Below are 115,343 nucleotides of genomic sequence, written 5' to 3'. Positions count from 1 at the left end.
AGCTTTACATATATTATCTATATTTTCCATTAAAGGTTTTGATAAATCAATTACACCTTTTGCTTCAGGTCCTACTATTAATTTTTCCATATACATATCTGGAGCTTTTAAAAAGCTGCCTTTGTTTCCTACTGCTAAAACTGCGATTGCATTAGCTTGACCTTGTGCTGTCATTCTTGTTCCTTCAACTGGATCTACAGCAATATCAACTTGTGAATATCTTTCTTTATCAGGAGAATCTATTCCTACCTTTTCACCGATGTATAGCATAGGAGCTTCATCAATCTCTCCCTCTCCTATTACAATCTCCCCTTGAATTTTTATCCCATTTAGTACAGTTCTCATAGCGTCTACCGCTGCTTGATCTGCTGCCTCCTTATCTCCTCTACCTACCCATTTGTAAGCTGCTAAGGCTGCTGCTTCTGTAACTCTAGCAAACTCTAAAGCTAACTCTCTTTTCATTTTTCCTCCTACTTTGTTTCAATTAATCTATAAATTTTTTCTCCTGGTAAAACCATTTGGAGTTGATTCCTAGCTACTTTTTCTCTGTAAAAGGGATTATTTATATTCTCAATCATTTCATCATATCTAACAATTAAGCTTTCAATCTCTTTTTTTTGTTTAATCTTTATCTCTTGCTCCATTTTTAACTTATCGATTTTAACAAATGATCTAAATATATTTTGTCCTAAAAATGCAAAATGTATAACTAACGGGACTATCCAAAGTAGATTTTTCATTAGTTTTTACCTACCTCTTTTTTCAAAAGTTGTAATTTTTTAGATACCATTCTTTTAGCCACTGGTGATATTTTATCTACAAATAAAATAGCTTCTAAATGGTCATACTCGTGTTGGAAAGCTCTTCCTAAAAGTTCTGTTCCCTCTTCTATTACTTCTTCACCCTTTTCGTTTAAATACTTTATCTTTACTGTCACTGATCTTTTTACAGGTTTATAAATTCCTGGAACACTTAAACATCCTTCATCTATATTTTCAACAGTATCTGATAACTCTATTAATTCTGGATTTATAATTTTTCTTACAATCCCATCTCCAACGTCAATTACAAACATTCTCTTGCTTATTCCAACTTGTGGTGCTGCAAGTCCTACTCCATTAGCTTCGTGCATTGTTTCTACCATATTATCTAAAATTTCAAGTATCTCTGGCGTTATTTCTGTTACTGGCTCAGCTACAGTTCTTAAACATTCATTTCCATATATTTTTATGTCGTATAACATGTATTTTCCTCCAATTCTCTTTTTTTTCAATATATATTATATCATATTAGATTAATCGGGTCTACATCAACAACTATTCTATATTTTTTATTCTCTATTTTTTTCAATTTATTTTCTAAAAATACTTTATACTCATTGATTTCTCTTCTGTCCCCTTTTATAAATATATTACATCTATATCTTCCTTTTACTTTATAAACTAAGGATTTCATAGGTCCATATAGTTCTACCTTTTCATGTTCAATCTCTTTAAATACCAAATGACAATACTCTTCTAATCCATACTCCTCATTTGAAGATATTCCAATATTTATTACTTTTGAAAATGGGGGATAAAAAAGTATCTCTCTTTTCTCTATCTCTTTTTCATAAAAATTTATATAACTATTTTCCTGAATTTTTTCTATTATATAATTTTCAGGTTGATAAGTCTGAATTATAACTTTCCCCTTTTTCTCTCCTCTTCCAGCTCTTCCTGCTACTTGAGTTATCATTTGATATGTTCTTTCACCTGATCTAAAATCAGGGATACTCATAATTGTATCTGCATTTATTACTCCAACTAAAGTTACATTGGGAAAATGTAATCCTCTAGATATCATTTGAGTTCCAATCATAATATCGTATTTACCACCCCAAAAATCATTATACATATTTTCATAAAAATTTTTTTCTTTTGAAACATCTCCATCAACTCTAATTATATTTACAGGAAATCTTTTTCGAAGCTCCTCTTCTACTCTTTCAACTCCACGTCCACTAAAGGATATATTTTTACTTCCACACTTAGAACAATGACCTAAAAATCTTTTTGATATGCCACAATAGTTACACTTTAAGCTGTTATTACTTGCATAATAGTTTAATTTTATAGAACAATGCTCACACTCTTCCATATGTCCACACTCTTGGCATTGAACTAATGTAGAATATCCTTTTCTATTTAGAAGAAGTATTATTTGTTCTTTTCTTAAAAGTGCTCCTCTTATCTCCTCTAAAAGTTTTTCACTGAAAAAGCTATCTTTTTCCTCTTTCATATCCACAATCTCTATCTCTGGTAATTTTGCATCCTTATATCTATGATCTATCTCAAAAAGTTGAAATATTCCTTTTTTAGCATAGTAGTAACTTTCAATCGATGGTGTTGCTGAACCTAAAACTACTTTTGCATTTTCTAATTCAGCTTTTTTTATAGCTACATACTTTGCATTATACCTTGGTGTACTATCTTGTTTATAACTATTTTCGTGCTCTTCATCTACAATAATGTATTCGAGATTTTTTACAGGAGCAAAAATTGCTGAACGAACTCCTAAAACAACTCTTTTATCACCTGTATATATGCTATACCACTCTTTAGCTCTTTCTATATTAGATAATCTACTATGAAGTATTGCCACCCCTTCTCCAAATTCTTTTTTAAATCTTTTTACCATTTGAGGAGTTAAAGATATTTCTGGAACTAAAAATATTGATCCTTTTCCATTTTCTAAAGCTCTCTTTATAAGTTGTATATATATCTCAGTTTTTCCCGATCCTGTTACTCCTCTTATTAAAAAATGCCTTTTATTTGAAGTTTCAATACCACTTTTTATTCTCTCTTGCTCTGAATTTAATTTAGTATCCTCTTTACATACCTCTTTTTCAATATCTTTTTTCAATTTTTCTTCATTAAAACTTTTTATTTTTCTTTCAAGTATTAATGTTCCGTTCTTCAAATGATTTTCAATAGTTTTTTTGTCAAATTTCTTTTCTAAAGTTGCTTTTCCAATTTCTACTCTCTCTTGAAAATATAATTTCAGTTCTAAATCAACATCTTCAACATCTTCTTGAAGACCATACCAACTATCTTGAACTTTTAAATAATTATTATCTAGATATTCCTGTATTTTATTTTTTGTGAATCTATCAACCAATGTTTTTTTTCTAACTAAACTCTTTTTCAAAAAATATTCTAAAATCTCATCTTTAATTAAAGTGCCACTAAGATTTTTAGGTCGATAAATATCCTCATACTTTATTTTTACTCCTGAAGGCACTGCTGTAGAAAAAACTTGATCAAAAGGACTCATATAGTAATCTCTTATCCATAACAACAATTTTATAAATTTTTTAGAAAAACTTAACTCTTCATATAATACTTTTTTTATTTTCAAAACTTTAAAAGTATACTCTTTATCTTTTTCTTCTTCAATAATTAGTCCCACTTTATCTTTATTTCTAAAAGATACCAAAACTCTATCTCCAACGTTTATACTCTCTTCATCACTGGCATAAGTATAGAAATCTTTTGTCTTTTCTATATAGACACTATAATATCTCATTACTTTCTCCTAGTTTAATTTTATTTTTATTTTCTTTATATCTACCAATTCTTTTTGTGGTTCAACGCTTTGACTTTGAACAACACCTGTTCCTGTTAATTCAACTTCAATATCACTACCCTTAAAAATTTCAATAACCTCTCTGGCACTTAACCCTTTTAGATCTGGCATTATAACTAATTCTTCATTATTTTCTATACTTCTCAAACTTCGTTTTCCTTGAACTCTTATGTTCTCTATCTTTTGTGAATAAATATTTTTTATCTTAGTTACCCTTTTTACAACTTCTCCTAATACTGGAGCTGCTGCTGTTCCGCCATATTTATCATACAAAACATCTCCTTGAGGCTTAAAAAACATAGCTAGTAGTATATACTGAGGTTTTTCTACAGGAAAAAATCCCATTACAGATGATAAATATTCATGCTTTACATATCTTCCATGTTCACTATATTGAGCAGTTCCTGTTTTTCCACCTATTCTATAATCATCAACATGAGCTTTTTTTACAGTTCCTTCCAATACAGCTAACTCCATCATCGCTCTCATCTCTTTTGATACTGCTTCTGTTATAATTTTCCCTTTTTGTATAGGTAAATTTCTTCTAACTACTAAACCATCTCTATCTGTTATTTTATCAACTATATATGGTTGATACATTACTCCACCATTTATTACTGCGGAAAAAGCCGTTATCATTTGAATTGGTGTTACGGCAATTCCTTGTCCAAAGGACATTGTACTTTTTTTCAATCCATTCCATCTTTTTACAGATTCTCTTCTAGGTTTTTTTTCATAAGGATAATCAACACCTGTTTTATCATATAATCCAAATCTCTCTAAATATGAGTCAAACTCCTCATTTGTAAATTTATCTCCTATTAATACCATTCCTACGTTACTTGACTTTTTTAATATCTCTTCAGTTGTTAAAATACCTTTTACACTTCTACTACTTTCTCTTATAGTATGTTTATATTTCGTTATGGTTCCATTTCCAATATCAAAATTAGTATTTCTTCTTATTTTTTTCTCTTGTAAGGCTGCGGCTATTACAAGTGGTTTAAATATAGATCCCGGCTCTACTTGGGATTGGAATATTGGATTAGCTACATTTTTTTTATTTTTTCTAAAAAATGAAGTTGCTAATATTTTACCATTATTTGGATCCATTAAAACAGCGTACGCCTCTTCTGAATTTGTTTTTTTAAACTGTTTTTCCATTTCATCATTTAAAATATATTGTAAATCATTATCAACAGTTAAATGAATATTCATACCATCTAAATTAACTTTTGTTCTAGCACTAGAAGTAGGCAATCCGATTCCTAAACTTCTAATACTTGGGATTATTCTAGATATTTTATCCCCTTTTAAATAATTTTCATAAAAAAGTTCTATTCCAAAAATCCCTTCTTTTTCTGTACCCTTCTTAAAACCTATATTTCCAACTAAAAAGAAATATTGATCCGGCTTGTAATATCTTCTTTCTTTTCTTCCACTTAAAAATATAATATTTTTACCTTTTATATTATATTTTTCTAAAATCTCTTCAATCTCTTTTTTCTCTACATCATCTATATTCCTGTTTAATCTTTTATAAACTCTTTCCTCTTTTCCTAGTTTATTTATTGTATTTAACAATGGTCTATAGTTATCTCTTATATACTTCTTATTTACTAACTCTTTTAAAGCTTCAGGTGCCTCTAAAGATTTTATAAATCTTTTGGGATCAACTGATAATTCGTACATATTAATACTATATGCTAACCCTTTTCCCTTTGAATCGTATATGTTTCCTCTTTCTCCACCTTCTCTTCTTTCGACATTTATCTGCTTATTTATAGCTTCTTTATAATTGTTTGAATCAAATAATTGTATCTGAATCATTCTAAATATTAAAATAAAAAAACAAAATAAAATTATATCTGAAGCTATAAACGATCTTAGTATAAAATTATTTTTCATTTTTATTTTTTTCCATTTAAAAAAAACGTATAGATTATATATTAACATTAAAACTACCGCAACTGTTAATAAAAATTTTCTATAATATAAAGAAAGCCCGATACCAAATATCTGTATCAAAAGTAAAAATATTTTTAGTTTCTTATTCAATTCTCCACCCTCTTTTTATTTTTCTTTTAAATATTATATCAAATATTGACAAAATAATGTATAATAAGAATAAAATTCCACAAAAAGGAGTATTTATATGAATGTTTTATTTCTATTGCTTTTTATGACCACTTCAGCCTTTGCACTCAATATTGGAGTTATCGACTCTGAATACATCTTTAGTCAATACAATAAGCGTTTTGAAATGGAAGAAAAACTTGAAAATAAAAGATTAGAGTTAAATTCAGAAATTGAAGGATTAAGACAAAGCTTATTAGAACAAGAGAAGATTATCAAATCAAATTCAAAAATTACAGAAGATGACAAAAAAAAATTATTAGATTTAAAAAAACAATTTCAAGAAAAGATTGAGACTTCTGAACGTGTTTTTCAAGAGGATCAACAAAATTTTATTTATGATATAAAATTCGAAATAGATTCTGTTGCTATTTTAATTGGAAAACAAAAAAATTTAGAAATGGTTATTGAAAAAAGTGCTACAATTTATGGTGGTGTTGACCTAACTGAAGATGTTCTTAATTTTTTAAACAATAAAGAGTCTTATAAACTAGATACAACTAATCTTTTGAAAAAGCAATTGTAAAAAAGGGCTAAGCATAATTTATCCCTTTTTTTATTTTACAAAAAATAAAAAAAAAGCACATATGTGCTTTAAAAGTTCAAATGGTGGAAACAACTGGACTTGAACCAGTGACCCCCTGCTTGTAAGGCAGGTGCTCTCCCAACTGAGCTATGCTTCCAAATGGTACCCCGTAGGGGAATCGAACCCCTGTTTATAGAGTGAAAATCTATTGTCCTTACCACTGAACGAACGGGGCAACTATCGCTGACGCGTTGTTGCTACATAATAATAGTACCATTTTTTTCATTCTTTGTCAATAGTTTTTTAATTTTTTATCTCTTCCCATTCTTTTTCTTTAAATCCTATTAAAACCTTGTCTTTCCCTATAAGTAGCGGTCTTTTTACTAACATTCCATTAGTTGATAGAATATCTAAAAGTTCATCTTCATTGTTTTGAGCTACTTTTTCCTTTAAGTTCATCTCTCTATATAGAATACCACTTGTATTAAAAAACTTTTTTATTGGCTGACCACTTAAAGTAATCCATTTTTTTAACTCCTCTTTTGTTGGTTTATTTTCAACAATATGTCTTGACTCAAAATCCACTCCATTTTCTTCTAGCCATTTTTTTGCCTTTGCACACGTTGAACATTTAGGATAATTTACAAATAAATATTTCATAATTCACCTCTCCTTTTCTTTTTTTATAGCTTAACACTAAAATAAAAAAAAGGGAAGTACATTCTTCCCTTTTTTCGTATAGTATTATCTGTTTAAATATTTTTTTAACTCTTCAGCTTTATTTACTCTTTCCCAAGGTAAATCTAAATCTGTTCTTCCAATATGTCCAAAAGCTGCTAAATCTTGATAATTAAAGTTTCCACTTCTTAACTCTAAATCTCTTTCAATTCCTCTTGGTGTTAAATCAAATACATTTTGAACAGCTTCAGCTAATTTAATTTCATCTACTTTTCCTGTTCCAAACGTTTCCACTTTTACAGATGTTGGCTCAACTACTCCAATAGCATATGATAATTGAACTTCACATTTATCAGCTAAGTCTGCTGCAACAATATTTTTTGCTACCCATCTAGCTGCATATGCAGCTGATCTATCAACCTTTGAAGGATCCTTTCCAGAGAAAGCTCCTCCTCCATGTCTGAAAAACCCACCATAAGTATCAACAATTATTTTTCTTCCAGTTAATCCTGTATCTCCATGTGGTCCTCCAATTACGAATCTTCCAGTTGGATTTATATGATAATTTTTTACTTCTTCTGCATTTAAGTTATATGCTTCTAAAACTGGCTTTATTACTAGCTCTTTTACATCTTTATGAATTTGCTCTTGAGTTACATCTGGATTATGTTGAACTGAAACTACAACAGTATCTACTCCTACAACTTTTCCATTCTCATCATAAGCTAATGTAACTTGAGACTTTGCATCTGGTCTTGCCCAAACTAACTCTTTTGATCTTGTTAATCTAGTCAATTTTACAATTATTTCTCTTGCTAAAACTAATGCTAATGGCATTAACTCCGGTGTTTCTTTTACAGCTCCACCAAACATTATTCCTTGATCTCCTGCTCCTCCTACATCTACACCCATAGCTATATCAGGAGATTGAGAATGAATTGCATTTAAAACTCCGCAATCTGAATCAAATCCCATTCCTTGTTTATATCCAATTTCATCTATTTTATTTCTAACTATATCTTGTATATCAATATAAGTTGTTGTTGTTATCTCTCCTCCTACAACAACTTGTCCTGTTGTACAGAAAACCTCACAAGCTACTCTTGCTGCTGGATCATTTTTAATACATGCGTCTAATACTGCATCTGATATTTGATCTGCTATTTTATCTGGATGTCCTGGTGATACACACTCCGAAGTAAAGTAAGTTAAATTTTTCATTGTTTCCTCCTAAATATTAATCAAAAGAGATAAAAAAAGCCTTTTATCTCTCCAGAAAGATAAAAGGCTTTATGCTCTTATAAGTCATCTTTCTGGAATTAGCACCACACCTCTAAGGTAGGTTGCTGAAACGTCATAGGGCCAGTCCCTCAGTCTCTCTTGATGATTTTGTTTTTTTTGTAACTAAATTATATATTATTTGTATTATTTAGTCAATATTTTTTTATTTTTTCTCTTCAATTAATGTTAAATTAACCATTTTATTAAAGATTGTAGCTATATAATTAAGCTGTGATAATCTATTATTTTTTATAACCTCATCTTTGTCCATTACCATTATAGATTCAAAGTATCTATTGATAATATCTTCAGTTGATAAAAGTACATTTAAGTATCCTATATAATTTTTAGCAACTAACATCTCTTTTGCATCTCTTGCAACTTCTTGAGATTTATCAAATAGTTCTTTCTCTATCTCTTCTTTTAAAAGATTAGGATCTACCATAACTCCCTCAAATCCTTTAGAGATATTTCCAACTCTTTTCATTAATGAAACTAAGTTATTAAAGCTATCCATTTTTGTAAATTCATCAACTGCTTTTATTCTTAATAAAGTATCAACTAAGTTATCAAAACTCTTATCTACAACTGCAGATACAATATCCTTTGAATATCCCATTTCTGTAAATACATTTAATGCTCTTTGCTTAAAGAACTCCATTACTTCATTTAAAACTTCAGCTTTATCTCTTTTTAATACTCCTGCAGCAGCAAGTGTGTCTAAAGCTCTTTCCACTAAAGCCTTTAAAGAAATATTTAAATTTGAATCTAAAACAATATTTACAATACCTAAAGCTGCTCTTCTTAAAGCAAATGGATCCTTAGAACCACTTGGAATTATTCCAACACCAAAACATCCACAAAGAGTGTCTATTCTATCAGATATTCCTGCTATAATTCCTTCTACACCTTTTGGTAAAAGATCTCCTTGATATCTTGGGTAATAGTGTTCTTCAATTCCCTTTGCTACTAACTCAGACTCTCCTGATTTTAGTGCATAGTCTGCTCCCATAAATCCTTGAAGTTTTGTAAACTCTTTTTCTCCAATCATGTTAGAAACTAAATCAGCTTTTGCTAGTAAAATTGTTCTATCAATAGTTTCTTTTCTAGTTTCCATTCCTGTAGCTTCTATTAAATAATCTGCTATTTTTTGAGATCTTTCAATTTTGTTATATATAGTTCCTAAATCTTTTTGGAATACAACTTGTTTTAATTTCTCCACATTTTCTACTAGAGGCTTCTTTAAATCTTCGTGGTAGAAGAATCTTGCATCAGCAAGTCTCGCAGATAAAACCTTCTCATTTCCTTTTCTAACTTGTTCAGAATCTTCAATACCATTTCTAATTACAACAAATTTAGGTAAAAGTTTTCCTTCTAAATCTAAAATAGGAAAATATCTTTGGTGAACTTGCATAGATATAATTAAAACATCTTGGGGAACTTCTAAGAAATCAGAATTAAATGTTCCAACTATTGGATATGGATATTCAACTAAGTTTGCAACCTCTTTTAATAAATCTTCATCTACTAAAACTTGCTCATTAGAATCCTCACATTTTTCTTTTATAAGTTTCTTAATTAAGTTCTTTCTCTCTTCAACATCTATAATTACATTATTTTCTTTTATTTTTTCAAAATATTCATCAATAGTAGAAACCTCAAAATTACTTCCAAAGAATCTGTGCCCTCTAGATGCTCTTCCACTTTTTATTCCTTCTATTTCAAAATTTACTATTTCTCCATCTACTAAAGCTAAGAACCATTGAATTGGTCTAGCAAACTTTAATTTTTTCATTCCCCACTTCATTGATTTAGGGAAGTTTATCTCTAGTACCAATTCTTTTAAAAGATCAGAAAGTAGAGCTTTTGTACATTCACCTTTTAAAAACTTTCTAACTGCTATATACTCCCCTTTAGGAGTTTCTATGATTTCTAAATCTGTAGCTTCTACGCCTTGAGATTTAGCAAATCCTAATCCTGCTCTTGAAATTTCTCCATTTTCACCAAAAGCAACTTGTTTTGCAGGTCCCATATTTAAGATATCTAAGTTTTCTTGAGTTTCTGCCAATCCCTCTACTAAAACAACCAGTCTTCTTGGTGTTCCAAAAGTTTTTATTTCATCAAATTTTATTCTTTTTTCATTTAACTTACCTTCTAAGTTCTCTTTCATCTCTTTTAGAGTTTGAACAAGGAATCTTGCAGGTAACTCTTCCATTCCTATTTCAAAAAGTAATCTCACTTTCTATTCCTCCTCTTTTTTCCTTTTACTTTTTTTTCAGTAAAGGGTATCCTAGTTCTTTTCTATTTTGTACAAATACTTCTGCACATCTCTTAGCTAGGTTTCTAACTCTTAAAATATAAGCCATTCTCTCTGTTGTAGAGATTGCTCCTCTTGAGTCTAGAACGTTGAATGTGTGAGAACATTTTAAAACATAGTCATATGCTGGCATTACTAAATTTTCGTTTAATGCTCTATCAGCTTCTTTTTCATAATCATCAAACCATCTAAAGTGGCTTTCTAAATCTGCTACTTCAAATGAGTATTTTGAATTTTCATACTCGTACTGATATCTCATATCTCCATATTTAATTCCTGGTGCCCACTCTAAATCATACACATTTTCTTTATTTTGAATATATAATGCTAATCTTTCTAATCCGTATGTTATTTCAACAGGAACAACTTCTAACTCCAATCCTCCAACTTGTTGGAAATATGTAAACTGAGTTACTTCCATTCCATCTAGCCATACTTCCCATCCTAATCCCCATGCTCCTAATGTTGGTGACTCCCAGTCATCTTCAACAAAACGAATATCATGCTTTAAAGGATCGATTCCTAAAACTTTTAGTGATTCTAAATAAAGCTCTTGAATGTTGTCTGGTGATGGTTTCATTATAACTTGAAATTGGTGGTGTTGATAAACTCTATTTGGATTTTCTCCATATCTACCATCCTTTGGTCTTCTTGATGGTTCAACATATGCTACATTCCATGGCTCTGGTCCTAAAGACATTAAAAATGTATTCGGATTAAATGTTCCAGCTCCTGTTTCTATATCGTATGGATTTCCAATGATACACCCTTTTGAACTCCAATACTGCTGAAGAGCAAATATCATCTCTTGAAATGTCATTTCACTTCCTCCTAATCTTTCTTTTTCCTTTTACTATCTAGTAAGCTATCTACTATTATTAAAATAACCCCTATATTTATCCAAACATCAGCTAGATTAAATACAAATACCCATATACCTCTAAAGTCAATCATATCAATGACAAATCCTCTATAGATTCTATCAATAATATTTCCTATTGCTCCACCTAAAATAAATGAATACCCTAACTTCTCAATAACTGAAAATTTATTTCTATTTTTAAAAAAGTAAAAACCTAATCCAAATATCACTACAATTGTTAAAATAGAGATTATATCAAGTTTTCCTTGAAACATTCCAAAGGCTATTCCTCTATTTTTTACATAAGTTAGATGGAAAAACTCTCCCAGAATTGGGAAAGTTTCTCCTTCTACTAACCAAGTATCTATTTCATATTTGGATATTTGATCTAAGAATACTAATAAAAATATTATCCCTATATATAACACAGCTCACCTCTTTGAATAATTAATCAACTAGTGCTGATGTACATCTTGGACATACTGTTGGATGCTCTGGATTAGTTCCTAACTCTGTCGAGTATTTCCAACATCTTTCACACTTCTCTCCATCTGCGTGCTCAACTTTTACAAATAAAGCTTCTTGCTCCTCACCTTTTACAAATGAATCATCTTTTTCATTAGCAATTACTAATTGAGAAACGATAAATACCTCTTCTAAAATCTCTTTATTATCTTCTAAGAATTTTGCTAACTCTGTATTATCTGCACTTAAAATAACTTTTGCATCTAAAGAGTTTCCTATTATCTTATTTTCACCTTGTCTTGCTAACTCTAATGTTTTATTAACATCTTTTCTTAACTTTACAATCTCTTCCCACTTTGTATCTAATTCATCATTTAAGTATTGATCATTATTTACATACCAATCAGTTAATAATACTGACTCTGAATCCTTTAATGATTCTGGTAAAGTTTCCCAAATCTCTTCAGCTGTAAATGATAATATAGGTGCTACCATTTTAGTTAACGTTACTAAAACTTCTGACATTACTGTTTGTGCTGCTCTTCTTTCTTTAGAATCAGCTTTTTCAGCATATAATCTATCTTTGATTATATCTAAATAGAATGCTGACATATCAATTCCTGAGAAATAATGAATTTCTTGGAATAAGTTATAGAACTCATATTTTTCATATGATTCTGTTACTACCCTTTTTAATCTTTCTAATTTATTTAATGCCCACTTATCAATTTCCATTAAGTCCTCATAAGCTACTGCATCTGTTAACGGATTAAAATCTGCTGAGTTTCCTAATATATATCTAGCTGTATTTCTTACTCTTCTATAAGCTTCTGCCATTTGTTTTAAAATATTATCAGATATTTTTACATCTTCTCTATAATCAACTGATGCACACCATAATCTTAGTATATCTGCTCCATAAACTTTAATTATATCTTGAGGAGCCACAACATTTCCTACTGATTTTGACATTTTCTTACCTTCTCCGTCATTTACAAATCCGTGAGTTAATAACATTTTAAATGGTGCATCTCCTGTTGATCCAACTGATGTTAATAGTGATGTTTGGAACCATCCTCTATGTTGATCTGATCCTTCTAAATATAAGTCAGCTGGTCTATGTAATCCCTCTCTAGTCTCTAGAACTGATCTATGAGATACTCCTGAGTCAAACCAAACGTCCATTATATTTGTTTCTTTTCTTAATTCTAATCCTTTTAGATTATACTTAACTAATAGATCTTCTCCAATTAATTCCTCAGCCGAATATTTTACCCAAGCTGCTGACCCTTCTTTTTTAACAAGTTCAATAACTCTATCTAAAATTTCTCTTTCGAATATCTCTTTTCCTGTTGCTTCATTATAGAATACAGGAATTGGTACTCCCCATGTTCTTTGTCTTGAGATACACCAGTCAGGTCTTGTCTCTAACATAGAACCTATTCTATTTCTTCCCCACTCTGGAACAAATTTAACATCATCTAAAGCTCTTAATGCCTTTTCTCTTAAATCTGAACCTTCACATCTTATAAACCATTGCTCAGTTGCTCTAAAGATTACTGGAGTTTTTGATCTCCAGTCATGAGGATAAGAGTGCTCAAACTCTTTGTAGCTTAATAAGTGCCCTGTTTCTGTTAAGTGCTCTGCTATAACTTTATTTGCTTTTTTATAGAATAATCCAGCAAATTGTCCAGCTTCCTCTGTTAATACTCCTTTATTATTAATTGGAGAAATGATTGGTAATCCGTATCTAACTCCTACAACATAGTCATCTTGACCATGTCCTGGTGCAGTATGTACAACTCCTGTTCCTGCTTCAGCAGTTACATGTGTTCCTAGTACCACTTTTCCTGTTCTATCTAAGAATGGATGTTTATATGTTAAGTTCTCTAAGTCAGCTCCAACAAACTCTTTTACTAGCTCCATCTCTTTTATTCCCATGTCGCTAAATGCCTTATCTGCTAAAACTTTTGCTAAAATTAGATTTCCTTTTTCTGTTTTATATATTCCGTACTCAAACTCTCCATTTAAAGCAATTCCTGTATTTGCAGGTAAAGTCCATGGAGTAGTTGTCCAGATAACTAGATATAATGGTTCTGTCATATCTAACTTATCCATAATCTCTTTGTTAGCTTCCATTTTTACATAAATAGATGGAGAAACATGATTTTTATACTCAATTTCAGCTTCTGCTAAAGCTGTTTCTGTTACTGGTGACCAGTAAATTGGCTTTAACCCTTTAAAAATATATCCATTTTCATAAAGCTCACCAAATACTTCTAATTGCTTTGCTTCATACTCAGGATTTAAAGTTAAGTATGGCTTATCCCACTCTCCTAAAACTCCTAATCTTTGGAATCCTTCTTTTTGAATTTCTACCCATTTTTTAGCATATTCTGTACACTTCTCTCTGATTTCAAGAGGTGACATTTCTTTCATTTTTGCACCTAATTCCTCACTTACCTTTAATTCTATTGGTAGTCCATGAGTATCCCATCCAGGAACGTAAGGTACTGTGTATCCAGATAATCTTTTATACTTTAAAATTATATCTTTTAATATTTTATTTAAAGCATGACCTATATGGATTCCACCGTTTGCGTACGGAGGTCCATCGTGAAGTATAAATGTTTTACTTCCCTTTTGTAATCCCTTTTCATAAATTTTTTCATCTTCCCACTTTTTTAAGATGTTTGGTTCCTTCGTTGGTAAGTTTGCCCTCATTTGGAAACTTGTTTTCGGAAGGTTCAACGTTTTCCCGTAATCTTTTTCTTCCATTAGACTTCCTCCTTATATGCATTTAAAGTTATTTTTACTTCAGTACTATTCCCCTCTTCTGAAAAATGTTTTATTACTCCACCATGGTCTTTTATCACCTTATGGACGAAAAACAATCCTAACCCTAAGGTTTGAGGAGAATAACTTATAAACGGTTCGTAAATATCTTCCAATTGTTTAGATGATATTCCAATACCATTATCAATAATTTTCAACTCTATTTTTTCATTAATTTTTCTTTTAGAAAGAATTATATCTATCCTTCTATTATTTTGTTTATCTAAGAGAGCATTACAAGCATTATCTATAAGCTCTTTTATTACTTTTTTTAATTTTCTTCTACTACCTAAGACACTTCCACTTGTAGCATTAAAAAATGAAATCGAAATATTTTCACTTTTAAATTTTTGGCTATAGTCTGCTATTGTCTCATTTATTATTTTATCTAAACTAACTCGCTCATATTTATCTTCAATTTCTTCAGAATAAATTTTTAATGATTCATTATCCTCTTTAATTCTTGCTAAATACGGCTTAATAGTTGTTAATTCCTCTATTATCTTTTCTCCAGGATTTTCTGAGTCAACACATTTCAATAACTTTTCAACAACTTCTCCTCTTAACTTTAAAAATCTTGTAGCTAACTTTTCTATTGTTAGAACTCTTTCACTTTCTAAAGTATCTAAAATTGTTTCTTTGTTATTTATTCCTATAGAAAAATTCATCGAAAGTAGATTTAATAACTCTAACTCTTCCTGATTAATTCTAATATCCTTTGCGTAATTATCTACTACTACTACACCTGAAAATTTTCCAGCTCCATGAATTGGAAAAATAAAGAAGTTTTTTAATCCGATAGCTTTTAAAACATCATTTCCTAAATCATATTTATATCCAGCATCATTTTTATAGATTATCTTTTGTTCTTTAAATGATTTTGCTAATAAATTATCATTATTTATAGGAACTTTTGTAAATAAAACTAGCTCTTTTAAATTTTTCAATTGAAATTTAAAACCTTTTTTACTTTCCTCTTTTAAACTACGATTTATAGCAACTTCTTCTCCGATTAAATAATCATTTTCTCTACTGTATCTAAAATACATTGCTCTACTATAACCAAGCCCAACTTCTGAAGTAAATCCTGAAACAAGTTTTTTTATAGTTTTAAATGTATCTTGTTCTATATTCATACCCATTAAAAGTTTATCAATAGCTTCAATTCTTTCAATATTTCTAACTAACTCTTTATTTTGAATAGTTAAATCTTCTTGGGCGATATTTAATTTTTCAACCATCTCTTTAAAAGATATTGATAGTGTCCTAATCTCACCTTGACCAATAACTTTTATATCATCAACCTTTTCACCCTTTGAAATTTCATCGGCTAAATCAGCTATTTGTGTAAGAGGCATCAATAATTTTCTAAATACTTTACTTGATACTGTAGAACTTATAATCATTATTAAAAGAACTAAAATACCTATATAAATAGATGTCATAAGCTTTTCTTCAGTTAATCTTTCTTTTGATAATGAAAGTATAAAACTTCCTAAATAACTATCATTATAACCTATTAAATTATAAATTCCAACATAATATGATAATCCATTGATTTTTTTATTCAAATAATAGTTTTTATAATCTTTTTTTAAGATTTCTTTATATGTTCTATTTGAAAAGAAAAACTTAGCTTGAAGTTCATCTTTATCTGGACTATTAGTTACAAAATATACTCTATCTTTTGAACTTAATTCCAATCCATCTGTTAAAGAAGTTAAAAAATCTCTATTTATAGGAATTGAAACTACTAAATAATATGTTGTTGTTTCATTTCCATATGGAATAACGACTCTCGCATAAATTTTATTGTCAACTTGAGCTAAATAATATCCAGTCTCTTCAAACTCCTTTTTACTAGATGTTTCAAGCAATATATGTATATTATCTTCATTTAGTGTCCCTAAATTCCCCTTATTTCCATACTCCCCCAATAGCTCTCCTTCTGAGGAGATAATAGTTATTACAGAGTTATAATAATTTCTAAAATCTTCTTTTAACAAATTATATTTTAGCATCTCTGCTATTTGTTGATTCCCTTCACTAATTCTATATTTTCCAATCTCTTTATAGACATCATTTCTAATCTCTCCAAAATAAGATTTATAATTTCCCATAAGAAGGTTCATCTTATTTTTAGTAGTGTCTTCGATTCTTTGTTCCATATCTTGGAATGAAGTTAATATTACAACTATTGCGATTAAAATTGATGTCAAAAATATTGCTATATCATTATAAAAAATTATTTTTATTAACAAGGAATCTTTTCTTATTTTCATCCTTTAAAGCCCCTTTTTAGTTAAGCCTACTCTTTCCCTCTCTCTATCTATATCTTTTATTTTAACCTTTATTATTTGACCAACTGAAAGAACTTTACTTGGGTCATCTATAAATTTATCCGATATTTCTGAGATGTGAAGTAATGCATCATTTTTTAATCCTATATCTATAAAAGCACCAAACTTAATTACATTTCTTACTGTACCCTCTAACTCCATACCTGGCTGAAGATTATCTATATTTAATATATCTGATTTTAATAGTGGTTTTTGAATACTATCTCTTGGGTCTCTTCTTTCTTTAACCAGTGCTTCGTATATATCTTTTACTGTTTCATATCCATAACTATTTTTCTGAGCAAATGTTTTATAGTCAAATCCTTCTAAAACTTCTTTAGCTTTAACTAAATCTTCTCCATACTCTTTTAAAGAGAGATTAACAGATGATAATATTTCTTCAGCAATTTTATAAGACTCAGGGTGGATTATTGTATTATCTAAAGTATTTTCACCGTCAAGAATAATTAAGAAACCAGCCATTTGCTCGTAAGCTTTAGCTCCTAAGCCTTTAACTTTTAATAACTCTTTTCTATTCTTAAAGTTCCCATTCTCTTTTCTATAATCTACTATATTTTTTGCAACACTTTTCTTAATTCCAGAAACATATGAAAGTAGTGCCCAAGAAGCTGTATTTACATTTACTCCAACATTATTTACCACTAACTCTATAACTTCTGTAAGAGATTGGTCTAATCTTTTTTGATTAACATCATGTTGGTACATACCTACTCCAATAGATTTTGGATCAATCTTAACTAACTCTGCTAGAGGATCTTGAATTCTTCTTCCAATTGAAATAGCTCCTCTAACTGTTACATCTAAATCAGGAAATTCTTCAACTGCTATTTTAGAAGCTGAATAAATTGATGCTCCTGCCTCGTTTCCAATTAGATATTTCACATCACTATCTACAGTTTTTAAAACTTTAGCTACAAAACTTTCTGTCTCTCTTGAAGCAGTTCCATTTCCAATAACAATTATGTCTATGTTATATTTTTTTATGAAATCCTTCATTTTTCTTTCAGCATCTTTTAACTGATTCTCATGATGCATTTCTTTTACTAAATAAAATACTGTATTTTCTCTAAAAAATCCATTTTTATCTATAACTGCCACTTTACATCCTGTTCTATAACCAGGATCCAAAGCTAAGATATTTTTTTCATGAAGTGGAGGTTGCATTAAAAGATTTTTTAAATTTTCTTTAAATACTACAATAGCCTCATCTTCTGCTTTTTCTGTTAGAATATTTCTAACTTCTCTTTCAATAGAAGGTAAAATCAATCTATCTAAAGCATCAACTACAATTTCTTTGTGTAAAAAGTTTAACTCTTTATTTTTAAAATCTTTTAATAAGTATCTTTCTACACTTTCTCTATCTTTTTCTTCAAAATTTAAAGAAACTGTTAATACTCCCTCATTTTCTCCTCTATTTAAAGCTAAAATTCTATGAGATAAAGCTTTTTTTACAGGTTCAGTATATTCATAATAATCTTTATATATCTGTTTTGTATCAAGCTCTTCTGCTTTTTTACTTTTCTTGGCAACTATAATAGCTTTTTTTAGCATATCTTCTCTTAATCTCTCTCTATACTCTAATGTCTCTGAAAGATTTTGAGCTACAATTAATTTTGCTCCTTCAATAGCTTTTTCTACACTTTCTACCTCTTCATTTATGAATGCTAAACTTTCTTTCTCAAGTTCATCTAAAGTTTTTAATTGGTAGATTTTTTCAGCTAAAGGTTCTAATCCTTGTTCTTTTGCTACGTCTGCTTTTGTTTTTCTTTTTTTCTTATAAGGAAAATATAAATCTTCTACCATCTGAAGTTTTTCAGCTAAAAGTATTTGATTTTTTAACTCATCTGTTAACTTTCCTTGTTCTTCGATTAATCTAATAACCTCTTCTTTTCTTATTTCTAAGTTTCTTAAGTAAGTTATTAATTCTGATATTTTTAAAATATTTGTTTCATCTAAATTCTCAGTAACTTCTTTTCTATATCTTGCTATAAATGGTACTGTTGATCCTTCATCTAAAAGTTTTATCGTGTTTGCAACTTGTTCAACTTTTAATCCCATTTCTTTTGCAATTCTATTAAAGAGTGTATCCATTAATCCATCTCCTTTTCATAGTTGAATTTACCTTGTATTATACCACATTTTAATAATCAATGTCTAACACAAACAGAAAAAAAGGTGCCTTTACAGGCACCTAAATTCTTAGAATTAGTTTTTCTTTGCAGCTTCGAACTTTGCCCAAACTCCAGCTTTGTCTAATAATGACTTAACTGTTCTTGTAGGTTGTGCTCCGTTCATAAGGAATTTTACAATCTCCTCTTCTTTAAGAGTTACTTTTCCTTCTTCTAATGGATAGTAGTTTCCTAAGTAAGCTACTGCTTTTCCATCTCTTCTTGATAAAGCTTCCATTGCAGCTATTCTGTATACAGGTCTCTTTTTGCTTCCCATTCTAGTTAATCTTAATTTTAACATCTAAAATCACTTCTCCTTTTATATTTCTATTTTTTTATTTTTGGTATTGCCTCTATTTTTCTCTATTTAAAATGGAAACTTCATTCCACCTTTTCTTCCACCCATTCCAGGAAGTTGTGGGAACTTTCCAGTTGAGAACATTTTCATCATTTCTCTCATTTGTTCAAATTGTTTCAGTAGCTTATTAATGTCAGCAACTTCTGTTCCACTACCTTTTGCAATTCTTAGCTTACGACTAGCTTTTAATATTTCAGGTTTTTTTCTTTCCTCTCTAGTCATTGATTGAATAATAGCCTCAACTTTTTTCATCTCTTTTTCAGCTGGTGCTAAATCTCCAATTTGTCCCATACCAGGAATCATTTTTAATATGTTTCCTAGAGAACCTAATTTTTTTATATTTTGTAATTGCTTTAAGAAATCATCTAAATCAAACTTTTGAGTTCTAATTTTCTCCTCAAGAGATTTAGCATCCTCTTCACCAATTGCTTCTTGTGCCTTTTCAACTAAAGAAACTACATCTCCCATTCCAAGAATTCTTGAAGCTAATCTTTCAGGATGGAATAACTCTAAGTCATCAATTTTTTCTCCAGTTCCTACAAATTTAATAGGTTTTCCAACTACAGATTTAACAGATAATGCTGCTCCACCTCTAGTATCTCCATCAAATTTTGTAAGTACAACTCCATCAATACTTAATGCGTTATTAAATGATTGAGCAAGATTAACTGCATCTTGTCCTATCATCGCATCAACTACTAGCAGAATTTCTTGAGGTCTCACAACTTTTTTAACCTCTTTTAACTCTTCCATTAATTTTTCATCTATATGTAATCTTCCAGCAGTATCTATAATTAAATATGTTGCTCCAGCTTCTTTTGCTTTTTCTAAACCTCTTTCACAAATTCCAACAGCATCATTACTTCCAAGTTCAAAGTAAACATCAACACCAACTTGTTGTGCTAAAACCTCTAACTGCTTCATAGCAGCAGGTCTATAAATATCTGCTCCTATTAAGTATGGCTTTTCACCTTGTTTTTTTAAGTATTTTGCTAATTTACCTGCAAAAGTTGTTTTTCCAGCACCTTGAAGTCCCGCAAGCATTACTACTGTAGGATTTTTAGCACTTTTTGTAAGTCTAGAGTTTGTACCACCTAATAACTCTACCAACTCATCATTTACTATTTTTATAAATTGCTGCCCTGGATTAATCCCAGTTAAAACTTCAGCTCCAATAGCTTTCTCTTGAATCTTTGCAACAAATTCTTTAACAACTTTGTAGTTTACATCGGCCTCTAGTAAAGACATTCTAACTTCACGTAAAGCCTCTTTTATATTACTTTCGCTTAGTTTTCCATGACCTCTTACTTTTTTCATTATGTCTTGGAATCTATTTCCTAAATTTTCTAACATGGCCACCCCTACTAAAAGTTTTTTTCGATTATTTCATCCAGTTTTTTAATTGTGAAATCTTTTTTCAGCTCTTTTAACTGTGATAGTAATTCTAAATCTCTTTTATGAAATCCTATCTTTTCTTCATAATCTCTCAAAATTTTTATTCCTCTTCTTATGTTATCATAGACAGCTTGTCTACTTACATTATACTTCTTTCCAATCTCTGTAAGAGATAGGTCTTCCTCGAAGTGCTCTAACAAATATTCTTTTTGTCTATCACTTAAAAGATTTCTATAATAGTCAAGCAGAATAGAGACTTCTAACATCTCATTCAATTCCATAATATCACCAACATATTATATCTATATTTATATTTTTTGTCAAGCATTTTTTCTTTACAAAACTTTAAGTTTTTTACCTCTACTATTCTATGATATAATTAATTTATATCAAACTTTTGAGGTGATTTAATGAATTTAAAAACACATATTAAAAATATAATTCTTGAAATAAACAACAACAATGACTTAATCTCTGATGAAGTTATTGAAAACACACCTGAACGAATTGAAACTTTTTATAAAGAGATTTTTTCAGGTCTTCTTTTAAATCCTTATGACTTTTTAAAAAGAACATTCCCAATACAAAATAATGACTTAATCATTGAAAAAAATATTTCTTTTCATTCTATGTGTGAACATCATTTTTTACCTTTTTTTGGTAAAATTTCTGTTGGCTATATTCCTAATAACAAAATTGTTGGCTTTGGAGATATTATAAAAGTTATTGAAGCTTATTGTAAAAGACCACAGTTACAAGAAAGACTTTGCGACGAAATTGCCGAAACAATCTATAAAGGACTTGAGTGTCAAGGAGTATATATTTTAATGGAAGCCGAACATATGTGCATGACTATGAGAGGAGTAAAATCTATTGGTACTAAAGTTACTACAACATCTTCAAAAGGTATTTTCAACACTAACAATAGTTTAAAAACAGAATTTTTAACTTTAGTTAAAAATTAGAGGGAGAATTTTATGGATAAAATATATATTAAAAATTTAGAATTTATAGGAAATCACGGAGTTTTTGCTGAAGAAAAATTTTTACAACAAAAATTTATTATTTCCATTGAAATGGAAACTTGTACTAGAAAAGCTGGTGTTAATGATGATTTAAATCATTCTACACACTATGGATTCGTTTCTGATGATGTGGAAAAGGTTTTCTTTTCAAAATCATTTGACTTAATTGAAGCTCTTGCTGAAGCAATCGCTAAAGAGATTCTTATAAAGTATTCTCTTATTAAAAACGTTACAGTTAAAATAAAAAAGCCTTGGGCTCCTATTAAAAAGCATTTTGATTATGTCGCAGTTGAAATTTCACGTTCTAGAAATATTTCATACCTCTCTATAGGTACAAATATTGGAGATTTAAAATTTAATTTAGATACTGCTATCTCTCACATATCAAACCTTGAAAATACTCAAGTAATTAAGGTCAGTAATTTCTTAGAAACTGAACCTTTTGGTGACGTTATACAAGATAACTTTTTAAATGCTTGCCTTAAAATTGAAACTCTTTTTACTCCGGAAGAGCTTTTAGAAAAGCTTCTTGACATTGAAATTATAATGGGAAGAGTACGTGAAATAAAATGGGGGCCTAGAGTTATTGATATAGATATCTTACTTTTTAACAATCTAATTGTTGAAGAGGAAAATTTAGCTATCCCTCACCCTTGGATGTGTGAGCGTTCATTTGTTCTAGATCCATTAAATGAAATCGCTCCAAATGTTATTCATCCTTTAGAAAACAAATATATTTCAACATTAAAAAGAATACTTGATAAATCTTTATAGGAGGTTATTATGACTTTTTCATCTCAAGGTAAAACTTTTATTTTAAATAAAGAAACTCTAATTATGGGGATTTTAAATGTTACTCCTGATTCATTTTCTGATGGTGGAAAATTTAATTCTATTGATTTAGCTTTCGAACATGCCAAAATTTTAGTTGCTCAAGGAGCTCACATCATTGATATAGGTGGACAATCAACTCGACCTGGACATGAAGAGGTTGATTTAACAACTGAAATAAATAGAGTTATTCCAATTATAAAAAAAATATCAAAAGAGTTAGATTGCATTATATCTATTGATACTTATAGAGCTGAAGTTGCTGAAGCGGCAATTAAAGCTGGTGCTCATATTATCAACGATGTTTGGGGACTTCAAAAAGACAATGGCGAAATGGCTCAAATTGCTGCAAAGTATAATTGTGTTGTCATTGCTATGCATAATCAAGATTCAAAAATTTATGAAGAGGATATCATTCTTTCTATAAAAAAATTCTTTAAAAAAACTTTTGAAATTGCAGAAAAAAACGGACTTAATCCAAATAAAATTATAATCGATCCTGGAATTGGATTTGGAAAAGGTTATGATGAAAATATTGAAGTTTTAAATCGCTTAAAAGAACTTAATTTTATAGCCCCTATTTTATTAGGTGTTTCTAAAAAAGGTTTCATAGGAAAAGATTTAAATCTTAATCCTAACGATAGAGTTGAGGGAACTATTGCTGTTAATACATTGGGCATCCTCAATGGAGCAAAAATAATTCGTGTTCATAATGTCTTAGAGCATAAAAAAGCTTTATCCATTATTGATAAAATTATTTATTATTCTAAAAGCAATTAAACTTAGGAGAGCCTCATCGCTCTCCTAACAATTTATTTAGTAATTGTAAAAATAACTTCCACCTATAAACTCTTTTAATATAGATTCATCTGGTACATATCTATCTGAAATTGTTGTAAAATAACTTAATAATCTTAAAAGTTTTCTAGCTTCATCATAATGTGGACTACTCATCTTTATTTTAATTAACTCTCTCTCCACAGCTGGTTTTAAAACACCTATTTCATAAGCTAAACTTGTATCAAATATAACATCAGCATTCTCTTGATATGGAAATATATTTTTGCTTTCTCCTTTTCTAACTCTACTCCACATCTCTAAAGTTTCTTCTGCATCAAAATTTCTTGAAATACTATCTCTAACTATTCTTCTCATTTTTCTTACAATACTAGTTTTTATTCTATTATGGGCATCTATATTCAATTGAGTTAAACAACTAATATAAATTTTAAAAATGTGACTTTGAGAAATCCCTTCAATCAAACTATTATTTAAACCATGTATTCCCTCTAGAATTATAATTGTATTTTTAGATATTTTTACTATCTCCCCTTTTTCTTTTCTTTGACCACTTGTAAAGTCATACTTTGGAATCTCTACTTCTCTTTCAAGCATTAAATCTCTCAAGTTTTTATTTAAAAGTTCTATATCAAGAGCTTTTATTGTTTCAAAATCCTTTTTTCCATTTTCGTCAATAGGAATTTGATCTCTATTTACATAATAATCATCTAAAGATATCATTAATGGTCTTATTTCTGAGGCCATTAAATGTAATTTTAACCTGTTACTAAAAGTTGTTTTTCCTGATGAGCTTGGACCAGCTATCGTAACTATTTTTATCTCTCTATCCTCTAATATCTTTTCAGTTATATTAGTTATTTTTTTATCATGAAGAGTTTCATTAACTCTAATTAATTCTATTATATCTCCTTGCAAATTAATCCTATTTAAACTTCCAACACATGAGACTTCCATTATATCATTCCACTTAGAACTTTCTTTATATACTTTAGCTAATTTTCTATCATCAATCATTGGCGGAATTTGAATAACTCCATTTATCTCTTTTGGTGTTTTAAATATAAATCCCTCATCGTATGGATATATCTCAAACAAATCTACATATTCTGTATTTTCATATAATTCCTCTATAAAATAAGTTCTATAATTATCTAATTCATATACAAAAAAAGATATTATTCCTGTAGTTTCTAAAAGTTCTTTCAAATCCTCACGAATATTTTCTAAATGTTTTTCTGTTATTTCTTCTGAAGTAAATTGAATTTTTTTTATAACTTTTTTTTCTGCTACTATTTCACTCATTCTATTCTCTATTTTTTTTATCTCTTCTTCTGTAATGTAATTTTTTCCATTTATAGTTACATATACGCCATTATTCAAAGAGTTTCTAAATACTACTTGAAACGCTGGATAAATATCATTAATTGCTTTTAATAAAACTAATTTTGATGTTAAATGATATTTTCTACTTTTAAATTTTTCCATAAAATACCTCCTTTATAAAAATAACTCTAAATTAGTATTTAGTCTAATTTAGAGTTATCCTTTTTATTCTTCTATTTTTTTCTCTTCTTTTCCTATCAAATGACATGCATAAAAATGTCCAGGTGATATTTCTCTTAAAACTGGTGTTGAATTTCCACATTCAGGAATTGCCATGCTACATCTTTTCCTAAATCTACACCCTACTCCAGGATTAACTGGTGATGTTATCTCTCCCTTTAATCTCTCTCTACTCATCTTATGTTTTATACTTGGAATAGGTATTGCTGATAATAAAGCTTTTGTATATGGATGTACCGGATTTTTAAATAGCTCTTTTGCTGGAGCTTTTTCTACAAGTTCTCCTAAATACATCACCGCTATATCATCAGAAAAATGTTTTACTACAGATAAATCGTGAGTTATAAACATATACGTTAAACCAAACTCCTCTTGTAAATCTTTCATAAGATTTAATACTTGAGCTTGAATAGAAACATCTAAGGCTGAAACTGGTTCATCACAAACTATAAATTTTGGATTTAGTGCTAATGCTCTAGCTATACCAATTCTTTGTCTTCTTCCACCATCTAGTTCATGAGGATATGTGTTTGTCAATCTTTCGCTAAGACCTACTGTTTCCATCAACTTAGCTACTTTTTCTTGTAACTCCTCTTTATTTTTACATTTTTTATGAATTATTAATGGTTCTGCTATTATTTCACTTATAGTCATTCTTGGATTTAAAGAAGCATATGGATCTTGGAAAATAATTTGCATCTCTTCTCTCAATTTAACCATTTCTGCTTTTCCGTAGTCTCTTATATTTTTACCTTCAAATATTATCTCTCCATCAGTTGCTTCAAGAAGTCTTAAAACTACTCTTCCCGTAGTCGATTTTCCACATCCTGATTCTCCTACAACTCCTAGAGTTTTTCCTCTTTCTATTGAAAAAGTAACTCCATCTACAGCATGCAAAAGTCCTTTTGGAGTGTTAAAGTATTTTTTTAAGTTTCTTACCTCTAGTATTTTATCTGCCATTTCTTCCCTCCTGTAGCTCTGGTACATTTATTACCCCTTCGTAAGCTAAACATTTTACTTTATGCCCATTTTCAATTGTTGTTCTTGGACTTCTTTTTGAACACTCCTCTTGTGCATATGGACATCTAGGATGGAATCTACATCCAGATGGTAAATCTGTAGGATCTGGCATCAATCCTTTTATAGGTTTTAATCTGGTTACATCTTCATCTAAACTAGGTATTGAATCAAATAGTCCATGTGTATATGGATGCTTCGGCTTTTCAAATATATCATATAATGTTCCTGATTCTATAATTTCTCCAGCATACATTATCGCTACTTTATCACATACTTGTGCAACTACTCCTAAATCATGAGTTATTAGTAGCATTGATGTTCTTAATTTTTCTTTTAAATCATTCATCAAATCTAAAACTTGAGCTTGGATTGTTACATCTAGAGCTGTCGTTGGTTCATCTGCAATCAATAATTTTGGATTGCATGCTAAAGCTATAGCTATTACAACTCTTTGTTTCATTCCACCAGAGAATTGATGAGGATAATCATTTAATCTATTCCCTGGGATTCCAACCAACTCTAACATTTCGCTTGCTTTTTCCATAGCATCTTTTGTGGATAATTTTTCATGAATTTGTATTACTTCTGCAATTTGATCTCCTACAGTTAATACCGGATTCAAAGATGTCATTGGATCTTGGAAAATCATACTTATCTGTCTTCCTCTTATTGCTCTCATATCTTCTTCTGAAATAGTTAATAAATTTCTTCCCTGAAAATTAATCTCACCAGATACAATTTTTCCAGGTGGATTTGGAACTAATCTCATTATTCCTAATGCTGTAGTCGTTTTTCCTGCACCTGTTTCTCCAACTAATCCTAATGTTTCTCCCTCTGCTAATTCTATCTCTAAATCTGTTACTGCCATAACTTTTTCATCATTTGCCTCATAATTTATAGATAAATTTTTTATATTTAATAGTTTTTCCATTTACGTCCATCTCCCCACTGTAATTATTGTTTTAATCTTGGATCTAATGCATCTCTTAGACCATCCCCTAAAAGATTTAAAGATAGTATTGTTATCATTATTGATACACCTGGAAATGTTGTTACCCACCATGCATATCTAAGATATTGTCTTCCTCCAGATAACATTGATCCCCATTCAGGAGCAGGGGGCTGAATTCCTAATCCAATGAAACTTAATCCCGCCGTTGATAATATAGCACCTGCAACACCTAATGTTCCTTGTACAATTACCGGGGCTAATGAATTTGGAATAATATGTCTGCATATTATTCTTGCATCATTTGCTCCAATTGCTCTTGCTGCTTCAATAAACTCTTGATCTCTTATTGATAATACTGAAGCTCTTACTATTCTAGCATATCTTGGAACAGATGATATACTTACTGCAATCATTAGATTTAAAAGATTTGGACCTAATGCTGATACAATAGCTATAGCAAGAAGTATACTAGGTACAGCTAAAAATATATCCATTATTCTCATTATTATATTATCTAATTTTCCACCATAATATCCTGCTACAGCTCCTAAGAAACCTCCAATTGCTATTGCTATACCTACTGCTAATATACCAACTTTTAAAGATACTCTAGCACCATGAACTAATCTAGCAAATATATCTCTTCCAAATTCATCAGTTCCTAACCAATGTTGTGCTGAAGGTGGTTTTAATCTCATTCTTAAATTTTGCTTAATTACAACTTGATCATAATTTGCAATTTGGTCTGCAAATATTGCAAGTAAAACTATTATCACTATTATTACTAAACCTAATAAGGCCATCTTATTTCTCTTTAAATTTTTCCATAATTCTGCCCATTGGCTTCTTTTTTTCCCCACATTTTCATTTTTCATAGTAGCCACTTTTATTCACCCCTTTATTTGTATTGCGATTTTATTCTTGGATCTACATAAGCGTATAGTATATCTACTGCTAAATTTACAACACTAAATGTAACTGCCAAGAAAATTACTGATGCTAAAACTGTTGGCGTGTCTTTTTGTCTAATGGCATCTACCATCATTCTTCCTACACCTGGCCACGAATAAACTGACTCAGTTAAAACAGCTCCACCTAAAAGTCCACCAAATTGTAGTCCTACTACTGTTATTACTGGAATTAAAGCATTTTTTAGAGCATGTTTATTTATAACAACTTTTTCTGCTACTCCTTTAGCTCTTGCTGTTCTTATATAGTCCTGTCTTATAACCTCTAACATAGAAGAACGAGTCATACGAGTAATTATGGCTGCTGATCCTACCCCTAAAGTTACAGATGGAAGTATCAAACTTTTTAATCCATCAAATCCTCCAGAAGGTAACCATCTCAAATTAACTGAGAATGTTAAAATTAACATTAATCCAAGCCAAAAAACGGGCATTGATACTCCTAATAAAGCTCCAATCATACTAACACTATCAATTAATGTATATTGTCTTGTTGCCGATATAATCCCTAGTGGGATTCCAATGCAAACAGCTATAATTATTCCTAAAACTGCTAATATCAATGTATTCGGGAATCTTGAAAAAATTTCTCCAAACACTTCTCTTCCTGTTGTATAAGATTGTCCAAAATTTCCTACTACTGCATTTTTTACAAATCTTAAATATTGAACAATAAAAGGGTCATTTAATCCCATCTCTAATCTTAATTGTGCTACAGCTTCTTTAGGAGCACTTTCTCCTAGGATCAGCTGAGCTGGATCTCCTGGTGTAAATGACATTATTGTAAATACTAAGAATGAAACTCCTAGTAATACAGGTATTAACAATAGTATTCTTTTTACTATATATTTGTACATTGTGTAGCCCCCTTTATTTGCTTTATACTAGAAAGGAAACCATTTAGGTTTCCTTTCTAAAATTTAAATATTTTACTTTGTCTTATAAGTTCCATAAACTTTATGGTGTCCTGCAGGATGCATTTTAAATCCTTGTACAGTTTTTTGTTCTCCAATATTTTGTGTTGGATAAACTAATGTTAATACCGGAACTTCCTCTTGTACTATATCTTGAATTTCATAGTAATAAGTTTTTCTCTCTTCTGGATTAACACTACTTCTTCCTTTTACTAATAATTCGTCAACTTTTGGATTTGAATAGAACGATCTATTACCTGCTCCACCTTTATTTGCAGAGTTAAATAGCGGATCTAATCCATAATCAGCATCTCCTGTTACAGAAACCCAACCTAGTATATATAAATCGTGATCTCCTCTAGCTGTTCCATCTAAAAATGCTCCCCACTCAAGAGTTTCAATTGTTACGTCAATTCCAACTTGTTTTAATTGATCTTGAGCAATAACAGCTATATCTCTTCTAATTGGATTATCATTTATCCATAACTTTAACTTTAACCCTTTATCATATCCTGCTTCTTTTAATAACTCTTTTGCTTTTTCTGGATTATACTCATATGCTTTTGCATCAGGGTTATATCCAAAAACTTTTGGTCCTATCGCTGAATTAGCTGTTTGAGCTGATCCTTGATATACTGCATCTGCTATATCTTGAGTATTTAAAGCATATGCTATTGCTTGTCTTACCTTTTTATCTTTTAAAGAATCTTTTTCCATATTAAATCCTAAATATGTTGTCGATAAAGATGGTTCTTCAATTAATTCTAGTCTTTCATTATCTCTAACCATATTTTTATCTACAGGATCAATATCAAAAGCTATATCTACCTCTCCTGTTTCTAATCCTATTGTTCTATTCGTTCCTTCAACAATACTTCTAAAGATAACCTTATCTGTTGGAGCCTTTCCTAAATAGTAATCTGGATTAACCTCTAATGTTATTCTATCTCCTGCTTGCCAATTAACAAACTTATATGGTCCTGTTCCTACAGGATGTTGTCCATAAGCTCCACCAGCTTTTTCCACGGCCTCTTTATTTAAAATTCCTGAAGCATTATGTGATAGGTGACTTAATAGTGGTCCAAAAGGAGTTGCTGTTTTTACCCTTACAGTATAGTCATCTACAACTTCTACTGAATCAACTGCTTTTATTATATGTGAAACCTGCGGTGACGCCTTCATTCTATCCAAAGAAAATTTAACATCATTTGCTGTTAATTCTTTTCCATTATGAAACTTTACACCTTTTCTTAATTTAAACTCTGTTGTTTTATCATCTACTTGACTCCAACTTTCAGCTAATCCAGGAACTATATTCATATTAGTATCCTGTTTTACTAAAGTATCATATATTTGTCCTGATACTTTTGCTGATGGCGCATCATTTGTTGCATGTATATCTAATGTTTTTGCATCTGCTCCATTAGCTATAACTAGGGTATTCTTATCAGCTCTTGCCTCTAAATTCAATCCTAAAAAAATTGCTAAAGTACTTAATAAAAGTATTTTTTTCTTCATTTTTCCCCCCTGCATTTCTATTTTATTTTTCAATAATTTAATATTGTTAATAAAATATAACCTTTTATATCGTACAAATCAAATTTATTTAATGAATACGTCCTATTTAAAAAATAAATTTTTTTTATTATTACTAAAAAAAGAAAAAATATTTTTATTTTGTTCTTTTTTTCAGTATTGATTTATTTAATTACACCTGTTATAATATTAAAAACAAATATTTTGGAGGAATAAAATGAAAAAAATATTTTTATTAATTACACTTATATTTAGTACTTTAACTTTTTCAAAAGAAGAGGATATTCAAGGAAAATGGATTACTGAAAAAGCTAAAAATGGAAATCAAATCATAGTAGAGTTTCAAAAAATAGACAATAGATATTTTGGAAAAATCATACAACTAACTATCCCAATTTATGAGAAGGGTCACAAGTTAGAAGGAAAAACTAAAATAGATTTAGCAAATCCTGATGAAAAACTTAAAACAAGATCATTAGTTGGTATAAATTTCGTTAGTGATTTCACATATAACCCTGAAAAAGATCGTTTTGAAAATGGATTTATTTACAATCCAGAAAATGGAAAAACTTACTACTGCTCAATCTCTTTTAAAGACCCAAATACCCTTATAGTAAAAGGAAGTCTTGATAAATCTGGCTTTATTGGATCTAAACAAATATGGTCAAAAATTAAATAACTATAAATAAAACCTCCTAAATATTTAGGAGGTTTTATTTTCTATATGACTAAATTTAATTAAGGTGGCTAATTTTATTTTGCTTTTTTCTCAGATTTTTCTTCGCTTTTCTTTTGCATAGCTAAGTATTTTTCTGGACCATAATAAGCTCTTAAGTACATCTCTTTTAAATCACTCATTAATGGATATCTTGGATTTGCTCCTGTACATTGGTCATCAAATGCATCTTCAACCATTTGATCTAATTTAGATAGGAACTCTTGCTCTGAAATTCCATATTCTGCTATTGTTGACTTTATTCCAATTTCAGCTTTTAATTCTGCTATTTTCTTTCTTAATATTTTAGCTTTCTCTTCTGGAGTTTCATTTCCTTTTGTAAATCCTAAATAGTCAGCTAATTTTGCGTAACACTCTTTTGCATGTGGATATTTATATTGTGCAAATCCTGCCATTTTAAATGGTCTATCTGTTGCATTAAATCTAATTACTTCATCAAGTAATAATGCATTTGCTACTCCATGAGGTAAGTGGAATGCTGCTCCTAATTTATGAGCCATTGAGTGACATATTCCTAAGAATGCGTTCGAGAATGCCATTCCAGCCATACAAGATGCATTTGCCATTTTTTCTTTAGCTTTAACTGCTAACGCTCCACCTTTAACTGATTCAGGAAGATATTTAAATGTTAATCTAGTTGCTTCTAATGCTAATGGATTAGTAAATTCTGATGCCATTATTGACACATATGCCTCAATAGCGTGAGTTACTACGTCTATTCCCGATGCTGCTGTTAAACCAGCTGGCATTGATAACATCAATTGAGGATCTACTACTGCTACATTTGGTGTAATTTCATAGTCAGCTAATGGATATTTTACTCCTGTCGTATCATCTGTTATAACCGCAAATGGAGTTACTTCTGATCCTGTTCCTGCTGAAGTTGCAACTGCCCAGAACTCTGCCTTTTCTCCCATTTTAGGGAATTTAACTATTCTTTTTCTAATATCCATAAATGTCATAGCTAAATCTTTAAAGTTTACTTTTGGATGCTCATACATAACCCACATAATTTTAGCCGCGTCCATTGCTGAACCTCCACCTAAAGCTATGATTACATCTGGGTTATAGTTTCTCATTAATTCTGCACCTTTTTCAACTACACTTAAAGTTGGGTCCGCTTGTACATCTGAGAATACTCTAAAATCTACTCCGATATTTTCTAAAACTGTTGTTATATGATCTGTATATCCTAAAGAAGCTAACTGTTGATCTGTTACAATTACAGCTTTTTTCTTTCCTTTTAATTCTTCTAAAGCCACTGGAAGAGATCCGAATTTGAAGTATACTCTTTCAGGAATTCTAAACCATAGCATATTTTCTCTCCTTTTAGCAACTGTCTTTATGTTTATTAAGTGTTTAACTCCAACGTTTTCAGAAACAGCGTTTCCTCCCCACGATCCACATCCAAGTGTTAATGATGGTGCTAGTTTAAAGTTAAATACATCTCCTATAGCTCCTTGAGCTGCTGGCATATTAATTAATGTTCTTCCTGTTTTCATTGTTTTTCCAAATAAATCAATTTTATCTTTTGCAACTAATTCATCTGCATATAAAACTGATGTATGTCCCATTCCACCAAGCTCTATTAATCTATCTGCTTTCTTTAAAGCGTCTTCAAAATTCTTAGCTTTATACATAGCTAATACTGGTGATAATTTCTCATGTGAAAATGCTTCTTCTAATTCAACTGATTCAACTTCTCCTATAATAACTTTTGTATTTTCAGGAACAGTTACTCCAGCCATTTGAGCTATTTTGTAAGCAGATTGTCCTACAATATCTCCATTTAAATGTCCATCTATTACTATTGTTTTTCTTACTTTATCTACTTCGTCACCTTTTAATATGTAGGCATTTCTTGCTGTAAACTCTTCTTTTACTTTATCGTAAATTGAAGTTGGAATTATTACTGCTTGCTCAGAAGCACAGATAACTCCATTATCAAAAGTTTTTGATAATAAAATTGAGTTTACTGCCATTTTTATGTGTGCTGTTTCATCTATTATTACTGGTGTATTTCCAGCTCCTACTCCAATTGCAGGTGTTCCTGATGAATAAGCAGCCTTAACCATTCCTGGTCCTCCAGTTGCTAATATTAAATCTGCCATTTTCATAAGATCATTAGATGCTTGAACTGATGGCTCAGCAATCCATCCAATTATATCTTTTGGAGCTCCAGCTTTTACTGCTGCTTCTAAAACTATTCTAGCTGCCTCTATTGTTGCATTTTTTGCTCTTGGGTGTGGAGAAAAAATAATTCCATTTCTTGTTTTTAAAGCTAATAATGCTTTAAATATTGCTGTTGATGTTGGGTTAGTAGTTGGGACTATTCCAGCTATAACTCCAATTGGTTCAGCTATTTTTTCAACTCCATAAGCTGCGTCAACTTCTATTGTTCCACAAGTTTTTGTATCCTTGTATGAGTTATATATATATTCTGAAGCAAAGTGATTTTTTATAACTTTATCTTCAACAATTCCCATTCCAGTTTCTTCAACTGCCATTTTAGCTAATTTTATTCTAGCATTATTTGCAGCTAATGAAGCTTCTCTAAAAATTTCATCTACTTTTTCTTGAGTAAATTTAGAATATTCTTTTTGTGCTAATCTTACTTTTTCTATTGTATTTATTAGTGTCATAAACATCACTCCTGTGTGAATTTTTATTTTTATAATGCTAGTATACTTGTGTTTTAGTGTTTTTTAAAATTTTTTTTCGATAATTTTTCTAATTTTTAACCGTCAATTTTTGATCATTTTAATTTTTTAGACTCATTATTCAATTTTTTGTTACTTTTATTAGATTTTTTTACTTTATTGAGGTATATTCTATTAAGCTTTATTTTTATAGGGGAGATGATAAGTTTTATGAAAGAAAACTATTTAAAAAATATATCTTTAAAAAATTTAGATTTATCTGATAATTTCAAAAATTTTTTAATCAATAATTTAAATTTTGATCAATTAATAGCCGTAATAAATTTTAATGGCCATTTTTTAGTTATAGCAGGAGCAGGTTCTGGAAAGACAAGAACCATTATATATAGAGCTCTTCTTTTAATTGAACTTAAAATACCTTCTAAAAATATTCTAATTCTAACTTTTACTAGAAAAGCTATTAGTGAAATAAAAACAAGAATCAGCTCTTTTTTACCTGATTCAAATATTTGTATTGAAACTTTTCATTCTTTAGCATATAAATATTTAAAAAAATATAGTCAAAATAAATGTTTTAAAATTCTTACTACAGATGATGCTTTAGTTTTAGCTAAAAAAACTCCTCTTTATGACAATATTTTAAAAAATTTTTCTAAAGATATTTTAATAAAAATTATCTCTTTAACTTCTTCCTCTATTTTAAAAGAATATTATTTTAAAAAACTAGATGAAAAATCTAAAACTTTAATTATAAATTTTTTAAATAATTTTGAATTATTAAAAAAAACAGAAAATTTCTATTCTTTTAATGATTTACTTATTCAATTTTATAAACTATTAAGCCTAAATTTAATTATTATCGATTTTCAATATATTATGGTTGACGAATATCAAGATACTGATAATTTACAAGTTCATATTTTAAAATTACTAGCTAAAAATTCTAATCTCATGGTTGTTGGAGATGACTATCAAAGTATTTATGGTTTTAAAGGAACTTCCATGGAAAATATTCTAAATTTTTGTAATGAATTTCCCAATGTTAAAACTATTATTTTAAAAGAAAACTATCGAAGTACCAATCCTATTTTACACTTATCAAATGAATTTTCTAAAAAATTAAAATATTGTTTTAGAAAATCACTTATAACTAAAGATAGCTCTTTAAAAAAACCTAATCTAAATATTTTTAAAAATCATTTTAATGAAATTTCATTTATTTTTGATAAAATCAAAGATATTTTAGAATTGAATCCAACTGCTACGATTGGAATTCTTTTTAGAAACTTTATTTACATGGAAGAGTTTATCAAATTCTTTGAATCTTCTAATATCAAATTTAATGTTGCTTCTAATCCATTTTTAGAAAATATTTTTAAACATAAATTTTATAATACAAATATAACTCTCTCATTTTTAACCATACACAGTTCTAAAGGATTAGAATGGGATTATGTATTTATTCCTCTTCTTTTAGAAGGTATCATTCCAAGTTCAATAGGTGATGCTCTTAATCTAGAGGAGGAAAAAAGACTTTTTTATGTAGCTTTAACTCGAGCCAAAAAAGAACTCTTTTTGTCTTATCCTTTATCTTTTTATGGTGACTTTGGATTATTTAAAACTCCATCTCAATTTATAGAAAATATTGATTCTAGCTTTTTTAATATAAAAAGAGGATAGTTTAAAAAACTACCCTCTTTTAAAATCAATTATAAATTTTTCTATACCTATATTTTCTTCTATTCCACCATTTTTTATTAAAAATTCAACTTTCAATAATTTTTCTATTTTTTTTAATAAAAATTGTTCATTAAATAAAGACATGTATTTTAATTTTAAAAAAATAGGATATTCTCTAATGTATCCTCTATTATTTTTAAAATATTTTTTTAATTTTTCATATGTATTTCCTTTAAAATCATTATACGAAATACTTTCTCTTAAATCTCCACTTTTCTTTAACCCTACTAATTTTAATGCTAAACTTAACTCTTCTGAAATTAAATATAAAAATAACATATACTCTTTACTTTTTTTTAAATAATCTAGTAATACTTCCATATTATCTTCAATCATAAAATCTTCTACTAATTTTTTTAAATTATACTCATCACTTACTGATAAGATAGGTAAAATTTTTTCTAATATAAATGTTTTTCCATCTAAAAAACTCTTTATTTTCTCTACTTCGTTTTTTACTTTAAAAAAATCATCACCTAAAATTTCTGCTAATTTTTCGGCCTCATACTCAGATATTTCTAACTCTTTTTCTATAAAAAAGTGTATACCCTTTTTCTCTAAAGCTTTTCTTGCTACAATTACTTTTCCTAATTTCTCTGCATTTGTTAAAACCTTTTTTCCAACCTCATTTATTGCTTTACCATAATCATTTAACTCTTCTTCATAAACAACTACAACCTCTTTTTTTGTGAGATCATATTCTCCAACTATTTTTAATAATTGATCTAACTTTTTATTTTTTTCAGCTCTTTTTAAAACTACTAACTCCTTTGGAGCAAACATAGAGTTTATTGAAATACTTTCTAAAAAATTATCTTCCTCATTTTGAGAAGCATCATAGACTTTCATTGGAATGCTAGGATTTGACTTTTTTATTTTTTCCATTAACTCTTCATATTTTAACGGAAGTGGAGTGTCTCCGTAAACAAAATAAAACATATCTATCTCCCTTTTCTTTTTTTATATATTATAACACAAAAAATAAAAGAGAGTATACGAACTCTCTTTATATTCTTTAATTTTTTTTACTTAAAATTTTAGATGCATTTAAAACAGCTAATACCGATACTCCTACATCTGCAAAAATAGCTAACCATAGATTTGCAATTCCTAAAACTCCTAAAATCATAACTACTATTTTTACTCCTAAAGCAAACCCTACATTTTCTAATACAACTTGATTATTTCTTTGTCCCAAATGTAAAGCCTCTATTATTTTATAAGGATCATCATTCATTAAAACTATATCTGAACTTTCTATTGCAATATCACTTCCCAATTTCCCCATAGAAATTCCGATATCAGCCATAGCTAATACTGGAGCATCGTTTATTCCATCTCCCACGAATATAGTTCCTTTTTTACTTTTACTTTTTATCTCTTCTAACTTACTAACTTTATCTTGCGGAAGAAGATTTGTACATACTTTGTCTTCATCTATTCCTAAAATATCTCCAATATGTTTACCTGTTTTTTTATTATCTCCAGTTAACATATACACATCAATACCCTGTGATTTTAACTCATCTATTGTCTTTCTTGAGTTTTCTTTTATCTCATCTTCTACAAAAATTCTTCCAATAAATTCAGAATCTACAGCAACATAAACTACTGTTCCAAAAGCTTCTGGTAATTCAACATTGATATTATGACTTTCTAAGAATTTTCTACTTCCTACTAAAATCTCTTTTCCAGAATAAAGAGCATTTACCCCATATCCAGCTTTTTCATTGTGTCCTTGTATATCCCATTCTGAAATTTCAACATCTCCATAATTTAATATAGCTTTTCCTATAGGATGGTTTGAATAAAATTCACCTGCCTTAGCATATTCCATTAGACGTTTTTCTGATCCCTTTATAACCTCAACCTTTGTTACTTTGAAACTTCCCTTTGTTAAAGTACCTGTTTTATCAAATACAACTGTATCTATATTTTTTAATCTTTCTAAATAATTTCCACCTTTTATCAATATTCCATCTTTTGATCCTTTTCCAATAGAACTAAAGAATGTTAAAGGTACTGATAAAACTAATGCACATGGACAAGAGATTACTAAAAATATAAGTGCTCTACTAAACCATAATTTAAAGTTACCATCGTAAAATAATGGAACTCCAAATCCTATTAAAATAGCCATAAAAACAACTAATGGTGTGTAATATCTTGCAAATTTTGTTATAAATTTTTCAGCATGTGCTTTTTTACTTCCAGCACTTTGAACCATGTCTATTATTCTACTAACAGTAGATTGAGAATATATTTTTGTTGTTTTTACTTCAATAGTACCATTTATATTTATAGATCCACTTAATATTTCACTTCCTACTTCACCTATAACTGGCACTGACTCTCCCGTTAAAGCTGATTTATCTAATGTTGTTGTTCCTGATACAATAACTCCATCTAAAGGAACTCTTTCTCCAGGTTTTATAATTAATATGTCTCCTACTTTTACTTTTGAAGGATTCATCATTTCTATAATCCCATTTTTATCTTTTACATTTGCAAACTCTGGTTTTATACTCATTAATTTTTCTATAGATTTTTTTGAATTATTAACTGCCATATCTTGAAAGAATTCACCTATTTTATAGAAAATCATAACACCTGCAGCTTCTCCAAAGTCACCTAAAGCTAAAGCTCCAACTGTAGCTATACTCATTAAAAAATTCTCATCTAAAAATTTTCCTCTTTTTAAGTTTTTTAAAGCATTTAACAATATATCATATCCCGATAGTCCATATGCTATAATCAAAATTATATCTTTTTGTAAACTCTTTGGTAATGTTAATCCAACAACAAAAAGAGTAATTCCAATTGTTAGAATAATTAAATCTAATTTTGAAATTAATTCGTTGCCATGAGAATGATTATGTTCGTGAGTATCCTCATCTTCACTCAATTTACTATCATCATTTTTTACTTTTTTAAAATATGTTCCTGGTTCTACTTTATCTGCAATTTTATTTAATTTTTCAATAAGTTCATCCTCATTTACCTCTTCTTTTAGTATAAACTTCAATTTTTTTGTATAAAAATCAACATTAACACCTTCTAATTCAGCTAATTTATCCAATTCATATTGAATTTTTGATGCACAACCTCCACAGTGGAGATTTTCAATCTCATACTCTTTTTTCATCATTTCATCTCCTTATACCGATATACCTATACCCCCTATATCTATGATTCTAAAATACCATAATTTGACATTTTTGTCAAAAATTTTTTGAATATTTTTCTCTTACAGAGTATAATATAGATTATTGAAAATAAGGAGTTTAATATGAAATACCTAAAAAATGATATTTTAAATATTTTTAAAGATAGTATTAATGATAATAATTTTATAAAAGGAATTTTTTCAAATCCTACAAAAGAAAGTTCTTATAAAAAAATAAATTTAAAACCTGTTCAAATAAAAGAAGATTTTTTTATACAGTTCGAAAGTTTTGCAAATAATAAGGCTTTTCATAAAAATGAACCTTTAGCTGATAGCTTTAACATTTTGAATGAAATTATTGATACATTTAAACAAATTTTAATAGTTACATCTAATCAAGAGATTCAAGTTTTACAAAATAAAAAAGGTTTTTCTATAAAAAGAAAAAATACTGAAAGTAAAATATTAGAACTTTCACACAATAAACAAAAAAATTATATTTTACAAGATAACACACCTATCCCATTTTTAATTAGACTTGGAGTTATGTCTGAAGCCGGAAAAGTTAGTAAAGAAAAATTTAATAAATTTAGACAAATAAACAGATATTTAGAATTTATTGAAGATACACTAAAAGAGTTACAAGAAAAAAAACTTATTGGTAATTCAATGAAAATAATTGATTTTGGATGTGGTAAATCATACTTAACTTTTGCTTTGTATCATTATTTAAAAAATATTAAAAATTTAAATATTGATGTTATCGGTTTAGATTTAAAAGAGGATGTTATTAACCATTGTAATATCATTGCTAAAGATTTAAACTTTAATAATTTACAGTTCTTAAAAGGAGATATTAAAGATTTTGATATTTTTAAAGATGTTGACTTAATATTCTCACTACATGCTTGTAATAATGCTACTGACTACTCTATTCTTAAAGGATTAGAATTAGGTGCTAAAGCTATTTTAGCTGTACCTTGCTGCCAGTCAGAAATAAATCAAAAAATAGATAAATCCCCAACAACAGAATTAAAAGGAGTTCTATCGCCTTTTGGGAATCATGGTATTTTACAAGAACGATTTAGTTCTTTAGCCACAGATGCTCTAAGAGCTCTTTCTTTAGAACTTTGTGGTTATAATACAAAAGTTATGGAATTCATAGATATGGAACATACTCCTAAAAATATTCTAATCAAGGCTATTTTGGGTTCTCCTTCAGAAGAGAAACTAGAAGAAAAAAGAAAAGAATATGATAGATACTTACAATTTTTAGGTGTTAATCCGCTTTTAGATAGTTTACTTAAAAATTATTTTAAAAAATAATATATCAGGAGATGATTTTTATGAACAAATTACTACAAGACAAAATTTTTAGAGAACTTCTAAAGTTTCATTCTCAAGGAGATATCTTTGAAGAAAAAGAGATTATAACTCTTGGATGTATGGCTAATGGAAGCACAAAAGAACTACAAAAAAAAATCTTAACAACAATTGACTTACAGAATCTTTTACAAGACTATTCTTTAAATGAAATAAATGAAAACGCCTCTATCTTAGCAGATAAAGATCTTATAAAAATTAATCGAGTAACTACTACTACAAATAAAAATTATTTAGAACTTCTAGAACCTTTAGTTTCATTAGAAGATTTTTTAGATGAAATTTAAACTAATAAAGCAGATGGTCTATAACCATCTGCTTTTTAAGTTTCTAATAAATATAAAAAACCTCCAATTAATAAAGCTGGAATTACATTATATAAGGTAACTAGTAAAGCTGACTTTTTACTTAACGCTAACAATGGAAATAATGCATCTCCATCATTACAAATTGCATTAGCTACCAACGCTGAAAATGGAATTCCACCTGATATATAGATAGCAGCTAATAATATTTGAGGTCCACAACCTGGTATTAACCCGATAATGATTGCCCCGATTACTACTAAAAAACCCTTGTTTTCTAAAAATAGTTTTAAGCCTTCAGCTCCACCTATATATCTCAATAATATCTCATACCCTAAAAATGCCACAAAAACCCAACTTACTAAAAATGCCACTTCTTCTGCTGTGTGTATTAAAGTTTCTTTTATTGATCCTAATTTACTTTCAGTTTTGTCAAAGTTACTGCCCTGTATTCCTTTTCTACTTAATAAAGTATATAAAATACATAAAATCGTTCCTATACTACCACTTATATTCATATACTCAATTATAAAATGATTTTCATGTGTATGAGCCTCTAATAAATGCTCCAAAGCAAAAGGAAAAGAGATTATTACCAAAAGCCAAAATATTTTGTACCATATATTATGAGTCATTAAGTATACATATTTAAAATCTGTTCTTCTATGTAAAACTTTATCAACTATATCTCCTTGTTTATGAGCTATATGTTTGTGATGTTTATGTCCACTCTCTTCATTTACATAGTCCTTCCCTTTTTCCATTTGCTTATTTTTATTTATAACTATATTTTCACCAATCTTAAAATAATCTATAAATAAACCACAAATTACTCCAGTTATTCCACTTATTATTAATACTTTAAAGTATGCAGTTATATCTCCCACAATTAAAATAAAGGCAGCATCTCCCATTGTTGTTATAAAAGCTGCAACTAAACTTCCAAAAGTTACTTTTCCTAAAATATACATTGGAACTACAACTATTGCCCCTCCACAACCTGGAACTAACCCTAATAATGCTGAAAAATAAACTTGATTTTTCCTATCTTTTTCTAATAGTTTTATTATTATTCCATTAAATTTGTAATCTATTAAACCAATTAATAATAAAGATATTGATACAAAAACACCAACTTTATAAAAAGCTTCTACAGTAACATTATAAAAAAGATAAATCCACTCCATTCTTTCACCTCGTATTACAAATTCTTACTATCTAATCTTGTTATACTTAGTTTTTCTCTTATTCTTTTTTATAAAAAAACCAGTGCTCTCACACTGGTTTTAGTTTTACATTCTCTCTAATGTATTTATTCCTAAAATATTCAATCCTTCTTTCAATACTGCTGCTGTTCTTTCAGCTAATAACAATCTTGAATATAAAATTTCATCCTCTTGATTTAATATTGGACATGCATTGTAGAAGCTATTGAATTTTTTTGATAATTCAAATAAATAATCAGCTATTAAATTTGGTCTACAACTATCAGCTGCTTTCAATATAACTCCTGGGAATTGTGTTAAATGATGAGCTAAAGTTCTTTCTGTTTTATCTACAAACTTTATTATAACATCCTCTTTAACATCTTTATTCTGCTCTTTTGCTCTTCTTAATATAGATTTAATTCTTGCATAAGAGTATTGTAAATATGGAGCCGTATTTCCTTCAAAGCTTAAAATTTTATCCCATTCAAAAATAACTGCTGTTTGTCTGTTTTGTGATAAATCAGCATACTTTATAGCTCCTGTTCCTACAACTTCTGCTATATTATCTTTTTCCTCTTCTGATAATTCTGGATTTTTCTCATTTACAATTTCATAAGCTCTTCTCTTACCTTCATCTAAAAGTTCCTCTAATCTAATTACATTTCCTTTTCTAGTAGAGAACACACCATCAGCAAATCTCATTATTCCAAACCAAACATGTTGCTTTTCAACATTCCATCCTAACATATCTGTAATTCTAAAAAATTGTCTAAAGTGATCTTGCTGTCTCTCATCTGTTACATATATTAATTTATTTACATTATAATTAGCTAATCTAAATTTAACAGTTGCTATATCTGAAGTTGCATATAAAAATGCTCCATCTTTCTTTTGAACAATACAAGGATGTAGTTTCTCTTCCTCTGGGAAAAATACAACTTTTGCTCCTTGATCTTCAACTGCTATTTTCTTATTTTCTAACTCTTCAACTACTCCTGGCATTAAATCATGATAAAAAGATTCACCATAATATGTATCAAAGTTTATTCCCATTCTATTATATAACTTTGCATATTCATCTAGAGAAACTTTTATAAACTCTTGCCATAATCTATAATTTTCCTTATCACCATCTTGAAGTTTTTTTAACTCTTCTCTAGCTTGATCTTCAAGTTCTGGATTTTCCTCACTTTGTCTTGTAAACTCAACATAAACTCTTTCTAATTCTTCAATAGCATTTTCTTTATAAGCCTCTTGATTAAGCCAGTTTCTGTATCCTATTATCAGTTTTCCAAATTGAGTTCCCCAATCTCCAATGTGATTGTCTGCCACAACATTATAACCTAAATACTTATACATTCTTTTAATCGAATCTCCGATTATAGTTGATCTTAAGTGACCAATATGCATTCTTTTTGCTATATTCGGCGAAGAGTAATCTATTATTACATCTCCTTCTATATTAAGTCCTTTAAATTCATAATCCTCTTTTGAAATCTTTTTAACTAAATCTCCTAAATATGAATCTTTTAAAAATATATTTAAAAATCCTGGTCCTGCAATCTCTATTTTATCAATTACACTATTTTCAACTATGTTATTTACAACATTCTCAGCAATAGCTCTTGGATTACCACCAATTATTTTAGAATTCATCATAGCAAAATTTGATTGAAAATCTCCAAATTTTTCATTTGTTGCTACAGTTATCTCTATTGGTTTTAAATCTTTATCTGGATAAAGATTATTTACTGTTTCTAATAAAATTATTTCTATTTGTTTTTCAATAGTTAACATTTATTCTCCTTTCATCGTGAAATAAAAAAAAAGGACTCGAAAGTCCTAAAAAGAATAACTCCAGTCTACCGCCTTCCTTACGGTTTTGGTCGCCATTTCTTATAAGTGGTAACCAGATATTATCTATACACAGGGTCCGTGAAACAAGGGTTTCCGTGACTTTTCTGAACTATAAATAACAGCGCCAATCCCAATAGCGACCTTAGGCCCAAAACCTCCAGATAATAGCGAGTAGACCAGAAATATTTATTCTTAAGACAATTATATCACTTCTATATTATTTTTTCAATTAAAAAATCCTTATGAATAGTATATTTTTTATAACTAAACTATTTCTGAATTATATGTTGAATCTAAATAAAGCTCTTCTAATTGCTTATCATCAACTTTACTTGGTGCTTCTGTCATTAAACATTGACCTTTATTTGTTTTAGGGAATGGGATTACATCTCTTATTGATTGCTCTTTTAACATTACCATTAACCATCTATCAATACCAAAAGCTAATCCTCCATGTGGTGGTGCTCCATATTTAAATGCATCCACAAAGAATCCAAACTTCTCTTGTGCTTCTTCTTTAGATAAACCTAACTTTTCAAATACTTTACTTTGAATTTCAGGATTAAATATTCTTATTGATCCTCCACCAATTTCAGATCCATTTAATACTAAGTCGTATGAGTTAGTTCTAACTTCATCCATTTCTCCATCTAAGAATAACTGCATATCTTCAGCTTTTATTGATGTGAATGGGTGATGTTGAGCCTTATATCTTTGCTCTTCTTCATCATATTCGAACATAGGGAAATCTACTACCCATAAGAATTTAAATTCATCATTATTAATCAATCCTAATTCTTTTCCTAACTTTAATCTTACAGCACCTAAAGCTCCATACACAACTTTTGCTCTATCTGCTACAATCATTATTACATCTCCAACTTTTGCTTCAGTTCTAGCTATGATTGCATTCATCTCTTCTTCAGTAAAGAACTTAGCTATTGGGGAATTAACTCCCTCTTCTGTTAACTTTATCCAAGCCATTCCTTTTGCACCAAAATATGTTTTTGCATAATCTTCATATTCAGTTAAAATTTTTCTTGAGAATTGCTCTGCAACTCCTGGAGCTACAACTGCTTTAACGATTCCACCAGCTTCTACTGCACTTTTAAATCCTTTGAATCCACAAGTTGCCATTATATCTGTTAAATCTTTTAATTCAACACCAAATCTTGTATCAGGTTTATCTGAACCAAATCTTTCCATAGCTTCTGCATAAGGCATTCTTGGGAATTCGTAATCAGCTGATTCTCCTGTTACATTTTTAAATACTCTTTTAGCTAATCCCTCTATCTCATTCATAATATCTTTTTGCTCTATGAAAGACATTTCGATATCTAACTGAGTAAACTCAGGTTGTCTATCAGCTCTTAAATCTTCATCTCTAAAACATTTAGCAATTTGGAAATATTTTTCTACTCCAGAAATCATTAATAATTGCTTAAATAATTGAGGTGATTGTGGTAAAGCATAGAAATCTCCTGGATTAATTCTACTTGGAACTAAGAAGTCTCTTGCTCCCTCTGGTGTTGACTTTGTTAAAATTGGAGTATCTACGTCTAGGAATCCTTTTTCATCCATATAGTTTCTTATTGACATAATCATTTTATGTCTCATTTTTAGATTTCTAGTCATTTGAGATCTTCTTAAATCTAAATATCTATATTTTAATCTTATATTTTCGCTTAAATTTTCATCTCCAGATATTTGGAATGGTAAAACATCACAGTTATTTAAAACTTCTAAATCTGTTACAAATACTTCAATATCACCAGTAGGAATATTCGCATTTTTGCTTTGTCTTTCTTTTACAACTCCTACAACCTTTATAACTGATTCATTTTTTAATTTTTGTGCTCTTTCTACAACTGAAACTTCTGCTACATCTGTATGGAAAACTATTTGTGTTTTTCCTTCTCTATCTCTTAAATCGATAAATGTTAATCCACCTAAGTCTCTTTTTGTATCAACCCATCCAGATAAAGTAACTGTTTCACCAATATTTGAAGCTCTTAATTCCCCTAAGTTATGAGTTCTATAATACGTCATCGCTTTTCTCCTTCTATTATTTTAATATATTTTTTATATTTTCTATACTTACTTCTTCTTGAGTTCTATTGATGAAATCTTTTAGCATAACAACACCTTTATTCATCTCATCCTCACCTATTATAATAACATTTTTTGCTCCAACTCTATCAGCTTTTTTCATATGAGCTTTCATTCCTTTTGAAGCATAATCTATTACAACAGATTTTCCAAAAAGTCTTAAATCATTAGCTAACTTAAATGCAGAATCCATAGTAGCTTCTCCCAACCAAGCTATATATACATCTAACTCTCTTTTTGGGAAATCCTCACCTAAAAGCATCATGATTCTTTCAACTCCTGCTGCAAATCCAAATGCAGGTATCTCTTTATCTCCAAGTTGCTTTAGAAGATTATCATATCTTCCTCCACCTAAAACAGTTCCTTGTGATCCTAATTTATTTGTCACAATCTCGTAAACTGTACTTGAATAATAATCCAATCCTCTAACTAGTCTTGGATCCTCTTTATACTTTACATTAAATAATGTTAAATATTTTTTCACTATTTCATAGTGTGCTTTTTCTTCTACTGATAAAGAGTCTGTTATAATTGGTGCATCAGCTGTTAACTCTTTACATTTATCTACTTTACAATCTAAAACTCTAAGTGGATTTTTCTCCATTCTCATTTTACAATCATCACAAAGCTCTTCTCTCATTGGTTCTAAAAAGTTTAAAAGAGTTTCTCTATATCTCTGTCTGCTTTCTTTTTCTCCTACAGAATTTATAGTTACTTCTAAATCAGTAACTCCGATTTTACTTAAAAAAGAATATCCCATTGCAATTACTTCTGCATCTAAAATCGGTGAGCTTTCACCTAAAACTTCTACACCTATTTGATTGAACTCTCTTTGTCTTCCTGCTTGAGGTCTTTCATATCTAAACATAGACCCTGCATAAAAATATCTTGAAACTTCCTCTTTCGCGTATATCTTATTTTCTAAATAGCATCTTACAACAGCTGCTGTTCCTTCTGGTCTTAAAGTGATACTTCTTTCTCCTCTATCTTGAAAAGTATACATCTCTTTTTCAACGATATCTGTTCCCTCTCCTACTCCTCTTTTAAAAAGATCTGTTTCTTCAAATATAGGAGTTTTTATCATTGAGTACCCATAATTCCCAAAAAACTCTTGAGCTGTCCTCGTTATATAGTCATACTTTATTCCTTCATCTCCAAATATATCTTTAGTTCCTCTAACCGCTTTAATTAGCTTCATTTTATCACCTCAATTATTTTAATTTCCATAATTTATCTAATTTTTCTTCAATTAGTTTTTCATTTCTGTTATTTCCTGGAATATAGTATTTTTTTCTATTTGCTCTATATTTTTGCTCCACAAAATTATTTTCATAATTATGAGGATATTTATATCCTATCGCTCCAGTCCCTATATGTATTGGAACCGGTTCTAAGTCTCCATCCTCTATATCTTTTAAAGCTTTATCTATTGCCATATAGCTTGAATTGCTTTTTGTTGATATTGCTAAATAAATAACTGCCTGAGATAAAATTATCCTTATTTCCGGCATTCCTATTTTTTCACTTGCATTCATAGCACTATTTGCTATTAACATAGCTTCTGGATTAGCCATACCAATGTCTTCACTTGCATGGATAAATATTCTTCTTGCTATATATCGTGGATCTTCTCCACCATGAAGAAGCCTTGCTAACCAATATACTGCTGAGTCTGGATCGCTTCCTCTTATACTTTTTATCATAGCTGAAATTATATTATATTTATCCTCTTCCTTATGATAAGAGGCTTTTCTTTCTCTGAAAATATCTATTATCTCTTCTTTAGAGTATCCCATACAACTATTTTTATATAATTCTAAGTAATTTAAAGCTACTCTACTATCTCCTTGAGAAATATCTAAAATAACATCTCTTACTTCTTCGGGAAGTTGTAAATTTAATAAATTTTCACCTTTTATTAAAATCTCTCTTATATTATCTCTTGTTAAAGGTTTAAATTCAAAGATTAAACACCTTGATAATAGTGCATTGTTTAGACTATGATAAGGATTTTCAGTAGTAGCTCCAACTAAAATTAATATTCCTGACTCTGTATAAGACAATAACGCATCTTGTTGAGTTTTATTAAATCTATGAATTTCATCTAAAAATAAAATTGTTCTTTTCCCATATAACTCTAAATTTCTTTTAGCTTTTTCTACAATCTCTCTTAAATCATTTAAACTTGCTACTGTTGCATTTAAAGTCTCAAAATTATAGTTTAACTCTTTAGATATTATTTCACCCAATGAACTTTTTCCAGAGCCTGATGGTCCATATAAAATCATATTAGATAAAGATTTACCCTCTATTATTTTTCTAAGAACACCATTTTTTCCTAGAAGTTTTTCTTGCCCTTTAAAATCTACAAACTTCTGAGGCCTTAAACGAGTAGATAGAGGTTTTGCATCTTCAAAATTTCCACCAAATATACTTTGCATTTAATCACAACCTATTTTTTAAAATAAAAAAGCGTATTGTGTACCCCAACACGCCTTTAACTCTTTTAACTATTTTACTAGATACAGAAGAAGTGCTGAAAGTATGAATAAAAATGCTACTACTTCAGTTGCTCTGGCTAGTGGTCCTCCGTCTTTTGAAACTCCAAATACTGTATTTGAACCTCCCATTCCCATGCTACCTGACATACCATGGCTTCTATCTGGTTGAACAAGAACTAATATTATTAAAGCTACAGCAAAAATAAATAAAAACAATGTTAAAAGTGTCTCCATAACTTTACTCCTCCCAAATTTCGTCTTTTATCTTATACATTATTATAATATATATATTGATAAAATAAAAGAAAAAATTATAGAAGTTTTGCTGCTAACTCAGCTAATGCTGAACGTTCACCTTTTTTCAAAGTAACATGTCCTACTATACTTTCATTTTTTAATTTTTCTGATAGATATGTAAGCCCATTTGTGTCTGAATCTAAATATGGACTATCTATTTGATCTGGGTCTCCTGTTAACACTATCTTTGTATTTTCTCCTGCTCTTGTTATTATGGTTTTTACTTCGAGAGGAGTTAAGTTTTGTGCTTCATCTATTATTATATATCCATTAGGAATACTTCTTCCTCTTATATAAGTAAGAGCTTCTATTTTTAAAAGCCCCATAGTTTGAAGCCCTAAAATTACTTTCTCTCCAGTTTTTTCACCTTTTTCCCCAGCTAAATAATCTATATTATCATATATGGGTTGCATCCATGGTCTTAATTTCTCTTCTTCACTTCCAGGAAGATACCCTAAATCTTTTCCCATTGGAATTATTGGACGAGCTATAAGTAATCTTTTATATTTCCCTCTTTCAACAACTTGTTCTAATCCTGCTGCTATTGCCAATAAAGTTTTTCCAGTTCCAGCTCTTCCTACTAATGTTACAACTTTTATATTTTCATCCATTAAAAGTTCCATTGCATATTCTTGCTCATCATTTCTTGCCCTTGCACCCCAAGCTGATATTTGTCCTTCTAAATTTCTTCTAATTTTTCCACCTATATATCTTCCAAAAGTTTTTTCTTCTCCACATTTAAATTTAATAAACATATTTTCTGTAAAATGATACTCTTTTCCTAACTCCCAAACATTTATTTTTCCAGCTTTATCAAATTTGTTATAAATATCTCTTGAAACTTCAATCTCTTCATAACCATCATATAACGTCGTATAATCCGTTCTATCTGTTTCATAATCTTGAACTTCTAATCCTAAAGAATCTGCCTTAATTCTCATATTTATATCTTTAGTTATTAAAATTACTTTCATATCTGGATTTTTATTTTTAATTCCGAGAGTTGTTGCAATTATCATATTATCCATTGAGTCTTTTTTTAATACTGGTGGTAATAAATTTAAATCACTTTCTATCTCTACCCTGAAAAAAATCTTTTTCTCTAGCTCTACCCCTTTTGCAATACACCCTTTTTTTCTTATGGTATCAAGCTCTCTAGCTGCTAAACGAGCCTGTATTGCTGTCGTACTATTTCTCTTTAAATTATCTATCTCCTCTATTACATATATAGGAACAACAACTTCATTATCTTCAAAACTATAAATACTACGATGGTCATGTATTAAAACATTAGTGTCTAGAACATAGATTTTCCTCATAAAATCATCCCCTTAATTGAATTTTTTTTAAAACTCCCTTAATTGCCTCTTCCAAAGTAGAATAACTATTTAACTCATCTTTACTTATCATAGAATCTATTTCCTTTTTACTATATCCTAAAGAATCTAATGCCATATATAACTCTTCTTCAATCGCATTATTTAACATATCTCCTGATGGATCTTCCATAGACATTAAATTTAATGTTTTAATCTTATTATTTAAATCTATAATTATTTGCTTTGATTTTTTTTCTCCTAATTTTGGAACTCTTTTTAACGTCTTAAAATCTTCTGTTAAAACAATCTCTCTAATATTGTCTATTGAAAATGTTGACATTATAGAAAGGGCTAGTGATAATCCTATTCCACTTATTCCTATTAACATCTCAAAAAGAACTCTTTCTCTCTCCTGTAAAAACCCTACTAGTTTAAATGCATCTTCTTTTATTACATTATATATATATAGCTCTTTTTTCTCTCCCACCTGTACTTGATCATAAGTTTTTAAAGTTATGTAAACTCTATACCCTACCCCATTTACATCCACTGCTAAATATTCTGGTTTTTTTATTTTTATTACTCCATTTAAATATTCAAACATTATTTTATCTCTCTCCTTTTAATGCTTTTTTTAAGTATTTACTTGTATAACCTTTTTTAGAAGAAGCTATTTTTTCTGGAGTTCCTGTTAAAATAACTTTTCCTCCACCATCTCCACCTTCAGGTCCTATATCGATTATGTAATCAGCATTTTTTATTACATCTAAATTATGTTCTATAATTATAACTGTATTTCCTTTTTCCACTAATCTATTAATTACTTCTAAAAGTTTTCTTATATCTTCAAAATGTAATCCTGTTGTTGGCTCATCTAAAATATATACAGTTTTTCCTTTTGATACTTTAGATAATTCACTTGCTAATTTTATTCTTTGAGCTTCTCCTCCAGATAGCGTTGTAGCAGGTTGACCTAATTTTATATAATCTAACCCTACATCTACTAATACCTTTAGTTTTCTTTCTAATGTTGGTATTGTTTTGAAGAAATCATAGGCTTCTCCCACGCTCATGTCCAATACATCTGAAATATTTTTTCCTTTGTAGTAAACTTCCAGTGTTTCCCTATTATATCTTTTTCCTCTACATACCTCACATTCAACATAAACATCAGGTAAAAAATTCATTTCAATTTTGATTATTCCAGCACCCTGACATGCTTCACATCGTCCTCCTTTTACATTAAAAGAAAAACGACCTTTTGAGTATCCCTTAGCTTTTGCATCTTTTGTTTGAGAGAAAATATCTCTAATATCATCAAATACTTTTGTATATGTAGCTGGATTTGATCTTGGAGTTCTTCCAATAGGACTTTGATCTATATCTATAACTTTATCTAAACTTTCTAATCCTTCAATAGAAGAATATTCTAATGGATAAAGCTTACCTTTATTTAATTTATTAAATAAAATTGGATAAAGAGTTTGATTTATTAGTGTTGATTTTCCACTTCCACTTACTCCTGTTACAACAGTTAAAACACCTAAAGGTATATCTACATCTACATTCTTTAAATTATTCCCCTTTGCTCCTTTTAAAGTTATATACCCTTTGGGCTCTCTTCTCTTTTCTGGTACCGTTATACCTATTTCACCTTTTAAATATCTCCCTGTCATTGAAGTCTCATTATCCATAACTTCTTGTGGTGTTCCTGCAGCTACAATTTCACCACCAAACACTCCTGCTCCCGGTCCCATATCTAAAATATAATCAGCTTGATGCATTGTATCTTCATCGTGTTCAACAACAATAAGTGTATTTCCTAACTCTTTCAATCTATTTAAAGTAGCTAAAAGTTTATCATTATCTCTTTGATGTAATCCAATACTTGGTTCATCTAAAACATACAATACACCTGTTAGCCCTGACCCAATTTGAGTTGCCAATCTAATCCTTTGAGACTCTCCTCCAGATAATGTTTTTGTCTCTCTAGCTAAACTCAAATAATCTAATCCCACATTTATCATAAACGATATTCTTTCTTTTATCTCTTTTAAGATCTCTGCTGCTATTTGTTTCTCTTTTTCTGTTAACTTTATATTTTCAAAAAAATTTAGAGCATCTTTTATACTTAGTTCTGTTATCTCAATTATATTTTTATTATAAACAGTTACAGCTAAAACTTCTGGCTTTAATCTTTTTCCATGACATACCTTACATATTCTTTCTATCATAAATCTATTTTCTATCTCTTCTCTAGAGCTCTCTGAAAACGATTCATTATATCTTCTTTCTAAATTCTTTACAATTCCTTCAAAATCCTTTTCTCCATGAAAACTAAACTCTTTTGATGTATAGTCCACTCTAAATTTCTCTCCATCAGTTCCATAAAAAATTATATCCATCTCTTTTTTAGTTAAATCTTTTACTGGTTTATCTAAATCAATTTTATATTTTTTCGCCATAGATTCAAATATTGTCCATGTATAACCCTTTTTAGCTGATGCTGCTCCTGGAACATATAATCCACCTTTTAATATTGATAAGTTTTCATCCTCTATTAGTCTACTTTCATCAATTTCTAATTTTTTCCCTATTCCTTTGCATTCAGGACAAGCTCCAAAAGGAGCATTAAAAGAGAATAGTCTCGGGTTTAAATCTGGAATACTTACATTTTCATGATCTGGACATGAAAAATTTTCACTATATAATTGTTCTCCATCTCCCCAGTTTATTATTATTTTTCCTTCAGATAGTTCTATACCTTGCTCTATACTTTGAGTTAATCTTGATTTAAACTCCTCATCTTCCTTATCTACAACAATTCTATCTACAACAACTTCAATATTATGCTTTTTGTTTTTATCTAAGTTTATTTCCTCTTCAATATAAAGAATTTCACCATTAACTCTTGCTCTTACAAATCCCTTTTTTACAAGATTTAAAAATAGATTTTTGTGTGTTCCTTTTTTATCTTTGACAACAGGACTTAAAATCATTAGTCTGTCACCATTATTAAATTTTTCATATACATTTTCTACAATTTCATCAACACTTTGTCTCTCTACTAATTTTCCACATATTGGACAATGTGCTTTACCTATATGTGCAAATAATAATCTCATATAATCATATATCTCTGTTACTGTCCCTACTGTTGATCTTGGATTTTTATTTGTTGTTTTTTGTTCAATTGAAATAGCCGGTGCTAACCCTTCTATGCTATCTACCTCTGGCTTTTTCATTTGTCCAATGAATTGTCTTGCATAAGCCGATAAACTTTCTACATATCTTCTTTGTCCTTCTGAATAAATAGTATCAAATGCTAGCGATGATTTTCCACTTCCACTTACTCCTGTTACAACAACAAATTTATACTTTGGAATTTCTATATCAAAATTTTTAAGATTATGTTCTCTAGCACCTTTTATAATTATTTTGTCTAACATTTTTCCTCCTTACTAAAAGACCCTCTTAATCAACGTAAGAGGGCTAAACTTTTTAATAATATTCAATTAGTCCATTTTCATAAAAACTAAAATAAGACTCATCACTAACAATAATATGGTCTAATAATTTTATATCTACCTTTTCTAGTAACTCTTGCATTTCTAATGTTAATTCAATATCTTTTTTAGATGGAGTTAAATTTCCACTTGGATGGTTATGAGCAAATATTATTCCTTTAGCTCTATTATCAATTGCTCTTTCCATTATCTTTCTGGGATAAACTACACTTCTATCAATTGTTCCCTTAAATAAAATCTCATCACATACAATCTTATTATCACTACTTAGGTAAATCACTTTAAACTCTTCACTTTTCAAAGTACCTACATCGTCTTTCAAATAATTTACCAAATCATTTTTGCCTTTCAAAGTTGTTAAATCAGCATTTTTCACATTTTTAAAATAGTGATTAGACATAGTTTCACCAATTACTTTTAAATATAAAGCTGTCTCTGCACCAACACCTTCAATTTCTTTTAAATCATTTAACTCAGCATTTATCACTTTATCTATGCTTTTAAATTTTGACAATAAATTCTTTGCAATACCTTTACAATCTTTTAATTTTATTGAATAAGTTAACAGTAGCTCTAAAATTTCATAATCCTCTAAACCCTTATATCCAACTTTTAAATACTTCTCTCGTAATCTCTTTCGGTGTCCTTGCATTTGGTTTTTTTCCAAAATAATCACCCCTTATTACTTTATTGAAATATTTCATAAACCTCATCTTTTGTTTTCATTATTTTAGGAATTTCTACTGCTGCTTTCAAAATAGGATACGCCAAAACTGCTCCAGTTCCTTCTCCTAAACGCATCTCCATATGTAAAAATGTTTTTAAATCTAGTGCTGTCATAACGACTTTCATTCCTGGTTCTTCACTCATATGAGTTCCTATTAGGTAATTTTTTACCTTTGGTTCTATTCTAGTTGCAAGTAATGCTGCTACTGCTGATATAAAACCATCTATTAACATAGGCTTTCTCTCTAATGCTGCACCTAAGTAAAGTCCAACCATACATGCTATATCAAGTCCACCAACGCATCTTAAAACTTCTATTGGCTCTTTATTAAATAAATCATATTTCAGACAAGCATCTTTTATCACATCTTTTTTTCGTCTTAATCCTTCATCTGAAAGTCCTGCACCACAACCTACAACTTTTTCTATATCCTCTTTTGTTAAGGCGTATAATATAGCTGAACTTGTTGTTGTATTAGCTATTCCCATCTCTCCATTAGAGAAGAAATCATACTCTTTTTTTTCTTTTATTATTTCTACTCCAACTAAGATTGCTTTTATTACCTCATCTAAACTCATAGCAGGTTCCTTACTAAAATTTTTAGTTCCATAAGCTATTTTTTTTACGTATAAGTTTTCATAGTTTCTTGGAATATCTCCTTTTATTCCAATATCTATCAAATTTAGAGGTATTCCTAAACTTTTACATAAAATTCCAATAGCTGCAAAAGAGCTTAACATTGCTTCTGAAACTATTCTTGTATATTCTATTGGACAAGATGATACTCCTTCTTCTATAACTCCATTATCAGACGATGCTATAAAATGACACCCAGCTTTTAGTTCATTTAAGGGTTGGCCTGTTATTCCCGCTACTTTCATTGCTAAATCTTCTAAAACACCTAAACTTTTCTCAGGTTTCATTCTAGAATCTAATATTTTTTTACACTCTTTTATAGCTTCTGTATCAACACCAATTATATCATTTTGAATCTTTTTTATTCTGTCCAATTTTAGCCCCCTATATTTAATCCCTTTAATATGGGATATCCTTCAGAAAATTCAATTATAACTACACCACCATTTTCTACACTAAACTTCCAATAAGATTCTAATCCATTAGAAAAGTAATGACTTAAAATAGTATTAATTACTCCCCAGTGAGTAACTAAAACTGTTGTTCCATCTAAATCAACTTTCTTCTCTATAAAATTAATAGCTCTTTTTTGAAGCTCTAAAACACTTTCGCCAGTTATATAATTATAATTTTCCCAATTACTTTGACTCTTTTTTAACTCCTCTGGATATTTGTCCAAAAGTTCTTTATAACTATGTCCTTCAAATATTCCAAAATTTAGTTCACGTAATTCTTGATCAATTAAGATTTCTAATTTTTTATAATTTACAATCTCTGCTGTGTCTATTGCTCTTCTTAAATCGCTTGCATATATCTTTTCATAATTTATACTTTTTAAAATTTCCCTAGTTTTTTCTGCCTGCTCTTTTCCTTTTTCTGTTAATTCTGGATCTAAAATTCCATAGTAAACCCCTTCAATATTTAATTTTGATTCACCATGCCTAACTAAAATAATTTTCCCCATCAATCTCACCTATAAAGTTACATACATTAAAACTAATGAAAGTACTGAAGATAGCTCTAACAATGCTCCTAAAGTATCTCCAGTTATACCACCTATTTTTTTTGTCATTAACTTCCCAAATAAAAACCCACAAACAATTAGTATATTTAAAACAATAAATAAACTTATAAAAGGTAACATAAAATACTGAGCTATTCCATATAATATAGCTGTAACAGTGACATAAGATATTAATAATCCCATCTTATCAGTGTTATCAACAAAAGTTTTACCCATTCCAGTGGCTCTTGCATAAGGCTCAAAAGCACAGTTGACTACACTATTTATTCTAGCTAATATAGGGACAATAAGCATTATTACACCTTGATTTACTCCAAACAATTCTGATGTTTCTACTAAGAAAGCAACTTTAAATATAAAGTAAAGTATTAAAACCAAAACACCATTTGTTCCAACTCTAGAGTCTTTCATAATCTCTAACATTTTTTGTTTACTTCTATAGCTAAATATTCCATCAAAAGTATCCGCTAGACCATCTAAATGTAATCCACCAGTTACTATAACATCAAGAGTAACTAAGATTATTGCTATTAAAATAGGCGATGGAATAAATGTTTCTAAAACCATTGCCACAGCTAAGTTTATAATACCTATTACTAATCCTACTATTGGAAACCATTTCATTCCTTTTCCTAAAGCTTTCGAATCAAAAGTTTTTCCTCCTGGAAATGGTAATCTTGTCATAAATTTAAAAAGTAAAGCTAAACCTTTCATTTTCTCCTCCAAACTCTATTTTAATTTTAACTCTAATCCAGAAACTATTAAATACGCTTCATGGCATTCTTTTGCAACTAATTGATTTATTCTACCGCCTATATCTCTAAAATATCTTCCTAAAGCATACGGAGGAACTAATCCCATTCCAACTTCATTAGAAACTACAACCATATCCAATGAACTATTTTTTATAAAATCTATTAATTTTTGAACTTCATTTTCAATCTCTTCCTCAATCTCTTTAACAATATCTTGAGTTATTTTATCCCAGTTGATATCTCTATCCATAATCATAATATTTGTGACTAAATTTGTTAAACAATCTAGTAATACAACTCCATTTAACTCTTTATATTCTTCTAAAATTTTATAAAGATTTTTATATGCCTCTATTGTTATCCAATTTTCTCCTCTTTGAATTTTGTGTAGTCTTACTCTTTCCTTCATCTCTTCATCAAAAGATATCGCTGTAGCTACATAAATCTTCTCCTTATTCAATTGAAAAACTTTTTTTTCAGCAAATGAACTTTTCCCACTTCTTGCTCCACCAGTTACATAAATTATTTTCCCCAAGCATCTCACCTTTTATCCCTTTATAATACTTTAATAGTATCACAATCTAATCAAAACTTCAACATAACGAAAAAGAGTGCTTAAATATATTAAGCACTCTAACTATTTATTATTATTTTTGGAAATGTCTCTCTAATAATCCTAAGAAAGCTCTTCCGTGTCTAGCTTCATCTTTAGCCATTTCATGAACTGTATCGTGAATTGCATCGAATCCTAATTGTTTAGCTCTCTTAGCAATGTCGAATTTTCCTGAAGTTGCTCCATACTCAGCTTCTACTCTTCTCTTTAAGTTCTCTTCTGTAGAATCAGTTACAACTTCTCCTAATAACTCTGCAAATCTTGCAGCGTGACCAGCTTCTTCAAAAGCTATTCTTGTATAAGCTTCTGCTACTTCTGGATATCCTTCTCTATCTGCTACTCTAGCCATTGCTAAGTACATTCCAACTTCCATACACTCTCCGTTGAAGTTTGCTCTTAATCCTTCGATGATTTCTTCATCTCCGCAAGCTAATCCTTCTCCTACTTTATGCTCAGTTGCCCAAACTCTTCCTGCAGTTTCATCATAAGCAACACATTTATCTAATCCTACCTTACATAAAGGGCAAGCTCCTAAAGCCTCTTCAAATACTTCTCCACATACTGTACATTTTACTTTTGCCATTTTAAATCCTCCTCGATTATTTTCTGTCTATATTTTATATTTTTTTATATTTTTTAAAATTGTTACAATTACTCTTTTGTAATTATTACAATTTTGTTCACAAGAATAATATACACCTTTTTTGTGGATATGTCAAACTTTTTTTATTTATTTTTTAAAAAAAAGAAAATTATAAAATATCAGTAGTCATATAGAATACTCACTCTGATATTTATCAAAATTTAATTTATTTTAAATTTTAAAATATTTATAAATAAGGAGGTTTTTATGTTAGTTCGAGTGTTAAGCTCAAGTTATTTAGGAATTGAACCATTTTTAGTTGAAGTCGAAGTTGATGTGACTAATGGTCTTCCTATTTTTAATATAGTTGGTTTAGGTGATGTAACTATATCAGAAAGTCGAGATCGGATAAGGTCAGGAATTAAAAATATGGGTTATTTATTAGATCCTAGAAGAATTGTTGTTAATTTGACTCCTGCTAACATAAGAAAAAAAGGATCACACTTTGATCTACCTATTGCCATTGGAATAATGGTTGGAATGAAATTTCTTTCTGATTATAAAGGTATTTTAAGAGAATATCTACTGATGGGTGAACTTTCTTTAACTGGAGAAGTTAGAAGATCTGAAGGCATAATTAGCGGTGTTTTATTGGCTAAAAGTAAAGGATTTAAAGGAGTTATTATTCCTGAAGAAAATTTAGAAGAGGCTTCAATTATAAAAGATATTGATATTATTGCTGTTAAAAATCTTAGAGATGTTGTTAAATTTATAGAAGAAGGTATTACTCGTAGTAAAAGAGTTGTAAATACAATAAAAAACTTTGAATATACTTTAGATATGTGGGACGTTAAAGGGCAAATAAGAGCTAAAAGAGCACTTGAAATTGCTGCCGCTGGAGGGCATAATATAATAATGATTGGAGCTCCTGGAAGTGGTAAATCTATGTTAGCTAAAAGATTAACTGGCATACTACCACCTATGTCAGAGAGTGAAATTATTGAAACTACTAAAATTTATAGTATTGCCGGTGAACTCAGTGAAAGAGTTCCTATCATTATTAACCGACCATTTAGAGACCCTCATCATACATCTACAACATCCTCTATAATCGGAGGTGGTAGAACACCTAAACCAGGTGAAATAAGTTTAGCTAATAATGGTGTACTATTTTTAGATGAATTTACAGAGTTTGATAGAGTCGTTATTGAAAGTTTAAGAGAACCTTTAGAAGAGAAAAGAATATCTATAACACGAAGCTTAGGAAAAATGGAGTTCCCTGCCAAATTAATCTTTATCGCTGCATGTAATCCATGTTTTTGTGGAAATGGATTTGATGAAGAGTTATGTACATGTACACCTTATGACATTAGAAGGTATACAAAAAAACTTTCAGGTCCTATTATTGATAGAATTGATTTATATGTTGAAATTTACAGGCTCAATGATAAAGAGATTTTAGATGAAGATCGAGGTGATACTTCTCAAATTATCAGAGATCGAGTTATGAAAGCTAGAGAACTTCAAAATATGCGCTTTAATAATAATAAACTTAATCGTGATATGAATAATAACGAAGTTGAAAAATATTGTTCTTTAAATAATGAATGTGAGCAAATAATTAGAACAGCTATTAGAAATTTAAATTTATCCATGAGAACATATCATAAAATTTTAAAAGTTGCTAGAACAATTGCAGATTTAGGAAACTCTTCTAATATTGAAAAGCATCATTTGCTAGAAGCCATTAATTTTAGAAAAAATTAAATAATAAATAATAAAAAAGGAGAAGCAATTTTTTAGAACTACTTCTCCTTTTTAAAGTTATTATCTATTTTTTTCAACTACTACTTTTGCTAAAACACCGTTGATAAACTCATGTGATTTCTCATCACCATATTTTTTTGCTAATTCTACAACTTCGTTAACAACTATCTCAGCTGGAACATCCTCAAATAAAACCTCATATGTCGCTATTTTTAAAAGTGCTTTTTCAACATTTCCAATTCTTTCTAAGCTCCAACCAGTAATATTATTTTTTAATGTTTCTGTAATTTTCTCATCATTTAAAGCCATTCCATTAGAGTATTTTTCAATAAACTCTTTTTCATTTGTATTTAAATTAGTTTCATCTCTTAACATATAACTTGCTAAAGTTTCATCTATCTTTACTTCAGTTAACTCCGATTCAAAAACTATTTTAAATAACTCTTCTCTTGCTACTCTTCTACTCATTATTGTTTCCTTTCTAATCCTTTAATCTATTTAATATTTGTTTTTTTAACTTCTCTTGAAAATCTCTATCTCCTAATTTAAATCCAATAAATGCCAAAAATAATATAAAAATAGTTTTTAGCATCCCATACTCAACTAAAAGAACTCCTATCACTAACCCTAAGATGGCATATAGATATTTCTTAAAATTAAGAATAAAATTTTCAATAATCTTTTCCAACATCATATCTGCTCCTCCTATTCAATTGAGTCTCTTCTAGGTGATAATCTAGAAATTTTTACCTCTATATAATCAACTTTTAAATCTAACTTTTGTTCTAAATTAGTTTTTATCAAATTTTGTATATCTACTGTTTTTGACGATAGATTATTATTTGATATCATATCTAAATTTAATTTAACAAAATATTTGCTTCCTCTATTTCCACACTCTATTTTTAAACCTTTTATATCGCTATCTTTTGACAAAATCTCTCTTATTAAATTTTTTACTGTATCTGTTGAAATATGAACTGATCCATGTTCATTTTTTATAACATAATCTTTTTCTTTGGAAAAATTAGATAATAATTTTAATATTGATATACACATATATATTAAGCATATATTAAAAATAACAACTTTAAATATAAGTGAGCTTGTGTCTATTGTTGAAAAATATTGTGGCATTGTTATATACCCTATTCCTGTTACAGCTATAGTAAATATTCCTATCCATGCAAAGAAAAATATTAACTTTTTTATCAATAAACTCACCCCTGTAAAGAAAGATTAGAGGCGTAATAAAACGCCTCTCTCATATTTTAATTATACAATCTCTATATCCTCTTGCTTTTCTTCATACTCATCTGTTAAAATTTTTACATCCTGTACAAATACATTCACTTCTACAACTTTTAATCCAGTCATTGTACTCACTGCTGTTAAAACATTTTTTTGAACATTTTGAGCAACCTCAGAGATTTGATATCCATACTCAACTATAATATATATCTCTACACTGCACTCTTTTTCTCCAACTTCTACTTTAACCCCATTTGTAAGTCTCTTTTTCCCTAGCATTTTACTAACTTCATCTGCTACTCCACCTGCTAATTTATAAACTCCAGAAACATCTTGTGCTGCCTTTGCTGATATCGTCTTTACAACATCATCTGCTATTTTTATATTTCCTAACTCGTTCATAAAAACACCTCCGTAGATATTATACATATATTATTACATTTATTTAAAGTTTTTCCTAGCTATTATTTAATTTTTTTCAAAATTTTCTTCAATAAACTTCGTTGTAACTTTTCCTGCTCTGTATACCTTATTGTCTAGTACCTCTAAATGGAATGGAATTGTTGTATCAATTCCCTCTATAATAAATTCATTTAATGCTCTTTTCATCTTTTCTATAGCTTCTTCTCTAGTGATTCCATGGACAATAAGCTTTCCAATCATAGAATCATAGTATGGAGAAATTTCATATCCTTGATATGAGTGTGAATCTACTCTAACTCCAGGTCCTCCAGGAACAATATAAGTTTCTAATTTTCCTGGTGATGGTAAAAATCCTGCTGTTGTATCTTCAGCATTTATTCTACATTCAATTGCATGTCCAAATAATACAACATCTTCTTGAGATATGTTTATTCTCTCTCCTTCTGCAACTTTGATTTGTAATTTAATAATATCTATTCCCGTTACCATCTCAGTTACTGTATGCTCAACTTGAACTCTTGTATTCATTTCCATAAAATAGAAGTTATCATCTTTATCAACTAAAAATTCTAAAGTTCCTGCTGAATCATAATTAATAGATTTTGCTAATTTTACAGCAGCCTCACCCATTGCTTTTCTAACTTTTGATGGTAATTTATACGATGGTGCTTCCTCTATTAACTTTTGATGTCTTCTTTGAATAGAACAATCTCTTTCTCCCAAGTGAATAACATTTCCATGTTTATCTCCCATAATTTGAATTTCAACGTGTCTTGGGTTTTCAACAAACTTCTCTATATAAACATCTGGATTTCCAAATGCAGACTCTGCTTCTGTTTGAGCAGCGATGATTTTGCTTTCTAACTCTTCTGGAGTTCTAGCTAATCTCATACCTTTTCCACCACCACCTGCAGTAGCTTTTATCATTACTGGATATCCTATTCTTTCTTCTACTTCTTTTCTAGCTTCCTCTATACTTCTTATAATTCCTGTTCCATTTGTTAATGGTACATCATTTTCTATTGCAGTTTTTCTAGCTGTAGCTTTATCACCCATGCTTTCAATAGCTTCTGGACTTGGTCCAATAAATGTTATGTTATGAGTTTGGCATATTCTTGCAAATCTAGCATTTTCAGATAAAAATCCATATCCAGGATGTATTGCATTTGCTCCTGTTATCTCTGCTGCCGCTAATATATTAGGTATTTTTAAATATGACTCTGTACTTAAAGGTCCCCCTATACAAACTGCTTCATCTGCTAATCTAACGTGTAAACTATCTTTATCTGCTTCTGAATAAACAGCAACTGTTTTTATTCCTAACTCTCTTGCTGCTCTTATTATTCTAACAGCGATTTCACCTCTATTAGCAATCAATATCTTTTTAAACATAAAATCCTCCCAATTATCTTGCTGTGGCCTTTACTTTTAATAACACTTTACCGTAGTCAACTACGCCTCCATCTTCTACAGTTATCTCCATTACTTCTCCTCCTACTGTAGACTTTAAAGGTGTTTTTAATCCCATTACATAAATATAACCAAGATCTTGTCCTACTTTAATTTTATCACCTATTTTAACTGCATCTTTATAGAAATATTTTCCTATTCCTGTAGAGACTACAGTTTTTATATTCTCCTCTTTTTTACCTGTCTCTTTTGCAGGTTGTGGAGTTTCTTTAGGCATTACAACTTTTGGCTGTGGAGATTTTTTTATTTTTATTTTTAAATTTTCATTTTCCTCATAACTAATTTCAGTTAATCCACATTCACTTAAAACATTAATTAAATCTTCAATTTGAAACTCTTCTTTTTTCATAAGTTCCTCCATCAGTTTTTATCACTTATTTTAACATAATTTAAAAAATCATTCAAGATTACATTACAAGTGTAATTTTATCTTATAACTACACTTTTTTCTCCTAATAACTCCTCTATTTTTCTTATTAATCTAGGAGTTATTTCAATCGTTAGTTTTGAGTTTTTTATCTCTTTATTCCCATTAATATCTATAGCAAAACTTAAAGGAACTTCTCCTTTACTATCTAAAAGTATCTCTTTTAATCTATTGTACTTGTCTTTAGATTTCTCATTAATTAGTATATATATTCTATTTTTTTTATTAAACTCTATTGAATTTAAAGCTTTCATATTTTTCACAACTAATTTTTTATTTTCGTTTCCATTAAAATAATCAACTTGAATACTTCCATCTATTACTACAGCTTTACCTTCAAGCTCTATATTTAAATAATCTTTATATTCTCTTGGAAAAATAATTCCAGAAATTTGATCATAATAATCTTCAATAACAAATGTACACATAGGTTCTTTTGTTTTTTTTGTTAATATTTTTTTCACATCCCTTAGTATACCATAAGTTTTAATTATATGCAGGGAATTTTCTAATTTTATTTCTGAAATTTTGTTCATTTTATACGTTTTTATTAGCCAATCATACTTATCCAAAGGATGTGCACTATAATAAAAACCTAAAAATTCTTTTTCTTTTTCTAATTTTTCATCTGGAGTAAAGTCTGTTACATCAGGTAAAACAAAATTTACCATCTCTGATTTCGCTCCTCCAAAAAGATTCATCTGTTGAATATCATCTTCTTTTATTTTTTTATTAGCATAGTCGATAACTTTCTCAATTGATTCTATTTTTTGCTTACGATTTCCAGGAAGGGAATCTAAAGCTCCAGAATAAACCAGTGCTTCTATATTTTTTTTATTAAGCCCCTGTCCTCTCAATCTATAAATAAAATCTTCATATCTTAAATAATTTCCATTTTTTTCAAATTCAGCTTGAATTTTTTGAGCTAAACTTTCTCCAACATTCTTTATAGCTGCTAGAGAGAATCTAATTCCACCATCTTCTACAGTAAATTTAGATACTGGATTGTTAACATCTGATAACTTTAGCTCTAATTTATGTGCTTTTGCATCCTCTATATAAAATGCAACATTCTCTACATTACTTTTTTCAGATGTCATTATTGAAGCATAATACTCCTCAGGATAAAAATGTTTAAAATATGCTGTCCAATAAGCTATTAAGGCATAAGCTGCTGAATGGGATTTATTAAATCCATATCCTGCAAACTTATCTATTAAGTCAAATATCTCTTCTGCTTTTTCTTTAGAATATCCATTATTTATAGATCTTTTAACAAACTTTTCTCTATTTTCATCCATTATAGAAGCTTGTTTTTTTCCCATTGCTCTTCTTAAAAGATCAGCTTCTCCTAAAGAATAACTAGCCATTATATTAGCTATTTTCATTACCTGTTCTTGATATAAGATAACACCATATGTCTCTTTTAAAACTTTTTCTAAAGTTGGATGGGGATATTTTATCTCTTCCAATCCATTTTTGCAATTTATAAAACTCTCAACCATTCCAGATCCTAATGGTCCAGGACGATAAAGAGCCAATAGTGCTATTACATCTTCAAACCTATTAGGTTTTAATTGAACCAATATTTTTCTTATACCTATTGATTCTAGTTGAAACACTCCTAAACTATCTCCTGACGAAAGCATTTCATATACTGGAGCTTCATTTAATGAAATCTCTTCTAACTTTATATCTTTTCCTTTACTTTCCTTAATATACTCAATAGTTCTCTGAATATTAGTCAAGTTTCTAAGTCCTAGAAAATCCATTTTAAGTAAACCTAACTCTTCTAGTTCTTTCATTTGATACTGCGTCGAAATTTTATGATCCTTATTGTCACTATATAAAGGAACTACTTCCATTAATGGATCTTTAGTTATTACAACTCCAGCGGCATGTATAGAAGCATGTCTAACCTTATTCTCTAATCTTTGCGATAGATTCACTAGGTTTCTAATTTCATTATCCTCTATATATAACTCTCTAAGTTCAGAATTTGCTTTCAAAGCTTCGTCTAATGTTGAAAATGCAGGTATTAGTTTTGCTATTTTATCAACTTTAGCTAAGTTCACATCTAATACTCTTCCAACATCTCTTAGAGCCGCTCTAGCTTTCATTCTACCAAAAGTTATTATTTGCGCTACTTTATCCTCACCATATTTTTGAGTTACATATTCAATTACTTCTTCTCTTCTCTCCTGACAAATATCTATATCTATATCTGGCATTGATATTCTCTCAGGATTTAAAAATCTTTCAAAAATTAAATTGTATTTTATTGGATCTAAATCTGTTATTTTTAAAGCATAAGCAACTAGACTTCCTGCCGCAGATCCTCTTCCAGGTCCAATTGGTATATTTTTTCCTTTTGCATAAGAGATAAAATCCCATACAACTATAAAGTATTCCTCATAACCCATTTTCAAAATAACATCTAATTCATACTCTACTCTTTTTAAAAGTTCCTCACTTAAACCACTTGGATATCTCTGAGATAATCCTTTATATACAATTTTTCTTAAAAACTCTCCTGGTGTTTTTACACAATTTGGGATTTCATATTTTGGAAACTTTAACTCTCCAAACTCTAAATTTAAATTGCATTTCTCTGCTATCTCTTCAGTTATATCAATAGCGTCAATAAATTCTTCACCTAAAGAATTTATAATTTCCATTCTACTTTTTAAAAATAACTCTTTAGTTTCTATTTTCATTCTATTTGTATCTGAAACCTTAGCTCCAGTTTGAATACAAATAACTAAGTCTTGTAGTACATGATCTCCTTCATAAACATAATGCGTATCATTTGTTGCTACACATTTTAATTCATGTTTTTTAGAATATCTTTGTAACTCTTTATTCAATTCTCTTTGACCTTCAACTCCATTACCTTGAACCTCTAAATAAAAATTTTCTTTACCAAAAATTTCTATATAACTCGTTATTTTTTCATCTATTATTTTCTCTTTTTCATTTTCAAGAATTGCTCTTGAGACTTCTCCCTGCATACATGCTGATAAAGCTATGATACCTTCACTATGCTTCTTTAAAAACTCTTTATCCACACGAGGTCTATAATAAAATCCCTTTAAAAATCCTACTGAAGATATTTTCAAAAGATTTTTATAACCAGTTAGATTTTTAGCTAAAAGTATCAAGTGAAAATTTCTTCCCTCTTTTTTTTCCATTTCAAATTCTGATACATATGCTTCAATACCAATAATCGGTTTGATACCCTTCTTCATAGCACATTTATAAAACTCTATAGCTCCATACATATTCCCATGATCTGTAATAGCTATTGCTTTCATATTTAAACTTTTAGCTCTTTCTAAATACTCCTCTATTCTTCCAACCCCATCTAGGAGACTGTACTCTGTGTGTAAATGTAAATGAACAAAGTTTTTATTCATCTGCTCCTCCTCTTAATGGTTTTTCTACTTTAAAATTTTTATAAAAAACAGCAGTTCCAACTAAATATAAAACTACTGTTAGATAGTATGGAAAATTATATGATATATTTTCCATTAAATATCCTGCTATAATCATACTTATCGCTCTTGTTACATTAGATGACATAGATACTACACTACTCATCAACGCTCTATTTTCATAATCTACGGTCTCCAAAGATATATTTTGAATAAGTGGCTGATTTAAATTCATCAAAGTTGACCTCAATAAAAATGAAACTCCTAATATAAATATACCTTGAGGAAATGCAATTGAGATTAAAAATGGAATTGATAACAGCTGACATATTACAACGGTATTCTCTCTTCCTAATACTTTAGAAATATATGGAACTAATAAACCTCCTATAACTAATCCCAATTGAGATAACCCCATAATAATTCCCACTTTTTCATTATCTATATTTAAAGAAAATTTCAAATATACACTAAAAAATGGAATTACCAATCCTGCTCCAAAACCTATAATTGTATTATAAATAACAAATTTTAAAGCTTGGCCACTCATAACCTCTTTAAAGCCTTTGAAAAAATCTTTGCTTTTCTTATTTTTTATTATCTCTCTATCTTTCAATCCATTTAAAGGATAAAAACTAAATAAAATTAAAAAAGCACAAAATAAATAAACCAATGGAATTGATTTTTCTACTGCAAAAATTTTTCCAAAAGTTTTAATCAATCTTCCAGCACCATAACTAGCACAAACAGTACCTAAACTCTGACTCACAAAATTCTTACTAAAAACCTTAACTCTCTCTTTTTCCGATGAATTTTCAATTAAAAGTACTCCTATTGAAGAAAATGGAAATCCATATCCTATCCCCATTATTCCAGAAAATAATTTGATTAAAAATGGATTTGTTAAAAAACTTACTCCTAAAATTCCAATACTCATTAAAATTAGTCCCAATGAAATTGTTTTTTTAAAACCAAGTTTTGAACTTAAATAGGCATTTAACATTGATCCTAATGCAATTGATACACTCCCAATTGAGAGTACTTGCCCTACTATCCCTTCACCAAAACCTAAATTTTTAACATGTATTCCTGTAAAAACATTGAATACACCTGAAACTATAGCTGTTGTTATTACATTTATCAAAATAATTCTATCTATTTGTTTCAACTTTATCTCCCCCTAAAATTGACCTAATATATTATACAATATAAATTTATAAAAAAAAATACTTCTAAATATTTATTAGAAGTACAAAAAAATGAAACGACCTTCCGGGGGGGATAGAAGGTCGTCTACAGGGGGGGATTAAATAATACTTTTGTAAGTATAAAATCTTCTTATAATTAAAAAATTATTTCTAACTTTCTAATTATATTTTTTTGACGTAAAGTTTTTTAAAAAAGTTTTATTTTTTTATTTTTTTTCAAAAATATCTATATTTACTTCAACTGTAGTTTTTAATTTATCTAATGCAAATAATTTTTCAACACCCTTTTGTGGGCTTCTCCATCTATAAGGAGTCATATTAAATAGATTTTCTATACTTTCTTTTTCTAAAATCTCCGTTTCATACTTTAAATTTACAGTTTCTAAATGCTTAAATATTTTTAAATCCTCTACAGGAGAGTAAAACTCTTTTCTTACAGATTCGTAAACTACCTCTTTTAATTGTAATAGATGATTTTCACCAGTTGAAACAACTATTAATTTTCCACCTTTTTTTAAAGTTCTCATATTTTCTTCTGGTATTATTTTAGCAAACATACAGATTATAAAATCTAATGATTCATCCTCTATTGGTAAAGAACTTGCGCTTGCTACAATCCATTCCATATTTTTATATGACTTTGCTGCTGAAATCACAGCCTCTTTTGAAATATCTATTCCTACAATATTACTATTTATGTTTAGCGCATCTAACTTTTCTTTTAATCTATTTGTATAATATCCCTCTCCACAACCTATATCTAGTATATTTAACTCTTTTTTATTATCTAAGTAATTTTCAACAATTTGATTAACACCATCAGATATTCCTCTGTAATAACCTTTCTCCAAATAATTTTTTCTACTTAAAACCATTTCTTTATTGTCACCAGGAATTTTACTATTTTTCTGATTAGATAATAATAAATTTACATGACCATATTTTGAAATATCAAAGTTATGATTTCTCTCACATATATATTTTCTTTCTATTCTTGTCATTTTTTTATTACAAACTGGACAAATTATCATTTTATCTACCTCACTATTTTTTTCTCTTCTGTATATTATATCATATATTTTATGTTATAATATGTTAAAAAATATTGGTGGTGATTAATTTATGTACGAAAATTTTTTTAATGATTTTATTGTTAATTTTTATGAAAAAATTGAAGATGAATTCGAAATATTAATGAAAAAAGAAAAAACTAAAAAATTATCTGTTGGAAATTTAGAGATAGATGTTATCGATTACTTAGATGACAGTAAAACACCTATTATCGAAACTATAAAAGATGGTGAAACTGGAATTGAAATTTTTCTTAAGAACAAGGAACAAATTCCGTCTCCATATAGTGTAGAAGAAATCTATCATCCATTTTCTTTAGCTGTTTTAGTTGATAAATTAATAAAAAAAAGTAAATACGTGGATATTCTAGAAAATTTTTATGTGCAATCGGAAGAGTTAGCAAAAGATTTTTTAAAGAAACAACAATTAGATTCAATAGATATTGTAGCAGAAGGTTTCGAGATTTTTGCTATTTCTAAAGCTACAGGTACATACAAAATTGCCGAAGGAGTTGTCACAGAAATTCTTTTAATAAATGATAGAGTTTTTGTAAATATAAAAAATGAAGATAATGAAGTTATTACTGCTCATGTTGTTGAATGTAACGCTGCAGATTTAGCAATGCTTTTAAATAATCTTTTAAATAAACAATAACTAAAAAAATGGCGGTAGTTTCTACCGCCATTAATATATAACTTGAAAATCTTTAAATTCTGGTTTGTCTAATATATCTTCATCTATCTCACTAACGCGACTCATAGAGGAACCTATCTTTAAATATTTTTTAAAATTATCTATTATTTTTTCATCTCCCTGAGCAAAAACTTCTACATTATCATTTGGTAAATTTTTTACACTGCCAGTAATTCCAAGTCTTGTTGCATTTAAATATGCTGTTATTCTATAACCTACTCCTTGAACTTCACCCTTAATTAGAAAATGATATGTTTTCATTTTTACCTCCAAAACTGATATTTATCTAGATAAAATTTCAACAATTTTCAATATTACTTTTACTGATTGTTCCATTGATTCTATTGGAATAAATTCAAATTTACCATGAAAGTTGTGTCCACCTGTGAATATGTTTGGACAAGGTAGCCCTTTAAATGACAGTCTTGCTCCGTCAGTTCCACCTCTAATTGGCTTTATTATTGGTTTTACCCCAACTTCTATCATTGCATTTTTAGCTAAATCTACGATATGATAAACTGGTTCTATCATCTCTCTCATATTATAATAGCTATCTTTTAATGTTAAAATTATCTCTGCATCTTTATATTTTCCTTGAAGATATTTTACAGCATTTTCAATTAGTTCCTTCTTTTCTAAGAACTTCTCTTTTGAATGATCTCTTATTATGTAATCTATCTCTGTTGTTTCTATTGTTCCTTTGAAATTAGTTAATAAAAAGAACCCTTCATACCCTTCTGTATATTCAGGTCTTTCATTAGCTGGCAACATATCATTTAGTTCCATTGCTAATAACATCGCATTTATCATCTTATTTTTTGAAGCTCCTGGATGAATATCTCTTCCTTTGATTACTATATTTGCTGATGCGGCATTGAAGTTTTCAAACTCTAATTCTCCAACTTCTCCTCCATCAATTGTATAAGCAAACTTTGCTCCAAACTTTTCTACATCAAATAAATTTGCACCTCTTCCTATTTCTTCATCAGGAGTTATTCCTATTTTAATTTCTCCATGCTCAATAGTTGGATTCTCTTTTAAATATTTTAATGCTGTCATTATTTCAACTATACCAGCTTTATCATCTGCTCCTAAAAGCGTTGTTCCATCTGTTACAATTAATTTTTGATTTACATATTTTTTTAATTCTGGAAAATCTTTTACTGTCATTAATATATTTAAATCACTATTTAGTATAATATCATTACCATCATAGTTATCTATAATTCTTGGCTTTATATCATTACCATTAAATGATGGTGCTGTATCCATATGTGCTATAAATCCTATTGTTGGAATATCTTTTTGTGTATTTGATGGTAGTGTCCCCATAATATATCCATTTTCATCTAATGATATATCTACTAAACCAATCTCTTGTAAATCTTTAACTATAATCTTAGCTAAATTCCATTGAATCTCACTACTTGGACACGATTGACTTTTTGAATCTGATGTCGTATCAATTTTAACATATTGTAAAAACTTCTCTACTAAAAAACTCATTTTTCCTCCCAAAATTTACTTAAAATTATTTAACCCATATATAAATTAACATAATTTGTTTGAAAAAAATAGTCTATTTTGCAAATTTATCAAAAATATGTTAACATCTTATGTAAAATAAATTTTGTGAGGTTTAAATTTGAGATTAGAAAAATATTTAGTTCAATGTGGTGTTGCTAGTAGAAAAAAAATTAAAACTGCAATTGCTCAAGGAAGAGTTACTGTTAATGGGGATATTGAAGTTAACGATGCTACTGATGTTGAATGGGGAGAAGATATTATTACTTTTGATGGAATAATTCCAGAAAAAAAACAGCTAAAATACTATATTATGTATAAAATAGCAGGATATATAACTGCCATGGAAGATGAAAATAAAAAAACTGTTGCTGAACTTTTACCTGAATATATTGATAAAAATTCTGTTTTCCCTGTAGGACGACTTGATCGTGATACTGAAGGGGTTTTATTATTTACAAGTGATGGTGATTTAAGTCATGCTATGGCTCATCCAGATAGAAATATGGAAAAAACATACTATGTTGAACTAGATAAAGAAATTTCCCAAGAAGATATTATTGCTTTAGAGCAAGGTGTCATTCTAGATACCAACTATGCTGCACTTCCAGGTAAAGTAGAGTATTTAAATTCTAAATGTATTCATTTGACTATTACAGAAGGAAAGTATCATCAAGTAAAAAAAATGTTAAAAGCTGTTAAAAATAAAGTTATCTACCTTAAAAGAGTAAAGTTTGGTAATTTAACTCTTGATGGAATGATTCCTGGTGAAGTTAAAGAGATTAAAAGAGAAGATATTATTATATAAAAAAGATGCTGAAAAATTTTTCAGCATCTTTTTTTATCCAATTACTAAATAAGTTACAAAAGTAGAAAGAGCTAATACAAATCCTATTGCTGATTCATAAGGAATTAATTTTAATCTTTCTTCTAATTTTGTGTTACTAGCTCCACCTGTACTATGGAAAAATGATCCATGAGGTAGGTGATCTAAAACTGTAGCTCCTGAGTTTACCATTGCAGCTCCCCAAACAGCACTTACTCCAGCTGCTAATATTACTCCTGAAAATGTTGCTGATGCTATAGTTGCTCCAGCTGTTGTTGATGCTGTTGCTCCAGACATTAATGCCCCAGCTATTGGTGCTATTAATTGTTCACTAATATTTGCTTTTCCTAAAACTGATAATATAACATCTTTTAATGTTGAATTTTTTATTATTCCAGCAACTGTTCCAGTTCCTATTAAAAGAATAGCTACTCCTGACATCTTTTGTAACCCATATTCCATAGACTCTTTTAACTTTGAAGTTTTACCCATCGCCACAATTCCAACTAGTCCTCCAACAGGTAATGCTATTAAAGGATCTATATTAATTCCTGCTATTGGTCTTAAAGCCAATAAACTTATAGTTACAATTGGACCTATTATACTTCCAAAAAAACTTGGTAAATTTTCTCCACTACTCTGTTCAATTTCACTTTCTAAAACTTTTTCACCCTTTTCAACTAAAAGTTTAGCTATTAAAATTGTTGCAAATAATCCAACTATTGCTGGAATTATATTTACCCACATTACAGATGGAAGAGGGGCTCCAAAATTTTCCGCAGCTGCTATTGTATTTGGATTTGGTGATATTATATTTCCAGATTTTCCTCCACCTATCATTGCACATAACATTGCCATTTTAGATATTTTTAATCTTTTTGCTATAGCTAAAGCTATTGGTGATACAGTTATTACTGCTACATCTATAAATACTCCTATTGCTGTTAAAATAAGTGCTGATAAAGCTAATGCAAATATTGCTCTCTTTTCTCCTAAAGTATCTATTATTGTTTCAGCTATTTTTGTAGCTGCTTCTGTTTTTATTAGTATTCCTGCTAAGATACCAGCTGTTAAAATTCTAACTATTGCTGGTGTTACATCCTTTACTCCACTAACCATTAAGTTTACTGTTTCTGGAAGAGATACTCCTCCAGCTAATCCTCCTATTATAGCACCTAAAATTAAACTATAAGCCGGATTAGCTTTTCTCATTATCAATATTATAGCTATTATTAATCCCAATACTGCTCCAAATGCTGTCATTTCTTGCCTCCTATTTTATTTTGAGTATTTTTTCTCACAAACTTTTATCAATCTAAATATTTCCTCAGTATTTCCTTTTACAAACTTTTCAGCTGTATCTTTTTTCATAGCTTCCTCTAAAGTTATTGGATAATTTATTATTGAGAAGAAACTATCTATTCCTTTTTCGTGAGTTTGTACTGCATCATCTGTTAATCCTCCTGCTAAAGCTATTACAGGAATATCAAATTTTTTAGCTATTTTTGCAACTCCCACTGGTGCTTTTCCCATAGCTGTCTGATGATCTAATCTACCTTCTCCTGTTATAACAAAATCAGCATCTTTTAATTCTTTTTCTAAGCCTACTTTTTCTAATATCATATCTATTCCTGGTGACAATTTACCATTTAAGAAAGCTACTAAACCTCCTCCTAATCCACCTGCTGCTCCAGCTCCTGAAAGATTTGAAACATCTATATCCAACTCTTTCTTTATTACTTCTGATAAATCTTTTAATCCTTTATCTAGCTCTTTAACCATATCTTCAGTGGCACCCTTTTGTCTTGAGTAAATCTCTGCAGCTCCTTTTGGACCATAGAACGGATTATCAACATCACATGCCACTAAAAATCTACAATCTTTTAATTCGGGTAAACTCTTTGTCGAATCTATATATCTTACTTTAGATAAAATCTCTCCTCCAAATCCTAATTCTTTTTTATTTTCATCTAAAAATTTGTAACCTAAAGCTTGTAACATACCAAGTCCAGCATCATTTGTAGCACTTCCACCTATTCCAACTATAAATTCACGACATCCCTTTAATATTGCATCTTTTATTAACTCTCCTGTCCCATAAGTAGTTGTCTTCATAGGATTTCTTTTTTCCACTGGTATTAATGGCAGTCCTGATGCTTCTGCCATCTCAATTACCGCAGTTTTTCCATCTCCCATTATTCCATATCTAGCTTCAATTTTTTCCATAAGAGGATTATTTACTGTTACTGTTACAAATTTTCCTTTCGTTCCTTCAACTAAAGAAGCTACTGTTCCCTCTCCTCCATCAGCGATTGGTACCTTTATTACTTCAGCCTCTGGGTATACTCTTTTTACTCCAACTTCTATTGCTTGTCCAAGTTCATAAGAGCTTAAACTTCCTTTAAACGAATCTATAGCTACTACTACTTTCATAACTCCTCCTATAAATATTTTTAGTTATTTTACTTATTTTAGTATAGATATCCTTTTTTTTCAACACTATTTTAAAATAAAAAAGTGTTGAGAATACTCAACACTAGATAATTATCTTTTCTGTTACACTTTTATTTTCTTTTAGGTAACTAGCTAAATAAACAAATGGTGTATCCATTGTAGCTACTATAACTTTCATAACATAAGTTACTAAAAATATCTCTACTAAAACTTCAACTGGATAAACTCCTGCAAAAGCTATTGTTGTAAAAATAAGATTATCAATTAGTTGGCTTACTAAAGTACTAAAATTATTTCTTATCCATATATGTTTCTTTGCTGGAAACCTATTTTTCCAAAACTTATAAGCCCAAACATCATGTCTTTGTGAAACACCATAAGCTACTAATCCTGCAAAAAGTATTCTAGGCATAAAATCAAATATCATTTTTAAACTTTTAAAATTTTCTGCACCTGCTTGAACTGTACTTGGAACAAAAGATACTGCTAATTTCATTATTACTGCAGTTACAATCATACTTACAAACCCCAATTTAACAGCACTTTTTGCTTCTTCTTCACCATAATTTTCAGATAGAATATCTGTCACTAAAAATCCACCTGCATACATTATATTTCCTAAAGTCGTTTCAAATCCAAAAAGGTTTACTAAAAGCACAACCTGGATATTTGCTAATATACTACTAATTGGAACCCAAATAAAAAGTCCTAACTTTCCAAATTTTTTATATATAAAAATTATGCTAAAAAAATTAACAAAAAGCATTACTATCCATAAAATTTCATTTCTCATAATTATCTCCTTTTTAAAATTATTGTTCAAAAACTCCTAAATCTTTATTATCAATTAATAGTTCCACTCTTGGATCTTCTTGTAGTTGATTATAATTTTCTACAAACCACTTTACAAGCTCTTCATCTCTTTCAACTTCAGTTCCATTATTTATAAATATATTTACAGTTATACTTTTAAAATACTTCAAGCCAAGTTCAATATCTTTTTTTATCATCTCTTTTGTTTGACCTTTTACACAAATTAAAAGACATACTGAGTATAATTTTTTACTTAACTCTTCTATTTCTAGTGTATCTATTTTAAAGTTTTTTCCATATGAGTTTATTCTAAAATTATTGTCAAATGTCTCCATTCCCATTCTAAATCTTATATCTATACCTTTGAAAAACTCTCTAATTTCATCTAATCTATTTTTATATCCATAATAAATCTCAAAATATAATAATTTTATATTTTTATTATGAACAACTTCTCTAATTCTTTCTAATGTTTTTATAGGTAACTCAAATACTGAACCTGAATTTATTACCTCTAAAGCTCCAAACTCTCCCGTAACCTCTTGTAAAGTTTCTAAATTAACTTTATCTATTTCTAATTCATCCGTTGAATTATCCTCTATATAATTACAAAACTTACATTTTCCATATTTACATGGAAAACTTTTTAATAAGACTATCTCTCTTTTATTTTTATTTTCTATTTTACTATACCTAATTCCCATTTTCTTCTCCTAATTTTATTTTTAAATAAAAAAAGAGCAGGAAACTCCTGCTCAAATTTAAAAAAAGGGTACAACTCTCCCTTGTATTTTAATATTTTAAGCCTAGTTTTTTTAAGATGGAGGTTTCCGAACATCTACCATATAAATTATGGATTTATATTTATTTTACTCTTAATTCTATCATAGTTTTAAAATAAAATCAATTCTATAAAATCAAAAAAGAGACTGTACTAATTAAAATACAGTCTCTAAAATATTAGTTGTTAAATTTTGGTGCTGCTTCCTCTTTTATCATATCTATAAAGTTTTCTAATGACATAGATTCTTGATTTTGAGAACCAAATCTTCTTACATTTACTTCTCTATTTTCTACTTCATTTTTTCCAATTATTAATTGAACTGGAACTTTATATCTTCCATTAGCTTCTCTAATTTTATATCCAATAGATTCTGCTCTTGTATCTATCTCTGCTCTTATTCCAGATTCTTTTAACATATCTACAACTTCTTGTGCATAAGGAGCAACTTCATCATTTATAGTTAATACTTTAACTTGACAAGGTGCTAACCAAGTTGGGAATGCTCCTGCATAATGCTCTATTAAGATTCCCATGAATCTTTCTAAAGATCCATAAACAACTCTATGAATCATTACTGGTCTATGCTTTTCTCCATCTTCTCCAACATAAGAGATATCAAATCTCTCTGGTAAGTTAAAGTCTAGTTGAATAGTTCCACACTGCCAAGTTCTTCCTATAGCATCCTTAATTTTAAAGTCTAATTTTGGTCCGTAGAATGCTCCATCTCCTGGATTTAATTTATAATCTCTTCCAAGTCTCTTTAAAGCTCCCTCTAATGCAGATTCAGCTTTATCCCAAATCTCTTGAGATCCAATAGCTTTTTCAGGTCTTGTTGATAACTCAATTGCATATTCAAACCCAAATAATCCTCTATAGAACTTATCTATTAAGTTTACTACTCCTATAATTTCATCTTCTATTTGCTCAGGAGTCATAAAGATGTGAGCATCATCTTGAGTAAAGTTTCTTACTCTCATTAATCCATGAAGAGCTCCTGAAAACTCATGTCTATGAACAATTCCTAACTCTCCTGCTCTTATTGGTAAATCTTTATATGAATGCATTCCATGCTTATATACTAAAACTCCACCTGGACAGTTCATTGGTTTTATAGCAAATTCTGTCTCATCAATTTCTGATGTATACATATTTTCTCTATAATTCATCCAGTGTCCTGAAGTTTCCCACAACTCTTTATTTAGCATTATTGGAGTTTGAATCATCTCGTATCCAGCTTTTTCATGCTCTCTTCTCCATAAATCTGTTAAAACATTTCTCATCTTCATTCCGTTTGGTAAGAAGAATGGGAATCCTGGTCCAAAATCACTTGTAAAGAATAACTCTAGCTCTCTTCCTAACTTTCTGTGATCTCTTTTCTCAGCTTCTTCTAAAAACTTTAGATGTGCTTTTAATTGAGGCTCAGTTGCAAATGCAAATCCATAGATTCTTTGTAACATTTTGTTATTAGAATCTCCTCTCCAGTAAGCTCCAGCCACTGACTTTAATTTAAAAGCTTTTAAGTATGATGTAGACGGTACGTGTGGTCCTCTACATAAATCAATGAAATCTCCCTGTTTATAAAATGTTAACATCTCATTAGCTGGAATGCTTTCAATAATTTCAACTTTATAAGTTTCACCAAGATTTTTAAAATGTTCTATAGCTTCATCTCTAGTCATCTCAATTCTTTCAACTTTTATATTTTCTTTTGTAATTTTCTTCATTTCAGCTTCGATTCTTTCTAAATCTTCATCTGTAAATTGATTTTCAGGATCAAAGTCATAATAGAATCCATTCTCTATTGCTGGACCTATTGCTACTTTAGTTCCTGGGAAAAGTCTAATAACTGCTTGTGCTAATAAGTGCGCAGTTGAATGCTTTATTATCTCTTCTCCCTCTTCAGTTTCAGGAGTTATTATTTCAACATGAGCATCTCTATCTAGTACATAGCTCATATCAACTTCCTTTCCATCTACTTTTGCTCCAACAGCTTTCTTAGCTAAAGAGTTACTAATTGACTTTGCAACTTCAAACATATTTACACTGTTTTCAAACTCTTTTATATCTCCACTTGGTAATATTACTTTCATGTTTTTCTCCTTTTCTTCTATAAATATATTAATCCTCTAGATCATCTATTTTAATTCCATTAAATAGATATGTATCTGGAGTTGTCTTTTTATTTTGGTCAGTTGTTGCACCTAATCCGAATATATTACTTGTTGGGAATGTTAATAGTTTAAATTGGATAGCCATACTCCATTCATAGTCTTTAGTTCTATATGAATAATCTCTTTCATAAGCCACTGCCCACTCATAGTATCCAAACTCTTTTCCTATCTCAACACCAAATCCATCAAAAGTACTTCTTCCATTATCACCTTGTCCTCCAAGTTGATCATAGAATTTAACATATGCTTTTGTTCTCCAACCTTCACTTGGTTTTCCAACTTTAGCATTTAAACTAAACTCATGCTCTCTTTCTGAATCTCTCCAATCTAATTTTTTCTCATCTGATACTCCATAGTTTGTATAATTAGATTTTTGATTATAAATATAACCTAATCCTATTCTATTGTACGAATAGAACAATCTTCCTTCTAACTCCTCCAATGACTTCAAGTAATCACCAGTCATTTCATATCTCTTATCATTTCTTTGCATCATTAAAGAAGCATGGAAACCTCTTTTATAATCTCCAAAATATGTTCTATCGTCAATTATTCTATTTAAATTAAATGTTCTAGCTCTAGAATTTTCTCTATCTTCAAGAACTTGTCTAATTCTGTCTATTTCAACTTGGGATAATTGATCTGGAGTTTTATTATACTCTGAAGATGCATATGAAACTAATTCTGCATCTGTAAATCTCTTATCTTTATAAGTATAAGCTAAATAAACTATATCTGAGTTATATCTACTTAACGTAGGATTCCATTCACCCGCATTTTTATAATCTTCATAGCTAGCTCTATATAAATGCTCTACATCTCCACCTACTAAATATGAAACTGAATAAGTTTTATTTTTAGTATTAATTACTTTTGCTCCCAACTCATCTCTTTCATCTTTACCTTGAATATACTCTAAATTTAATTTATTTTTTCCAAAATCATAAGTATAACCATAGACATCTTCTCTAATTTTTTCTTCAGCATTATTTACATTTTCTATTTCCCAGATACTAGAATCTATTCTACGATTTTTATAATAGAAATAGTTATTTGCATATCTGTAATTAGCACCATAATTCTCAAAAGTCAAATCATTATGATTTTCATCTTTTTTATTATAATCTGTAAATCTTTTATCTGAACCATATTCTAAACCAAAACTATTTTTATCATCAATTAAGAAATCTAAATTTTGATTTAATATTTCACCTTTTTTATTGTCATTACTTGCTCTTTTTATCTCTTTATAATCAACTTTATATACAGTTTCAGTATTTCCTAAATCAAATGTAACAGTATCTGTAACCTGTTGAATATTATCCTTTTGAGCCATTCTTACATCTTTAGTAATTTTTGAATCTGAGTTATAAGAATACTCTTGGAACATATAAGTTAATCTATTTAATAAAGATAAATCTGTTTTTCTCTCTTTGTTTTCACTATTATCAAATATAGTTACATTATGAGTAAATCCAGCTCTATATCTAGTTGAACTATCATCTGTTGATATCTCTTTGTCAGCTAAATTATCATACCCTTTATCATACTGATCAAATCTTACATTTCCATATACTTCTAGATTTCCAAGTCTTGATAACGATAGTTTTTCATCAGATAAACCTACTTCATAGAAATTTGAGTTATTTACATATATTCTATATGCACTTCTATCCCAAGGATTATTTATATCACCATAGTGATAAATCCCTTCTCTATCCCATATCTCTTCTTTTGTATTACCTCCAGCTATTGTTAGCTTTAATGAATCATACATAAAGTCTACGTAAGCTCTATTCTCAGATGTTTTATTATAAATAATATTTTCATATCTATTATATTGTAAATCTCTATAATTATTAGTTTTTGTAGTTCCATCAAATAAAGCAGTTTTTCTAAATGGATCATTTTGTAAGTTTAGTTTATGCTCAAACTCAGTATAATCATACCCAACTTTATAGAATACATCTTTATATAGATGATATTCACCTAAAGAGGTCTTTAGATCCTTGCTATCATATATACTATATTGTTCTACAGTCCATGGAGTATAATCAAACTTTATTCCATAAAAGCCTTGATTATCTAATTTACTAAAATTTGGATCTCTTTCCCAAGAGTTTAACTCTCTGAATTTATTTCCTGTTTTATCATCATAAGATATATTAATCTTATTTACTTTATCATTAAAATTAAATCCAAAATTCTCAGCTCTTGACTGCAAGTCTTGTTTTGTAGATCCTGGATCCATATCATAAAGATAGTTATAATATGCTCCTACTGAATATCTATCATTTTCTTTCTTTATAGATACATCGCTTGTTAAATCATAGTCTGCTGATGATCCATAGTCCATATCATCCAATTGATCTGCTACTATTACTCCATATACTTTTTTATCAGAAACAAGATTTACATCAGCTTTAATGCTAATATCTTTATCTTCTCCTAAATTTGTTAACTCTGTATTTAAAGTATAGAATCCTAAACTTCCACCACGATCTGGTATACCATCAACATATTTCCATGTATTGCCTGGTCTTCCTTGGTTTCCTGGACCATAAAAATACTTATCTATCGCATCATCTAAAGTTGGAATCATGTTATATGTTGCGTTCTTATAATTTAAATTAAAGAATCCATATTCACCAGAATAGTTATGATTGTAATTGAAATCCCATCTATTGAAGTTTCTTTCTACATCATTTCCATCGGCTTTTTTATCTATTAACCAATCATTAATATTTAATTGTCCTTTTCCATAGGTTCCAAAATCATACCAATTTTCCATTCTACCTATTAAAAGTCCTATTCTATCTCCAAATTTTGGTGCTATACCACCTTTAAATTTACTATCTTTATCTCCCCATAAAACCCCTGATGTTATAAACCATCCGTAGTCATCATCATTTCCCCAACTTGGGAATAAAGGAACTTCTGAACCTTGTCTTATATTAAATCTATACCAAGGTAATGAAAATGGGATTACATCTGTATCTCCTATGAAAAGATTTGTATTTCTAAAGGTTACTTGTTTATCTGGTTCAATTACTATTGTATCAGATTGTAAATGGTAACCAACTTCTTCTGGGTTTCTATTCTCAAGAATTTTAGGATCTGTTGTAAACCATGCGTCTCTTAAATAAGTTTTCCCATTTAAGTACTCTGTTTTATTTCCACCAAAATAGATTCTATCATTTGGCTTTTCTGCACCAGTTACCTGACCAACTTCAAGATATCCAAAACTTTTACCAAAACTTCCAGTTTTCCCCTCTGTATCAAACTCTCCATTTAGTGAGTCCATTCTCAATTTTCCTGTAGGCTCATCTGCTTCTAGATAGAACTCTCCTGGAATATAAGCTCTATTTTTCTCTCTGTCAACTTTAACTTCAAAAGCTTTTAACTTTAAAGATCCATATCTTACATTTACTCCGTCTGTCGAAGTCATCGTATCTGAATTCAAGTCTATCTCAACTTCATTTTGTAAATCATCAATCTTTTCTGTTTGTGCTTTTAAACTGGTTATAGCAACAACCATTAAAGCTAAAATTAAATAGATTTTACTTTTCATTGGCCCTCCCATTTTCCCATTTTATGTTAATTTCAATTATACCATAAAACAAAAAAGGTTGCCAGTAGCAACCTTTTTATTTATTATTTTAATAAGAATTCAATTTTTCTAAAAGCTCTGATTTTTGTCTTAACCCAACTATTTGATCAACTTTAACTCCATCTTTGAATATAATCATTGTTGGAATACTTCTAATTCCGTAATCTCCTGCTAAGTCTCCACTTTCATCTACATTTACCTTACAGATTTTTGCTTCAGTTTCTCCTGAAAGCTCTTCTAAAATTGGCGCTAACATTTTGCAAGGCCCACACCAATCAGCCCAGAAATCAACTAATACTAATCCTTTTGATTCAATAACTTCACCTTTAAAATTTGAATTATTTAAACTTAAAACCTTTCCCATTTTTTCCTCCTTAATATGGAAAATATTCCTTTAAATATATTTGTACTTTAACATAGACAACTATTTTTGTCAATTTTAATTTACTACCTATTTATAGAACTTTTTTAATAGATTTCCTTTTTTTTCTTTATCTTTTAATCCTTTAATTATAACTATACCTTTTTCTATATCTCCAATTAATATTCCAGATGATAATTCATTATTTTTAAAGTTTAATTTTTTATAAATTAAATCATCATAATCTCTTTCACAAATCGAATCTTGAGTTTCTAAAACACCACCTGCTGAGAATATTTTTGTTCCCATTCCTTCAAAAGTAACTGGTTGTATTTTATCTTCATATTTTTCTTCAATTCCGATAGAATTAAGTCCTGCTACTTTTCCTTGATCTGAAGATATTTGCCATAATCCAATTACATTTCCCTTATACTCAGCCACATCTCCACAAGCATAAATATCTTTTACAGATGTTTCCATTTTTTCATTAACAATTATCCCTCTATTAATAGCAATACCTGCTTTTTCAGCTAACTCTTTATTAGGAATTATTCCTGAACTAATTATAACAATATCTGCTTCGATTACTTCTCCACTATCTAAATGAATTCCCTCTACTTTTTGAGTTCCATCAAATTTTTCTGCTTTAGAGTTTTTATAAAGTTTTATATCACTTTTATTAATACATGATTCAAATATTTTTGACCCTTCTTCATCAAGTTGTCTTGGAAGCATTCTTTGCATCATCTCAACAACAGTAACTTCTAATCCTAATTTCTGAAGTCCACATGCTGATTCTAATCCTAAAACTCCTCCACCTATTACAACAGCTTTTTTCTTTCCAATGCAATAATTTTTAATTGCATCTACATCCTCTTTATTTCTAACAGTAAATATTCCTTCTAAATGAGAGTTACCAATGCTTGGAACCATTGCTCTTGCTCCTGTAGCTATAACAAGTTTATCATACGATATTTCTTGCCCATCTTCTGTTTTTATAATTTTATTTTTAGAATCTATATCCTCCACTATTTTTTTCAAAGAGATTTCAATTTTTTTATCTTTATACCACTCTTCTGGTTTTACTAAGAATTTTTCTCTTGAAATATTTTCTCCAATCATTTCAGACAATAATGTTCTATAATATGGATACTCTTTCTCTTTAGATAAAATAACTATCTTAGCTTTGTCATTTCTTTCTCTAATTACTTGAGCAGTAGATAAAGCTGCAATTCCTCCACCTATTATAACTATTTTTTCTTCAGCATCACTTTTTTCAATTTTTTTATCTAGCGGCGATGGTACAAAGAATTCTCTTCCAACTCCACATGCTGGGCAAACCTCTGGGGGATCAATTTGAACATAAGATTCTCCACAAACACTGCATGTCCATCTCATTAATTTTCTATCTGGATTTAAATTCTCCATAACTGTATCCACCACCTTTTCTGGGAGTGTTTTCAAACACATATGCTTTGCAAACTCTTTTCCAAATTCAAATGCTGTATCTAAATCTTTTCTAGATGCTCTAAAATTAACTTTCATCCCATCTATAACATGCATTCTAAGTTCTTTTAATCTAGAAATTATATTAGGAACAGCTTCTCCACTCCACCCATAACTTCCAAAAGCTGATACATATTTTCCACCATGAACGATTGGATTTAACGATGTTAAAAGATTCCAAATAACCGGCAATGTATCTCCGTTTATAGTACAGCTTCCAAATAGTATCCCATCTGCCCATTGAAATTCTCTTAAAATCTCACCTTCTAATTTTCCAAAGTTATCTATATTTAAATCATAACTTTTTACTTCTATAGTAGAATTGTAATCTTTTATTCCTTTTTCAATTTCTTGAGCTAGCTCTCTTGTATATCCATAAGCTGTTGCATATGGGATTATAATACTTTTAAATTCATTTGGATTTTTTACTGTTGACCAATTTTTATATGTTTGTATCATTTTATCGATATCAATATCTAAAACAGGACCATGCCCTGGAAGTATTGCATCAATCTTTAAATCTTTAATTTTTTCAATTCCTTCTAACATATATTTTCTAAAAGGTGAAAATATACACATATAATAGTATCTTAAAGCAACCATATAATCTTTATGTCTTTCAACTGGAACTTTTGATAATAATATACCATCAAAACTAAAATGAGAACCAAATGAATCACATGTCACTAGATATTTATCCTCTTCTATATAAGTATACATTGAATCTGGCCAATGTAAAAATGGTGCTGATATAAATTTCAACGTTTTATTTCCTAAAGATATGGTGTCATCTTGTCCTACAATTATATGAGGAAAATCTTTATTTAGTATACCTCTTAAAAACTCAATTGTATTTTTTGATCCAACAACTTTAGCATTTGGTGCTAAATCTAATAATTTTCCAACAGATCCTGAATGGTCTGGTTCTGTATGATTTAATACAATATAATCAATTTTACTGATGTCATCTAAACATGTTTTTAATCTTTCTAAAAACTCTTGGAATTTATTTTCTTTTACAGTTTCGAAAACTGCTATTTTTTTATCACCCTTAACTAAATAAGAGTTATATGTCGTCCCAAATTGAGTCTCCATAATCACATCAAACACTTTCAGATCTGGATTTAATGCTCCAATCCAATAGATTCCATCTTTCAATTTAAAAGAGTTCATAAGCCCACCTCGATATTTATTTACCTTCTTTTTCTCTTTCAGCTTGAGATTTTGTTACATAGTATGGCTCAAGAGTAAATAAATTATCCTCTTTATTTTCAGCTAATTCAGCTAATAAAGAAGCTCTAGATATATTTAAAGATTTTTTAATAAATATACATTTATCTCCTAGTTTTTCTCTTATTATATCTTCGTATGCAGATGCTCCATCTCCAACAAATACAGTTTCTTCATCCACAATATTTAATATATTCTCTAGTTCTTCAGCCATATATTCTCCATCTAACATAAAGGCATCATTCTTTTTCTTATATACTCCAGAGAATACTCTTTCCTTTCTTGCATCTAACATTGCTATAACTTTTTTATCACCATTATATGTATTCGCAAGTAAATCTAGTTCATTTATTCCAGCAATTGGCTTTTTTAAAGCGTATGCTAAGCCTTTAGCTAACCCTACTCCAATTCTTATTCCAGTAAATGAACCTGGCCCTGTACTTACAGCAATTTTATCAATCTCTTTTTTATCTATCCCAGTTAAATTAAATAATGTATCTATTGTTGTCATTGTTATTGCTGAGTGGTTTTGCTTTACATTCAAAGTTATTTCTCCAACAACGCCTTTTTTATTATCATAAATAGCTACTGTTCCTATATTTGTAGATGTATCAATTGCTAAAATCAACATATTTTAACATCTCCTCCTCTTTTTCTTTATCTCCTATATACTCTAAACTAACACTTCTAACCTCTTGCTCTTCTTTATCTAAAGCATATTCAAACTCTATCTTTATATATTTTTTAGGCAACTCACTTTCAATTATATTTGCCCACTCTATAAGAGCTACTCCATCATTATTTATGTAATCTTCATAACCAATTTCATAAATCTCTTCTGGACTTCCTAATCTATATACATCAAAATGATAAAGAGGTAATCTTCCATCCAAGTACTCTAAAACATAGTTAAATGTCGGACTTTTCAAATTATCCATTATCCCAAAAGCTTTTGCAAAAGTTTTTGTAAACGTTGTTTTCCCTGTTCCTAAATCACCTATTAGAGCTACTACTGTATTTGGTGAAACACAATCTGCTAGTTTTTTAGCTAATATATTAATTTCATCAAATGTTAATATTTTTTTCATAATTCACCTACCCTTGTATCTTATTAACTATGTTCGTTGTAGACTTCCCCTCTACAAACCCTAAAATTCTAACTTCTCCACCATTTTTCTCTACAATTTTTGTCTCTGGAAGATCATCTTTTGTATAATCTCCTCCTTTTACATGAATTGAAGGTTTTAATTCATCTAATAACTCACAAGGAGTATCTTCTTCAAATATAACTGTATAATCTACAGCTTTTAAACCACAAAGCATTTCAGCTCTATCTACTTCACTATTAATTGGTCTACTTTCACCTTTTAATCTTTTTACAGACGCATCTGAATTTACTCCAACAACAAGTATATCCCCTTGTCTTTTAGCCTCATTTAAATATGTTAAATGTCCTACATGTAGAATGTCAAAACACCCATTTGTAAAAACTACTTTTTTATTTTGCATCTTTAACTCTTCTATTAATTGCGCTGCCATAGCTCTTTTTAAAATCATATATACTCTCCTATTATGCTATCTTTTTATGTTTTCTATTATACCATAATTTTTAAACTTATATACATCTCCTAGTTTTTTTTCTTATCTCATGCTAAACTATTTTAGAGGTGATTTTTTTGAGAATTTTAGGTATTGATCCTGGTACTGCAATCGTTGGATATTCAATTGTAGATTATAAAGAAAATAAAATTAATTTAATAAAATACGGATGTGTTTTCACAGATAAAAATCTTCCTATGGAAGATAGACTTTTACAAATTTTTAATGAACTTGAAGAGATTATAGATTTTTATGCTCCACAATTCATGGCTGTTGAGGAACTTTTCTTTTTTAAAAATAATAAAACAGTTATTAGCGTTGGACAAGCTAGAGGTGTTATAATCCTAGCTGGAAAAAAAAATAATTTGCAAATAGAGAGTTATACACCACTTCAAGTTAAAATGGGTATTACTGGTTATGGTAAAGCAGATAAAAAACAAGTACAACTTATGGTTCAAAAAATCTTAAAGCTAGAAGAGATTCCTAAACCTGATGATGCTGCTGATGCTATTGCTGTAGCTATTACACATATTAACTCTCTTACAAACTCTTTATATACTCCTAAAGTAGCCGCTCCTATAAAAATAGAAAAAGAGATTAAAAGTAATCGAATGACTGCTAAAGAATTTAGAGAACTTCTATTAAAAAAATAAAACGCTAGAATCCTAGCGTTTTTTTATTTATTATTATATTTTTTTAATCCTAAATCTATTATTTTTATCGCTTTTTCCAATCTATCTAATTCTAAAGCATAAGATATTCTAATTTTATTTAATCCTAACTCTTCATTTTGATAGAAACCTTTTGCTGGTGCTAACATAACTGTTGAATTGTCATATGAAAACTCTCCTAATAACCACTTAGAAAAATCTGTTGCATCTTTTACAGGAAGTTCAACGATACAATAAAACGCTCCTTCTGGCTTATTTAATACTACTCCATCTATTTTATTTAATCCTTCATATAAGAAATCTCTTCTTTCCATATATTTTTTATTAACAGCTTCGTAGTAATCTTTACCCATACATCTATATAATGCTTCTGCTCCAACCATATCAAGAGTTGATATTGATAATCTTGATTGACATAACTTTAAAATATAAGACATAAACTCTTTATTTTTATTTAATATTGTTCCAACTCTTGCACCACATGTTGAAAATCTTTTTGAAATAGAATCTATAAGTATTATTCTATCTAAATTATCTACGAAAGTTCCACAACTAACTGTATCCTTTCCATCATAAATAAATTCTCTGTAAACTTCATCACTTATTAAAAATAAATTTCTATCTTTTGATATTTCATTTAACATTAAAAGCTCGTCTTTCGAGTAAACTGATCCTGTAGGATTTCCCGGATTTGAAAACATTATAGCTTTTGTTTTTTCTGTAATTAAATTTTCAATTACACTTTTTTCTGGAAGTTTGAAGTTTTCCTCAAATTTTGTAGGAATTCCCACAACCTTAATTCCTAACATAGCAAAAAAACTGTTATAATTTGCATAATATGGTTCAGGAATTAAAACTTCTTCACCTGCATTAAAAAGTGTCATTAGTGTAAATAATAATGCTTCACTTCCACCTGCAGTTATTAATATTTCATCATTTTCATAATTTATTCCTAAATTATTATAGTATTTTTTTATTGAGTCTATTAACTCTTTTCTCCCTGATGAGTCCGAATAAGCTATTGTTCTCTCTCCAAAATTCTCTATTGCTTCAAAGAACTCCTTTGGAGTTTCTAAATCTGGTTGACCTATATTTAAATGTATTATATCTACACCAGCATCCTTAGCCTTTTTTGAATATGGTATTAACTCTCTCACTGGAGATGTTTTTAAATTTTGTATATTTTTTGAAAACACCTGTCCCTCCTAAAAAAACTTTTTTAATATTATATCAATCTATCGCATTTATGTGAAGTTTTTTTTAATTGAAGTGTTTTCTAAACTCTGATATAATTCAATCAATAACTATTCTTTATAAGGAGAGAATTTATAATGGCAATAAAATTTAAATCATTTTTCTTAACATTAGGAATTTTTTACATTTTAATAGGAGCTCTTGGAATTAGCAATATGGGATTTTTCAATCAAAATATAGAGTATATTTTAAGTACTGTTTTATTTTTAAATGGTATATATCATGTTTTCTATTCAATGACAAATCGAAAAAGTCCATACTTCCATTGGGGGCTTGTTCTAGGTGAGGGAATAATCGAGCTTATATCTGTAGCTATCATTCTTTTAAACACTTTTACTAGTCAATTATTTTTTACAAGTTATATTGGTGGACTTCTTTGTCTAAAGGGTTTAATCTTAATTTTAGGTAGAGACAATAAACTTACATCTTGGGAGAATACAAAAGCTAAAGTAAAAATCTTAGTTATTGTAAAAGGTCTTTTACATTTTTTATTTGGTTCTTTAATCATTGTATTACCTTTGCTAACTGATAAAGCTGTTTATGTTGTTTTTGGATGGTATATCTTATTTTTAGGAATCCATTTTTTAACAGAGGAATATATTACCAATAAAAAAAGTGATGTTTAATTACATCACTTTTTACTTTTTCCATATATAAACTTGAGATTTTTCATAGTTATTTAATCCCATAAACCAAAGTAATATTCCGTAAGATATTGCATAAAGTCCTATCTTTATCAAGAAATTTAAATAATTAATTTCTATTAAATAATAATTTAAAATATATCCAAATATCATTACTATTCCCATTGGTATTGACATTTTTATAATATTTTTCCAAAATTTAACTATATCTAATCCTACTGAAACTTTATAATATATATTCATAACTATTATTTGTCCTAAAATAAAAGAAATTCCCGTAGCTATTGCACATCCTATTGCTCCAACTTTTTTTACAAAAATAATACTAAGAACTAAATTTAAAATAGCTATTATAAAATAAACTATTGATCTAAATTGGTGCATATTTTTAGCCTGCATTATACTTACACCCGTACTTTGAATTAAGGGAACTGTTAATGGTATCATTATCCATAACGCTATGTTATATGCTTCAATATATTCTTTTCCAACCCACAAAGTTATAAAATCTTTTCCAAATAATATAAAACCTGAAGAAATTAATCCTAAAAGAATATATTGTAATCTTCCAATTTTTAAGAACATGTCATCTACTTCTTGGTGCTTTTCCTCTACTATTAACCTATTTATTCTTGGAAATAAAACACCTGAAACAGCTGATGCAAATCCCATATAAAGAGTATTAAATATTGCTCCAACAGAGTATATTGCAATTCCTTGAACTCCAACATACTTTCCTATTATAACTCTATCCGTTCCCCAATAAATTTGATCAATTAATACATTTAAAAAAATAAAAAATGAGTAAACAAATATCTCTTTTAAAATATCATTATTAAATTTAGAAAATTTTATTTTCATTCCTAATTTAAAAGCATAAATCATATCAAAGAAATAAGATAATATTGCAAAACATACGGTTGAAACAGTTACTGCTATTAAACCAAAACCATTTATCATTAAAATTGCTCCGACAATAGGATTTAGTATAATCGTTATAAGTTTTACTCCCCTTTGATATATAAACTTTTCTCTAGATGTTATATTAGTAGAAAAAATACCCATTGGAAAAGATATAATTACATTTAAGGCTAATATTATAAATACCGCTTTTGTTTTTTCAAGTTCTACCAAAGTAAATCTTTCTCCAAAAAATTTCCCAATATTTATATAAATGTATACTCCTATAATAAAAGCTATCGTCATTAAAATAGAAAAAATTACTAAAAACATTCCGTTTAAAGATTTTTCTTCCTCTATTTTTCCTTCAGCTCTGTATCTTGTTGTATATCTTAGCATTGTATTCCCTAATCCTAAGTTCAAAATAGATATATATCCCATTATTGATTGAACCAATGAGTTTATTCCGTAATCTCCTGGCCCTAAATACTTCATATATAAAGGCGTATATAAAATCTGAATAACCGAACTTGTAATTATTGTCATCATTGAAAGAGCCGTTCCTATTTTTAGTTCATTTCTAGCCATATCAACCTCTATTCGCTTAAAAAATCATCTAATTTTAAAAAATGCCTCTCTCCATCCTGAGCTGCTCTTATAAGTGTGTTTGGAGATAGTGCCTCATTCTCTTTAAATTTTTCAAAATTTAAACCTTGTAAATTTTCTAAAGAAGCATAATTTTGCTTAAACTCTAAATCTTCTAAAACATTTGTCATTTTTTTGCTATACGCTATTGGAAATACAGGCTTTTTAAGAACAAATCCTAATATCATTGCATGAAATCTTGTAGCTACAATACTATCAGCTTTATTTAATATTTCCAATGCTTCATTCATATCTCCTCTATAAAAATATTTAGAAATATATTTATGTTGCTCATTTGGTATCATATTTAGTAATTTTTTTATAGCTTCTTCGTCTTTTTCCCCTTGACAAAAGGACATAAATTTAACTTTTTTTCCACTTTTTATAATATCTAAAGTTAATGTTTTCAATCTATTAAAATACTCTGACTCTATTCCAGAAAAACCTGGCCTTGCTGATGGTAAAATTATAGAAAATAAAACATAATCTTCTTTTGCTACAGTCTCTTGCTTTAGACTAAAGACTATATCTTTTCCAAATCTTACATTTTCTAAATCTTTAAAAAGCTCATATGAATACCTTTCTCTAAAACATACATCCTTACATTTTTTGAAAAAATCATGATACATACTTTTAAATGCTTCACTTTTATAAGGACCAAAATTTGCTCCTAAAATAAAATAGTTTTTTCCAAATTCCAAGTTTCTTTCTCTTATTTTAAAGTCCTCTTTTGAAAAATCATTTTCTATAAAAATTGATCCTCCTATATTAACAACACCATCTAACTCTTTTGCTTTTAAATCCTCTAATATATTATATACTCCAAATTTTCTTCCTAAACGAAATAATATCTTTTTTGCAAAAGTATTATTATATAAAATCTTTAAATTATTTGTTTCAATCCCTTTTAAATTTTCATATTCAGAAGTAGCAAAAAGATAAAACTCTGTATCTTTATATCTTTCACAAAGCATTTTTATAAAAAGATCATCTCCTAAATTTAGTTGTGCATACGCCTTTATTAATATTTTTTTCACTGTCCCTCACCCTATTTTTCTATTAGCATTTTTTTAAATCGCTTAAGCCACATCATTTTTAATCTAAAAATTCTATAATAGTAATATATTTTTATATCTATAGTTTCTATTTCTTTTAATCTATTTATTTCTTCTTTTATCTTTATATAAAACCTTTTCCAATTTTCAACTTTATTTTCACTCAATTTTTGAAGTACATCAAAGGGATACATTATACCATGATATTTAAAGCATTCCCTAATTTTATTTATATTTTCTTTATATACCCCATTTCTTTTATAAAAAGATATTAATTCTCTTATAACAATATAAATATCTGTTCTATTTTTATAATTATTTGAAACTGAATTTTGGTTCATAAAATAATTATAATATGGTTCATCTAAAGAAATAATATCTTTACTATAAAAAAAACTTATAAAATTAAAAAACATATCCTCACCAGTATAGATATTTAATAAAAATCTAATATTATTTTTTTCTAATAAATCTCTTTTATAAATTTTATTACATGGTGATGCAAACCACTCTGTAGTACAATCTATATACTCATTTTTATTATTTCTTTTAGGAATTTTAACTGTTGAAAGAAGATTTTTATTTTCATCTAATTTCTTAAATCCACATATTACAATATCTGCTTGATTTTTTTCAGCTTCTTCTATCATATTTATATACATATCTGAATCTACCCAATCATCAGAATCCAAAAAAGCTATATATTTTCCTTTAGCCATTGAAATTCCTAAATTTCTAGCAGCACTACACCCGCCATTTTGCACTTTTTTATATATTATATTTTTATTATTTTCAGATATCTTTAAACAAATATCTGATGTTTTATCTTTTGATCCATCATCTATAACTATAATTTCAATATTTTTTAAATATTGATTTAAAACAGAGTTTATACATCGTTCAATATATTTTTCAACATTATAAGCTGGAATTATAACACTTAACACTTTTCCTCCTATTATTCTTAATTTTGTTTTAAATTATATAATGATAAATATAATAATTCAAATAAATTTATCTTGTATTTTTTTTCCAAAAATAGTAAAATTAAAATAGTTTCCTAGGAAACTATTTTAATTTAGGAGTGATATTATGATTTATAAAAAGAAAGCTATTTTAATTTATGTAGGTATTTTTTTTAGTTTTTTAGTTTTTTTATTTTTATCCGTTACTTTCCAGATGAACATACCATACTCTTCTAGAGCCTTTTTGGAATATCAAATTGCTCCAGTTTATAGCAAAGTTTCTGGCAGTGTCGATCAAATTTTTGTAAAAAATGGTGAATTTGTAAATATTCATCAACCACTATTTAGTGTTGATAATAAACTATATAAAGCTTCTTACACTTCTGCACTAGGACAATACAATGAAGCTCTTGACTCTATTAAAACTTTAAAAAGTGATATTGAAAAAAATAAAATTATTGTTGAAAAAAATCGAAATATCTATTTACGTAATAAAAAAGAACTTACTAAATTTGAATCTTTATATAAAAAATCATTTATTAGTGAAATTGATTTAGATAATATGAGAACCAAAGTTCTCGAATCAGAAAAAACATTAAAAAATAGTGAAGGTATTTTAGATAATCTTCTTACAAAATATAAAACAAATGAAGATTCTACTCCTACGCTTTTAATAGCAGAAGGAGCTCTAGAAAAAGCTAGAATTAATCTTCAAGATACAACTATTCTTTCTCCTATTAATGGTGAAGTGGTTATGGATAATTTTTATCAGAATACATCGATTAAAGAAAATACACCTCTATTTTATATAAAAAATGATAATATATTAAAAGTTAATGTAGATTTAAAAGAAAAAAATATAAAATCAATAACTCCCGATAGAAGGGCTTTAATTTTATTTGATGGAATTCCAGGAATTATTTTTAAAGGTACCGTTGAAAACATAAGTCCAATTTTAGCTCAAGGGTATAGTACATCTAGTTCTCTTGTCAATATTCCAACTGATAATCGTTGGATTAGAGACAATGGAAAAATTCGAGTTTCAATTATTGCTGAAAATTCAAAATCAATAAAACATTTATCAAGTGGCTCTATGGCTTCTGTTATTCTTTTATCAGAAACTAATAATATCTTTTATAATTTTTTAGCTAAAATTTGGATAAATATAATTATGGTGTTTAATTATGTCTACTAGTAACGACAACGTCAATTTTATACCTGATATTTTTAGAAGTCTTCTAGCAATAACTATTGGAATTTTACTAAGTAAATACACAAATTTTTCTTTTAACTTCCAAATTCCTATAATTGCTTTTGGGGTAGTAACTACAATGAAAAAATTTTCTATAAAGATATTCTTTTCTAATTACTGGTGGATTTCATTTTTTGCAGCTTTAGGCTTATTGTTTACAGAGATTTTTAGAGAAAATATTTTAGCTTTTGCTGTTGTTACATTTGCTGTTTTTTTCAGTTGCTTTTTTTTCTCATATAAGCATCCCAATGGTATACGAAGTAGTATCTTAGGTTATTCTTTCACAACTATATATGCTACATATAGTGATAAAGTTGTTGAAAATATGGTTGTTGATATTGTTTTAGTCACAGTTTTAGGAGGGATAATTGGTTGGATATTACTTCTTATTTTTCCAACAAAAGAAGAAAATTTAGGAGTTAAAAAATCTCAACGAGAAGATATTGATAAAGATATTTTTCATATTTTTAAAATAACTATTATCGTTTTTGCTTTATGGTTAGCATATATGTTTTTTGATATCAGAGACACTTTTTTTGCATATGCTACTTTAGCTGGAATTTATACGAATTTAAACTTAGAAAAAATTCATAAACTATCTTTTTTAAATATCACTATTCATAGTTTAGGTTGCTTTTTAGCTATAATTTTTTCATTTTTTATAAACGGAATTAGCAATAATCCATTTATTTTTGCTTTTGCATTAATGGTTTTTATATATCCTATGGTTTACATAGGTTACTATGGTAAAACACCTTTTCAGAAAATATTCTTTTTTGGACTAATTAGAGCTATTATACTTCCTATATGTCTATATCTTACACCTTATGGTGATATCGTTACTAAAGCTTCTACTAGAGCATTACAAATAACTATTATTCTTATTTTTTCAATGTTTTTAACTAGATTTCTTTTATTTATAGAGGGAGGAACCAATGAATAAAATTAAAATTCCTATTTTATTTTCAAGAATAAATAGGTTACAAAAAAAACATCTTAATGATAATTTAAAAATTTTTAATTTAGAATCATCCCAAGGAATTATACTTTTAAAAATTAAAGAGTTAAAAAAAATAACGCCTACTCAACTCGTTGACTTAGGAGTTATTGAAAAACCTGCAATTAGTAAAACTTTAAAAAAATTAGAAGGCTTAGGTTATATTATTAAATCTCAATCTAATCAAGATGCTCGAAGTTTTTATGTTTCTTTAACTAAAGATGGAGAAAGAATTGCAAGTCATGTTGAAGAGTTTCTAGATAAGCTTGATAAAAAGTTTCACACTATTTTAACTGATGATAATATCCAAGAAATTAAAAATGTTTTAGATTATTTAGAGGAAAAGGAAATAAAAAAAAGCTGAACTAAGTTCAGCTTTTTTAATTACTTTGTTCCAAATATTCTATCTCCACAATCTCCTAAACCAGGATAAATATATCCATTTGAATCTAATCCTTGGTCTATTTTAGCAGTATAAATTGCTACATCTGGATGTGTTTGTAAAACTTTTGCTATACCTTCTGGTGCAGCTACTAAACACATAAATACTATATTTTTTACTCCAGCATTTTTTAAATAATCTATTGCGTATATTGCTGATCCACCAGTTGCTAACATTGGATCTACTAATATAACTTGCTTGTTTTGAACATCTACAGGAAGTTTACAGTAGTAATATACTGGTTGTAGAGTTTCTTCATCTCTATAAACTCCTATATGTCCTATTTTTGCTGTTGGAATTAAAGATACGATTCCATCTACCATTCCTAATCCAGCTCTTAAAATAGGTACAACTGCAATGTTTGTTCCTAATGTATATCCAGTTGTTTTCATTAGAGGAGTTTCAACCTCAATTTCATCTAAAACTAAATTTTTTGTCACTTCATAAGTCATCAGCTTAGATATCTCATTTAAATTTTCTCTGAATGATTTTGTATCCGTATTTTTATTTCTTAATAATGTTAATTTATGTTGTATTAGCGGATGATTTATTTCTATTACAGCCATTTTAACCTCCCTAGTTATATTTCTTTAAAAAAAAACAGGACATAGTCCCGTTTTCTTATTTTTTTAATCCAAATCTCTTATTGAATTGCTCTACTCTTCCAGCTGCGTCTATGAACTTAGCTTTTCCAGTATAGAATGGGTGACAGTTTGAACAAACAGCTATTTTAAGCTCGTCTCCCTTTGCTAAAGTTGATCTTGTTTCAAATTTGTTTCCACATGTACAATCAACAGTTATTACTTTGTACTCTGGATGAATTCCTTTTCTCATTAATTTCACCTTCCTAAAATCTTTCTATTTATCGTAAAGATTTTATCATAAATTTTTAACTTTTGCAACATTTTTTTACTAATGATCCGAAGTTTTTTTGATATTTTCTTCTCTTTCCTTTTTATTTTTTTTAATTTTATGATAAAATAATATAAAACTTTAAAAGGAGAATTATGGCTACAAAATATTATGCTTTTATTATAGATAATGAAAATTACTCAAAAATTGTAACTTCTTGGCCTGAATGTCAAAATGCTACTAAAGGAAAAAATGCTCGTTATAAATCATTTAAAACAGAGCTTGAAGCTAAAGAGTGGTTAAAAAATGGTGGTCTATATGAAGATAAAAAATTAAAAATTCAAGAGGCTAAAAATAAATTAGAAGATGGCATCTATTTTGATGCTGGAACTGGACGAGGTATTGGTGTTGAGGTCAGAGTTACTAACCGTTTAGGAATCTCTTTACTTGATAATATTCTTCCTGAAAAAATGATAAATGAATTTGGAAACTATCTCGCTCCTCAAGGTAGCACAAATAACTATGGTGAATTAATAGGTGTTTTTTTAGCTATTGACATTGCTTTAAGAGAAAGAAATTTTAGAATTTTTGGAGATAGTAAATTAATTATTGATTATTGGTCTAAAGGGCATTATAATAAATCGTCACTAAATGAAAAAACTATAAATCTTATTACGAAAACCGCTGAAAAAAGAGCACAATTTGAAAGTCTAGGTGGAACTATTCAGCATGTTTCTGGGGATATTAATCCTGCAGATTTAGGTTTTCATAAATAAATTAGGAGGAGTACATGGAGTTCGAACTATTTGATAAATTACATCTTTTTTATCTTTTGGGATATTCTTTGGTTTTTCTGTTTCTTTATTTTGGAGTTGCATACAATCCACAGCCTAAAAAAATTATGAGGATTATATCTTTTGTCATTTTATTAATTAAATGTGGTGAACTTTTTATTAGATATAAATTAATTGGTGAAGCTTGGTATCAATTGCTTCCACTACACCTTTGCAACATAACTCTTATATTTGCGGTATTTGGATCTATATTTAGGTTTGGACCATTTTTATATGCAACGTTCTTTTGGTCTATTGGAGCTGTTTTTGCTCTACTAACACCTGAAGTAAGAGAAACATTCCCTCATTTTTTTAACATAAGTTTTTTCTCAACGCATTTTTATATAATTTTTGTTGCTATAGTTGAGTATAAAGTATTTAAGTTAAGACCATCTTTAGAGTCATGGACCGGTTCATTCTTAGGTTTAAATGTTATTGCAGCTGGTGTTTATTTTATTAATACTGTTCTTGGAACAAATTATCTTTATATTAATAGAAAACCAACTTTCTCATCTCCTCTTAATTATTTTGGAGAGTGGCCATATTACATAATAGTTGTTGAATTTGCTTATGTAACTTTGACTTTATTATTACTATTTTTATTCAAAAAAAAAGATTATAAAATAAAAGTAAACAGGTAGAACAATCTACCTGTTTTTACATTATTACCAATATATCTTTAAGTTCTTTTAACTTCTCCAATGTTTCATTAGAAACTTTTACTCTATACGTTACACGTTCGTTAAAATCTTTATTTAATAACTCCTCATTACCATTTATAAGTAACGTCTCTACTTCATTTATTTTCTCATAAGAAAAATCTAACAAACACTCAACTCTTTCTATAAATTCTACAATTTCTCCTTCTAAGACTGCTAACTTTGCAGTTTTGGCATAATTTCTTACTAAACCACCAGCTCCTAATTTTATGCCACCAAAATATCTTGTCGCTACTACTACTACATTATTTACTTCCATATAAGTCAATATTTCACCCATAGGTTTTCCAGCAGTTCCACTAGGTTCTCCATCATCATCAGCCTTAAAATATTCTTGCCCATTATCAATAACTCTATAAACAGTACAATTATGAGTAGCATCTGGATGCATCTCTCTAATCATACTTATAAAATCTTCAGCCTCTTCTTTTGTTGAAATTGGTTTAGCATAACCTATAAATTTTGATTTTCTTTCTTCAAACTCTATCCTTACAGCTTTTTTTATACTTTTCATTTAACTAACTCCTAATTATCAAATCTATAAATCTCACTAAAATATTGTATATAGGAGACATCATTTTACTTAATATTCCAAAATAACTTAATACTATTATAAATAAAATTCCATATGTGTCTAAAGTAAATACTTTTATTCTATTTTCATCATTTAAAAACGATGCTATAACTCTTGATCCATCTAATGGTGGAATTGGCAAAAGATTAAATGTTCCCAAGGCCATATTTATTATTATAAAATAAATTGATATGTCATTAAAAGGTATTATTCCATATTTTATTAAAATAGCTCCAAGTATCATTAATAAATAATTTGTTAAAACTCCTGCTATTGAAACTAAGAACTCTCCAACTCTCCCATTTCTAAAAGCAAAATAATTTACTGGTACTGGTTTGGCCCATCCTATTATAAAATTCGAACCACTTAACAACATAAAAATTGGTACTAACGCTCCTATTGGATCTAAATGCTTTAATGGATTTAAAGATAGTCTTCCTGAATATTTAGCTGTTTTATCTCCACAAAATAAAGCCATATATCCATGAGCTAATTCGTGTAGTACCAAAGAAAATAGTAAAATTATAACCTTTAAAACAATCATTTTTATCACCTCGCATAAATAGCTTAACACAACTATAATTCTAATGTCAAATATGGAATTTCACTTAGTAATTCAATACTCTTTATTAAAATTATATAAGTATAATTTACCAATGAAATTGTTAAAAATTCTAAATAAAAATTTGATAAAAATATTGTCATAAAACTTATCATTATAAAAACTGATGCTATTGGAATTATAATTAAATTACTAAAAACTGAAAACAAAGGAATCGTATTAAAAAATATATAAAAAATTGGTGTCATACAAAGTTGAATTGTTAATGTCATTAATAGTGTATTTAATACCTTATTTAAATATTTACTTCTATATTTTTTTATTTTAGGAATTTTTTCATAAATAAAAATTATAGAAAATACTGCTATATATGACATCCAAAAAGATATGGAGTAAATCCATGTTGGAAAAATTAAAAGTGAACAACAAAAAGCTAATATAAAACTTTTTTTACTATTTACCTTCTCATATAAAATATTTCCTAATAAATAAATTGATCCCATTATATATGCTCTAAATATTGATGGCGATTTTCCAATGGAAATAACATATAATGTTAGAATGATAAAAACTAAAATATATCTTTTTCTTTTATTAATATTTAATTTTAATAATAACAATGACATTCCAGCAATAATTACCCCAATATGTAATCCGGATATTACTAATAAATGAGCTGTTCCTGTGTATCTAAACTTTTCTTTTACATCTTCATCTAATAAATATCCCTCTCCTAAGACTGTTGCTCTCAAAAAATGCTCTAAACTAAAAGAATAATCTGCACTTATTTTCTTTATTTTTTTTATAAAAAAATTTCTCAATATGTTCTCTTTATTTTTTACCTCTTCTGCCTCTATATTATATTGAACTCCCCATTTTGAAAACTTTATTTTCTTTACTTCTCCTAAAATAATTTTTTCTCCATCTTCTACTTTGTTTACTGTAAAATACATATTTTTTACTGGATATTTTCCATTTATATTTTCAATTCTTCCTCTTCCTGCATCTACTCTACCAGTTAGTTCAATGATATCTCCTATCTCAATTTTCTCTTTAAACGTTGTCCAATACAACCTAAAAAAGAAAATTGAGGCAAAAATTATAATTAATGCCCCAATTTCTGTTTTTTTCAACACTCCTCCTATTCATTATATTTAAAATAAAATACATATGAGATTACAAAAGATACTGCTGAAAATATTGCCGATGAGTATATACCAAACTTTGTTACCTCTCCACTTCCTCTTAAAACAAGCATCAATGGTAATACAACTATTGAGACTAAAAATGCCATTTTTAAGAAAAATCCTTGAATTCCAAAGCAAACTCCTTCGATTCTATTATTTATTCTTTTACTTATTTTTTCACTTATATCACTCATCATTGCTGGTGGAAATATAAATGCTGCTCCTGATATTGGTATTCCTAAAAGTGCAAATATTAAAAATCCATATTTTACAGGTATTACTTTTCCTAATAATGATAAAGCTATTGTTAGTATTATTAATCCAACTAAAGATCCTAACATAATTTTTCTATATCCAAATTTTCTAGATAATTTATTTACTGGATAAAAAAATAAAGCTGAGGCTCCAAATAATAAAGCTGACGCTATTGTTATTGTCTCTTTTCCATATCCCATTATATCCTCTACATAATAGTTCATCATGGCTCTTAAAGAGTTAAATCCTACAAAGAAAAATAGTAATCCTAACAAATAATTCCTAAAATCTTTATCTTTTACCACTTCTTTTAAAATCTCTTTAATATTCCCAACATGTTCAACAGGTCTTGAGTATTTTTTTTCTGGAACTAAAAAAACAGTTACATACAGTCCTAAAACACATAAAATACTTAATGAAATAACCATACCTCTAATCCCAACTAATGTATCTCCTTTACCAAAATACTTAATTAAAACTCCTGGTAAAATCATTGCAATTGCACTGTACAATAATCTAAAAACTGACTGCCATGTAGACAAATCCAATCTCTCCTCTGAATTCTCTCCAATTTCTGGTATTAAAGCATTATATGGAGCTCCTACAATTGTATAAAATGTAAAAAATAAAGATCCTATAAGCGCTAAATAGATAAATGTTCCTTTTTCACTTATCATTGGTGGATAGAAAAAGGCTACTGTCGTTATAGCTAGTGGAATAGCTCCTACTGCAATAAATGGTATTCTTCTTCCCCATCTACTATTAAATTTATCTGATAAATATCCTACTACTGGATCTGAAATCATATCTACTACTCTTGAAATAGCTAATGCCAATGATATTAAAACAGGTGTTAAAAATGGTTTAAGTCCTGAGTTTTCCGGTGGAAGATAAAAATATAAAATCCATTGTGCAAATATTTGATCCACAATGGCATAACTTACTCCTACTCCATAAAATATCTGTGTTGTTAAAGGTATTCTTCGCTTCAAATTTTTTCCTCCTCTATCAATTTTAGTAAATAATTTTTTTGGTTTAGTTCAGGATTTTTCAATACTATATCTAAAGATTTTTCTAATAACTCTTTAATTTTTTTTCCATCTTTTATTCCTAAATTTAATATATCTTTTCCAGAAATTGCTAACTCCTTCAGAAAAATAGGTTCATTATTCATTATAATTTCATTAAATTTCTCTTTTATTAAAGATATATCATCTCTCAAATTTTCTATTTTTAATATATTTTTGAAATCTTCTAACCCTATGGTCATAATCATCTTTTTTATTTCATATTTACTACTAATATTTTTTATTTTTTTTAAATTTTCAATTATATTTAAAATCGATTTTTTACTTTTATTATCCAATTTTAAATAATTTAGCTCATCTTTACTTTTATTAAAAATAACTACTAATTTTAGTACTAAAGATTCCTCTAATAAAAATAAGCTATCTATTTTATCTAAATCTTCTAATATCTCATTTAATTTTATATTTTTATATGTCTTTGGAAATAACTCTTCAAAAACTCCTAAGTCATATAAAGATTTAAAAGAATTACTTGAATTCTCTCCTTTTAGCATCTTAAAAAATTCATCTTGAACTCTTTCAATAGAAACTCTTTTTATCTCATTTTTGCACTCTTCTATCTCTTGTTTTGTTTCCTCTAATATCAATAATTTTTTTTCTCCCGCTATTCTTATTCCCCTTAATATCCTTAATGGATCCTCTTCTATTCTTTTTTTCCCATTTCCAACAAATCTTAAAACTCTATTTTTTATATCATCTATTTCTACTTGTGATAAATAAATCAGATTACTCCCATTATAAGCTATAGCATTAACCGTAAAATCTCTTCTCTTTAAATCCTCATAGATATCATTAATAAATTCTACTTCAGCTATATTTCTAAAAGATGTAAATGTCACATCTCTTCTTAACTTTGCAATCTCATAACTTTTACCCTTATAAACTATTTGAATTATCCCAAAAGCTTTTCCAATCTCTTTTGGTGAATAATCTTTAAAAATATCTTTTAATTTTGAATAATCTATATCTGTACAAAAATCACAATCTTTAGGAATTAAGCCTAGTAAATAATCTCTTACATAACCTCCTACAATATATCCCTTACCATGAGCATTTAAGATATTTAAAATATCTTTTATATCTTTTGTTAATTTTATTCTATCCATAGTACCTCTACTTTATAATTATAGGTATTTTTCTATCCTCATACGGATTTACCATTGCATAAATTTTACTTGCCACTTCATTTTGTTCTAATAAATCTAAGGAATCTTTCTCTAAATATTTTTGTATATTTTTTAATGAAGTCAAAACTTCTACTTCTTCATCTTTTAATTTTTTTAAATAATTTTGTCCCTCTTTAGTAAATCCTAAAACTCTTATATAAGGAATTTTTTCTTTTACTTTTTCTATTTGCTTTTTTTCTATTCCTAAAAGTATGTGAATTAAAATTCTCTGAACTCTTCCTTGAGTATATCTTTTACTTTTTATTTTTTCAAAAAAACTTTCAAATTCCTTACAAGAAAAAGCAGCCTCATATATTCTATTTTCATATCCCTGTTCAATATCTTGAATTCTTTCTAGTTTTTCTTTTTCTAAAAGTATTCTATGTCTTATAAAAGGATAAAAATCTTGTAATTTTGCAAAGCTATTTTTTTCTAAACTCTCTTTTAATATTTCATATGTTGTATCTGGTACAACGTCTTTTATCTCTTCTCCAGATTGAATTTTTTTTCTAATACCAGTGGCACTAGCAATTCCATCTTTTATCTCTTCTGAATAATATCCACTTTTTTCTCTCTTTATAGCAATTGGTTCTATTTTACTTTTCCAAAATTTTAAAGCCTTAATATACTCAACACCTAAAATATCATTAGAATCTAACTCATCTGTTTTATCTAATATCTTTAAAGTATTTGAATAAGCTGTTGGATAAGAATGTCCCTCTTTCAATTGTTTTTTTAGTTCTACTTTAAACTCCTTTTGTTCTTCTAAATCTCCTCTTTCGATTAGTTTTTTTACATCCCCAGTTTCAGACCCAAAAACTAGTTTTTCTATATTCATTAAATTTAATATTCCTATTGCTCCTCTAGCAAATATTTCTGCACTTTGTGTTGAATAGAATATCGGCAACTCCACCACTATATCAACACCATTTTTTAAAGCTAACTCCGCTCTTGTCCATCTATCTATAAAAGCTGGTTCTCCTCTTTGAACATAATCTCCACTCATAACTGCAACTACAACATCACCGTGCTCTTTAGCCTTTATACAATGATATTTATGTCCATTATGAAAGGGATTATATTCTACAACTATTCCTACTGATTTTTTCATATAAACACCTCATACTCTATTTATTACATTATAATTCATTTAAATAATTTATCCGAGAAAAATTTACATTTTTTCAAATATAGTTTATAATATGGATTATCTAAATTTTTATTAGGCGGTGATTACATGCTTTTAGCTGTAGATATTGGAAATACTCATATTGTTACTGGTTTACTTAATCCAAAAGGAGAGGTTCTGCTTAGCTTTAGAGTATCTTCAAATGAAAAATTAACTGAGGATGAATACTTTTCATACTTGAAAAATATATGTGATTTTAATGGTGTTGAAATTAAAGAATTAAATGGAATTGTTATTTCATCTGTCGTTCCAAATTTAATTGGAATATTTCAATTTCTAGGAAGAAAATACTTTAAAATTGAACCTATGATTATAGATTTAAATTTAAAACTTCCATTTTCTTTTGCTGAAAATCTTCAAATAAATGGTTTTGGTGCTGATAGAATTATTGATATTGCCCAAGCTATAATTGATTATCCAAAGAAAAATCTTGTTATATTCGATCTTGGAACTGCAACTACATATGAGGTTTTAAAAGATGGAGTTTATATTGGAGGTGGAATTTTACCTGGAATAGAGATGTCTATTAATGCTTTATTTGGAAATACTGCTAAACTTCCTAAAGTTAAATTTAGTACTCCAGAAAGTGTTCTTGGTAGAAATACTGCTGAACAAATTCAAGCTGGAATTTTCTACGGTTATGCTGGGCAATTAAAAAATATCATACATGAAATAAAAAAAATTGTTCCTGATCCATATATTATAGCTACAGGAGGCCTAGGAAAAATTCTTTTTGCAGAGATTCAAGAAATCGATGAATATTGTCCTGAATTAAGTCTTAGAGGTTTATATACTCTTTATCAAATGAATAAATAATATTAACTAATGGGGGGATTTATGAAAAATATTATTTTTATTTTCATTGTTTTATTTCAATCTATTTTTTCTAAAGAGATTTTAATAAGTGGTGCAGCGTCTTTAAAAGAATATTTAGAAAAAAATATTCAAGAATACAAAGCTATAGATCCTGAATTGACTATCTCTTTAAATTTAGGAGGTTCTGGAACTTTAAAAAGACAACTAGAACAGGGTGGAGATGTTGATGTTATTTTTCTTGCTAACAGAGATTATATGATTGATTTAAAAAATAATAATTATATATTCAATGAAGAAGTTATTTTAGAAAACTCTTTAGTTTTAATAAAAAATAACAACACATCTTCAAATAACGGTGTTTTAGCTATTGGTGACCCTAAGTATGTTCCTGCTGGCCAATATGCAACTGAAGTTTTAAATAACCTTCCATTAAAAGATTACTCTTTAGTGTACGGAAAAGATGTTAGAAGTGTACTTTCTTATGTTGAATTAGGAGAAGCCGATTTTGGTATAGTTTATTTAACAGATGCAAAGTTGTTAAAAAATTCTAAAGTTATTGAAGTTTTTCCAACAAATCTTCATAAACCAATTGAATATTCAATTGGTATTTCAAAAACAACTAAAAATAAAGAGGATGCTGAGAAATTTTTAAAATTTTTAAGAGGAAAAGGTTGGGAATGATTACACCTCTTAAATTGTCTTTAAGTATTGTTTTTTTATCTCTAACATTTAATTTACTTTTTAGTATTATACTTTATTTTTCCTTTAATAATAAAAATAATCTAAAAAAAATAATAGAGTTTGTAGTTACTTTACCTATTTTTTTACCCCCTTCTGTTATTGGATATATGTTGATTATTTTTTTAGGAAAAAATAGTTTTATTGGAAAAATTTTTTATAACCTTTTTAGCTTTAGATTTATATTTTCTTTTGAAGGAGCGGCTATTGCTGCAATAATAGTTTCCTTACCTATTATATATCAAGGAGTTAAAGTCGGTTTTGATACTATTGACAAAGCTTATATAGAAACAGCTCAATGTCTTGGAGTTTCTAAATTAAATATGATTAAGTACGTTTATCTTCCTTTAAGTTATCGAAAAGTTTTTTCTGGAGTTATCCTAGGAATTGGACGAGCTTTTGGAGAATTTGGAGCAACTATTTTAATTGCTGGAAATATTCCTGGAAGAACACAAACTTTACCATTAGCTCTATACTCTGCTATTGAGTCTGGAAATTATTCTTCAGCTAATGAAGTTTTAATAATTTTATTATTTTTTAGTGGTTTATTCTTAATATTATATATTTTACTTACAAAAAAAGAGAGCTAAACTTAGCTCTCTTTTCAACATTATACAGTTGTAATCTCTTTTTCTTTTAAAGCAAGAAGTTGATCAATTGTTTTAATTGTTGCATCTGTTAACTTTTGAACATCATCTTCAAATCTCTTTAAATCGTCCTCAGTTATTTCTCCTTCTTTCTCTAACTTTCTTAAGTTGTTGTTCATATCTTTTCTGATATTTCTAACTGCAACTTTTCCATTTTCTGCTTCAGATTTAGCAAATTTTACATACTCTTTTCTTCTATCAGCAGTTAACTCAGGTATCATTAATCTAATAACTTTTCCATCGTTGTTTGGAGTTAATCCTAAGTTTGAAGTCATTATAGCTTTTTCAATTGTAGGTATTACTGATTTATCCCAAGGATCAATTACTAATAATCTAGCTTCTGGAGCTGATACAGTTCCAACTTGATTTAATGGCATTAATGATCCATATTGCTCTATTTTTATTCCATCTAACATTGACACGTTAGCTCTACCTGCTCTTATTGATGCAAATTTATGCTTTGTAGATTCGATAGCTTTATCCATTTTATCTTTACAATCATTCATTATTACTTGTGCGCTCATTTTACCCTCCTAAAATTATCCGTTTATTACTGTTGTTCCTATTTTTTCACCAAGAACTACTCTTTTTATATTTCCCTCTGTTAATGAATCAAATACAACTATTGGTAACTTATTTTCTCTACATAAAGATATTGCAGTTGCATCCATAACTTTTAAATCTTTATTTAAAACTTCTGTATAAGTAACTTCTGTATATTTTTTTGCATCAGCAAATTTTACAGGATCTTTATCATAGATTCCATCAACTTTAGTTGCTTTTATTACAACATCTGCATTAATCTCTATTGCTCTAAGTGCTGCTGCTGTATCAGTTGTGAAATAAGGGTTACCTGTTCCACCACCAAATATTACAACTCTACCCTTCTCCAAATGTCTTTGAGCCTTTCTTTTTATGAAAGGTTCAGCTACCTTTGGAATTTCGATTGCAGTTTGTACTCTTGTAGGTACTCCTAATAATTCAATTGCGTTTTGAAGAGCCAGTGAGTTTATAACTGTTGCTAACATACCCATGTGATCTCCAGTTACTCTGTCTATTCCTTGTTCAGTTCCAGATAATCCTCTAAATATATTACCACCACCGATAACTATTCCTACTTCTACTCCTAAGTCTGCTATCTCTTTTATTTGTTTAGCATATGAAGTTATTGTTTCTGAAGAGATTCCAAATTCTTGGTCTCCCATTAAAGCTTCTCCACTTAATTTTAATAGAATTCTATTATAAATTGGCTTCATCTCAAAACTCTCCTCTATTATCATATTTAGCTTAAAAAAAGGGGGTGCTAAGTCGCACCCCTATACTTTGTTGTATTACGCGTTAAGTTGAGCTGCAACCTCTGCTGCGAAATCTACTTCTTCTTTTTCGATTCCTTCTCCAACTTTGTATCTAGCGAAAGAAACTACTTTAATATCTCCTGCGTACTCTGCAACTGTCTCTTTATTTTCAGCTTTTACGAAAATTTGGTCAACTAAACAGCTCTCTTCATAGAACTTGTTCATTTTTCCAACTAAAATCTTTTCGATAATTTGAGCAGGTTTTCCTTCAGCTTCTAATTGCTTTCTAGAAATCTCTCTCTCTCTATCTAAATCATCTGTTGTTACAACTGATCTGTCAACATATTTAGGATCCATAGCTGCTACGTGCATTGCGATATCCTTAGCTTTAGTGATGTTAGCTTCTGTTGCTTCTCCAGTCATCTCAACGATAACTCCTAATTTTCCTCCTAAGTGGTTGTAAGTAGTTACAAACCCTTCAGTAGTTACTTTTTCAAATCTTCTTAGAGACATATTCTCTCCGATTTTTGCGATTAAGTTAGTTATAGTTGTTTCAACTGTAACTCCATCAATCTCAGCAGCTTTTAAATCTTCAACAGTTTTGATCTCTGGTCTTAAAGCGATCTCTACCATTTTTGCTCCTAAAGCCTTGAACTCATCGTTTTTAGCAACGAAGTCTGTCTCAGAGTTGAACTCTAATACTACTGCTGTTTTGTTATCAGCAGAAACACCGTCAAATATTAATCCCTCTGCAGCTGTTCTTCCTGATTTCTTAGCAGCTTTAGCAATTCCTTTCTCTCTTAGTAAGTCTATCGCTTTTTCGATATCTCCGTTTGTTTCTCCTAATGCTTTTTTACAATCCATCATTCCAGCACCAGTTCTATCTCTTAGTTCTTTTACTAATTTTGCTGTAATCTCTGCCATTTTTTCCTCCTAAATTTTTAGAATTTCTACATATCTATATAGTACAAGGAATTGAGGGCTATGCCCTCAATTCCATTAAATTCAAGTATTTATTACTCAGCTGATCCTTCTTCAACAACGATTTCGTCGTTTGAAACTGCAGCGTTTTCTTTTCCTTGGTTTCCTTCGATGATAGCGTTAGCCATTACAGAAGCGATTAACTTTACTGATCTGATAGCGTCATCATTTGCAGGGATTGGGTAAGTTATTAAATCAGGATCTACGTTTGTATCGATCATAGCGAATACAGGGATTCCTAATTTAGCAGCTTCTACTACCGCTAAAGTTTCTTTCTTAACGTCTACTACGAATATAGCAGCTGGAACTTCTTTCATATCTTTGATTCCTGATAAGTTTTTAGAAAGTTTTACTAACTCTTTTCTGAAGTTAGAAGCCTCTTTCTTAGTGTATGCTGTATCTAATGTTCCATCAGCATCCATTCTCTCTAACTCTTTTAATCTCTCTACTCTAGTTTGGATAGTTTTGTAGTTTGTTAACATTCCACCTAACCATCTGTTGTTTACGTAGTACATTCCTGATCTTTCAGCTTGATCTTTTACAGCTTCTTGAGCTTGCTTTTTAGTTCCTACGAATAAAACTTTTCCACCGTTTGCTGCGATTTCTCTCATTACAGCATAAGCTTCCTCAATTTTCTTTAAAGATTTGTGTAAATCGATTACGTGGATTCCGTTTCTCTCAGTGAAGATGTACTTAGACATCTTTGGATTCCATCTCTTAGCTTGGTGTCCAAAGTGAACTCCAGCTTCAAGTAATTGTTTCATAGTAATTACTGCCATTTTTTAATTCCTCCTAATTTTGGTTATTTCTTCCACTGATCTCAAAACTAAACATCCCCTAAGGGCACCTTGTTTAGAAATAATCAATGTGCATTTTATTAGCAAATTATTGTATCACTTTTTTCTATTTTTGTCAACAAATATATATGCTCCATTTCTTCCTGAATCCTCTTTTTCTCTTCTATAAGAGTGAAAATTATCTCTATATGTGCATAGATTATTAGTTATTATATTTTTTTCCTGTATTCCAATCTCTTTCATAAGATTATAATTAAATTTCTGGTTATCAAAATAATATTTACTCTCTTTTTTTAAAAAAACTTTTTCTAAAAGTTTCTCATTAAATTTTCTCTTAAATTTCAAGTAAAAATCTTCTGATACTTCATAATTCTCAAGAGATATTCCTATTCCAAATGCTACTATAATATTTTTTAATTTACTATTAAATTCTTTTATCATCATCTCAACAGCTTTTGAACCAATATTTTCAAAACTTCCTACCCATCCTGAATGAATACATCCAAAAGCGCCATTTTCACTATCATATATATAGATCGGCAAACAATCAGCATATTTTGTAAATATAACTACGTCATCTCTTTTAGTTATAAATCCATCTGTACCTTCTGAATAAGTTGTTGTTTCTTTATCAATAACTACAATATTTGATGAGTGTGTTTGAAATCCTGAATAAATTTTTTTATCCTCTATATTTAATATAGAGTTAATTTTATTTCTATCCTCTTCTTTTTTTACATCTCCAAAGCTTTTAGTAGTGTAAATTGCCTTTAATCCTAACTTTGAAAACTCATCAAGTTCATAATAAAATTCTTTATCTATAAACATTTTAAACTCTCTTTAAATTCCAATGTTTTTTTCATTTTTTTACATAAAATTTCAAACTCTTGAAAATTTAAACTTTGTTCTCCATCAGATAAAGCACATGCTGGATTTTGATGTATTTCTACCATCGCACCATCTGCTCCTGCTAAGATACACCCTAATGTCACTGGCTCAACTAAAGATTTTTTACCTGTTCCATGACTTGCATCTATTATAATTGGAAGATGAGATTTTTCTTTTAAAAGTGCTACACCATTTATATCAACAGTATTTCTAGTTGCAATTTCAAATGTTCTAATTCCTCTTTCACAAAGAATAACTTTTTCATTACCAAAAGCAACTATATATTCTGCTGCCATTAAAAACTCTCTTATTGTAGCACTTAATCCTCTTTTTAAAAGAATAGGCTTATTTGTCTTTCCTAGTTCCTTTAATAAGCTAAAATTTTGCATATTTCTAGCTCCAACTTGAAATATATCTGTATATTTTTCTATCAACTCTATATCTCTAGTATCCATTACTTCTGTTACCATTACAAGGTCATATTTATCACATGCTTCTCTCATATATTTTAGGCCCTCTTCTCCTAAACCTTGGAAGTCATATGGAGATGTTCTTGGCTTAAAAGCTCCACCTCTTAAAAATTCTCCTCCATTTTCCTTTACTACTTTAGCAATGTCCATTATCATCTCTTTATTTTCAATTGAACATGGCCCTGCCATTAGAATTAAATCTGTACCACCTATTTTCCTACCTTTTATTTCTATAAGGGTATCCTCTTTTTTAAACTCTCGACTAACGAACTTAAAAGGCTTTCCTATCTTTATAATCTCCTTAACTATTGAGAATTCCTTCAATTCTTCCTTAGTTAGCCCATCTTTTTTTCCCATTATTCCTATTTTTTTTATGCTACCATCTAAAATCTCTAAAGCTCCATGTCCTGTTTTTTGTATAAATTTTTTCAGCTCTAAGATTTCTTCAGATGTAGCACTTTCTTTTAACACTACATACATTTTTATCACCTAATTTTTTATTATTATTATATCATATTTATACCAAAACAGTGCTTTTTAAATTCACATTTTAAACATTTTTCTTCAGACAATCTTTTTTCTGAAAACATACCGTTAGATATCCGCTCTGTTATCGAATCAAAATCCTTTAAAATTTCTTCTTCGTCTCCTATATTATAAGGAACTTCAATTTTATTTTCATTTTTTACAAAAAATATATATCCACCTGAAACTTTCTTCTCACTATTCATTGATAATAAATAACAATAAAGTTTTATTTGTGATATATAATTTTCTAAACTCTCTTTATCTATACTATCTGATCCTGTTTTAAAATCTACTATTTTTAAATTTTCTCCTTCTTGTATAATTAAATCTAATTTTCCTTCAATAGTATAAGCACCTCTAAATACAAATAAATTTTTTTCAACATCTACTATTTTATTTTTTAATAAATCACCATTGTAATAATTTAAAATTTGTTCTAAACCTTTATTTAAAACTTCTTTATCTAAAAATAAATTCTCCTTCTTTTTCATAAATTCATAATCAGAGTAGTATTTATTTTGTATTTTCTCTATATTTAAATCTTTACCATTTAATATAGAAAGATTTAAATACTCAAAGCTTTCATGAATTAAAGTTCCATAAAAATTTTCAATTGTTTTTTTCCTTTGAAAATCATAAATTTTATTTAATTTATATCTATACGGACACTCTTTATATTTTAACAAATCTCCCGTATAAGAATAACTATCTTTAATATCTATAATACTTGTATTTTCTATATTTAACTCTGAAAAGTTTAAGTCTCCAGATAATATATCTGGAATATTTTCATAAACTCTTTTAAATGGTAAAGATGGTATCTGTCTTTTTCCTTTACTATTTTCTATACAACTTAAAATTAACAGATTTTTAGCTCTTGAGAAGGCTGTATAATATAATCTCCAAAAATCAAAATCTTTTATTCTATACTCAGGCTCAAAATCATTATAAGGAATGTATTTTTTTTCCAATTCTTCATCATCATTCTTATCTGATTCAGGCACACTTTCTAAAGATCCTACTATTACTATTGGAAACTCCAATCCTTTTGACTGATGAATTGTTAAAAATGAAACTGCACCTTTTGGAGCATATTCTTTTATATCTTCATATTCATCAACTCCATTTTGTTTTAAGAATTTCAAATGCATTGTAAAAAAATAATCTCCAATTTTTATTATATTTTCATTATTTAAATTTTGAATGCTAGATATCTTATCTGCTTTTTCAACAATTTTTGAAAATATACCTAAATTATATAAAGCTCTATTTTCTAAGACACTATTATCTTTATTTTCAAATATTTCTTTAAAACATTTTATAGAAATAATTTTATAATATAAATTCAAAAGATTTCCTATATTTGTGTTTATATTTTCATATTCACTCTTTATTATTTCCAACTCTTTTTTTAACTCTTCATCTACTTTTATTTTTTTCTCTATAATATTTAAACATTTTTTATAATAATCCAATATTTCTAATTTATATTCATTGTTATAAATTTTACTATTTTCTCTTAACAAAACATAAAGAAAAATACCTATAATTAATATAATTTCTTCTCTATTAAAAAATAGATTTGATCTTGGAGAATAGACACCAATTCCTCTATATTCTAAATAATGAGCTAAAGAAACTATTTTTTTATTCTTCACTGATCTGAATAAAAAAGCTACTTGATTATAATCATTTATTTTTTTTGAATTCTTCATAAAAATTAAAAAATTAGCAATTCTTTCTTGCCATTTATTTTCAGAACTTTCCACAGATAATTTTACGACTCGAGTTCTATCTATATTTTTTTCTTTAGGTACTATTAGTTCTTTTGAATGTCTAAATTCATCCCAATATAAACTATCTATCCACTCTTTACAAAAATTAACTATATCTTTTTCTGATCTATAATTTACTTCTAGTTTAACAACTTTACATATTTTCCCTACTCTTCCTTCAAATTGAAGAATATTCCTAATTGTAGCCCCTCTAAACCTATATATTCCTTGATCATCATCTCCAACTACACAAATATTTTGTTCTTTTCCACCTATTAAAAAAATTAATTTTTCTTGTATTGTATTTGTATCTTGATATTCATCAATCATTGTATATTTTATTTTATTTTGAAGTTTTTTTAGAATTTCTAAATTTTCTTTTAAAATTCTATAAGCTTCACATTGGATCATAGAGAAATCTATAACATTCTCTTCAAAAATTAATTTTTTGTACATTAGGTAACTTTGTGTTAAAAAACTGTTATCATCTAACTCAAGCCCCTCTTCACTAAATTTATTAAACCACTTTATTAAGTTTTCTCCAATTTTCCAGTTAGTTAAATAATTTTTATTTTGAAAAAATTTATTAAATCCATTAATTTCTTTAAAAAATTTTAATTTTGAAAAAACAAAAAATTTTTGATCTACATTATCTAAAACTCTATATCCTCTTTTTAAATTTGAATACTCAATATTCTCATCTATTATTTTCAAACAAATTGAATGAAGTGTTCCTATATACAATCCCTCTAAATATATTTTTTCATTTTTTAATCTATTTCCTATTCTAGTTGTTAACTCCCTTGCTGCTCTTTCTGTAAAAGTAGAAACTAAAATTTCTTCTGGTTTTATATTTTTATCCTTTATCATATAAATCATTCTTTCAACTAAAGTTCTTGTTTTTCCAGAACCTGGACCAGCTATTATAAGTAAAGGTCCATCAATATTTTCTACAACTTCTTTTTGGCTTAAATTTAAATTCATAATAACCGTCCTTTTTATTTTAGTATACAAAAAAAACAAAAAAAAATAAAGCTTAGGTTTTATACCTAAGCTTTAAACTTTTAATTAATAACTATGCTGTTATTGCTGATACTGGACAAACTCCTGCGCAAGCTCCACAGTCTACACAAGCCTCTCCAATTTCATATTTTCCATTAGCGTCAGCTGATATTGCTGATACTGGGCAAGTTCCTTCGCAAGCTCCACATCCAATACAAGTATCTTTATCTATTACGTGCATTCTAAATACCTCCTGATTTTTTTATGTTTCTATACTTACTATACCCAATTAAATGGAAAAAGTCAAGATAATTTGGTTGAAAAAAATACATTTTTTTCTAAAAACTTTGATTTTCAAATCATGCAATAAACTAATTTAATCTTTTGAATTATCCTTCATCATTTCATTTCTTAATTCATCATTATTTTTAAATTCATTTTGTAATTTTTCATAATATTTCTGTGTAGCTTCTTGAATGGAAACTCCATTTTTTTTTGAATAAGCTTCTATATTTCTTTGATCTATTTCTTGTCTTTCTTGTAAATTCTTTTCATAATCAAAAGTTTTTTCACTTTCAGCATAAGCTATACTTCCTACCAATAAAGTTCCTACTAACATCATTAAATTAAATTTTTTCATTTTTTCCTCCTATTAGAAGATATTTTTCAATTAACAAACACAATTTAAAATATCTCTGTTCTTATTTCTTATATGTATTTATTTTAATCTATTTTAGATTAAATAAATAGATAGTGTGTTCATATATGAATATTTCACCCTTTTTATTTACTTTTATAATTTTAAAGGGTATCATAGAGTATATTCATATAAAAAATTGAGGTGATTCTATGAAAAATAATGAAGGTTCTATTCTTCTTATATCTGCAATTAATAAAGAAATAAATTTTCTTTTCGATAATTTTCTTTCTGAATTAGAAATAACTAAAACAGAAAGTATGTACTTAAGATTGATTCATAATAATCCTGGAATAACACAATATGAAATAGCTAAACTAAGAAAAATTGAAAAATCATTAGTTACAAAATATATTACCAATTTAGAAGATAAAGGATTAATAGAAAAAAAATTACTTGATAAGAGAAAAAAAGGGTTATATCTGATTGAAGATGGTAAAAAAGCAATTAAATTTATTGATGAATTTATTCCTGATTTACAAGAAAAATTTAAAGATCTTTTCACAGATGAGGAATCTAAATTTTTTAATACTTTATTAAAAAAATTAAAACTTCGTCTTGAAGAAGTTAACGAAAGAGAGTCTTAGAAACTCTCTTTCTTATTTTTTATAAAAAATAAAAAAAGATTGGCAACTTCCTATCCTCCCAGGGGGCTGCCCCCCAAGTACTTTCAGCGTTTATGGGCTTAACTTCCAGGTTCGAAATGTTACTGGGTGTACCTCCATAGCTATCGTTGCCAATCAATATTTAATTTACTTGGATCATTTGAAACTATATAGTAGTATATTAAGGTTAAAACTTCGATATATTAGTATTGGTCAGCTAAAAGTCTCACAACTCTTACACCCCCAACCTATCAACCTCCTAGTCTCGAAGGTATCTTAAAGAGTACTTATCTTGAAGTCAGTTTCCCGCTTAGATGCTTTCAGCGGTTATCTGTTCCAAACGTGACTACCCAGCTGTGCCACTGGCGTGACAACTGGTACATCAGAGGTTTGTCCATCCCGGTCCTCTCGTACTAAGGACAGATCTTCTCAATACTCTAACGCCTACAGTGGATAGGGACCGAACTG

At 28.6% G+C, this 115,343-nt stretch carries 105 protein-coding genes, 2 tRNA genes, 2 rRNA genes and 1 riboswitch (2 of these 110 running past the window's edge); of the genes, 22 read left to right on the top strand and 87 right to left on the bottom strand.

What is annotated here, in order from left to right; all coding sequences use genetic code 11:
- The 5 genes in view from glpX to H5J23_RS04570 are tightly spaced (at most 41 nt apart) and all read right to left on the bottom strand, a layout consistent with a single transcriptional unit that may run on beyond the window.
- On the bottom strand, positions 1-462 hold the 5' portion of the coding sequence (gene glpX / locus H5J23_RS04590; protein ID WP_023051419.1) for a class II fructose-bisphosphatase. 564 nt of this gene lie to the left of the window's left edge; only the first 462 of its 1,026 coding nucleotides appear in the window; it begins with the start codon at positions 460-462; the stop codon falls past the left edge of the window.
- Between the two features lie 8 nt (positions 463-470).
- Positions 471-740: a septum formation initiator family protein gene (locus H5J23_RS04585; RefSeq protein WP_023051418.1), complete on the bottom strand. Its 270-nt coding sequence runs from the start codon at positions 738-740 to the stop codon at positions 471-473.
- Positions 740-1,243, bottom strand: coding sequence for a peptide deformylase (def, locus tag H5J23_RS04580; RefSeq protein WP_040407719.1), 504 nt, complete (start codon positions 1,241-1,243; stop codon positions 740-742). Before def ends, H5J23_RS04585 begins: the two co-directional genes overlap by 1 nt.
- A 41-nt stretch (positions 1,244-1,284) precedes the next feature.
- On the bottom strand, positions 1,285-3,567 hold the full coding sequence (gene priA, locus H5J23_RS04575; RefSeq protein WP_185891120.1) for a primosomal protein N': 2,283 nt from the start codon (positions 3,565-3,567) through the stop codon (positions 1,285-1,287).
- A 9-nt stretch (positions 3,568-3,576) separates the two neighbouring features.
- Positions 3,577-5,685, bottom strand: a complete 2,109-nt coding sequence (locus tag H5J23_RS04570) for a penicillin-binding protein (RefSeq protein WP_185891118.1) — start codon at positions 5,683-5,685, stop codon at positions 3,577-3,579.
- 97 nt (positions 5,686-5,782) lie between these two features.
- Here H5J23_RS04570 and H5J23_RS04565 point away from each other — a divergent pair, with 97 nt between their 5' ends.
- Positions 5,783-6,289, top strand: coding sequence for an OmpH family outer membrane protein (locus H5J23_RS04565; protein ID WP_023051414.1), 507 nt, complete (start codon positions 5,783-5,785; stop codon positions 6,287-6,289).
- Positions 6,290-6,370: 81 nt separating this feature from the next.
- Here the strand turns inward: H5J23_RS04565 and H5J23_RS04560 are convergent.
- The 13 genes from H5J23_RS04560 to ylxM form a co-directional block, all read right to left on the bottom strand.
- Positions 6,371-6,446, bottom strand: a tRNA-Val gene (locus tag H5J23_RS04560).
- Positions 6,447-6,449: 3 nt separating this feature from the next.
- Positions 6,450-6,524, bottom strand: a tRNA-Glu gene (locus H5J23_RS04555).
- Between the two features lie 68 nt (positions 6,525-6,592).
- Positions 6,593-6,949 (bottom strand): arsenate reductase family protein, encoded by a 357-nt coding sequence (locus tag H5J23_RS04550; RefSeq protein WP_023051413.1) that lies wholly within the window; start codon positions 6,947-6,949, stop codon positions 6,593-6,595.
- An 84-nt stretch (positions 6,950-7,033) separates the two neighbouring features.
- On the bottom strand, positions 7,034-8,188 hold the full coding sequence (metK, locus tag H5J23_RS04545) for a methionine adenosyltransferase (RefSeq protein ID WP_185891116.1): 1,155 nt from the start codon (positions 8,186-8,188) through the stop codon (positions 7,034-7,036).
- 81 nt (positions 8,189-8,269) lie between these two features.
- A riboswitch (SAM riboswitch) is annotated at positions 8,270-8,357 on the bottom strand.
- Between the two features lie 54 nt (positions 8,358-8,411).
- The gene (glyS, locus tag H5J23_RS04540; RefSeq protein ID WP_023051411.1) at positions 8,412-10,487 is read right to left on the bottom strand and encodes a glycine--tRNA ligase subunit beta; all 2,076 of its coding nucleotides are present in this window, start codon (positions 10,485-10,487) and stop codon (positions 8,412-8,414) included.
- A 25-nt stretch (positions 10,488-10,512) separates the two neighbouring features.
- Positions 10,513-11,385: a glycine--tRNA ligase subunit alpha gene (glyQ, locus tag H5J23_RS04535; protein ID WP_023051410.1), complete on the bottom strand. Its 873-nt coding sequence runs from the start codon at positions 11,383-11,385 to the stop codon at positions 10,513-10,515.
- 11 nt (positions 11,386-11,396) lie between these two features.
- Complete coding sequence (lspA, locus tag H5J23_RS04530; RefSeq protein ID WP_023051409.1) at positions 11,397-11,855, bottom strand: signal peptidase II; 459 nt, start codon at positions 11,853-11,855, stop codon at positions 11,397-11,399.
- 19 nt (positions 11,856-11,874) lie between these two features.
- Entirely contained in the window at positions 11,875-14,670 is a 2,796-nt protein-coding gene (gene ileS / locus H5J23_RS04525) for an isoleucine--tRNA ligase (RefSeq protein ID WP_023051408.1), read from the bottom strand.
- Positions 14,670-17,009, bottom strand: a complete 2,340-nt coding sequence (locus H5J23_RS04520) for a sensor histidine kinase (protein WP_023051407.1) — start codon at positions 17,007-17,009, stop codon at positions 14,670-14,672. Before H5J23_RS04520 ends, ileS begins: the two co-directional genes overlap by 1 nt.
- Before the next feature lie 3 nt (positions 17,010-17,012).
- Positions 17,013-19,178 carry a Tex family protein gene (locus tag H5J23_RS04515; RefSeq protein ID WP_023051406.1) on the bottom strand — a complete coding sequence of 722 codons (2,166 nt, stop codon included), beginning with the start codon at positions 19,176-19,178 and terminating at the stop codon, positions 17,013-17,015.
- A gap of 114 nt (positions 19,179-19,292) precedes the next feature.
- Positions 19,293-19,556 carry a 30S ribosomal protein S16 gene (gene rpsP / locus H5J23_RS04510; RefSeq protein ID WP_023051405.1) on the bottom strand — a complete coding sequence of 88 codons (264 nt, stop codon included), beginning with the start codon at positions 19,554-19,556 and terminating at the stop codon, positions 19,293-19,295.
- Between the two features lie 66 nt (positions 19,557-19,622).
- Positions 19,623-20,966: a signal recognition particle protein gene (gene ffh / locus H5J23_RS04505; RefSeq protein WP_023051404.1), complete on the bottom strand. Its 1,344-nt coding sequence runs from the start codon at positions 20,964-20,966 to the stop codon at positions 19,623-19,625.
- An 11-nt stretch (positions 20,967-20,977) separates the two neighbouring features.
- The gene (ylxM, locus tag H5J23_RS04500; protein ID WP_023051403.1) at positions 20,978-21,289 is read right to left on the bottom strand and encodes a YlxM family DNA-binding protein; all 312 of its coding nucleotides are present in this window, start codon (positions 21,287-21,289) and stop codon (positions 20,978-20,980) included.
- Between the two features lie 129 nt (positions 21,290-21,418).
- Here ylxM and folE point away from each other — a divergent pair, with 129 nt between their 5' ends.
- From folE to folP, 3 genes are read left to right on the top strand one after another with little or no spacing between them, the layout of a single operon-like run.
- Positions 21,419-21,973, top strand: a complete 555-nt coding sequence (gene folE, locus H5J23_RS04495; protein WP_185891113.1) for a GTP cyclohydrolase I FolE — start codon at positions 21,419-21,421, stop codon at positions 21,971-21,973.
- 12 nt (positions 21,974-21,985) lie between these two features.
- On the top strand, positions 21,986-22,807 hold the full coding sequence (folK, locus tag H5J23_RS04490) for a 2-amino-4-hydroxy-6-hydroxymethyldihydropteridine diphosphokinase (RefSeq protein ID WP_185891111.1): 822 nt from the start codon (positions 21,986-21,988) through the stop codon (positions 22,805-22,807).
- A gap of 9 nt (positions 22,808-22,816) precedes the next feature.
- Positions 22,817-23,644 carry a dihydropteroate synthase gene (gene folP, locus H5J23_RS04485; protein WP_023051400.1) on the top strand — a complete coding sequence of 276 codons (828 nt, stop codon included), beginning with the start codon at positions 22,817-22,819 and terminating at the stop codon, positions 23,642-23,644.
- Positions 23,645-23,680: 36 nt separating this feature from the next.
- Here folP and H5J23_RS04480 read toward each other — a convergent pair whose 3' ends face one another.
- The 6 genes from H5J23_RS04480 to H5J23_RS04455 form a co-directional block, all read right to left on the bottom strand.
- On the bottom strand, positions 23,681-25,150 hold the full coding sequence (locus tag H5J23_RS04480) for a uridine kinase (protein WP_023051399.1): 1,470 nt from the start codon (positions 25,148-25,150) through the stop codon (positions 23,681-23,683).
- 63 nt (positions 25,151-25,213) lie between these two features.
- Positions 25,214-26,188 (bottom strand): ABC transporter ATP-binding protein, encoded by a 975-nt coding sequence (locus H5J23_RS04475; protein ID WP_023051398.1) that lies wholly within the window; start codon positions 26,186-26,188, stop codon positions 25,214-25,216.
- Positions 26,178-27,179, bottom strand: a complete 1,002-nt coding sequence (locus tag H5J23_RS04470; RefSeq protein WP_023051397.1) for an ABC transporter ATP-binding protein — start codon at positions 27,177-27,179, stop codon at positions 26,178-26,180. The genes H5J23_RS04475 and H5J23_RS04470 overlap by 11 nt, the downstream gene beginning before the upstream one ends.
- 23 nt (positions 27,180-27,202) lie before the next feature.
- Positions 27,203-28,075, bottom strand: a complete 873-nt coding sequence (gene nikC, locus H5J23_RS04465; RefSeq protein WP_040407721.1) for a nickel transporter permease — start codon at positions 28,073-28,075, stop codon at positions 27,203-27,205.
- A 23-nt stretch (positions 28,076-28,098) separates the two neighbouring features.
- Positions 28,099-29,025 carry a nickel ABC transporter permease gene (gene nikB, locus H5J23_RS04460; protein WP_023051395.1) on the bottom strand — a complete coding sequence of 309 codons (927 nt, stop codon included), beginning with the start codon at positions 29,023-29,025 and terminating at the stop codon, positions 28,099-28,101.
- Positions 29,026-29,097: 72 nt separating this feature from the next.
- Positions 29,098-30,600, bottom strand: coding sequence for a glutathione ABC transporter substrate-binding protein (locus H5J23_RS04455; RefSeq protein ID WP_040407714.1), 1,503 nt, complete (start codon positions 30,598-30,600; stop codon positions 29,098-29,100).
- 235 nt (positions 30,601-30,835) lie between these two features.
- Between H5J23_RS04455 and H5J23_RS04450 the strand changes: the two genes are divergently transcribed.
- Positions 30,836-31,297: a DUF2147 domain-containing protein gene (locus H5J23_RS04450; protein ID WP_185891109.1), complete on the top strand. Its 462-nt coding sequence runs from the start codon at positions 30,836-30,838 to the stop codon at positions 31,295-31,297.
- A gap of 74 nt (positions 31,298-31,371) precedes the next feature.
- Here H5J23_RS04450 and adhE read toward each other — a convergent pair whose 3' ends face one another.
- Positions 31,372-33,996 (bottom strand): bifunctional acetaldehyde-CoA/alcohol dehydrogenase, encoded by a 2,625-nt coding sequence (gene adhE, locus H5J23_RS04445; RefSeq protein ID WP_147524917.1) that lies wholly within the window; start codon positions 33,994-33,996, stop codon positions 31,372-31,374.
- A gap of 228 nt (positions 33,997-34,224) precedes the next feature.
- On the opposite strand from adhE, the gene H5J23_RS04440 reads away from it, so the two are divergent.
- Positions 34,225-35,694, top strand: a complete 1,470-nt coding sequence (locus H5J23_RS04440) for an ATP-dependent helicase (protein WP_185891107.1) — start codon at positions 34,225-34,227, stop codon at positions 35,692-35,694.
- 9 nt (positions 35,695-35,703) lie between these two features.
- Here H5J23_RS04440 and H5J23_RS04435 read toward each other — a convergent pair whose 3' ends face one another.
- Together H5J23_RS04435 and H5J23_RS04430 are read right to left on the bottom strand one after the other, a co-directional pair.
- Positions 35,704-36,693, bottom strand: coding sequence for a DNA polymerase III, delta subunit (locus tag H5J23_RS04435; protein ID WP_023051577.1), 990 nt, complete (start codon positions 36,691-36,693; stop codon positions 35,704-35,706).
- 76 nt (positions 36,694-36,769) lie between these two features.
- Positions 36,770-38,902, bottom strand: coding sequence for a heavy metal translocating P-type ATPase (locus H5J23_RS04430; protein WP_040405970.1), 2,133 nt, complete (start codon positions 38,900-38,902; stop codon positions 36,770-36,772).
- A gap of 141 nt (positions 38,903-39,043) precedes the next feature.
- Here H5J23_RS04430 and H5J23_RS04425 point away from each other — a divergent pair, with 141 nt between their 5' ends.
- A complete protein-coding gene (locus tag H5J23_RS04425; protein ID WP_185891105.1) occupies positions 39,044-40,246 on the top strand; it encodes an SAM-dependent methyltransferase in 1,203 nt (400 codons plus the stop codon).
- Between the two features lie 20 nt (positions 40,247-40,266).
- Positions 40,267-40,590, top strand: a complete 324-nt coding sequence (locus tag H5J23_RS04420; RefSeq protein ID WP_040405967.1) for a hypothetical protein — start codon at positions 40,267-40,269, stop codon at positions 40,588-40,590.
- Between the two features lie 35 nt (positions 40,591-40,625).
- Here H5J23_RS04420 and H5J23_RS04415 read toward each other — a convergent pair whose 3' ends face one another.
- From H5J23_RS04415 to H5J23_RS04345, 15 genes are all read right to left on the bottom strand, one after another.
- Positions 40,626-41,795 (bottom strand): putative manganese transporter, encoded by a 1,170-nt coding sequence (locus H5J23_RS04415; protein WP_185891103.1) that lies wholly within the window; start codon positions 41,793-41,795, stop codon positions 40,626-40,628.
- Positions 41,796-41,900: 105 nt separating this feature from the next.
- Complete coding sequence (gene argS / locus H5J23_RS04410) at positions 41,901-43,613, bottom strand: arginine--tRNA ligase (RefSeq protein ID WP_185891102.1); 1,713 nt, start codon at positions 43,611-43,613, stop codon at positions 41,901-41,903.
- Positions 43,614-43,937: 324 nt separating this feature from the next.
- Positions 43,938-45,722 (bottom strand): aspartate--tRNA ligase, encoded by a 1,785-nt coding sequence (aspS, locus tag H5J23_RS04405; RefSeq protein ID WP_023051571.1) that lies wholly within the window; start codon positions 45,720-45,722, stop codon positions 43,938-43,940.
- Positions 45,723-45,738: 16 nt separating this feature from the next.
- Positions 45,739-46,980 carry a histidine--tRNA ligase gene (hisS, locus tag H5J23_RS04400; RefSeq protein ID WP_185891100.1) on the bottom strand — a complete coding sequence of 414 codons (1,242 nt, stop codon included), beginning with the start codon at positions 46,978-46,980 and terminating at the stop codon, positions 45,739-45,741.
- 13 nt (positions 46,981-46,993) lie between these two features.
- The gene (locus H5J23_RS04395) at positions 46,994-48,223 is read right to left on the bottom strand and encodes a replication-associated recombination protein A (protein WP_185891099.1); all 1,230 of its coding nucleotides are present in this window, start codon (positions 48,221-48,223) and stop codon (positions 46,994-46,996) included.
- 69 nt (positions 48,224-48,292) lie between these two features.
- A complete protein-coding gene (secG, locus tag H5J23_RS04390; RefSeq protein ID WP_023051568.1) occupies positions 48,293-48,517 on the bottom strand; it encodes a preprotein translocase subunit SecG in 225 nt (74 codons plus the stop codon).
- Between the two features lie 77 nt (positions 48,518-48,594).
- Positions 48,595-49,899 carry a PhoH family protein gene (locus H5J23_RS04385; protein ID WP_185891098.1) on the bottom strand — a complete coding sequence of 435 codons (1,305 nt, stop codon included), beginning with the start codon at positions 49,897-49,899 and terminating at the stop codon, positions 48,595-48,597.
- A gap of 4 nt (positions 49,900-49,903) precedes the next feature.
- The gene (ruvA, locus tag H5J23_RS04380; protein ID WP_023051566.1) at positions 49,904-50,503 is read right to left on the bottom strand and encodes a Holliday junction branch migration protein RuvA; all 600 of its coding nucleotides are present in this window, start codon (positions 50,501-50,503) and stop codon (positions 49,904-49,906) included.
- A gap of 4 nt (positions 50,504-50,507) precedes the next feature.
- Positions 50,508-53,348, bottom strand: coding sequence for an excinuclease ABC subunit UvrA (gene uvrA / locus H5J23_RS04375; RefSeq protein ID WP_023051565.1), 2,841 nt, complete (start codon positions 53,346-53,348; stop codon positions 50,508-50,510).
- A gap of 52 nt (positions 53,349-53,400) precedes the next feature.
- Positions 53,401-54,093: a DNA repair protein RadC gene (gene radC, locus H5J23_RS04370; protein ID WP_040405966.1), complete on the bottom strand. Its 693-nt coding sequence runs from the start codon at positions 54,091-54,093 to the stop codon at positions 53,401-53,403.
- Between the two features lie 20 nt (positions 54,094-54,113).
- The gene (gene cobT / locus H5J23_RS04365) at positions 54,114-55,163 is read right to left on the bottom strand and encodes a nicotinate-nucleotide--dimethylbenzimidazole phosphoribosyltransferase (RefSeq protein WP_185891097.1); all 1,050 of its coding nucleotides are present in this window, start codon (positions 55,161-55,163) and stop codon (positions 54,114-54,116) included.
- 2 nt (positions 55,164-55,165) lie between these two features.
- A complete protein-coding gene (locus tag H5J23_RS04360; RefSeq protein WP_185891096.1) occupies positions 55,166-55,753 on the bottom strand; it encodes a histidine phosphatase family protein in 588 nt (195 codons plus the stop codon).
- Positions 55,754-55,762: 9 nt separating this feature from the next.
- Entirely contained in the window at positions 55,763-56,527 is a 765-nt protein-coding gene (gene cobS, locus H5J23_RS04355) for an adenosylcobinamide-GDP ribazoletransferase (RefSeq protein WP_023051561.1), read from the bottom strand.
- Between the two features lie 15 nt (positions 56,528-56,542).
- Complete coding sequence (gene cobU / locus H5J23_RS04350; RefSeq protein ID WP_023051560.1) at positions 56,543-57,103, bottom strand: bifunctional adenosylcobinamide kinase/adenosylcobinamide-phosphate guanylyltransferase; 561 nt, start codon at positions 57,101-57,103, stop codon at positions 56,543-56,545.
- 112 nt (positions 57,104-57,215) lie between these two features.
- Positions 57,216-57,764 carry a ferritin family protein gene (locus tag H5J23_RS04345; protein ID WP_023051559.1) on the bottom strand — a complete coding sequence of 183 codons (549 nt, stop codon included), beginning with the start codon at positions 57,762-57,764 and terminating at the stop codon, positions 57,216-57,218.
- Positions 57,765-58,031: 267 nt separating this feature from the next.
- Between H5J23_RS04345 and H5J23_RS04340 the strand changes: the two genes are divergently transcribed.
- Positions 58,032-59,531, top strand: coding sequence for a YifB family Mg chelatase-like AAA ATPase (locus H5J23_RS04340; protein WP_185891095.1), 1,500 nt, complete (start codon positions 58,032-58,034; stop codon positions 59,529-59,531).
- A 60-nt stretch (positions 59,532-59,591) separates the two neighbouring features.
- Here the strand turns inward: H5J23_RS04340 and nusB are convergent, their stop codons facing one another.
- From nusB to H5J23_RS04295, 9 genes are all read right to left on the bottom strand, one after another.
- The gene (gene nusB, locus H5J23_RS04335) at positions 59,592-59,999 is read right to left on the bottom strand and encodes a transcription antitermination factor NusB (RefSeq protein ID WP_023051557.1); all 408 of its coding nucleotides are present in this window, start codon (positions 59,997-59,999) and stop codon (positions 59,592-59,594) included.
- Positions 60,000-60,012: 13 nt separating this feature from the next.
- Entirely contained in the window at positions 60,013-60,225 is a 213-nt protein-coding gene (locus tag H5J23_RS04330) for a DUF2273 domain-containing protein (protein WP_040405964.1), read from the bottom strand.
- An 11-nt stretch (positions 60,226-60,236) separates the two neighbouring features.
- The gene (amaP, locus tag H5J23_RS04325; protein WP_040405962.1) at positions 60,237-60,746 is read right to left on the bottom strand and encodes an alkaline shock response membrane anchor protein AmaP; all 510 of its coding nucleotides are present in this window, start codon (positions 60,744-60,746) and stop codon (positions 60,237-60,239) included.
- A gap of 60 nt (positions 60,747-60,806) precedes the next feature.
- Positions 60,807-61,184, bottom strand: coding sequence for an Asp23/Gls24 family envelope stress response protein (locus tag H5J23_RS04320; protein ID WP_185891094.1), 378 nt, complete (start codon positions 61,182-61,184; stop codon positions 60,807-60,809).
- 66 nt (positions 61,185-61,250) lie between these two features.
- Complete coding sequence (gene accC / locus H5J23_RS04315; RefSeq protein ID WP_023051553.1) at positions 61,251-62,597, bottom strand: acetyl-CoA carboxylase biotin carboxylase subunit; 1,347 nt, start codon at positions 62,595-62,597, stop codon at positions 61,251-61,253.
- 13 nt (positions 62,598-62,610) lie between these two features.
- Positions 62,611-63,024, bottom strand: coding sequence for a biotin/lipoyl-containing protein (locus H5J23_RS04310; RefSeq protein ID WP_040405958.1), 414 nt, complete (start codon positions 63,022-63,024; stop codon positions 62,611-62,613).
- 77 nt (positions 63,025-63,101) lie between these two features.
- Complete coding sequence (locus tag H5J23_RS04305) at positions 63,102-66,518, bottom strand: DNA polymerase III subunit alpha (RefSeq protein WP_185891093.1); 3,417 nt, start codon at positions 66,516-66,518, stop codon at positions 63,102-63,104.
- Positions 66,511-67,704, bottom strand: coding sequence for an MFS transporter (locus H5J23_RS04300; protein ID WP_185891092.1), 1,194 nt, complete (start codon positions 67,702-67,704; stop codon positions 66,511-66,513). Before H5J23_RS04300 ends, H5J23_RS04305 begins: the two co-directional genes overlap by 8 nt.
- Before the next feature lie 246 nt (positions 67,705-67,950).
- Entirely contained in the window at positions 67,951-68,775 is an 825-nt protein-coding gene (locus tag H5J23_RS04295) for a methyltransferase domain-containing protein (RefSeq protein WP_185891090.1), read from the bottom strand.
- 91 nt (positions 68,776-68,866) lie between these two features.
- Between H5J23_RS04295 and H5J23_RS04290 the strand changes: the two genes are divergently transcribed.
- Positions 68,867-69,469, top strand: coding sequence for a hypothetical protein (locus H5J23_RS04290; RefSeq protein ID WP_023051548.1), 603 nt, complete (start codon positions 68,867-68,869; stop codon positions 69,467-69,469).
- A 30-nt stretch (positions 69,470-69,499) separates the two neighbouring features.
- Here H5J23_RS04290 and H5J23_RS04285 read toward each other — a convergent pair whose 3' ends face one another.
- Positions 69,500-69,769: an acylphosphatase gene (locus H5J23_RS04285; protein ID WP_185891089.1), complete on the bottom strand. Its 270-nt coding sequence runs from the start codon at positions 69,767-69,769 to the stop codon at positions 69,500-69,502.
- A gap of 21 nt (positions 69,770-69,790) precedes the next feature.
- Positions 69,791-71,014: a peptidase T gene (gene pepT, locus H5J23_RS04280; RefSeq protein WP_185891088.1), complete on the bottom strand. Its 1,224-nt coding sequence runs from the start codon at positions 71,012-71,014 to the stop codon at positions 69,791-69,793.
- A 139-nt stretch (positions 71,015-71,153) separates the two neighbouring features.
- Here pepT and H5J23_RS04275 point away from each other — a divergent pair, with 139 nt between their 5' ends.
- The gene (locus H5J23_RS04275) at positions 71,154-71,840 is read left to right on the top strand and encodes a pseudouridine synthase (RefSeq protein WP_185891087.1); all 687 of its coding nucleotides are present in this window, start codon (positions 71,154-71,156) and stop codon (positions 71,838-71,840) included.
- A gap of 33 nt (positions 71,841-71,873) precedes the next feature.
- Here H5J23_RS04275 and H5J23_RS04270 read toward each other — a convergent pair whose 3' ends face one another.
- The 11 genes from H5J23_RS04270 to rfaE2 form a co-directional block, all read right to left on the bottom strand.
- Positions 71,874-73,121 carry a GntP family permease gene (locus tag H5J23_RS04270; protein ID WP_185891086.1) on the bottom strand — a complete coding sequence of 416 codons (1,248 nt, stop codon included), beginning with the start codon at positions 73,119-73,121 and terminating at the stop codon, positions 71,874-71,876.
- A gap of 15 nt (positions 73,122-73,136) precedes the next feature.
- The gene (locus H5J23_RS04265; RefSeq protein WP_185891085.1) at positions 73,137-74,291 is read right to left on the bottom strand and encodes a glycerate kinase; all 1,155 of its coding nucleotides are present in this window, start codon (positions 74,289-74,291) and stop codon (positions 73,137-73,139) included.
- A 103-nt stretch (positions 74,292-74,394) separates the two neighbouring features.
- Entirely contained in the window at positions 74,395-75,108 is a 714-nt protein-coding gene (locus H5J23_RS04260; RefSeq protein WP_370523838.1) for a queuosine precursor transporter, read from the bottom strand.
- Positions 75,109-75,124: 16 nt separating this feature from the next.
- Positions 75,125-75,829 (bottom strand): hypothetical protein, encoded by a 705-nt coding sequence (locus H5J23_RS04255; protein ID WP_023051541.1) that lies wholly within the window; start codon positions 75,827-75,829, stop codon positions 75,125-75,127.
- 256 nt (positions 75,830-76,085) lie between these two features.
- Positions 76,086-77,999 carry a threonine--tRNA ligase gene (gene thrS, locus H5J23_RS04250; protein WP_023051539.1) on the bottom strand — a complete coding sequence of 638 codons (1,914 nt, stop codon included), beginning with the start codon at positions 77,997-77,999 and terminating at the stop codon, positions 76,086-76,088.
- Between the two features lie 28 nt (positions 78,000-78,027).
- Entirely contained in the window at positions 78,028-81,651 is a 3,624-nt protein-coding gene (locus tag H5J23_RS04245) for a hypothetical protein (protein ID WP_185891084.1), read from the bottom strand.
- 88 nt (positions 81,652-81,739) lie between these two features.
- On the bottom strand, positions 81,740-82,054 hold the full coding sequence (gene trxA, locus H5J23_RS04240) for a thioredoxin (protein ID WP_023051537.1): 315 nt from the start codon (positions 82,052-82,054) through the stop codon (positions 81,740-81,742).
- Between the two features lie 87 nt (positions 82,055-82,141).
- Positions 82,142-84,730: an FAD-dependent oxidoreductase gene (locus H5J23_RS04235; RefSeq protein WP_185891083.1), complete on the bottom strand. Its 2,589-nt coding sequence runs from the start codon at positions 84,728-84,730 to the stop codon at positions 82,142-82,144.
- Between the two features lie 16 nt (positions 84,731-84,746).
- Complete coding sequence (gene tsaB / locus H5J23_RS04230) at positions 84,747-85,418, bottom strand: tRNA (adenosine(37)-N6)-threonylcarbamoyltransferase complex dimerization subunit type 1 TsaB (protein WP_185891081.1); 672 nt, start codon at positions 85,416-85,418, stop codon at positions 84,747-84,749.
- Positions 85,399-85,875, bottom strand: coding sequence for a tRNA (adenosine(37)-N6)-threonylcarbamoyltransferase complex ATPase subunit type 1 TsaE (gene tsaE / locus H5J23_RS04225; RefSeq protein WP_185891079.1), 477 nt, complete (start codon positions 85,873-85,875; stop codon positions 85,399-85,401). Before tsaE ends, tsaB begins: the two co-directional genes overlap by 20 nt.
- Positions 85,876-85,882: 7 nt before the next feature.
- Positions 85,883-86,344: a D-glycero-beta-D-manno-heptose 1-phosphate adenylyltransferase gene (gene rfaE2 / locus H5J23_RS04220; RefSeq protein ID WP_185891077.1), complete on the bottom strand. Its 462-nt coding sequence runs from the start codon at positions 86,342-86,344 to the stop codon at positions 85,883-85,885.
- A 119-nt stretch (positions 86,345-86,463) separates the two neighbouring features.
- Here rfaE2 and ruvC point away from each other — a divergent pair, with 119 nt between their 5' ends.
- On the top strand, positions 86,464-87,039 hold the full coding sequence (ruvC, locus tag H5J23_RS04215) for a crossover junction endodeoxyribonuclease RuvC (RefSeq protein WP_040405952.1): 576 nt from the start codon (positions 86,464-86,466) through the stop codon (positions 87,037-87,039).
- 23 nt (positions 87,040-87,062) lie between these two features.
- Here ruvC and H5J23_RS04210 read toward each other — a convergent pair whose 3' ends face one another.
- Positions 87,063-88,253, bottom strand: coding sequence for a pyridoxal phosphate-dependent aminotransferase (locus H5J23_RS04210; protein ID WP_023051531.1), 1,191 nt, complete (start codon positions 88,251-88,253; stop codon positions 87,063-87,065).
- 135 nt (positions 88,254-88,388) lie between these two features.
- On the opposite strand from H5J23_RS04210, the gene H5J23_RS04205 reads away from it, so the two are divergent.
- Positions 88,389-88,937 carry a DUF308 domain-containing protein gene (locus H5J23_RS04205; protein ID WP_185891075.1) on the top strand — a complete coding sequence of 183 codons (549 nt, stop codon included), beginning with the start codon at positions 88,389-88,391 and terminating at the stop codon, positions 88,935-88,937.
- Between the two features lie 12 nt (positions 88,938-88,949).
- On the opposite strand, the gene H5J23_RS04200 is transcribed toward H5J23_RS04205, so the two are convergent.
- From H5J23_RS04200 to H5J23_RS04190, 3 genes are read right to left on the bottom strand one after another with little or no spacing between them, the layout of a single operon-like run.
- Positions 88,950-90,443 carry a lipopolysaccharide biosynthesis protein gene (locus H5J23_RS04200; RefSeq protein WP_185891073.1) on the bottom strand — a complete coding sequence of 498 codons (1,494 nt, stop codon included), beginning with the start codon at positions 90,441-90,443 and terminating at the stop codon, positions 88,950-88,952.
- 8 nt (positions 90,444-90,451) lie between these two features.
- Positions 90,452-91,537 carry a polysaccharide pyruvyl transferase family protein gene (locus H5J23_RS04195; RefSeq protein ID WP_185891071.1) on the bottom strand — a complete coding sequence of 362 codons (1,086 nt, stop codon included), beginning with the start codon at positions 91,535-91,537 and terminating at the stop codon, positions 90,452-90,454.
- 11 nt (positions 91,538-91,548) lie between these two features.
- Complete coding sequence (locus tag H5J23_RS04190) at positions 91,549-92,502, bottom strand: glycosyltransferase family 2 protein (protein ID WP_185891069.1); 954 nt, start codon at positions 92,500-92,502, stop codon at positions 91,549-91,551.
- Positions 92,503-92,647: 145 nt separating this feature from the next.
- Here H5J23_RS04190 and H5J23_RS04185 point away from each other — a divergent pair, with 145 nt between their 5' ends.
- The 3 genes from H5J23_RS04185 to H5J23_RS04175 are packed head-to-tail and all read left to right on the top strand — an operon-like array spanning position 92,648 to position 95,133.
- Positions 92,648-93,715 (top strand): HlyD family secretion protein, encoded by a 1,068-nt coding sequence (locus H5J23_RS04185; protein WP_185891067.1) that lies wholly within the window; start codon positions 92,648-92,650, stop codon positions 93,713-93,715.
- A complete protein-coding gene (locus tag H5J23_RS04180) occupies positions 93,705-94,715 on the top strand; it encodes a hypothetical protein (protein WP_185891065.1) in 1,011 nt (336 codons plus the stop codon). The genes H5J23_RS04185 and H5J23_RS04180 overlap by 11 nt, the downstream gene beginning before the upstream one ends.
- The gene (locus H5J23_RS04175; RefSeq protein ID WP_023051929.1) at positions 94,708-95,133 is read left to right on the top strand and encodes a MarR family winged helix-turn-helix transcriptional regulator; all 426 of its coding nucleotides are present in this window, start codon (positions 94,708-94,710) and stop codon (positions 95,131-95,133) included. The genes H5J23_RS04180 and H5J23_RS04175 overlap by 8 nt, the downstream gene beginning before the upstream one ends.
- A 20-nt stretch (positions 95,134-95,153) precedes the next feature.
- Here the strand turns inward: H5J23_RS04175 and upp are convergent, their stop codons facing one another.
- Together upp and rpmE are read right to left on the bottom strand one after the other, a co-directional pair.
- A complete protein-coding gene (gene upp / locus H5J23_RS04170; RefSeq protein WP_023051930.1) occupies positions 95,154-95,777 on the bottom strand; it encodes a uracil phosphoribosyltransferase in 624 nt (207 codons plus the stop codon).
- Between the two features lie 55 nt (positions 95,778-95,832).
- A complete protein-coding gene (gene rpmE / locus H5J23_RS04165) occupies positions 95,833-96,045 on the bottom strand; it encodes a 50S ribosomal protein L31 (RefSeq protein WP_023051931.1) in 213 nt (70 codons plus the stop codon).
- Positions 96,046-96,218: 173 nt separating this feature from the next.
- On the opposite strand from rpmE, the gene H5J23_RS04160 reads away from it, so the two are divergent.
- Complete coding sequence (locus H5J23_RS04160; RefSeq protein ID WP_023051932.1) at positions 96,219-96,839, top strand: ribonuclease H family protein; 621 nt, start codon at positions 96,219-96,221, stop codon at positions 96,837-96,839.
- 14 nt (positions 96,840-96,853) lie between these two features.
- Positions 96,854-97,537, top strand: a complete 684-nt coding sequence (locus H5J23_RS04155; protein WP_023051933.1) for a TIGR02206 family membrane protein — start codon at positions 96,854-96,856, stop codon at positions 97,535-97,537.
- A gap of 16 nt (positions 97,538-97,553) precedes the next feature.
- Here H5J23_RS04155 and H5J23_RS04150 read toward each other — a convergent pair whose 3' ends face one another.
- From H5J23_RS04150 to H5J23_RS04125, 6 genes are read right to left on the bottom strand one after another with little or no spacing between them, the layout of a single operon-like run.
- Positions 97,554-98,129: a YigZ family protein gene (locus tag H5J23_RS04150; protein WP_185891063.1), complete on the bottom strand. Its 576-nt coding sequence runs from the start codon at positions 98,127-98,129 to the stop codon at positions 97,554-97,556.
- Positions 98,130-98,133: 4 nt separating this feature from the next.
- On the bottom strand, positions 98,134-98,733 hold the full coding sequence (locus tag H5J23_RS04145) for a site-2 protease family protein (protein WP_023051935.1): 600 nt from the start codon (positions 98,731-98,733) through the stop codon (positions 98,134-98,136).
- Between the two features lie 32 nt (positions 98,734-98,765).
- The gene (locus H5J23_RS04140; protein ID WP_185891061.1) at positions 98,766-99,884 is read right to left on the bottom strand and encodes a ComEC/Rec2 family competence protein; all 1,119 of its coding nucleotides are present in this window, start codon (positions 99,882-99,884) and stop codon (positions 98,766-98,768) included.
- Between the two features lie 8 nt (positions 99,885-99,892).
- Positions 99,893-101,185, bottom strand: a complete 1,293-nt coding sequence (locus H5J23_RS04135) for an MFS transporter (protein ID WP_023051937.1) — start codon at positions 101,183-101,185, stop codon at positions 99,893-99,895.
- On the bottom strand, positions 101,182-102,387 hold the full coding sequence (locus H5J23_RS04130) for a CCA tRNA nucleotidyltransferase (RefSeq protein ID WP_185891059.1): 1,206 nt from the start codon (positions 102,385-102,387) through the stop codon (positions 101,182-101,184). Before H5J23_RS04130 ends, H5J23_RS04135 begins: the two co-directional genes overlap by 4 nt.
- Before the next feature lie 7 nt (positions 102,388-102,394).
- Entirely contained in the window at positions 102,395-103,558 is a 1,164-nt protein-coding gene (locus tag H5J23_RS04125; protein WP_185891057.1) for a nucleotidyltransferase, read from the bottom strand.
- A gap of 126 nt (positions 103,559-103,684) precedes the next feature.
- On the opposite strand from H5J23_RS04125, the gene H5J23_RS04120 reads away from it, so the two are divergent.
- The 3 genes from H5J23_RS04120 to H5J23_RS04110 are packed head-to-tail and all read left to right on the top strand — an operon-like array spanning position 103,685 to position 105,780.
- Positions 103,685-104,452 (top strand): type III pantothenate kinase, encoded by a 768-nt coding sequence (locus tag H5J23_RS04120; RefSeq protein ID WP_023052239.1) that lies wholly within the window; start codon positions 103,685-103,687, stop codon positions 104,450-104,452.
- A 21-nt stretch (positions 104,453-104,473) separates the two neighbouring features.
- A complete protein-coding gene (modA, locus tag H5J23_RS04115; protein WP_185891055.1) occupies positions 104,474-105,133 on the top strand; it encodes a molybdate ABC transporter substrate-binding protein in 660 nt (219 codons plus the stop codon).
- Positions 105,130-105,780: a molybdenum ABC transporter permease gene (locus H5J23_RS04110; RefSeq protein WP_255494389.1), complete on the top strand. Its 651-nt coding sequence runs from the start codon at positions 105,130-105,132 to the stop codon at positions 105,778-105,780. The genes modA and H5J23_RS04110 overlap by 4 nt, the downstream gene beginning before the upstream one ends.
- A gap of 20 nt (positions 105,781-105,800) precedes the next feature.
- Here the strand turns inward: H5J23_RS04110 and frr are convergent, their stop codons facing one another.
- The 9 genes from frr to H5J23_RS04065 form a co-directional block, all read right to left on the bottom strand.
- Entirely contained in the window at positions 105,801-106,361 is a 561-nt protein-coding gene (gene frr, locus H5J23_RS04105; protein ID WP_185891051.1) for a ribosome recycling factor, read from the bottom strand.
- A 15-nt stretch (positions 106,362-106,376) separates the two neighbouring features.
- Complete coding sequence (gene pyrH, locus H5J23_RS04100) at positions 106,377-107,093, bottom strand: UMP kinase (protein ID WP_185891049.1); 717 nt, start codon at positions 107,091-107,093, stop codon at positions 106,377-106,379.
- A 75-nt stretch (positions 107,094-107,168) separates the two neighbouring features.
- Positions 107,169-108,056 carry a translation elongation factor Ts gene (gene tsf / locus H5J23_RS04095; protein WP_023052244.1) on the bottom strand — a complete coding sequence of 296 codons (888 nt, stop codon included), beginning with the start codon at positions 108,054-108,056 and terminating at the stop codon, positions 107,169-107,171.
- Positions 108,057-108,148: 92 nt separating this feature from the next.
- Positions 108,149-108,892 carry a 30S ribosomal protein S2 gene (gene rpsB, locus H5J23_RS04090; protein WP_023052245.1) on the bottom strand — a complete coding sequence of 248 codons (744 nt, stop codon included), beginning with the start codon at positions 108,890-108,892 and terminating at the stop codon, positions 108,149-108,151.
- Between the two features lie 114 nt (positions 108,893-109,006).
- Entirely contained in the window at positions 109,007-109,738 is a 732-nt protein-coding gene (gene pgeF / locus H5J23_RS04085) for a peptidoglycan editing factor PgeF (RefSeq protein ID WP_185891047.1), read from the bottom strand.
- Positions 109,729-110,748 (bottom strand): 3-deoxy-7-phosphoheptulonate synthase, encoded by a 1,020-nt coding sequence (aroF, locus tag H5J23_RS04080; protein WP_185891044.1) that lies wholly within the window; start codon positions 110,746-110,748, stop codon positions 109,729-109,731. The genes pgeF and aroF overlap by 10 nt, the downstream gene beginning before the upstream one ends.
- 26 nt (positions 110,749-110,774) lie before the next feature.
- Positions 110,775-113,555 (bottom strand): ATP-dependent DNA helicase, encoded by a 2,781-nt coding sequence (locus tag H5J23_RS04075; protein WP_185891042.1) that lies wholly within the window; start codon positions 113,553-113,555, stop codon positions 110,775-110,777.
- A gap of 91 nt (positions 113,556-113,646) precedes the next feature.
- Positions 113,647-113,814: a 4Fe-4S binding protein gene (locus tag H5J23_RS04070; RefSeq protein ID WP_023052384.1), complete on the bottom strand. Its 168-nt coding sequence runs from the start codon at positions 113,812-113,814 to the stop codon at positions 113,647-113,649.
- 135 nt (positions 113,815-113,949) lie between these two features.
- Positions 113,950-114,213: a hypothetical protein gene (locus H5J23_RS04065; RefSeq protein WP_023052385.1), complete on the bottom strand. Its 264-nt coding sequence runs from the start codon at positions 114,211-114,213 to the stop codon at positions 113,950-113,952.
- A gap of 209 nt (positions 114,214-114,422) precedes the next feature.
- Here H5J23_RS04065 and H5J23_RS04060 point away from each other — a divergent pair, with 209 nt between their 5' ends.
- Positions 114,423-114,857, top strand: a complete 435-nt coding sequence (locus H5J23_RS04060) for a MarR family winged helix-turn-helix transcriptional regulator (RefSeq protein WP_023052386.1) — start codon at positions 114,423-114,425, stop codon at positions 114,855-114,857.
- A 37-nt stretch (positions 114,858-114,894) separates the two neighbouring features.
- On the opposite strand, the gene rrf is transcribed toward H5J23_RS04060, so the two are convergent.
- Both rrf and H5J23_RS04050 read right to left on the bottom strand, forming a co-directional pair.
- Positions 114,895-115,011 (bottom strand): 5S ribosomal RNA (gene rrf, locus H5J23_RS04055).
- A gap of 47 nt (positions 115,012-115,058) precedes the next feature.
- A 23S ribosomal RNA gene (locus H5J23_RS04050) occupies positions 115,059-115,343 on the bottom strand; it runs 2,632 nt beyond the window's last position.

Origin of the sequence: Cetobacterium sp. 2G large (genome assembly GCF_014250655.1) — a bacterium.
GTDB lineage: Bacteria > Fusobacteriota > Fusobacteriia > Fusobacteriales > Fusobacteriaceae > Cetobacterium_A > Cetobacterium_A somerae.
Note: the sequence above shows the minus strand (reverse complement) of the source record. Positions and strands in the feature narration are given on the sequence as shown.

Excerpts from the sequence above, each read along its gene's own strand:
- H5J23_RS04585 (WP_023051418.1), bottom strand. The coding sequence starts at position 740 with ATGAAAAATCTACTTTGGATAGTCCCGTTAGTTATACATTTTGCATTT.
- def (WP_040407719.1), bottom strand. The coding sequence starts at position 1,243 with ATGTTATACGACATAAAAATATATGGAAATGAATGTTTAAGAACTGTA.
- priA (WP_185891120.1), bottom strand. The coding sequence starts at position 3,567 with ATGAGATATTATAGTGTCTATATAGAAAAGACAAAAGATTTCTATACT.
- H5J23_RS04565 (WP_023051414.1), top strand. The coding sequence starts at position 5,783 with ATGAATGTTTTATTTCTATTGCTTTTTATGACCACTTCAGCCTTTGCA.
- H5J23_RS04550 (WP_023051413.1), bottom strand. The coding sequence starts at position 6,949 with ATGAAATATTTATTTGTAAATTATCCTAAATGTTCAACGTGTGCAAAG.
- metK (WP_185891116.1), bottom strand. The coding sequence starts at position 8,188 with ATGAAAAATTTAACTTACTTTACTTCGGAGTGTGTATCACCAGGACAT.
- glyQ (WP_023051410.1), bottom strand. The coding sequence starts at position 11,385 with ATGACATTTCAAGAGATGATATTTGCTCTTCAGCAGTATTGGAGTTCA.
- ileS (WP_023051408.1), bottom strand. The coding sequence starts at position 14,670 with ATGGAAGAAAAAGATTACGGGAAAACGTTGAACCTTCCGAAAACAAGT.
- H5J23_RS04520 (WP_023051407.1), bottom strand. The coding sequence starts at position 17,009 with ATGAAAATAAGAAAAGATTCCTTGTTAATAAAAATAATTTTTTATAAT.
- H5J23_RS04515 (WP_023051406.1), bottom strand. The coding sequence starts at position 19,178 with ATGGATACACTCTTTAATAGAATTGCAAAAGAAATGGGATTAAAAGTT.
- rpsP (WP_023051405.1), bottom strand. The coding sequence starts at position 19,556 with ATGTTAAAATTAAGATTAACTAGAATGGGAAGCAAAAAGAGACCTGTA.
- ffh (WP_023051404.1), bottom strand. The coding sequence starts at position 20,966 with ATGTTAGAAAATTTAGGAAATAGATTCCAAGACATAATGAAAAAAGTA.
- ylxM (WP_023051403.1), bottom strand. The coding sequence starts at position 21,289 with ATGGAATTGAATGAGATGTTAGAAGTCTCTATTCTGCTTGACTATTAT.
- folE (WP_185891113.1), top strand. The coding sequence starts at position 21,419 with ATGAATTTAAAAACACATATTAAAAATATAATTCTTGAAATAAACAAC.
- folK (WP_185891111.1), top strand. The coding sequence starts at position 21,986 with ATGGATAAAATATATATTAAAAATTTAGAATTTATAGGAAATCACGGA.
- folP (WP_023051400.1), top strand. The coding sequence starts at position 22,817 with ATGACTTTTTCATCTCAAGGTAAAACTTTTATTTTAAATAAAGAAACT.
- H5J23_RS04480 (WP_023051399.1), bottom strand. The coding sequence starts at position 25,150 with ATGGAAAAATTTAAAAGTAGAAAATATCATTTAACATCAAAATTAGTT.
- H5J23_RS04475 (WP_023051398.1), bottom strand. The coding sequence starts at position 26,188 with ATGGCAGATAAAATACTAGAGGTAAGAAACTTAAAAAAATACTTTAAC.
- H5J23_RS04470 (WP_023051397.1), bottom strand. The coding sequence starts at position 27,179 with ATGGAAAAACTATTAAATATAAAAAATTTATCTATAAATTATGAGGCA.
- nikC (WP_040407721.1), bottom strand. The coding sequence starts at position 28,075 with ATGAAAAATGAAAATGTGGGGAAAAAAAGAAGCCAATGGGCAGAATTA.
- nikB (WP_023051395.1), bottom strand. The coding sequence starts at position 29,025 with ATGTACAAATATATAGTAAAAAGAATACTATTGTTAATACCTGTATTA.
- H5J23_RS04455 (WP_040407714.1), bottom strand. The coding sequence starts at position 30,600 with ATGAAGAAAAAAATACTTTTATTAAGTACTTTAGCAATTTTTTTAGGA.
- H5J23_RS04450 (WP_185891109.1), top strand. The coding sequence starts at position 30,836 with ATGAAAAAAATATTTTTATTAATTACACTTATATTTAGTACTTTAACT.
- adhE (WP_147524917.1), bottom strand. The coding sequence starts at position 33,996 with ATGACACTAATAAATACAATAGAAAAAGTAAGATTAGCACAAAAAGAA.
- H5J23_RS04440 (WP_185891107.1), top strand. The coding sequence starts at position 34,225 with ATGAAAGAAAACTATTTAAAAAATATATCTTTAAAAAATTTAGATTTA.
- H5J23_RS04435 (WP_023051577.1), bottom strand. The coding sequence starts at position 36,693 with ATGTTTTATTTTGTTTACGGAGACACTCCACTTCCGTTAAAATATGAA.
- H5J23_RS04430 (WP_040405970.1), bottom strand. The coding sequence starts at position 38,902 with ATGATGAAAAAAGAGTATGAGATTGAAAATCTCCACTGTGGAGGTTGT.
- H5J23_RS04425 (WP_185891105.1), top strand. The coding sequence starts at position 39,044 with ATGAAATACCTAAAAAATGATATTTTAAATATTTTTAAAGATAGTATT.
- H5J23_RS04420 (WP_040405967.1), top strand. The coding sequence starts at position 40,267 with ATGAACAAATTACTACAAGACAAAATTTTTAGAGAACTTCTAAAGTTT.
- H5J23_RS04415 (WP_185891103.1), bottom strand. The coding sequence starts at position 41,795 with ATGGAGTGGATTTATCTTTTTTATAATGTTACTGTAGAAGCTTTTTAT.
- argS (WP_185891102.1), bottom strand. The coding sequence starts at position 43,613 with ATGTTAACTATTGAAAAACAAATAGAAATAATTTTATTAGAAACAGTA.
- aspS (WP_023051571.1), bottom strand. The coding sequence starts at position 45,722 with ATGACGTATTATAGAACTCATAACTTAGGGGAATTAAGAGCTTCAAAT.
- hisS (WP_185891100.1), bottom strand. The coding sequence starts at position 46,980 with ATGAAGCTAATTAAAGCGGTTAGAGGAACTAAAGATATATTTGGAGAT.
- H5J23_RS04395 (WP_185891099.1), bottom strand. The coding sequence starts at position 48,223 with ATGCAAAGTATATTTGGTGGAAATTTTGAAGATGCAAAACCTCTATCT.
- secG (WP_023051568.1), bottom strand. The coding sequence starts at position 48,517 with ATGGAGACACTTTTAACATTGTTTTTATTTATTTTTGCTGTAGCTTTA.
- H5J23_RS04385 (WP_185891098.1), bottom strand. The coding sequence starts at position 49,899 with ATGAGGAAAATCTATGTTCTAGACACTAATGTTTTAATACATGACCAT.
- ruvA (WP_023051566.1), bottom strand. The coding sequence starts at position 50,503 with ATGTTTGAATATTTAAATGGAGTAATAAAAATAAAAAAACCAGAATAT.
- uvrA (WP_023051565.1), bottom strand. The coding sequence starts at position 53,348 with ATGTTAGACAAAATAATTATAAAAGGTGCTAGAGAACATAATCTTAAA.
- H5J23_RS04360 (WP_185891096.1), bottom strand. The coding sequence starts at position 55,753 with ATGGGGAAAATTATTTTAGTTAGGCATGGTGAATCAAAATTAAATATT.
- cobS (WP_023051561.1), bottom strand. The coding sequence starts at position 56,527 with ATGAAAGGTTTAGCTTTACTTTTTAAATTTATGACAAGATTACCATTT.
- H5J23_RS04345 (WP_023051559.1), bottom strand. The coding sequence starts at position 57,764 with ATGGCAAAAGTAAAATGTACAGTATGTGGAGAAGTATTTGAAGAGGCT.
- H5J23_RS04340 (WP_185891095.1), top strand. The coding sequence starts at position 58,032 with ATGTTAGTTCGAGTGTTAAGCTCAAGTTATTTAGGAATTGAACCATTT.
- nusB (WP_023051557.1), bottom strand. The coding sequence starts at position 59,999 with ATGAGTAGAAGAGTAGCAAGAGAAGAGTTATTTAAAATAGTTTTTGAA.
- H5J23_RS04330 (WP_040405964.1), bottom strand. The coding sequence starts at position 60,225 with ATGATGTTGGAAAAGATTATTGAAAATTTTATTCTTAATTTTAAGAAA.
- H5J23_RS04320 (WP_185891094.1), bottom strand. The coding sequence starts at position 61,184 with ATGAACGAGTTAGGAAATATAAAAATAGCAGATGATGTTGTAAAGACG.
- accC (WP_023051553.1), bottom strand. The coding sequence starts at position 62,597 with ATGTTTAAAAAGATATTGATTGCTAATAGAGGTGAAATCGCTGTTAGA.
- H5J23_RS04310 (WP_040405958.1), bottom strand. The coding sequence starts at position 63,024 with ATGAAAAAAGAAGAGTTTCAAATTGAAGATTTAATTAATGTTTTAAGT.
- H5J23_RS04305 (WP_185891093.1), bottom strand. The coding sequence starts at position 66,518 with ATGAATAAAAACTTTGTTCATTTACATTTACACACAGAGTACAGTCTC.
- H5J23_RS04295 (WP_185891090.1), bottom strand. The coding sequence starts at position 68,775 with ATGATAATTTGTCCAGTTTGTAATAAAAAAATGACAAGAATAGAAAGA.
- H5J23_RS04290 (WP_023051548.1), top strand. The coding sequence starts at position 68,867 with ATGTACGAAAATTTTTTTAATGATTTTATTGTTAATTTTTATGAAAAA.
- H5J23_RS04285 (WP_185891089.1), bottom strand. The coding sequence starts at position 69,769 with ATGAAAACATATCATTTTCTAATTAAGGGTGAAGTTCAAGGAGTAGGT.
- pepT (WP_185891088.1), bottom strand. The coding sequence starts at position 71,014 with ATGAGTTTTTTAGTAGAGAAGTTTTTACAATATGTTAAAATTGATACG.
- H5J23_RS04270 (WP_185891086.1), bottom strand. The coding sequence starts at position 73,121 with ATGACAGCATTTGGAGCAGTATTGGGATTAATAATAGCTATAATATTG.
- H5J23_RS04265 (WP_185891085.1), bottom strand. The coding sequence starts at position 74,291 with ATGAAAGTAGTAGTAGCTATAGATTCGTTTAAAGGAAGTTTAAGCTCT.
- H5J23_RS04255 (WP_023051541.1), bottom strand. The coding sequence starts at position 75,829 with ATGGGAATTAGGTATAGTAAAATAGAAAATAAAAATAAAAGAGAGATA.
- thrS (WP_023051539.1), bottom strand. The coding sequence starts at position 77,999 with ATGAAAGTAATATTACCAAGTGGAGATATAAAAGAGTTTGAAAACAGT.
- H5J23_RS04245 (WP_185891084.1), bottom strand. The coding sequence starts at position 81,651 with ATGAAAAGTAAAATCTATTTAATTTTAGCTTTAATGGTTGTTGCTATA.
- trxA (WP_023051537.1), bottom strand. The coding sequence starts at position 82,054 with ATGGGAAAGGTTTTAAGTTTAAATAATTCAAATTTTAAAGGTGAAGTT.
- H5J23_RS04235 (WP_185891083.1), bottom strand. The coding sequence starts at position 84,730 with ATGAACTCTTTTAAATTGAAAGATGGAATCTATTGGATTGGAGCATTA.
- tsaB (WP_185891081.1), bottom strand. The coding sequence starts at position 85,418 with ATGTTGATTTTAGCAATTGATACATCTACAAATATAGGAACAGTAGCT.
- tsaE (WP_185891079.1), bottom strand. The coding sequence starts at position 85,875 with ATGAAAAAAATATTAACATTTGATGAAATTAATATATTAGCTAAAAAA.
- rfaE2 (WP_185891077.1), bottom strand. The coding sequence starts at position 86,344 with ATGATTTTAAAAAGAGCTATGGCAGCGCAATTAATAGAAGAGTTAAAG.
- H5J23_RS04205 (WP_185891075.1), top strand. The coding sequence starts at position 88,389 with ATGGCAATAAAATTTAAATCATTTTTCTTAACATTAGGAATTTTTTAC.
- H5J23_RS04200 (WP_185891073.1), bottom strand. The coding sequence starts at position 90,443 with ATGGCTAGAAATGAACTAAAAATAGGAACGGCTCTTTCAATGATGACA.
- H5J23_RS04185 (WP_185891067.1), top strand. The coding sequence starts at position 92,648 with ATGATTTATAAAAAGAAAGCTATTTTAATTTATGTAGGTATTTTTTTT.
- H5J23_RS04180 (WP_185891065.1), top strand. The coding sequence starts at position 93,705 with ATGTCTACTAGTAACGACAACGTCAATTTTATACCTGATATTTTTAGA.
- H5J23_RS04175 (WP_023051929.1), top strand. The coding sequence starts at position 94,708 with ATGAATAAAATTAAAATTCCTATTTTATTTTCAAGAATAAATAGGTTA.
- upp (WP_023051930.1), bottom strand. The coding sequence starts at position 95,777 with ATGGCTGTAATAGAAATAAATCATCCGCTAATACAACATAAATTAACA.
- rpmE (WP_023051931.1), bottom strand. The coding sequence starts at position 96,045 with ATGAGAAAAGGAATTCATCCAGAGTACAAAGTAATAACTGTTGATTGT.
- H5J23_RS04160 (WP_023051932.1), top strand. The coding sequence starts at position 96,219 with ATGGCTACAAAATATTATGCTTTTATTATAGATAATGAAAATTACTCA.
- H5J23_RS04155 (WP_023051933.1), top strand. The coding sequence starts at position 96,854 with ATGGAGTTCGAACTATTTGATAAATTACATCTTTTTTATCTTTTGGGA.
- H5J23_RS04150 (WP_185891063.1), bottom strand. The coding sequence starts at position 98,129 with ATGAAAAGTATAAAAAAAGCTGTAAGGATAGAGTTTGAAGAAAGAAAA.
- H5J23_RS04145 (WP_023051935.1), bottom strand. The coding sequence starts at position 98,733 with ATGATTGTTTTAAAGGTTATAATTTTACTATTTTCTTTGGTACTACAC.
- H5J23_RS04130 (WP_185891059.1), bottom strand. The coding sequence starts at position 102,387 with ATGGATAGAATAAAATTAACAAAAGATATAAAAGATATTTTAAATATC.
- H5J23_RS04125 (WP_185891057.1), bottom strand. The coding sequence starts at position 103,558 with ATGAAAAAATCAGTAGGAATAGTTGTAGAATATAATCCCTTTCATAAT.
- H5J23_RS04120 (WP_023052239.1), top strand. The coding sequence starts at position 103,685 with ATGCTTTTAGCTGTAGATATTGGAAATACTCATATTGTTACTGGTTTA.
- modA (WP_185891055.1), top strand. The coding sequence starts at position 104,474 with ATGAAAAATATTATTTTTATTTTCATTGTTTTATTTCAATCTATTTTT.
- H5J23_RS04110 (WP_255494389.1), top strand. The coding sequence starts at position 105,130 with ATGATTACACCTCTTAAATTGTCTTTAAGTATTGTTTTTTTATCTCTA.
- frr (WP_185891051.1), bottom strand. The coding sequence starts at position 106,361 with ATGAGCGCACAAGTAATAATGAATGATTGTAAAGATAAAATGGATAAA.
- pyrH (WP_185891049.1), bottom strand. The coding sequence starts at position 107,093 with ATGAAGCCAATTTATAATAGAATTCTATTAAAATTAAGTGGAGAAGCT.
- tsf (WP_023052244.1), bottom strand. The coding sequence starts at position 108,056 with ATGGCAGAGATTACAGCAAAATTAGTAAAAGAACTAAGAGATAGAACT.
- rpsB (WP_023052245.1), bottom strand. The coding sequence starts at position 108,892 with ATGGCAGTAATTACTATGAAACAATTACTTGAAGCTGGAGTTCACTTT.
- pgeF (WP_185891047.1), bottom strand. The coding sequence starts at position 109,738 with ATGTTTATAGATAAAGAATTTTATTATGAACTTGATGAGTTTTCAAAG.
- aroF (WP_185891044.1), bottom strand. The coding sequence starts at position 110,748 with ATGTATGTAGTGTTAAAAGAAAGTGCTACATCTGAAGAAATCTTAGAG.
- H5J23_RS04075 (WP_185891042.1), bottom strand. The coding sequence starts at position 113,555 with ATGAATTTAAATTTAAGCCAAAAAGAAGTTGTAGAAAATATTGATGGA.
- H5J23_RS04070 (WP_023052384.1), bottom strand. The coding sequence starts at position 113,814 with ATGCACGTAATAGATAAAGATACTTGTATTGGATGTGGAGCTTGCGAA.
- H5J23_RS04065 (WP_023052385.1), bottom strand. The coding sequence starts at position 114,213 with ATGAAAAAATTTAATTTAATGATGTTAGTAGGAACTTTATTGGTAGGA.
- H5J23_RS04060 (WP_023052386.1), top strand. The coding sequence starts at position 114,423 with ATGAAAAATAATGAAGGTTCTATTCTTCTTATATCTGCAATTAATAAA.